The 115,343-nt window shown below is 70.4% G+C and carries 58 protein-coding genes (2 of these 58 only partly in view); 41 read left to right on the forward strand and 17 right to left on the reverse strand.

All coding sequences use genetic code 11. The features are described 5' to 3' along the window. Positions 1–185, forward strand: partial view of a DUF6986 family protein gene (locus BJ998_RS31260; protein WP_184866916.1) — the 3' portion only. It extends 1,021 nt beyond the left edge of the window; the window shows 185 of its 1,206 coding nt (coding positions 1,022–1,206); its start codon lies off the left edge, out of view; the stop codon is at positions 183–185. On the opposite strand, the gene BJ998_RS31265 is transcribed toward BJ998_RS31260, so the two are convergent. Together BJ998_RS31265 and BJ998_RS31270 are read right to left on the reverse strand one after the other, a co-directional pair. After that, positions 182–982, reverse strand: coding sequence for an HNH endonuclease signature motif containing protein (locus BJ998_RS31265; protein ID WP_184866917.1), 801 nt, complete (start codon positions 980–982; stop codon positions 182–184). The two genes, BJ998_RS31260 and BJ998_RS31265, sit on opposite strands and share 4 nt — an antisense overlap. A 720-nt stretch (positions 983–1,702) precedes the next feature. Next, positions 1,703–2,392, reverse strand: coding sequence for a LuxR C-terminal-related transcriptional regulator (locus BJ998_RS31270; protein WP_184866918.1), 690 nt, complete (start codon positions 2,390–2,392; stop codon positions 1,703–1,705). Positions 2,393–2,731: 339 nt separating this feature from the next. Between BJ998_RS31270 and BJ998_RS31275 the strand changes: the two genes are divergently transcribed. From BJ998_RS31275 to BJ998_RS31320, 10 genes are all read left to right on the forward strand, one after another. After that, positions 2,732–5,467 (forward strand): helix-turn-helix transcriptional regulator, encoded by a 2,736-nt coding sequence (locus BJ998_RS31275; RefSeq protein WP_184866919.1) that lies wholly within the window; start codon positions 2,732–2,734, stop codon positions 5,465–5,467. A gap of 61 nt (positions 5,468–5,528) precedes the next feature. Continuing rightward, a complete protein-coding gene (locus BJ998_RS31280; RefSeq protein WP_184866920.1) occupies positions 5,529–6,143 on the forward strand; it encodes a TetR/AcrR family transcriptional regulator in 615 nt (204 codons plus the stop codon). 493 nt (positions 6,144–6,636) lie between these two features. After that, positions 6,637–7,425, forward strand: a complete 789-nt coding sequence (locus tag BJ998_RS31285; RefSeq protein WP_184866921.1) for an ABC transporter ATP-binding protein — start codon at positions 6,637–6,639, stop codon at positions 7,423–7,425. Further along, entirely contained in the window at positions 7,425–10,010 is a 2,586-nt protein-coding gene (locus tag BJ998_RS31290) for an ABC transporter permease (protein ID WP_184866922.1), read from the forward strand. Before BJ998_RS31285 ends, BJ998_RS31290 begins: the two co-directional genes overlap by 1 nt. Positions 10,011–10,127: 117 nt before the next feature. Then, positions 10,128–11,297: a DUF993 family protein gene (locus tag BJ998_RS31295; protein WP_184866923.1), complete on the forward strand. Its 1,170-nt coding sequence runs from the start codon at positions 10,128–10,130 to the stop codon at positions 11,295–11,297. Further along, a complete protein-coding gene (locus BJ998_RS31300) occupies positions 11,294–12,691 on the forward strand; it encodes an NAD(P)/FAD-dependent oxidoreductase (RefSeq protein ID WP_184866924.1) in 1,398 nt (465 codons plus the stop codon). The genes BJ998_RS31295 and BJ998_RS31300 overlap by 4 nt, the downstream gene beginning before the upstream one ends. Positions 12,692–12,801: 110 nt before the next feature. After that, on the forward strand, positions 12,802–27,375 hold the full coding sequence (locus BJ998_RS48730) for an SDR family NAD(P)-dependent oxidoreductase (RefSeq protein WP_376776014.1): 14,574 nt from the start codon (positions 12,802–12,804) through the stop codon (positions 27,373–27,375). A gap of 18 nt (positions 27,376–27,393) precedes the next feature. After that, positions 27,394–32,100, forward strand: coding sequence for a type I polyketide synthase (locus BJ998_RS31310; RefSeq protein ID WP_446685008.1), 4,707 nt, complete (start codon positions 27,394–27,396; stop codon positions 32,098–32,100). A gap of 38 nt (positions 32,101–32,138) precedes the next feature. Then, on the forward strand, positions 32,139–47,177 hold the full coding sequence (locus BJ998_RS31315) for a type I polyketide synthase (protein ID WP_184866927.1): 15,039 nt from the start codon (positions 32,139–32,141) through the stop codon (positions 47,175–47,177). Then, positions 47,174–52,951 carry an SDR family NAD(P)-dependent oxidoreductase gene (locus tag BJ998_RS31320; RefSeq protein ID WP_376775942.1) on the forward strand — a complete coding sequence of 1,926 codons (5,778 nt, stop codon included), beginning with the start codon at positions 47,174–47,176 and terminating at the stop codon, positions 52,949–52,951. Before BJ998_RS31315 ends, BJ998_RS31320 begins: the two co-directional genes overlap by 4 nt. Positions 52,952–53,361: 410 nt before the next feature. Here BJ998_RS31320 and BJ998_RS31325 read toward each other — a convergent pair whose 3' ends face one another. Continuing rightward, positions 53,362–53,778 carry an SRPBCC family protein gene (locus tag BJ998_RS31325; protein WP_184866929.1) on the reverse strand — a complete coding sequence of 139 codons (417 nt, stop codon included), beginning with the start codon at positions 53,776–53,778 and terminating at the stop codon, positions 53,362–53,364. Between the two features lie 227 nt (positions 53,779–54,005). On the opposite strand from BJ998_RS31325, the gene BJ998_RS31330 reads away from it, so the two are divergent. Further along, positions 54,006–54,902 carry a proline iminopeptidase-family hydrolase gene (locus BJ998_RS31330; RefSeq protein WP_184866930.1) on the forward strand — a complete coding sequence of 299 codons (897 nt, stop codon included), beginning with the start codon at positions 54,006–54,008 and terminating at the stop codon, positions 54,900–54,902. A gap of 13 nt (positions 54,903–54,915) precedes the next feature. Continuing rightward, a complete protein-coding gene (locus BJ998_RS31335; protein WP_184866931.1) occupies positions 54,916–55,860 on the forward strand; it encodes an ACP S-malonyltransferase in 945 nt (314 codons plus the stop codon). A gap of 84 nt (positions 55,861–55,944) precedes the next feature. On the opposite strand, the gene BJ998_RS31340 is transcribed toward BJ998_RS31335, so the two are convergent. Continuing rightward, positions 55,945–56,193, reverse strand: a complete 249-nt coding sequence (locus BJ998_RS31340; RefSeq protein ID WP_184866932.1) for a phosphopantetheine-binding protein — start codon at positions 56,191–56,193, stop codon at positions 55,945–55,947. Between the two features lie 191 nt (positions 56,194–56,384). On the opposite strand from BJ998_RS31340, the gene BJ998_RS31345 reads away from it, so the two are divergent. From BJ998_RS31345 to BJ998_RS31385, 9 genes are all read left to right on the forward strand, one after another. Further along, on the forward strand, positions 56,385–57,929 hold the full coding sequence (locus BJ998_RS31345) for an AMP-binding protein (protein ID WP_184866933.1): 1,545 nt from the start codon (positions 56,385–56,387) through the stop codon (positions 57,927–57,929). Between the two features lie 157 nt (positions 57,930–58,086). Beyond that, entirely contained in the window at positions 58,087–59,589 is a 1,503-nt protein-coding gene (locus tag BJ998_RS31350; protein WP_312890415.1) for an AMP-binding protein, read from the forward strand. Continuing rightward, on the forward strand, positions 59,586–60,821 hold the full coding sequence (locus BJ998_RS31355; protein ID WP_184866934.1) for a type III PLP-dependent enzyme domain-containing protein: 1,236 nt from the start codon (positions 59,586–59,588) through the stop codon (positions 60,819–60,821). The genes BJ998_RS31350 and BJ998_RS31355 overlap by 4 nt, the downstream gene beginning before the upstream one ends. Further along, positions 60,818–61,306 (forward strand): cobalamin B12-binding domain-containing protein, encoded by a 489-nt coding sequence (locus tag BJ998_RS31360; RefSeq protein WP_184866935.1) that lies wholly within the window; start codon positions 60,818–60,820, stop codon positions 61,304–61,306. The genes BJ998_RS31355 and BJ998_RS31360 overlap by 4 nt, the downstream gene beginning before the upstream one ends. Continuing rightward, complete coding sequence (locus tag BJ998_RS31365) at positions 61,303–62,637, forward strand: methylaspartate mutase (RefSeq protein WP_184866936.1); 1,335 nt, start codon at positions 61,303–61,305, stop codon at positions 62,635–62,637. Before BJ998_RS31360 ends, BJ998_RS31365 begins: the two co-directional genes overlap by 4 nt. Before the next feature lie 24 nt (positions 62,638–62,661). Beyond that, entirely contained in the window at positions 62,662–78,480 is a 15,819-nt protein-coding gene (locus BJ998_RS47795; protein ID WP_446685009.1) for an SDR family NAD(P)-dependent oxidoreductase, read from the forward strand. Then, complete coding sequence (locus tag BJ998_RS31375; protein ID WP_446685016.1) at positions 78,477–83,792, forward strand: SDR family NAD(P)-dependent oxidoreductase; 5,316 nt, start codon at positions 78,477–78,479, stop codon at positions 83,790–83,792. The genes BJ998_RS47795 and BJ998_RS31375 overlap by 4 nt, the downstream gene beginning before the upstream one ends. Before the next feature lie 84 nt (positions 83,793–83,876). Further along, positions 83,877–84,629 carry a thioesterase II family protein gene (locus BJ998_RS31380; RefSeq protein WP_184866939.1) on the forward strand — a complete coding sequence of 251 codons (753 nt, stop codon included), beginning with the start codon at positions 83,877–83,879 and terminating at the stop codon, positions 84,627–84,629. A gap of 260 nt (positions 84,630–84,889) precedes the next feature. Continuing rightward, positions 84,890–85,153: a PqqD family peptide modification chaperone gene (locus BJ998_RS31385; protein ID WP_221338186.1), complete on the forward strand. Its 264-nt coding sequence runs from the start codon at positions 84,890–84,892 to the stop codon at positions 85,151–85,153. A gap of 54 nt (positions 85,154–85,207) precedes the next feature. Here BJ998_RS31385 and BJ998_RS31390 read toward each other — a convergent pair whose 3' ends face one another. Beyond that, positions 85,208–86,056, reverse strand: coding sequence for a mycofactocin-coupled SDR family oxidoreductase (locus tag BJ998_RS31390; protein WP_184866941.1), 849 nt, complete (start codon positions 86,054–86,056; stop codon positions 85,208–85,210). 258 nt (positions 86,057–86,314) lie between these two features. Here BJ998_RS31390 and BJ998_RS31395 point away from each other — a divergent pair, with 258 nt between their 5' ends. Continuing rightward, positions 86,315–86,746 (forward strand): VOC family protein, encoded by a 432-nt coding sequence (locus tag BJ998_RS31395; RefSeq protein WP_184866942.1) that lies wholly within the window; start codon positions 86,315–86,317, stop codon positions 86,744–86,746. Positions 86,747–86,872: 126 nt separating this feature from the next. Here BJ998_RS31395 and BJ998_RS31400 read toward each other — a convergent pair whose 3' ends face one another. The 3 genes from BJ998_RS31400 to mftR all read right to left on the reverse strand — a co-directional run bounded on the left by BJ998_RS31400 (position 86,873) and on the right by mftR (position 89,034). Further along, positions 86,873–87,070, reverse strand: coding sequence for a ferredoxin (locus BJ998_RS31400; RefSeq protein ID WP_184866943.1), 198 nt, complete (start codon positions 87,068–87,070; stop codon positions 86,873–86,875). A gap of 7 nt (positions 87,071–87,077) precedes the next feature. Then, on the reverse strand, positions 87,078–88,313 hold the full coding sequence (locus tag BJ998_RS31405) for a cytochrome P450 (RefSeq protein ID WP_184866944.1): 1,236 nt from the start codon (positions 88,311–88,313) through the stop codon (positions 87,078–87,080). An 85-nt stretch (positions 88,314–88,398) separates the two neighbouring features. Further along, the gene (gene mftR, locus BJ998_RS31410; RefSeq protein ID WP_184866945.1) at positions 88,399–89,034 is read right to left on the reverse strand and encodes a mycofactocin system transcriptional regulator MftR; all 636 of its coding nucleotides are present in this window, start codon (positions 89,032–89,034) and stop codon (positions 88,399–88,401) included. A gap of 77 nt (positions 89,035–89,111) precedes the next feature. On the opposite strand from mftR, the gene mftA reads away from it, so the two are divergent. From mftA to mftE, 12 genes are read left to right on the forward strand one after another with little or no spacing between them, the layout of a single operon-like run. Beyond that, positions 89,112–89,207: a mycofactocin precursor MftA gene (gene mftA, locus BJ998_RS31415; protein ID WP_063753630.1), complete on the forward strand. Its 96-nt coding sequence runs from the start codon at positions 89,112–89,114 to the stop codon at positions 89,205–89,207. Between the two features lie 5 nt (positions 89,208–89,212). Further along, positions 89,213–89,482, forward strand: coding sequence for a mycofactocin biosynthesis chaperone MftB (gene mftB / locus BJ998_RS31420; protein ID WP_184866946.1), 270 nt, complete (start codon positions 89,213–89,215; stop codon positions 89,480–89,482). Next, positions 89,482–90,642 carry a mycofactocin radical SAM maturase gene (gene mftC, locus BJ998_RS31425; protein WP_184866947.1) on the forward strand — a complete coding sequence of 387 codons (1,161 nt, stop codon included), beginning with the start codon at positions 89,482–89,484 and terminating at the stop codon, positions 90,640–90,642. The genes mftB and mftC overlap by 1 nt, the downstream gene beginning before the upstream one ends. Further along, entirely contained in the window at positions 90,639–92,507 is a 1,869-nt protein-coding gene (locus tag BJ998_RS31430) for a mycofactocin system FadH/OYE family oxidoreductase 1 (RefSeq protein ID WP_184866948.1), read from the forward strand. The genes mftC and BJ998_RS31430 overlap by 4 nt, the downstream gene beginning before the upstream one ends. Next, positions 92,507–94,447, forward strand: a complete 1,941-nt coding sequence (locus tag BJ998_RS31435; RefSeq protein WP_184866949.1) for a mycofactocin system FadH/OYE family oxidoreductase 2 — start codon at positions 92,507–92,509, stop codon at positions 94,445–94,447. Before BJ998_RS31430 ends, BJ998_RS31435 begins: the two co-directional genes overlap by 1 nt. After that, entirely contained in the window at positions 94,444–95,361 is a 918-nt protein-coding gene (locus BJ998_RS31440) for a mycofactocin-associated electron transfer flavoprotein alpha subunit (RefSeq protein WP_184866950.1), read from the forward strand. The genes BJ998_RS31435 and BJ998_RS31440 overlap by 4 nt, the downstream gene beginning before the upstream one ends. Beyond that, positions 95,354–96,709 carry an FAD-dependent oxidoreductase gene (locus BJ998_RS31445; protein ID WP_184866951.1) on the forward strand — a complete coding sequence of 452 codons (1,356 nt, stop codon included), beginning with the start codon at positions 95,354–95,356 and terminating at the stop codon, positions 96,707–96,709. Before BJ998_RS31440 ends, BJ998_RS31445 begins: the two co-directional genes overlap by 8 nt. Continuing rightward, positions 96,706–96,996: a ferredoxin family protein gene (locus BJ998_RS31450; protein ID WP_184866952.1), complete on the forward strand. Its 291-nt coding sequence runs from the start codon at positions 96,706–96,708 to the stop codon at positions 96,994–96,996. The genes BJ998_RS31445 and BJ998_RS31450 overlap by 4 nt, the downstream gene beginning before the upstream one ends. A 3-nt stretch (positions 96,997–96,999) precedes the next feature. Continuing rightward, positions 97,000–97,818: a mycofactocin-associated electron transfer flavoprotein beta subunit gene (locus BJ998_RS31455; RefSeq protein ID WP_184866953.1), complete on the forward strand. Its 819-nt coding sequence runs from the start codon at positions 97,000–97,002 to the stop codon at positions 97,816–97,818. Further along, positions 97,815–98,600 carry a mycofactocin-coupled SDR family oxidoreductase gene (locus BJ998_RS31460; protein WP_184866954.1) on the forward strand — a complete coding sequence of 262 codons (786 nt, stop codon included), beginning with the start codon at positions 97,815–97,817 and terminating at the stop codon, positions 98,598–98,600. Before BJ998_RS31455 ends, BJ998_RS31460 begins: the two co-directional genes overlap by 4 nt. Continuing rightward, entirely contained in the window at positions 98,597–99,958 is a 1,362-nt protein-coding gene (gene mftF, locus BJ998_RS31465) for a mycofactocin biosynthesis glycosyltransferase MftF (protein ID WP_184866955.1), read from the forward strand. The genes BJ998_RS31460 and mftF overlap by 4 nt, the downstream gene beginning before the upstream one ends. Beyond that, the gene (gene mftE / locus BJ998_RS31470) at positions 99,955–100,638 is read left to right on the forward strand and encodes a mycofactocin biosynthesis peptidyl-dipeptidase MftE (RefSeq protein WP_312890417.1); all 684 of its coding nucleotides are present in this window, start codon (positions 99,955–99,957) and stop codon (positions 100,636–100,638) included. The genes mftF and mftE overlap by 4 nt, the downstream gene beginning before the upstream one ends. A gap of 5 nt (positions 100,639–100,643) precedes the next feature. Here the strand turns inward: mftE and BJ998_RS31475 are convergent, their stop codons facing one another. Beyond that, entirely contained in the window at positions 100,644–102,236 is a 1,593-nt protein-coding gene (locus BJ998_RS31475; protein WP_184866956.1) for an MFS transporter, read from the reverse strand. 80 nt (positions 102,237–102,316) lie between these two features. On the opposite strand from BJ998_RS31475, the gene BJ998_RS31480 reads away from it, so the two are divergent. Further along, positions 102,317–103,144, forward strand: coding sequence for an SDR family NAD(P)-dependent oxidoreductase (locus BJ998_RS31480; RefSeq protein ID WP_184866957.1), 828 nt, complete (start codon positions 102,317–102,319; stop codon positions 103,142–103,144). Positions 103,145–103,266: 122 nt separating this feature from the next. On the opposite strand, the gene BJ998_RS31485 is transcribed toward BJ998_RS31480, so the two are convergent. Next, positions 103,267–103,608 carry a winged helix-turn-helix transcriptional regulator gene (locus tag BJ998_RS31485; protein WP_184866958.1) on the reverse strand — a complete coding sequence of 114 codons (342 nt, stop codon included), beginning with the start codon at positions 103,606–103,608 and terminating at the stop codon, positions 103,267–103,269. 37 nt (positions 103,609–103,645) lie between these two features. On the opposite strand from BJ998_RS31485, the gene BJ998_RS31490 reads away from it, so the two are divergent. Next, the gene (locus tag BJ998_RS31490) at positions 103,646–103,807 is read left to right on the forward strand and encodes a hypothetical protein (RefSeq protein WP_184866959.1); all 162 of its coding nucleotides are present in this window, start codon (positions 103,646–103,648) and stop codon (positions 103,805–103,807) included. Here the strand turns inward: BJ998_RS31490 and BJ998_RS31495 are convergent. Beyond that, a complete protein-coding gene (locus tag BJ998_RS31495) occupies positions 103,797–104,384 on the reverse strand; it encodes a TetR/AcrR family transcriptional regulator (RefSeq protein WP_184866960.1) in 588 nt (195 codons plus the stop codon). The genes BJ998_RS31490 and BJ998_RS31495 overlap by 11 nt on opposite strands. Continuing rightward, complete coding sequence (locus BJ998_RS31500; RefSeq protein ID WP_184866961.1) at positions 104,375–105,676, reverse strand: M14 family zinc carboxypeptidase; 1,302 nt, start codon at positions 105,674–105,676, stop codon at positions 104,375–104,377. The genes BJ998_RS31495 and BJ998_RS31500 overlap by 10 nt, the downstream gene beginning before the upstream one ends. Positions 105,677–105,873: 197 nt before the next feature. Between BJ998_RS31500 and BJ998_RS31505 the strand changes: the two genes are divergently transcribed. Next, positions 105,874–106,698: an AraC family transcriptional regulator gene (locus BJ998_RS31505; protein ID WP_184866962.1), complete on the forward strand. Its 825-nt coding sequence runs from the start codon at positions 105,874–105,876 to the stop codon at positions 106,696–106,698. A gap of 47 nt (positions 106,699–106,745) precedes the next feature. Further along, entirely contained in the window at positions 106,746–107,750 is a 1,005-nt protein-coding gene (locus BJ998_RS31510) for an aldo/keto reductase (protein ID WP_184866963.1), read from the forward strand. A gap of 1 nt (position 107,751) precedes the next feature. On the opposite strand, the gene BJ998_RS31515 is transcribed toward BJ998_RS31510, so the two are convergent. From BJ998_RS31515 to BJ998_RS31535, 5 genes are all read right to left on the reverse strand, one after another. Then, entirely contained in the window at positions 107,752–108,561 is an 810-nt protein-coding gene (locus tag BJ998_RS31515) for an SAM-dependent methyltransferase (protein WP_184866964.1), read from the reverse strand. A gap of 62 nt (positions 108,562–108,623) precedes the next feature. Next, entirely contained in the window at positions 108,624–110,237 is a 1,614-nt protein-coding gene (locus BJ998_RS31520; protein WP_184866965.1) for an AMP-binding protein, read from the reverse strand. Positions 110,238–110,313: 76 nt separating this feature from the next. After that, positions 110,314–111,165 (reverse strand): PaaX family transcriptional regulator, encoded by an 852-nt coding sequence (locus tag BJ998_RS31525; RefSeq protein ID WP_184869065.1) that lies wholly within the window; start codon positions 111,163–111,165, stop codon positions 110,314–110,316. Between the two features lie 30 nt (positions 111,166–111,195). Next, complete coding sequence (locus BJ998_RS31530) at positions 111,196–112,023, reverse strand: fumarylacetoacetate hydrolase family protein (protein ID WP_184866966.1); 828 nt, start codon at positions 112,021–112,023, stop codon at positions 111,196–111,198. A gap of 11 nt (positions 112,024–112,034) precedes the next feature. Further along, a complete protein-coding gene (locus BJ998_RS31535; protein ID WP_184866967.1) occupies positions 112,035–113,144 on the reverse strand; it encodes a cupin domain-containing protein in 1,110 nt (369 codons plus the stop codon). Between the two features lie 78 nt (positions 113,145–113,222). On the opposite strand from BJ998_RS31535, the gene BJ998_RS31540 reads away from it, so the two are divergent. Further along, positions 113,223–113,615, forward strand: coding sequence for an acyl-CoA thioesterase (locus tag BJ998_RS31540; protein WP_312890582.1), 393 nt, complete (start codon positions 113,223–113,225; stop codon positions 113,613–113,615). Continuing rightward, positions 113,612–115,343 carry the 5' portion of an oxidoreductase gene (locus BJ998_RS31545; RefSeq protein WP_312890418.1) on the forward strand. 398 nt of this gene lie beyond the right edge of the window, so 1,732 of the gene's 2,130 nt are visible here — the first part of the coding sequence; it begins with the start codon at positions 113,612–113,614; its stop codon lies beyond the right edge, outside the window. Before BJ998_RS31540 ends, BJ998_RS31545 begins: the two co-directional genes overlap by 4 nt.

Raw genomic sequence — 115,343 nt, forward strand, 5'->3', positions numbered from 1 at the left:
GCCTCCGCGCCTACTTGTCCAAGTCTTCCGGCACTTTCCTCGACGAGCCCGCCACCGCCCAGGCCATGAGCGCCGCCCTCGTCCGTGGAATGGACTGCGGCGCCTTGGACGTCGCCGAGGTGGAGGCCGCCGTCGGTGTCGAGCGTTCCGTCCTGGACGGCTTCGCCCGCCGCCGCGTCGGCTAGTTCAGGTAGTGCGGCGGCACGAATTCCGGCCGCTTGTCCACCATCACCACGTTCCACCTGCTGTGGTGGATCACGCGGTGGTGGTGTCCGCACAGCAACACACAGTTGTCCAGGCTGGTCGGCCCACCGTCCGCCCAGTGCACGATGTGGTGGGCGTGGCATTGTCTCGGCAGCCGTTGGCAGCCGGGGAAGGCGCATCCTTGATCCCGGTGGATCAGCGCTCTGCGGAGCCGGTGGGGGATTGTCCGGGTGAGCCGCCCGAAGTCCAGCGGGTCGGATTTTGATCCGAGGACGATCGGGAGGACCTTGCAGTCGCAGGCGATCCTGCGCGCCGAGGCCGCGTCGGTGTACCCGTTGGCCGCCAGCTTGGCGGTGCCGATCTGCTTCTTCAGCACCTCCAGTGACACCGTCACCGCCACGTGCGGCCGCTCGCCGGCTTCCGTAGGGGCCTTCTTGTTGCCCGCCGCCAATTCGATGACCTCGACCAGCGCATCCCCTTGCCGCTGTGCGATGTCACGCTCGTCGTTGGCGGAGGTCGGCTTGGCCAACGGGCTGATCAGCGCCGCGAGGGTGGCCCCGGCCTCGGCGTCGATCCGTCCCCGAAAGGCGAAGGTGCCGTCGGTGCGGCTGGTGAAGTGAAACTCCCTGCGCGGCTCGGCGAGGTCGCGGTCATCGGGCGCTTTCCCGTCCTGGTCGAGCAGTTGGAGGATGCGGCGTCCGATTGCGGCCATGCCGGCGGAATCGACCTTGGGCGCTTCGGCGAGCATATGCTGCTCAACCTTGTTCCGATCCGCCACCGGCGCAGCCCAATGGTCTTGTCAATCGCGGCAAGATGCTCCGGACTGAGCCCCTCGACATGAGCCGCCTCGCGGACCTTGTCCCGCCGCAGCAGTTGCGCCCGCTCGATCAGCCGAAGCGCCTCGCGCCGCGAGATCCCCATCCCCGCACACATGTCCGCACACAGAACGGCGACGGCGTCCTTGTCCCTACCCGCGCGGGACAACAACTCCCCAACGACTTCGAGGCTCTCCAGATATATCCGCCGCCGCTCCGCCTCCCCATCCCTGAGCGCGCCATGCAGCGATTCCTCATCGAGCTGCCACAAAGCAGTCCCATCGAAGATCGCTGTCATAGCCTCATTCTACCGCCCCAACCAGCCATTTTCCCCTTGCTTGCCAAACATTACCCTTGTGGGTGATATTCTCGGAAAGTGCTTTCCCCACTGTAACTCCCGTCAACCATCCCTCCCGTCCTAAGCCCTCTTTAAACGCAACCACCAACCAACAGGCGGCAATCCGCATCCGCAACCACCCACCTGACTGAAGAACGGAGAATCTTCAACACAGGCCCCCGCTAACGAACCGAAAGGGCGGGTGGGCGGGAACCCTCCGACCAATCCCACCGCCAGCCGGCAGAACGCAGAAGCGCCAGCACGCAGCAGCGCGACGACGAAGTGAGGCAGGCCCGGCCACAGCCGGCTGCGCCCACCCTCACCATGTGGACGCAGCCGCCGAGAACTACACCATCCCCATCCCCAACCCCGCCTCCCTGGCCAACACGATCGCCTCCGCCCGCGACGCTGTCCGCAGCTTGGCGAAGATCGCCGACAGATGGTTGCTGACGGTCTTCGGCGACAGCCGCAGCTGTCGGGCGATCAGCTGGTTGGACAGCCCGGCGGCGACGAGGTTCAGCACCTCTCGTTCCCGCCCGGTCAGCCCGGGAAACGGTGTCGCGGCCACACCGAGCGGCCGCCCGACCAATCCCAGCAGCCGGTCGGCCGCCGCCGGCCCGAAGATCATCTCCCCGGCGGCCACGCCCTGGATCGCGCGCACGATCTCGTCGCGGTTGGCGTCCTTGTGCAGATAGCCCCGCACGCCGGAGCGCAGCGCCGCCCGCAGGGAATCGTCGTCGTCGGTCGACGCCAGCGCCAGCACGGCGACGTCCCGCGCGGAACGCCGCAGCTCGGCGAGCACGGTCTCGCCGTCGACGAGGTCGAGCACGAGCACGTCGGGCCGGTGCAGCAGCACCTCCCGAACGGCGTCGCGCGCGGTCGCGGCCTCGGCGACGACGTCGAAGTCGCCGCACAGCACCCGTAGTCCGAGTCTCACCACCGGTTCGCCACTGGCCACGACGACCGTCACCGCCTCGATGACGGCCGGCCGCGCCGGCAGCGTGAGGACGGCCCCCGCGGCCGCCACGTTGCTCATCGCCATAGTCCTGACCCCCAAGGTCCTCGGCCGACGTTGACGTTAGGGCAGGGCGTTCATATCCCGTTCAAATCCCCGGTCGTGACCGACTCGTGACACTGAATCGGCAATTCCGAAATGGGGGTGAAGACTGGCCTTCTCCTAGGGGATCCCCTGTTAGGTTGACACGGTCGGAGCCGTGCTGACGTTGTTGGGCAGGCTGTCGCGGCGAGGACGGGCAGGCGGTGCAATTACCCCGGTTTTCCCTAGTTGACGTCGGTCCACCGCCATTCTACGGTCGGCTCGACGCGTTCGATGAGGGTGTTTTTGCGAGCGGTGCGAACGTGGGGTGAGTGCACTATGGAGCTTGTCGATCGGTCCGGCGAATTGGAACTGCTCAAGGACGCGTTCGCCGGCTGCGGCGAGGGCCGGGGCCAGCTGGTCCTGGTCAGCGGCCGGTTCGCCAGCGGCAAGACCGAACTGCTGCACGCGTTCGGCGACTTCGTGGTCGACTCCGGTGCACTGCTGCTCAGCGCGACCGGCGCTCGTGCCGAGGGCGCGCTCCAGCGCGGCGTGCTGGGCCAGCTCTTCCACAGCGACACCCTGCCGCCCGCGGTGATCGCGCGCGCGGCCAGCCTGATCCTGCCGGCGGCGGACCCGGGGCGGTTCGGCGGCCCGGCGATGCGCCCGTCCGACGCCCGCGTGGCCCAGGAGCTGTGCACGATCGTCTCCACGCTGGCCAAGGACCGCCCCGTCGTCATGGTCGTCGACGACGTCCAGTACGCCGACGACGCCTCGCTGCAGGCCCTCCTCTACCTGATCCGGCGGATGCGGACCATCCCGGTGCTGATGGTGCTGAGCGAATGCGCCCAGCCCTGGTCGTCCCGCCCGTGGTTCCACGCCGAGCTGGCCGGCTGCCCGCACCGGGAGCTCACGCTCAAGCCGCTGTCCGCGGCCGGCGTCGCCGATCTTGTCGAGCTGAAACTGGGCGCAGGCAAGGAAAAGCTCGCGGAGGGCATTCACGCGGTGAGCGGCGGCGTGCCGCTGCTGGTGAAGGCGCTGATCGACGACCAGGCGCACGGTGAGGGGGAGCCCTACGTCGGCGCCGCGTTCGGCCGGGCGGTGCTGGCCTGCCTGCACCGCAGCGAGCCGAGTTTCCTGGAGGTGGCGCGGGGCATGGCGATTCTCGGTGAGCAGGCGACGCCCGCGCTGGTGGGCCGGCTGATCGAGATGGACGGCGGCTCCGTGGAGCAGCACCTGGACAGCATGGCGCGCTCGGGCCAGTTCAGCCCCGCCGAGCTGAAAAGGCCGGCCGTGCACGCGGCGCTGCTGGACAGCCTGAGCCCGGCCGAGCGGATCACGATGCACCGGGACGCGGCGGAACTCCTGTACTGGAACGGCGCCTCGCCGATCACGGTTGCCCGGCACGTGCTCGGTTCGGACGACGCCGGCGCGCCGTGGGCGATCCGGATCCTGCGCGAGGCGGCGGACCAGTCGCTGGTCGACGACGACGTGGACACCGCGATCCGTTGTCTCAGCCTGGCTTTGCGGGCCAGCGAGGACGAGAGGGAACGCATTCTCATCACCGCGGCGCTGGCGCGGGCGGAGTGGCGGGTCAACCCGCTGGCGGCTTCGCGCCGGCTCGCGCCGCTGCACGACGCCATGGCCGACGGCACGCTCACCGGCCGTGATCTCGTCACGTTCATCAGGTACCTGCTGTGGCAGGGGAAACTCGACGACGCGACCGCACAGCTGGGCACCGTGATGGAGTCGCTGACGGAGGCGGACGCGCAGATCGCCGCCGAGCTGGGCCTGGCCTACCAGTTCGTCTACGGCACGGCCCCCGGCTCGATGCCGCAGGAGACGACCAACAATCCCTGGACCCGGGCCCGGGTCACGCTGACGTCGATGATGCAGCACAGCGGCGGCGAGGAGCTGGTCAACAACGCGCTGCACGTGCTGGCCAGTTGCGCGCTCGGCGACTCCACGCTGGAGATGCTGGCGACGGCGCTGTCGGTGCTGATCGGCGCGGACCGGGTGGAGGAAGCGGCTTCCTCGTGTGACCGGCTGCTCGCGGACGCCGAGCGGCGCAATGCCCCGATGTGGCAGGCGGTTCTGTCCAGCATGCGGGCGCACATCGCGCTGCGCCAAGGGGATCCGCTGCACGCGGACGAACTGGCCGCGGCGGCGATGGAGCTGATGAGCCCGCAGAACTGGGGTGTCCTCATCGGATACCCGCTGTCCACGCTGATGCTGGCCAACACCGCGATGGGCCGGCACGACAAGGCTGCCGCGCTGGCGCAGCAGATCGTGCCGGAGGCCATGTTCTCCACGATCTTCGGCCCGCGCTACCTGAACGCCCGTGGCCACCACTACCTGGCCACCGGCCGGCTGCTGGCCGCGTTCAGCGACTTCGAGGAGTGCGGCGAGCTGGTGGGCGCGCTCGGCCTGGACGTGCCGGTGATCTCCATGTGGCGCGGCGACCTGGCCGAGGTGCAGGTGCTGCTGGGCCGGCCGTGGACGGCCAAGGAGCTGGTCACCGCCCAGCTGGAGTGGGCGGGTGGGGTCACCGGCCGGGTCAAGGGCGTGTCGCTACGGGTGTTGGCGGCGACCAGCGATCCGAAGGAACGGCCGCGGCTGCTCTACGCCGCGCTGGACCACCTGCAGGCGTGCGGCGACCGGCTGGAGCTGGCCCGCTGCCTGGTCGACCTGGCCCAGGCGCACCACGAGCTGGGCGAACTGGAGCTGGCGCGGTCCGCCGCGCTGCGGGCGAGTCAGGAGGCGAGGTCGTGTCACGCCGCACCGCTGCTGGACCGGCTGTCCCGGTGGAGCGTCGACGTCGCGGAGACACCGACCGCCGCACCGGAGGAGGCCGACGACGCCGTCGGCTCGGTGCTGAGCGCGGCGGAGCTGCGGGTGGCCGCCCTGGCGACCCTCGGGCACACCAACCGCGAGATCGGTCGCCGCCTGTACATCACGCCCAGCACCGTGGAACAGCACCTGACCAAGGTGTACCGCAAGCTCAACGTGGGTGGCCGCAAGGACCTCCCGGCGGGTCTGTCCCTGCACGTCGCGTCGTCGGCGCCGACCGGATGACGCGGCAAGTACCAGACTTCTGTCTAGGACATTTGTATAGGACATGAGGTAGAATGGATGCATGGGACATCGAGAAGACCTGCTGGCCGGCGCCAAGCGCTGCCTCGTCGAGAAGGGTTACGCGAGAACGACCGCGCGTGACATCGTGGCGGCCTCCGGCGCCAATCTGGCGTCCATCGGCTACCACTACGGGTCCAAAGAGGCCCTGCTGAACCAGGCGCTGATCCAGTCGGTTCGGGAGTGGGGTGAACAGCTTGCGAAGACTCTGATCGAGGCCGAGGTGGACCACCTGGGCCCGCGCGAACGCTACGAGGCGATCTGGGCGCGCATCGTCGAGATGTTCGGTGCCAACAAGCAGTTGTGGACCGCGCAGTTCGAGGTGCTGGCGCAGATCGAGCACGCCGAGGACGTTCGCCAGGTGCTGACCGCCGGCAACGCCGAGGGTTGGCCGGGTCTGGGCATGCTCTTCAACAACATCGACCCCGAGGTGGACGGGCGGCAGGCGTCGCTGGTCGGCGCGTTCAACCAGGCGCTGCTGACCGGGATCATGGCCCAGTGGCTGATCGATCCCACCACCGCGTTGAACGGTGACGACATCACCGAGGCGCTGGGCATCATCGCGCGCAGCTTCTCGGGCAACTCCGAGACCGTTCCGGTCGGCAGTGCCAGCAACTGATCCTTGGTTGACCCGGGCGCCGCGGCCCCGCCAGCGGGGCCGCGCCCGACCCGGACTGGCCCTGTTCGTCCGTGGAGTCGAGCAGGGCATGCGTGTCCACGAGCCGCCGCAGCGCGCTGACGCCGGCCGCTCGATCTGAGATTCCTCCCTTCTTTTCCGACGCCCCAGGGCGTTGATGACGCACGCCCGTGGTCCACCGCGCCTGTCCACCCGCGGTGGAGCGACCCGGCCTGCCCTTTCACCCTGCTCCCCATCCCTGTCCTCCCCCGCGCTCGGCAGCGGGGGAGGGCCCTCTACTCGTGCCTCCGGTGGGTCACTCACCGTGCTGTGACGATCACCTAGGGGCCTCGACGTGGTGCCGTCGGGGACAAAACCGCAGGTAGAAGTACATTTAAACGTACGTCCTATACAAACGCATCATACGTATGTATAGTTCAGCGCAACGGGTTCCAACTCAGCAGTCCGAAGTGCCGATCCCACACAGGAGTCTGAAGTGACAACCACGCAGCTCAACACCGCGACCACCGTCCAGCTGGACCAGGTGCGCAAGGTCTACGGCAAGGGAGACAACGAGGTCGTCGCCCTCGGCGGCGTCACCATCGGCTTTCGCCAGGGCACTTTCACCGCCGTGATGGGGCCGTCGGGCTCCGGCAAGTCCACGCTGCTGCACTGCGCGGCCGGCCTGGACACGCCGACCTCCGGCTCGGTGACGCTGGCCGGCCAGAAGATCGAGGGCCTCAGCGAGGCCAAGCTGACGATCCTGCGCCGGGACCGCATCGGCTTCATCTTCCAGTCGTTCAACCTGCTGCCCGCGCTGACCGTGTACCAGAACGTGACGCTGCCGCTGCAGTTGGCCGGCCGCAAGCCGAACAAGGCCGAGGTCAACCGGATCATCGAGCAGGTCGGCCTGGCCGAGCGCAAGCACCACCGGCCGGCCCAGCTCTCCGGCGGCCAGCAGCAGCGCGTCGCCATCGCCCGCGCCCTGGTCACCCGCCCGGCGGTGATCTTCGCCGACGAGCCGACCGGCGCCCTGGACACCCGCACCGCCCGTGACGTGCTGAACCTGTTGGGCCGCAGCGTGCGCGCGACCGGCCAGACGATCGTGATGGTCACTCACGACCCGGTGGCCGCCTCGCACGCCGACAGCGTGGTCTTCCTCGCCGACGGCCAGCTCGCCGGCGAGCTGCACCAGCCGACCCCCGAGTCGGTCGCCGAGCGCATGACCCAGCTCGGCAACTTCGTCGCCGCCCGCCGCAACACCGTCGCCACCGGGAGCAAGTGATGTTCAAGCTTGCCATGCGCAGCCTGCGCCACCGCTGGGGCGGCTTCGTCGCCACCTTCATCGCCATGTTCTTCTGCGCCGGCCTGCTGATGGCGGCCGGCGGCCTGGTCCAGACCTCGGCCGACCACGCGGTGCCGGCCCAGCGGCTGGCCGCGGCCCCGATCGTCGTCGCCGGCAACTCCACCTTCAACCTGCCCGGCGGCTCGACCCCGTACACCCTGGCCGAGCAGGTCCGGGTCAACCAGAGCGTCATCGACACCGTGAGCAAGACCCCGGGCGTGGAGAAGGCCGTCCCGGACGTGTCGTTCCCGGCCGTGGTGCTCTCCGACGGCAAGCCGGTCACCGCGAGCGGCCAGCTGTTCCGCGGCCACAGCTCCCGGGTCGAGACCGACACCACCTCCCTCGGGCACGGCTGGTCCTCGGCCGAGCTCGCCCCGTACAAGCTGACGGCCGGCAACCAGCCGACCGCGGCCGGCCAGGTCGTCATCGACTCGGAGTCCGCCCGGGTGGCGGGAGTCCAGGTCGGACAGTCCGTCGACGTGCTGGTGCACGGCGCCACGCAGAGCTTCACCGTGAGCGGCATCGCCGAGGCCGGCACCGTGACGCAGGCGGCGATCTTCTTCAGTGACGCCGACGTCGCCAAGTACAACACCGAGCCCGGCACCGTCAACGCCATCGGCGTCATCCCGGCCGCCGGCCAGGACGTCGCCGCGCTGAGCGACAAGCTGACCGCGGCCGTCGGCGCCGAGGCCGTCGTGCTCACCGGCGACCACCGGGGCTACGCCGAGTTCCCGGACACCCTCAAGGTCACCGACGTCACCATCACCTCGGTCGTGTTCGGCATCATGGCGATCATGGCCGGCCTGTTCGGCGCCTCCTCCACCCTCGCGCTGGCCTACCAGCAGCGCGGTCGGGAGATGGCGCTGCTGCGGGCGATCGGCACCACGCCGCGGCAACTGCGCCGCATGATCCGCGGTGAGACGATCGTGGTGTCGCTGCTGGCCTCCGTGGTGGCCATCGCGCCGGCCTACCTGGCCAGCCAGTGGCTGTACAACGAGATCGTGGCCAGCGGCATCGCCCCCGAGGGCATCGTGTTCCACCTGGGCCCGGTGCCGATCGTGATCGCCACCCTGATCGCGCTGCTGACCGGCATCGCCTCGGCCCGCATCGCCGGCCGCCGCGCCGCCGTCACCAAGCCCACCGCCGCCCTGCAGGAGGCCGAGAACCAGCCGGTGCGCCTCGGCTGGGGCCGGGTCATCCTGGCCTGGGTGTTCATCCTCGTCGCCGCCCTGATGGCTTTCGTGACGCTGACCTCGGTCACCGGCCCGCTCACCGCCAGCCCGGCCGCGATGATCTCCATCTGCCTGGCCATCGGACTCGGCCTGCTCGGCCCGGCCATCGCCAAGCTGATGACCGCCGTCGTCGCCCCGCTGCTGCGGCCGTTCGCCGGCCTGGCCGGCTACCTGGGCTCGCTCAACGCCCGCTCCCGCGCCACCCGGATGGCGGCGGTGATCACCCCGGTGATGCTGCTGACCGCCATCGCCACCGCCAACCTGTACCTGGTCACCACCGAGCAGGACGTCAGCACCGCCGCCTACACCGACGACCTGCACGCCGACCTGGTGCTGCAGTCCGGCGCGACCGGCTTCACGCCGGACGTGCTGGCCAAGGTCCGCCGGCTGCCCGGCGTGGACGCCGCCTCGGAGTTCGTCGCCAGCACCGGTTTCGTGGAGAAGCCCACGGACCCGTTGGGCGGCAAGGACCTCGACGGCTGGCCGATCCAGGGCGTGACCGCGGACGCGGCGTCGAAGATCGGTGTCTCCTCGACGGTCTCCGGCGACCTGAACAACCTGACCGGCAACACCGTCGCCCTGACCGACACCTACGCCAAGCGCATCGGCCGCACCATCGGTGACACCATCACCCTGCGGCTGGGCGACCGGGCCCTGGTGGACGTCAAGCTGGTCGCGACCTTCCCGACCCGGCCCAGCTTCGACAAGATCCTGCTGCCCGCCAACCTGCTGGCCGCGCACACGCTGCCCGGCCTGCCGATCCAGATCCTCGTCCGCGCCACCCCCGGAACGAACGTCGACCAGCTGCGCACGGCACTGTCCTCGCTGTCGCAGACGTTGCCCGGCAGCAGCATCACGGACCGCAACGCCCTGGCCACCGCCTACGCCGGTCACCTCAAGTCGCAGGCGCTGGTGAGCTACCTGATCGTCGCGATGATCGCCGGCTACACCACCATCTCCATCGTGAACAACCTGGCGCTGTCGATCACCCGCCGCCGCAAGGAGTTCGGCCTGCAGCGGCTGACCGGCTCCACCCGCCGGCAGATCATGGGCATGATGGCGTACGAGGGAGCGCTGGTCGCGGTGATCGGCGTGATCCTCGGGGTCATCGCGACCCCGTCCACGCTGATCCCGTTCAGCCTGGCCCGGACCGGCAACCCGATCCCGACCGGTCCACTGTGGATGTTCTTCGCGGTGATCGCCTACGCCGCGGTGGTGGCCCTGCTGGCCACGCTGGTGCCGACCTGGTTCCGGCTGCGCGGCCGGCCCCTGGAGGCCGCGGTTCCCGAGTGATTTCCCCAGTAGTACGAGCGTCCGGCCACTCCTGCTCCGCAGGGGTGGCCGGACGTCGTTGTGCGGTGAGGGAATAGGGGCCGGCGAAGTCATGACCGACGCATCGGAGCGACTGCTGTGATCGAACTCCCTGACGCGGAAGGCAACCTGATTGCCTTCGAGCCCAAGAAGACGCCCTCCCCCTTTGCTCCCGGCGGCCCCGCGTTGCGCAGCCGCACCATGTTCTCGGCGGCCCACGTCGTGGCCGACCCGACCGCGCCGAACGCGCAGTACGGCCCGGCCACCCTGGACTGGGACGCCACGATGGCGTTCCGCCGCCACCTCTGGTCGCACGGCCTGGCCGTCACCGAGGCGCAGGACACCTCGCAGCGCGGCATGGGCCTGGACTGGCCGCTGGCCGCCGAGCTGATCAGGCGGTCCGGCGCGGAGGCCAAGGCCGTCGGCGGCCGGCTGTCCGCGGCCATCTGGACCGACCAGCTCGACCCGACCGCCACCCACTCCGTCGCCGACGTGCTGGCCGCGTACGAGCAGCAGATGGAGGTCGCGGAGGCGGCCGGCGCCGAGATCGTGATCCTGGCCAGCCGGCAGCTCGCCGCCGCGGCCGCCGGCCCCGACGACTACGCCGAGGTGTACCGCCAGCTGATCAAGCAGGCCAGCAAGCCCGTTGTGCTGCACTGGGTCCGCGAGCTGATGGACCCGGGCCTGGCCGGCTACTGGGGCAGCGCCGACCCCGACCAGGCGCTGGAGAACTTCCTCGCGGTGGTGGCCGAGAACTCCGACAAGATCGACGGCGTGAAGGTGCTGCCGCAGGCGCTGGACCGCGAGATCGACATGCGCCGCCGGCTGCCCGAGGGCGTCAAGTGCTACACCGGCGACGACATGAGCTACCCCACGCTGATCGCCGGCGACGGCCAGCACCACAGCCACGCGCTGCTGGGCATTCTCGACCCGCTGGCGCCGCTGGCCGCTGCGGCCGTGCGCAAGCTGGACGAGGGCGACACCGCGGGCTTCACCGAGCTGCTCGGCCCGACCGTGCAGATGTCCTTCCATCTCTTCGAGGGCACCGGCATGGACATCCGCTTCTACAAGACGGGCTTCACCTTCCTGGCCTGGCTGTCGGGCCACCAGGACCACTTCAAGATGATCTGGAGCGAGCAGAACGACCGCTCGCCGGCCCATCTGGCCAAGGCCTACCAGCTGGCCGACGCCTTCGACCTGTTCCCGGACCCGGACCTGGCCGAGCAGCGCATGCGGCAGTACCTGGCCGACGCGGGGGTCACGGCATGAGCGACACACACGCCGTGGTTCTCGGCGGCGGCATGGCGGGCATGCTCGCCGCCGCCGCGCTGGTCGGGCACGCCGACGCGATCACGATCGTCGAGGGCGACACGTTCCCGGAGACCCCGTTGCCCCGCAAGGGTCTCCCGCAGGGCTACCACTCGCACATGTTCATGGGCGGTGGCGTGCAGGCGATGGACACGCTGCTGCCCGGCACCAGCCAGCTGCTGGTCGCGGCCGGCGCGAACCGCCGCGAGCTGCCCGGCGGCTCGCTCACGCTGGCCTCGGTCGGCTGGCACCGGCGCGCCGCCAGCACCGCGTACTCCCTGGTGTGCAGCCGCGAGCTGATGGATCACGTGGTGCGCCAGCAGACCCTGCGCAACGCGCAGATCAGCGTGCTGCAGCAAACCCAGGTGAAGGGCCTGGTCGGGGACGCCGACCGGATCACCGGCGTGAGGATCCAGCGCGGCGACGCGCCGGTGGAGACGATCGACGCCGACTTCGTCGTGGACGCGACGGGTCGCCGCTCGCAGACGCCGAAGTTCCTTGCGGCGCTCGGCCTTCCGGCCGTCGAGGAGGAGACCGTCGACTCCGGGCTGTCCTACTCCACGCTGCTGTTCCAGGCGCCGCCGGGCGGCTCCGAGATCCCGGTGATCCTGATCCAGCCGCAGGCCGGCACCGGCAAGCCGGGGCAGGGCGCGACGCTGTTCCCGATCGAGAACAACCTGTGGATCTGCACGATGACCGGTACCCGGGGCGGTGAGCCGCCGGCCGACGAGGAGGGTTTCCTGCGGTTCGCCGAGTCGCAGCGGCACCCGATCATCGCCGAGATGATCTCCGGCCTGACGCCGCTGGGCGAGGTCAAGCCGTACCGCGGCACGGCCAACCGTCGCCGCTTCTACGACAAGTTGCCGGTGCCGGAAGGCTTTGTCGTCATCGGTGACGCCGCCACCGCGCTGAACCCGGTGTACGCACACGGCATGTCCGTCGCCGCGCTCGGCGCGGTGGCGCTGCGCCGGGCGCTGGAAGCCAACGGCGGCCTGAAGCCGGGCACGTCCCGCAACGCGCAGACCGCCATCGCCCGGGCAGGCGACTTCGCGTGGTCGACGGCGAGCGAGCAGGACCGCGGGTTCCCCGGCACCAAGGCGAACCGCGAGATCAAGATCAGTAAGGGCCAGCAGAAGTTCGCCGACCGCATGACCCGCACCTCGATCAGCGAGTCCGTGGTGGGCAACGCGATCTACGAGGTCTACACGCTGGCCGCGCCGCCGTCGCGCGCGGCCACCCTGCCGGTGCTGCTGGCCACGCTGCGCGGCCCGCGCAAGCCCCAGCTCACCGCCGAGCAGGCGATCGCGCAGTTCCCGGAGCTGGCGGCGCTGCGCCGCACCAGGATTAGCAGTTGACCTAGTGAGGCCGCACCCGATGCGCGAGATAATGGCATCGGGTGCGGTTTTCCCTTGTGTGTGAACGAAACCGCTGATGTTCTCCGATCGAGCAGATGAGGTGGCGTGAGGTGTCCAACGAGGAGAAGCTTCTCGACTACCTCAAGCGAGCGACGTCCGATCTGCGGGAGACCCGCAAGCGGCTGGCCGACGCCGAGCGGCGCGAGCAGGAGCCGATCGCGATCATCAGCATGGGCTGCCGCTACCCGGGCGGCGTGGCCTCCCCGGAGGACCTGTGGCGGCTGGTGCTCGACGGCGTGGACACCGTCGGACCCATGCCCACGGACCGGTTCTGGGACCTGGACGCCAGCTACGACCCCACCCCCGGTGTCCCCGGCAAGATCTACTCCAAGGATGGCTCCTTCCTCGACGACGCGGCCGGCTTCGACGCGGAGCTGTTCCGGATCAGCCCTCGCGAGGCCGCCGAGATGGACCCGCAGCAGCGGCTGCTGCTGGAGACCTCGTGGGAAGCGCTGGAGCGGGCCGGCATCGATCCCTTGTCGCTGAAGGGAAGCCGCACCGGCGTCTTCGCCGGAGTCATGTACCACGACTACGGAGCCGGCACGAGCGACGGCAGCATGGTCTCCGGCCGCGTCTCGTACACCCTGGGTCTGGAGGGCCCGGCGGTCACTGTGGACACTGCCTGCTCGTCCTCGCTCGTCGCGCTGCACCAGGCGATTCGGGCGCTGCGAGCTGGTGAGTGCACGCTGGCTCTGGCCGGCGGTGTGACCGTGATGGCCACGTTGGAGACGTTCGTCGAGTTCTCGCGCCAGCGCGGACTTTCGCCGACCGGACGGTGCCGCGCCTTCGCCGACGCGGCCGACGGCGTCGGTTGGGGCGAGGGCGCCGGTGTGCTGCTGCTGGCGCGGCTGTCCGAGGCCCAGCGGCTGGGACACCAGGTGCTGGCGGTGATTCGCGGCAGCGCTGTCAACCAGGACGGCGCGTCGAACGGCATCACCGCGCCGAACGGCCCGTCGCAGCGGCGGGTGATCCGGCAGGCGCTGGCCTCGGCCGGCCTCGCACCGTCCGATGTGGACGCCGTCGAGGCGCACGGCACCGGTACCACGCTGGGCGATCCCATTGAGGCGCAAGCCTTGTTGGCGACCTACGGCCAGGATCGGGATGAGCCGCTGTGGCTCGGATCCGTGAAGTCGAATATGGGGCACACGCAGGCGGCCGCCGGCGTCGCCGGGATCATCAAGATGGTGATGGCGATCCGGCACGGCGCGCTGCCGAAGACTCTGCACGTGGACTCGCCGAGTTCGCACGTCGACTGGACTGCGGGCGCGGTTGAGCTGTTGACGGAGTCCCGGCCGTGGCCCGCGGTGGAGCGCCCGCGTCGTGCGGGCGTCTCCTCCTTCGGCATCAGCGGCACCAACGCGCACGTGATCATCGAGCAGGCTCCGCCCGTGGAGGCCGTCGAGCGCTCGGTCACGCAGCGCCCGGTGCCGTGGATCATCTCCGGTAAGACCGCGCCGGCACTGGCGGAGCAGGCTTCGCGGCTGTCCTCTGTGGAGGGCGTTGAGCCGTTGGACGTCGCGTACACGCTGGCGACCGGCCGTGCCGCGATGGAGCAGCGGGCAGTGGTCGTCGGCGAGACGCTGGACGAGCTGGTGTCCGGACTTGCCGGAGTGGCCGGGGTGACGGCCGACGCGGGGAAGACCGCGTTCCTGTTCACCGGTCAGGGTGCGCAGCAGGTGGGGATGGGCCGCGAGCTCTACGAGAAGTTCCCGGTGTTCGCCGAGGCGTGGGATGCCGCCATCGATCCGGCGGTGGCCGCCATCGCCTGGTCGGCTGACCAGGAAGCCTTGAACCAGACCGGAAATGCCCAGCCTGCGTTGTTCGCGTTCGAGGTGGCGCTGTTCCGGCTGTTGGAGTCGTGGGGTGTCAGGCCGGACTTCGTGGCCGGCCACTCGGTCGGCGAGATCGCGGCGGCGCATGTCGCCGGTGTGTTGTCGCTGGAGGATGCGCGGAAGTTGGTGTCCGCCAGGGGGCGGTTGATGCAGGCGCTGCCGGCGGGTGGCGCGATGGTGGCCCTGCAGGCCGCCGAGGACGAGGTGCGGCTGCGGGCGGGTGTGGGCATCGCGGCGGTGAACGGCCCGGAGTCGGTGGTGATCTCCGGTGATGAAGCGGCCGTGTTGGAGATCAAGGCGGAGTTCGAGGCGTTGGGGCGCAAGACGTCACGGTTGAAGGTGTCGCATGCGTTCCATTCGCCGTTGATGGAGCCGATGCTGGCGGAGTTCCGGAGCGTCGTCGGTGGCCTGACTTTCGGTGAGCCCTCGCTGGGAGTTGTCACGACGTCGGCCGGTGGTGGGCAGTGGAACGAGCCGGAGTACTGGGTCGGGCATGTGCGCGAGGCGGTTCGGTTCGCGGATGCGGTGGTCGGGCTCACGGCGGCGGGTGTCACGCGGTTCGTGGAGGTCGGGCCCGACGGGGTGCTGACGGGGGTGGCCGCGAACTGCGTCGAGGACGCGGTTGTTGTTGCCACGCAACGGCGTGGGCGTGGTCAGGAGCGGGAACTCGTCGTGGGCGTCGCGCAGGCGTGGGCTCATGGCGTGCCGGTGGACTGGGAGGCGTTCTTCGCCGGTCGTGACGCCCGGCGGGCCGACCTGCCGACGTATGCCTTCCAGCACCAGCGGTTCTGGGTGAACTCGGTCTGGACGCAGGGGGCGGACCTGGGCTCGGCCGGTCTGGCGCCGGTCGAGCATCCGCTGCTGGGCGCGGTGGTCGCCGCGCCCGAGGGCGACGGTGTGGTGCTGACCGGCCGGCTGTCCACGCAGACCCAGCCGTGGCTGGCTGATCACGACGTGCTGGGCACGGTGTTGTTGCCCGGCACGGCCTTCGTGGAGCTGGCCGTTCAGGCCGGTGATCACGTCGGTTGTGACGTGGTGGAGGAGCTGACCCTGGAGGCGCCGCTGGTGCTGCCCGAGCGGGGCGGCGTGGTGATCCAGGTGGTGGTGGGCGGTGCCGACGCGGACGGCGCTCGCCCGGTGAGCGTGTACTCGCGGATGGAGGATGCTGTCAACGGTGAGTCCGGGCTGCCGTGGACCCGGCATGCTGTCGGCACTCTGACCGTGGGTGCCCCGGTCCCGGTTGTGGAACTGGCCGAATGGCCGCCGGCCGGCGCGTCCCGCGTCGACATCGACGGTGCGTACGACCAGCTCCTCGACCGTGGTTACGCCTACGGCCCGGTGTTCCAGGGCCTGAAGGCGGTGTGGCGGCGCGGCGACGAGATGTTCGCTGAGGTGGCGCTGCCGGAGGGCGCCGGGGCGGAGCGGTTCGGGTTGCACCCGGCGCTGCTCGACTCGGCGATGCACGGCGAGCTGTTGGGTGACGGCGAGACGCACCTGCCGTTCGCGTGGAGCGGCGTCTCGCTGCACGCCTCCGGGGCGTCGGCGCTGCGGGTGCGGATGGCCCCGGTGGGCAACGACCGGCATTCCCTCGCCGTCGCCGACCTGACCGGCCAGCCGGTGCTGACGGTGGCGTCCCTGGCCTCCCGGCCGGTTACGCCCGCGCAGCTGTCGTCCGCGGCGCCGCTGTTCCAGCTGGCCTGGCAACCCGCGAGCTCGACCTCCCCAGAATCCGGCCCTGCGGAGGGCGATCTCGTCGTCGAGCACGTCGCGTCGGCTGAGGGCGACGTGCTCGACGGCGTCCGCTCGGTCGCTTCCGCTGTGCTGGAGCGGATCCGTTCGGCACTGTCGGGGGACTCCCAGGTCGCCTTTGTCACGCGCGGCGCGGTTTCCGTCAGCGGCGAGGACATCGACCTGGCGGTGGCCCCGGTGTGGGGTCTGGTGCGGGCCGCGCAGGCGGAGAACCCCGGCCGTTTTGTCCTGGTGGACACCGATTCCGATGATGTGTCGGCGGCCCTGGCGCTCGGCGAGCCCGAGGTGGCGGTGCGCGGCGGCGCGGTGTTCGTTCCCCGGCTGGCCCGCGTGGCCGGCACCGCGTCGATTGACTCTGGGGCAGCCGACGGCACGGTCCTGGTCACCGGCGGCACGGGCGGCCTCGGTGCGCTGTTCGCCCGGCATCTGGTGGCGGAGCGGGGTTTCCGCAGCTTGGTGCTGACCAGTCGGCGTGGCATCGAGGCAGCCGGAGCAGCCGCGTTGAAGGCGGAGCTGGAGGCCCTCGGCGCGACGGTGACCGTCGCTGCCTGCGACGTGTCCGATCGGGACGCTTTGGCCTTCCTGCTGGAGGGCATTTCCGATCTGAAGGGCGTGGTGCACGCGGCCGGAATCGCGGAGAACGGCCTCGTCGAGGCCGTCACCGCGGACGAGCTGGACGCCGTGCTGCGGCCCAAGGCCGACGCCGCCTGGTACCTGCACGAACTCACCCGTGGCCTGGACCTGTTCGTGTTGATCTCCTCGGCCGGCGGGCTGCTGCTCGCCGCCGGACAGGCCAGCTACGCCGCCGCGAACGTGTTCCTGGACGCCCTGGCGCAGCACCGGCGTTCGCTCGGGCTGCCGGCCACCTCGTTGGCGTACGGGCTGTGGGGAGTCGGGGCCGGTCTGGGCGCGGAGCTCGGCGAGGTCGACCTGGAGCGGATGCGCAAGTCCGGCCTGCCGGCGCTGTCCGCCGCCGAGGGGCTGTCGCTGTTCGACGCGGCCCTCGACTCCGGCGAGGCGAACCTGGTGCCGGTGAAGCTGGACCTCGGCACGCTGCGCACCCGCGAGGTGCCGCACGTGCTGCGCGGCCTGGTTCGCGTGCCGCAGCGACAGACGGCCAAGAGCGGTGTTGCTTCCGGAAACTCGTTGGCGGACCGGCTTTCCGGGCTCGGCGACGAGGAACGCGACGCGCAGTTGCTGGATCTCGTGCGCAAGCATGTTGCCGCGGTGCTCGGACACGCGTCCACCGACGCGATCGAGCCGGACCGCGCGTTCCAGGAGCTGGGCTTCGATTCCCTCGCCTCGGTCGAGCTTCGGAACCTGCTCGGCGGCGACACCGGACTCCGGCTGCCGGCGACGCTCGTGTTCGACTACCCGACGTCCCGCGCGGTCGCCGAGTACCTGCGCGAGAAGGTCGGCGGCGCCGGCAAGGCGGTCGCCGCGGTGCGGGCGCTGCCGTCGCTCGACGACGACCCGATCGTCATCGTCGGCATGGCCTGCCACTACCCGGGCGGCGTGAACTCGCCGGAGGACCTGTGGCGGCTGGTCGCCGACGGCATCGACACTGTCGGTCCTTTCCCCACCAACCGCGGCTGGGACCTGGCCAACCTGTTCGACCCGGAGCCGGGCAAGCCCAACAAGTCGTACACCCGGGACGGCGGTTTCCTTTACGACGCCGCCGAGTTCGACGCCGACTTCTTCGGCATCAGCCCGCGTGAGGCCGTGCTGATGGACCCGCAGCAGCGGTTGCTGCTGGAGACGGCGTGGGAGGCGTTCGAGCGGGCCGGCATCGATCCCCGGTCGCTCAAGGGTTCTTCGACCGGTGTCTTCGCCGGCATGATGTACCACGACTACGCCCTGAACAGCGCTTCCGGCTCCATCGCCTCGGGTCGTGTCTCGTACAGCTTCGGCTTCGAAGGGCCATCGGTCACCGTGGACACGGCGTGCTCGTCGTCGCTGGTGGCGCTGCACTTGGCGATTCAGGCGCTGCGGTCGGGGGAGTGCTCGCTGGCACTGGCCGGTGGCGTGGCCGTGATGGCGACGCCGGAGGCAATCGTCGACTTCTCCGAGCAGCGCGGACTTTCCGTCGACGGCCGCTGTAAGTCCTTTGCCGGGGCGGCGGACGGCACCGGCTGGTCCGAGGGCGTCGGTCTGATTCTGGTCGAGCGCAAGTCCGACGCCGAGCGGCTCGGGCACCCCATCGTCGCCGTTATCCGGGGTTCCGCCGTCAACCAGGATGGCGCCTCCAACGGCCTGACTGCCCCCAACGGTCCGGCGCAGCAGCGGGTGATCCGGCAGGCGCTGGCCAACGCCGGTCTCGACACGTCCGATGTGGACACGGTGGAGGCGCACGGCACCGGCACCAAGCTCGGCGACCCCATCGAGGCGCAGGCGCTGCTCGCGACCTACGGCCAGGACCGGTCGGAGCCGCTGTGGCTGGGGTCGATCAAGTCGAATCTTGGCCACACTCAGGCTGCCGCCGGTGTCGCCGGCATCATCAAGATGGTCATGGCGATGCGGCACGGCGTGCTGCCCAAGACCTTGCACGTGGACGAGCCGACGCCGCAGGTCGACTGGTCCGCCGGCAACGTTCAGCTGCTGACCGAATCCCGGCCGTGGCCGGCGGTGGACCGCCCGCGCCGGGCCGCCATCTCGTCGTTCGGGTTGAGCGGCACCAATGCGCACGTGATCATCGAGCAGGTGGTTCAGCCCGAGCCGGAACCGGTCGAGTCTTCGCGGATCATGCCGCTGTTGGTGTCGGGCAAGACCCCGGACGCCCTCGCCGCCCAAATCACTCAGCTGTCCACTGTGGATGCTCCACTGGTCGACATGGCGTACACGCTGGCAACGGATCGGGTCGCTTTCGAGCACCGGGCCTTCGCGCTGGATCGGGACAACTTTGTCTCCTCGGCGGTGAAGCCCGGAAAGACGGCGTTCTTGTTCACCGGCCAGGGTTCGCAGCGTGTCGGCATGGGTCGTGAGCTGTACCAGAAGTTCCCGGTGTTCGCGGCGGCGTGGGATGCGGCTGTCGACTCTGACGCCGCTTGGGGCTCCGATCAGGATGCCCTGAACCAGACCGGCAACGCCCAGCCGGCGCTCTTCGCCTTCGAAGTTGCACTGTACCGGCTAGTTCAGTCCTGGGGGATGGAACCGGACTTCGTGGCCGGCCACTCGGTCGGCGAGATCGCGGCGGCGCACATCGCCGGAGTTCTTTCGCTGGAGGATGCCCGGAAGTTGGTCAGTGCCCGGGGGCGGCTCATGCAGGCCCTCCCGGCCGGTGGCGCGATGGTGGCGATCCAGGCCACCGAGGACGAGATCACCCTGCGCGAGGGCGTTGGCATCGCCGCGGTGAACGGCCCGCGGTCCGTGGTGATCTCCGGTGTCGAAGAGGCCGTTGTGGCCATCCAGGCCGAGTTCGAGGCCCGCGGCCGGAAGACTTCGCGGCTGAAGGTGTCGCACGCCTTCCACTCGCCGCTGATGGAGCCGATGCTGGACGAATTCCGAGCAGTGGTCTCCACCTTGACCTTCGCTCAGCCTTCGATCCCGGTCGTGACCACCTCGGCCGGCGGTGGTGAGTGGTCCCAGCCGGAGTACTGGGTCAACCACGTGCGCGAGGCCGTGCGCTTCGCCGATGCGATCACCTCGCTTCATGGGCAGGGCGTCACCAAGTTCGTGGAGGTGGGTCCGGACGGTGTGCTGGCGGGCATGGGGGCGAACTGCGTCGAGGACGCGGTGTTCGTGGCCACGCAGCGCCGGGACCGTGACCAGGAGCGCGAACTGGTCGCTGGCATCGCACAGGCTTGGGCGCACGGCGTGACCGTGGACTGGGCGAAGTTCTTCGCCGGCACCGGTGCTCGCCGCACCGACCTCCCGACGTACGCCTTCCAGCGCCAGACGTTCTGGCTGACCTCGGCCAGAGGCGGCGATGTGACGTCGGTGGGCCAGGTGGCGGTGGAGCACCCGTTGCTCGGCGCGGCGGTGGCGTCGGCGGAGACGGACGGTGTGGTGCTGACCGGCCGGCTGTCGGTGGAAACGCAGCCGTGGCTGGCGGATCACGACGTGCTCGGCTCGCTGTTGTTGCCGGGAACGGCCTTCGTGGAGCTCGCCTTGCAGGCCGGCGATCACGTGGGTTGTGACGTGGTGCAGGAACTCACCCTCGAAGCCCCGCTGATCCTGCCGGAGCGCGACGGCGTGGCGGTGCAGGTGGTCGTCGACGAGGCCCGCAACGTCAGCATCTACTCCCGGGTCGACGACCTGCCCTGGACCCGGCACGCGACCGGCGTGCTCGGCACGGACGCCGGAACCGCCGACGACCTGGCGGAATGGCCGCCGCCCGGCGACGCCGTCGACCTCGATGGGGCGTACGAGAACCTGGCCGGCCAGGGCTACGTGTACGGGCCGATGTTCCAGGGACTGAAGGCGGTGTGGTGCGACGGCGACAACACGTACGCCGAGGTCGCGCTGCCGGAGGGCACCGACGCCGAGCGCTACGGCATCCACCCGGCGCTGCTCGACTCCGCCCTGCACGCCCAGCTCGTCGCCATCGAGGAGTCCGGCGACACGCAACTTCCGTTCGCCTGGAACGGCGTCACCCTGCACCGCGCCGGCGCTTCCGAGCTGCGCGTGCGGATCCGCCGCACCGGCGACGACTCGGCGTCCGTGCTGGTCACGGATCTGGCCGGCGACCCGATCCTGTCCGTCGAATCCCTGGTCTCGCGGGCGGTGTCGTCCGAGCAGCTCAGCGTCGACCGCAAGCACGACTCGCTGTTCCACGTCGTGTGGACCCCGGTTCCCGCCGCCGGCAACGAGGAGGCGGTCCGCGAGGACGTGCCCGCAAGCAAGGACGCCCTCGTACACGTGCTGAGCTGTGTGCAGTCCTGGCTCGCCGACGAGGCCAACGCCGACAACCGGCTCGTCTTCGTCACGCGCAACGCCGTCGACACCGACGACGTGGACCTCGACGTGGCGCCGGTGTGGGGCCTGGTCCGGTCGGCGATCTCCGAGAACCCCGGCCGATTCGGGCTGGTCGACGCCGACTCCGACGACGGCGTGGACGCGGCGATCGCCCTCGGCGAGCCGGAGGTCTCGGTGCGGGGCGGCGAACTCCGGGTGCCGCGCCTGGCCCGCGTCACGGAACTCAACGGCAGCACCGACTTCGGCGACACCGTGCTCGTCACCGGCGGTCTCACCGGCCTCGGCGCACTGTTCGCCAAGCACTTGGCCGCCACGGGGGTGGCCAACCTCGTGCTGACCAGCCGCCGCGGACCCGATACGCCGGGCGCGGCCGAGCTCACAGCCGAACTGGAGGCCCTCGGCGCATCGGTGACGATCACCGCCTGCGATGTCGCCGACCGGGACGCCGTCGCCGAGCTGCTCAAGGGAATCCCGCAGCTGACCGGCGTGGTGCACGCGGCGGGTGTGCTCGACGACGGCGTGATCTCCGCGCTGGACGCCGAGCGGTTCGACCGGGTCTTCGCCCCGAAGGCGGAGGCCGCCCGTCACCTGCACGAACTCACCGGCGATCTCAAGGCGTTCGTGCTGTTCTCCTCGATCGCCGGCACGCTCGGCGGCACCGCGCAGGCCAACTACGCCGCCGCCAACGTCTTCCTCGACGCCCTCGCCCAGCACCGCCGGGCCAACGGACAGCCGGCGGTGTCGCTGGCGTGGGGCCCGTGGGCGCAGGTCGGCGGCATGGCCGACCGCCTCACCGATGCCGATCTCCAACGCCTGGAGCGGGCCGGCATGCCGGCCCTGCTGCCGGACGAGGGCGTCGCGCTGTTCGACCTGGCGCTGAAGGCCGACGTCGCGGCGCTGGCGCCGATCCGCCTCGATCTCAGCACCCTCCGTGCGCAGGCCGCCTCGCAACCGCCGATGCTGCACGGCCTGGTGCGCGTGCCGTCGCGGCCGACGAAGCGTTCCGGCGGCTCGTCGCTGGAGCGACGGCTCGCCGGGCTCGACGCGGGGGAGCGGGAGCGGCTGCTGGTTTCCTTGGTACGCAAGCATGTCGCCGCCGTCCTCGGGCACGCCTCGGTGGACGCCGTCGACCCCGACCGGGCGTTCAACGAGCTCGGCTTCGACTCGCTGTCGGCGGTCGAGCTGCGCAACCAGCTCGGCGCGGAGACCGGCCTGCGCCTGCCGGCCACGCTGGTCTTCGACTACCCGACGACCCGCGCGGTCGCCGGGTACCTGGTCACCAGCTTCGCCGGCGCCACCAAGGCCGTGAAGACCCGGGCGAAGTCCACTTCGGACGAACCGATCGCCATCGTCGGCATGGCCTGCCACTACCCGGGCGGCGTGAACTCGCCGGATGACCTGTGGCAGCTGGTGTTCAACGGCGTCGACGCCGTCACCGACTTCCCGACCGACCGCGGCTGGGACACCGAGCGGATCTACGACCCGAGCGGCGAACGCCCTGGCAGCACCTACACCAAGCGCGGCGCGTTCCTGCACGACGCAGGGCTGTTCGACCCGGGCTTCTTCGGCATCAGCCCGAACGAGGCGCTGGAGATGGACCCGCAGCAGCGGCTGCTGCTGGAGACGGCGTGGGAGGCGTTCGAGAGCGCCGGCATCGACCCGGGACCGTTGCGCGGCAGCGACACCGGCGTGTTCGCCGGCATGATGTACCACGACTACAAGGTCAACAACAACACGGGTTCCATCGCCTCCGGCCGGGTTTCCTACACGTTCGGGTTTGAAGGACCGGCGGTCACCGTGGACACCGCGTGCTCGTCGTCGTTGGTGGCGCTGCACTGGGCGATCCAGGCGCTGCGCAGCGGCGAATGCTCGCTGGCATTGGCCGGTGGCGTGGCCGTGATGGCGACGCCGGAGACGTTCGTCGAGTTCAGCAAGCAGCGCGGGCTTTCCCCGGACGGCCGCTGCAAGTCCTTCGCCGGCGCGACCGACGGCACCGGTTGGGGCGAGGGCGTCGGCCTGGTCCTGGTCGAGCGGCTGTCCGACGCCCGCCGCAACGGGCACAACGTCCTCGCCATCGTGAAGGGTTCCGCGATCAACCAGGACGGTGCCTCGAACGGCCTGACCGCGCCGAACGGTCCCGCGCAGCAGCGGGTGATCCAGCAGGCCCTGGCCAACGCCGGCCTGGCCGCCACCGATGTCGATGCCGTCGAGGCCCACGGCACCGGCACCACCCTGGGCGACCCCATCGAGGCGCAGGCCCTGCTGGCCACCTACGGTCAGGACCGGTCGGAACCGCTGTGGCTGGGTTCGATCAAGTCCAACATGGGCCACACCCAGTCCGCCGCCGGTGTCGCCGGGATCATCAAGATGATCATGGCCATGCGGCACGGAGTGCTGCCCAAGACCCTGCACGTGGATGTGCCGACCCCGCACGTGGACTGGACCGCCGGCAACATCGAACTGCTCACCGAGCCCCGGCCGTGGCCCGCTGTCGACCGTCCGCGCCGGGCCGGCATCTCGTCCTTCGGCATCAGCGGCACCAACGCCCACGTGATCATCGAGCAGGTCGTGCCCGAGGTCGCCGACCGGGAGATCCCGCCCCGCCCCGTGCCGGTGATCGTCTCCGCGAAGACCGCCGACGGCCTCAAGGCCCAGGCCGCCAGACTGTCCGCTGTGGATGGTGAGCCACTGGACGTGGCCTACTCCCTGGCCACGTTGCGAGCCCCGATGGAGCACCGGTCGGCCTTCGTGGCCGAGGACCGGGAAGGTCTGGCGCGAGGCTTGGCCAACGTCACCGACGTGATTGCGGGGCAGGGTCTGACGGCGTTCCTGTTCACGGGGCAGGGAGCGCAGCGGATCGGGATGGGCCGGGAGCTGTACGAGAAGTTCCCGGTGTTCGCGGAGGCGTGGGACGCGGCGATTGATCGTGAGCTGTCAGCCCTGATCTGGGGCTCTGACCAGGACCTTCTCAACCAGACCGGCAATGCCCAGCCCGCGTTGTTCGCGTTCGAAGTTGCACTGTACCGTCTAGTTCAGTCCTGGGGTGTGCGGCCGGACTTCGTGGCCGGTCATTCGGTCGGTGAGATCGCGGCTGCGCATGTGGCCGGGGTCCTCTCCCTCGAAGACGCCCGCACGTTGGTGTCCGCTCGCGGCCGTCTGATGCAGGCGCTGCCGGTCGGCGGTGCGATGGTGGCTCTGCAGGCCAGCGAGGATGAGGTCCAGCTCCGCGAGGGGGTGGGCATCGCGGCGGTCAATGGTCCGCAGTCGGTGGTGATCTCCGGCGACGAGGCCGCCGTGCTTGCTATCAAGGCGGAGTTCGAGGCGCGTGGTCGCAAAGCCACGCGGCTCAAGGTCTCGCATGCGTTCCACTCCCCGCTGATGGAGCCGATGCTGGACGAGTTCCGCAGCGTCGTCGCCGGGCTGACCTTCAACGGGCCGAAGATCCCGGCCGTGGTCACCTCGGCCGGGGGCGGGGAATGGTCCGAGCCGGAGTACTGGGTCGACCACGTCCGGGAAGCGGTGCGCTTCGCGGACGCGATCAGGAACCTCTCCGAACAAGGCGTGACCAAGTTCCTCGAGATTGGTCCCGACGGCGTGCTGGCCGGGATGGGCGCGAACTGCGTCGAGGATGCGGTGTTCCTGGCCACCCAGCGCCGGGACCGCGACCAGGAGCGCGAGCTCGTCAACGCGGTGGCGCAGGCCTGGGCGAACGGCGTGCACGTCGACTGGACCAAGTTCTTCGCCGGGCGCGACGCCCGCCGTGTCGAGCTGCCGACCTACCCGTTCCAGCACCAGCGCTACTGGGTCAACTCGGTGATCTCGGATGGCGCGGACGTCAACTCCGCCGGCCTGGACTCGGTGGATCACCCGCTGCTCGGCGCGGCCGTCCCGGCCGCGGAGGGCGACGGCGTGGTGCTCACCGGCCGGCTCTCGCTGGAGACCCAGCCGTGGCTGGCCGACCACGACGTGCTCGGCAGCATCCTGTTCCCCGGCGCGGGATTCGTCGAGCTGGCCATCCAGGCCGCCGAGCGCAGCGGCGCCAACCTGATCGAGGAGCTGACGCTCGAGGCCCCGCTGGTGCTGCCCGAGACCGGTGACGTGACGATCCAGGTCGTCGCCAGCGGCAACAAGGTCAGCATCTACTCGCGTGGCGAGGACGCGTGGGTCCGGCACGCGACCGGCGTCCTCGCCACCGGAGCCCCGGTCGCCGAGACCTTCGACTGGCCGGCCGGGGCGACGCCGATCGACGTCAGCTACGACGAACTGCTCACCCTCGGCTTCGGCTACGGCCCGGCATTCCAGGGCCTGCAGGCGTTCAAGCACGGCGACGAGATCTTCGCCGAGGTGACGGTCTCCGAGGCCGACGACCGGTTCGCGCTGCACCCGGCCCTGCTGGAGACGGCCCTCCAACCGACGCTCACCGACACCGTGATCCCCGCCGTGTACCGCGGAATCGCCGTTCACCACACGGGAACCAGCGCCATCCGCGCCCGGATCGCCGATGGCGCAATCACCCTGGCCGATCAGAACGGCCCGGTGGCGACCATCACGAGCATCGAGACGCGGACGATCACCGCCGACCAGCTCGCCAACACCGGCAACGACCTCTACCGCGTCGACTGGGTCGCCGCTCCGAACGCGCGCCCCACCGACGAGACGTGGTCGGCCGAACTGCCCCTTGCCGACTGGCCCGAATGGCTACCCACCCTGAACGCCCCGGACGTCGTGCACGTCGCCTGCCCGCCCGACGGTGAGCCGGCCGTCGCCGAGGCCGCCGCGAGGCAACTCCTCGGCCTGATCAGGGAATTCGTCGGCAAACTGGTGCTCACCGGCCCCAACGGCGCGCTGTGGGGCCTGATCCGGTCGGCGCAGGAGGAGAACCCGGGCCGGTTCGTGCTCGTCGACACCGACGGCAGCGCCGACCTGAAGAAGGCCGTCGACACCGGCGAACCCGAGCTGCGAATCCGCGACGGCAAGATCCTCGTCCCGAGGCTCGTCGCCGCGCAGCCGAGCGTCGATCGCCCGTACGGCGACACCGTGCTGATCACCGGCGGCCAGCAGGGCATCGGCAAGGCGATCGCCGACCACCTGACCGCCAAGGGCGTCAAGGTCCTGCACAAGCCCGGCAAGCAGAAGGTCGACACGGTCATCCACGCCGAGTCCGCCACGGACAACGCGCTCCTGTCCGACATGACCGACGAGCAGCTGGAGCGGGTGCTCGCCAAGACCATCGACGCCGCCTGGAAACACCGGGACGCCAAGCTGATCCTCGTCTCCTCGGCGACGAGCCTGCTGCTCGGCACCGGCCAGGCCAACTTCGCCGCCGCCACCGGCTACCTCAACTCGCTGGCCGAGAAGCTCAACGGCGTCGCCATTGCCTTCGGCGCGCTGGACAACGGCGACGAGGCCTACGCGGAACGCATGCGCCGGACGGGGACCCCGGTGTTCACCGCCGACGAGATCGGCCCGCTGTTCGACCGGGCGCTCACCGTCGACGACCCGCTGGTCGTGCCGCTGAAGCTGGACAAGGCGGCGCTGCGGGCCCGGCCCGAGGGCCTTCCCATGCTGCTGCGCGGCCTGGTCCGCGTGCCGGCCCGGCAGACGCGACAAAGCCACACTTCGTTGCGCGAGCGGCTGGCCGAGCTGCCCGAGGCCGACCGCGAGCAGCTGCTGCTCGACCTGGTCGGCAAGCACGTGGCCGCAGTGCTGGGCCATGACGCGTCCACGACGATCGAGCCGGACCGGGCGTTCAAGGAGCTGGGCTTCGACTCGCTCACCGCCGTCGAGCTGCGCAAGCAACTCGGCCTTGCCACCGGCCTGCAGCTGCCGGCCACGCTGATCTTCGACTACCCGACCTCGCAGGACGTCGCCGACCACCTGCGGGAGCTGCTGCAGCCGGGCGAGTTCGACCCGGCCCAGCAGCTGATCGCCGAGATCGGCCGGCTGGAGGCGACTCTGCAGGCCACCGAGGTGAACGGCTCGCGGCCCAAGGTCACCGCCCGGCTGGAGGCGCTGCTGCGCAAGTGGCGCGACAACGAGGAAATCGCCAATGCGCCGGAGGGGAGTCTGGACGAGGCAACGGACGACGAGCTGTTCGCCGCGCTGGACAACGAACTCGGCATTTCCTGACCACGGAGATTGGCTGACTTGATGAGCACCGACGACAAGCTCCGCGACTACCTCAAGCGGGCAACCACGGAACTGCAGCAGGTGCGGCGCCAGCTCCGCGAGGTCGAGGCCAGGCAGCACGAGCCGATCGCGATCGTGGCCATGAGCTGCCGTTACCCCGGTGGCGTCACGACGCCGGAGGGCCTGTGGGACCTCGTCGCCCGCGGCGGTGACGGCATCAGCACGCTGCCCACCAACCGCGGCTGGGATGTGGAGGCCCTCTACGACCCGGAGCCGGGCACGCCCGGCAAGACGTACTCGCGCGAGGGTGGCTTCCTGCACGAGGCCGGCGAGTTCGACGCCGACTTCTTCCGGATCAGCCCGCGCGAGGCCAAGGAGACCGACCCGCAGCAGCGGCTGCTGCTGGAGCTGGTGTGGGAGGCGCTGGAGCGCGCCGGCATCGACCCGACCACGCTGAAGGGCAGCCGCACCGGCGTGTTCGCCGGCGTCGCCTACCACGACTACTGGCCGGGCGGCGGTGTCGGCAGCCTCGCCAGCGTCGTCTCGGGGCGAGTCGCGTACACGCTGGGGTTGGAGGGGCCCGCGGTCACCGTGGACACGGCGTGCTCGTCGTCACTGGTGGCGCTGCACTGGGCGATGCAAGCCCTGCGTAACGGGGAATGCACGCTGGCGCTGGCCGGCGGCGTCACAGTCATGTCCACTCCGGACTCTTTCGTCGGTTTCAGCGAGCAGCGCGGACTGGCCAGGGACGGCCGCTGCAAGTCGTTCGCCAAGGCCGCAGACGGCACCGGTTGGGGCGAGGGCATCGGTATTCTGCTGGTGGAGCGGCTTTCCGACGCGCAGCGCAACGGACACCCGATTCTCGCCGTGGTGCGGGGAAGCGCGGTCAACCAGGACGGCGCCTCGAACGGTTTGTCCGCCCCGAACGGGCCGTCGCAGCGGCGGGTGATCGAGCAGGCGCTGGCCTCCGCGCAGCTGTCGGCCGACCAGGTCGACGTCGTCGAGGCGCACGGCACCGGCACGACGCTGGGTGACCCGATCGAGGCGCAGGCTCTGCTGGCCACGTACGGCAAGGATCGCGAGCGGCCGCTCTGGCTGGGGTCGATCAAGTCCAACATCGGTCACGCCCAGGCGGCCGCCGGTGTCTCCGGCATCATCAAGATGGTCATGGCGATGCGGCACGGCGTCCTGCCGAAGCTGCTGCACCTGGACGAGCCGACGCCGCAGGTGGACTGGACCGCCGGCAACATCCAACTGCTGGCCGAGGCGCAGCCGTGGCCGCAGACCGGCGAACCCCGCCGGGCCGGCATCTCGTCCTTCGGCCTGAGCGGCACGAACGCGCACGTGATCATCGAGGAGGCGCCGGCGGTCGAGGTGCCGGAGCGGGTCGTCGAACGCCGGGTGGTGCCGTGGGTGATCTCCGGCCGCACCGCGAAGGCGCTGGCGGACCAGGCCTCCCGCCTGTCCGATGTGGACGTCGCTGAGCCGTTGGATGTGGCGTTTTCGCTGGCCACCGGGCGTACCGCGTTCGACCAGCGGGCGGCGGTGATCGGTGTCGAGCACGAGGACTTCATCCGCGGCCTGCGGGCCATCGCCGACGGCGTGCCGGGCACGGGAGTGGTGACCGGCTCTGCCCTCGCCGGCAAGACTGCCTTTCTGTTCACCGGCCAGGGGGCGCAGCGGATCGGGATGGGTCGTGAGCTGCACCGGGTGTTCCCGGTGTTCGCAGAGGCGTGGGATGCGGCGATTGATCCCGAGTTGGCTGGCGTCGTTTGGGGCGCGGATCAGGAGGCTCTGAACCAGACCGGTAACGCCCAGCCGGCGTTGTTCGCGTTCGAGGTTGCACTGTACCGTTTAGTTCAGTCGTGGGGTGTGCGGCCGGACTTCGTGGCCGGTCACTCGGTCGGTGAGATTGCGGCTGCGCATGTCGCCGGGGTCTTGTCGCTGGAGGATGCCCGCACGCTGGTCAGCGCTCGTGGTCGGTTGATGCAGGCGTTGCCGGCTGGTGGGGCGATGGTGGCGTTGCAGGCCAGCGAGGATGAGATCCAGCTCCGCGCGGGTGTAAGTATCGCGGCGGTCAATGGTCCGCAGTCGGTCGTGATCTCCGGTGACGAAGAGACTGTTCTCGCTATCAAGGCGGAGTTCGAGGCGCTGGGTCGCAAGACCTCGCGGCTCAAGGTGTCGCACGCCTTCCACTCGCCGTTGATGGAGCCGATGCTGGCGGAGTTCCGGAGTGTTGTGGCCGGCCTGACCTTCAACGAGCCGTCGCTCGGGGTGGTCACCACTTCCGCCGGTGGTGGGCAGTGGTCCGAGCCGGAGTACTGGGTCAACCACGTCCGCGAGGCCGTGCGGTTCGCGGACGCGGTGACTGGGCTCAACGCACAGGGCGTGACCAAGTTCGTGGAGATCGGGCCCGACGGCGTGCTCACGGGCATGGGCGCGAACTGCGTGGAGGACGCGGCGTTCGTGGCCATCCAGCGGCGCGACAAGTCGGAGGAGCGCGAGCTGGTCTCCGGCCTGGCGCAAGCGTTTGCCAACGGCGTGGCCGTCGACTGGCCCAAGTTCTACGAGGGCCGCGAGGCGCGGCGGGTGGACCTGCCGACCTACGCCTTCCAGCACCAGTTCTACTGGCGGGACAAGGAGACCCCGGCCGCCACCGCCGACCCGATCGACTCCGCCTTCTGGGATGCCGTCGAGCGCGAGGATCTCGCCGATCTGGCCGAACGGCTGGAGATCGAGGAGGGCACACTCGGCGCGGTCCTGCCGGCGATGTCCGCGTGGCGCAAGCAGTACCGCGACCAGGCCATGGTGGATTCCTGGCGGTACAGGGTGAGCTGGCTGCCGGTCGAGGACGTGCAGGCCGAATCCCTGCTCGGCACCTGGCTCGTCGTGGTGCCCAGGGGTTTCAGGGATCACGAGCTGGCCAAGGCCGTCGCCGCCGCGACCGAGGTCGAGATCATCGAGTTCGCCGACGGCGACCGCGCCGGTCTCGTCGCGCAGCTCGGCAGCCACGCCCCGGCCGGCGTCCTGTCCCTACTGGCGCTGGATGACACCCCGCACCCGCTCTACCCCTCGATGTCCGCCGGCGGCACCGCGACCGTCGCCCTCGCCCAGGCCCTGGCCGACGCCGGCGTCACCGGGAAGCTCTGGTGCGTCACCAACGGCGGCGTCGCCGTCGAGAACAGCGCCGAGCTGACCAGCGCGTATCAGGGCTCGCTGTGGGGCTTGGGCGGCGTTCTGGCGCTCGACCACCCCGACACCTGGGGCGGCATGATCGACCTGCCCGATGCCGGCGAGGCGACCGTTCGCCGGCTGCTCGGTGCGCTGTCCGGGATCGACGACGAGGACCAGATCGCCATCCGCGCCAACGGCCGCTTCGCGCGCCGCATGGTTCGCGCCGGCCTCAACGGAAACGCGCCGAAGCGGTCGTGGAAGCCGCGTGGCACCACGCTGATCACCGGTGGCACCGGCGGACTCGGCGCGCACGTCGCCCGCTGGCTCGCCGGCAACGGCGCGGAACACCTTGTCCTGACGAGCCGTCGTGGCAACGCCGCCACGGGCGTCAGCGAACTTGAAGCAGAGTTGAAAGAGCTCGGTGCCGAGGTCACGGTCGCGGCTTGCGATGTCGCCGACCGGGACGCGGTTCGCGAATTACTTGACGGGATCCCGAACCTGACCACCGTCGTGCACGCGGCCGGTGTGTCGCAACGCATCGCCCCGGTCGAGGACATCACACTGGCGGAGTTCGCCGAGGTCGGCCGGGCCAAGGTGCTCGGCGCGGTGCACCTCGACGAACTGCTGGGCGACCGCGAGCTCGACGCGTTCGTGCTGTTCTCGTCCGGTTCCGCGGTCTGGGGCAGCAGCGGCCAGTCCGGCTACGGCACCGCCAACGCCCACCTCGACGCGATTGCCCACCAGCGCCTGGCGAAGGGCCGCACGGTCACCTCGATCGCCTGGAGCTCCTGGGAAAGCGGCATGGTCGACGAGGAGATGAGCGCCCTGATGCGGCGCATCGGCGCCCCCGCGATGCCGCCGAAGCTGGCGATCAACGCGATGCAGCAGGCCCTCGACAACGCCGACACGCACATCGTCGTCGCGGACTTCGACTGGGCGAAGTTCGTTCCCACCTTCACCATCGCCCGTCCTCGGCCGCTGCTCAACGCGCTGCCGGAGGTCCGCGAGGTCCTCGACGGCGGCGACGAGTCCGAGGGCGAGTCGGCGTTCGCCGCGAAGCTGGCCGGCCTGTCCGACGCCGAGCGTGGCCGGGCCGTGCTGGATCTGGTGCGCAGCCACGTCGCCGCGGTGCTCGGCTACGACGATCCGTCCACACTGGACCCGAGTCGCCCGTTCGAGGGCCTCGGTTTCGACTCCGTCAGCGCGGTCGACCTGCGCAATCGCCTCGGTACGGCAACGGGCCTGAAGCTGCCGTCCACTTTGGTCTTCGAGTACACGTCCACGTCCGCGCTGGCCGAGCACCTGAAGTCGCTGCTCGGCCAGAGCACCGGCGGCGTGCTGCCGGTGCTGGCCGACCTGGACCGGTTGGAGGAGACCGTGCTGGCGCTGCCGGCCGAGGAGATCGAGCGCAACCGGATCACCTCGCGGCTGCAGACGCTGCTCGGCCGGCTGGGCGACATCCTCGGCGACGGCAAGGAGAACGTCGCGCTGGACGACGCCAGCGCCGACGACGTTTTCGACTTCATCGACAAGGAACTCGGTCTTGCCTGATCGGGCGGTGACCCACTTGAAGGACGCGTGAGGCTGGGATGGCGAACGACGAGAAACTCCTCGGCTACCTCAAGAAGGTGACCGCGGAGCTGCACCAGACCCGCAGGCGACTGCACGAGGTGGAGACCGAGGAGCAGGACCCGATCGCGATCGTGGCGATGAGCTGCCGCTACCCCGGCGGCGTCACGTCGCCGGAGGACCTGTGGCGGCTGGTCGCCGACGGCGTGGACGCGATCACGCCGTTCCCCACCGACCGCGGCTGGAACCTGGACGAGTTGGGCGGCGGTGAGGACCGCGCCGGCTCCAGCTACGTCAGCAACGGCGGGTTCGTCCACGACGCCGGCGACTTCGACCCGGGCTTCTTCGGCATCTCGCCGCGCGAGGCGCTGGCCATGGACCCGCAGCAGCGACTGATGCTGCAGGTCTCGTGGGAGGCCTTCGAGCGCGCCGGCATCAACCCGCAGGCTGTTCGCGGCGAGCCGGTCGGCGTGTTCGCCGGTTCCGGCGTGCAGGACTACGAGTACGTGCTGGCGACCCAGCCCGAGATCGCCGAGGCGTACCTGACCACCGCCAACGCGGCCGCGGTGATCTCCGGCCGCATCTCGTACACGCTGGGCCTGGAGGGGCCGTCGGTCACCATCGACACCGCGTGTTCATCGTCGCTGGTGGCGCTTCACCTTGCCGCACAGGCACTTCGCAAGCGCGAGTGCACACTGGCCCTGGCCGGTGGCGTGATGGTGATGGCCACGCCCGGCCCGTTCATCGCGTTCAGCCGGCAGAAGGGGCTCGCCTTCGACGGCCGCTGCCGAGCCTTCTCCGACGACGCCGCCGGCACGGGCTGGTCCGAAGGCGCCGGCATGTTGTTGCTGGAGCGGCTTTCCGACGCGCAACGCAACGGCCATCCCGTGCTGGCGGTCGTTCGGGGTTCCGCGATCAACCAGGACGGCGCGTCGAACGGGCTGACCGCGCCCAACGGTCTGGCCCAGCAGCGGGTGATTCGGCAGGCGCTGGCCAACGCGCAGGTCTCGGCGTCGCAGATCGACCTGGTCGAGGGACACGGCACCGGGACGACTCTCGGCGACCCGATCGAGGCGCAGGCTTTGCTGGCCACGTATGGGCAGGGCCGGCCGGACGACCGTCCACTGTGGCTCGGCTCCATCAAGTCCAACATCGGTCACGCCCAGGCGGCGGCCGGCGTCTCCGGCATCATCAAGATGGTCATGGCGATGCGGCACGGCGTGCTGCCGAAGACGCTGCACGCCGAGAACCCGTCCACACACGTGGATTGGACGGCGGGCAACGTCAAGCTGCTCACGGAGTCCCGGCCATGGCCGGAGAGCGACCACCCGAAGCTGGCCGGCGTGTCGTCTTTCGGGGTCAGCGGCACGAATGCGCACGTGATCATCGAGGAGGCGCCAGCGATCGAGGAGACTGACGCCGCCGAGGTCGCGCCGTGGCCGGAGGGTGTGCCGCTGCCGCTGCTGGTGTCCGGGCGCAGCGCGGAGGCCCTGGCGGCGCAGGCGGAGCGCGTGTCCAATGTGGAGGGAGACCTCCTGGACATCGCCTACTCGCTGGCCACTACCCGGGCCGCGCTGGAACACCGGGCGGCAGTTGTCGCCAGCAGCAGGGAAGAGGCTCTGGAGGGGCTGTCGGAGCTGACGCTTCGCGGCGTCGCCGCCGACGTGCCGACGGCGTTCCTCTTCACCGGCCAGGGTTCGCAGCGGATCGGCATGGGGCGCGAGCTGCACAAGGCCTTTCCGGTGTTCGCGGCGGCGTGGGATGCGGCGATCGAGCCGGACGTTGCCGCCATCGTCTGGGGCGACGACCAGGACACCCTCAACCAGACCGGCAATGCCCAGCCCGCGCTGTTCGCCTTCGAGGTCGCGCTGTACCGGCTCTTCGAGTCCTGGGGCGTCAAGCCCGACTTCGTGGCCGGCCATTCCGTCGGTGAGATCGCGGCCGCCCACGTCGCGGGTGTGCTGTCGCTGGAGGATGCCCGCAAGCTCGTCTCCGCCCGTGGCAAGCTCATGCAAGCACTGCCGGCCGGCGGTGCCATGGTCGCCCTGCAAGCTTCCGAGAATGAGATCACGCTGGTCGACGGGGTGGGTATCGCCGCCGTCAACGGTCCGCAGTCGGTCGTGATCTCCGGTGACGAAGAGGCTGTTCTCGCTATCAAGGCGGAGTTCGAGGCGCGCGGCCGGAAGACCTCGCGGCTCAAGGTGTCGCACGCCTTCCACTCGCCGCTGATGGAGCCGATGCTGGCGGAGTTCCGCGGCGTCGTCGCCGGGCTCACCTTCGCCGAACCTTCGCTGCCTGTGGTCACCACCTCGGCCGGCGGCGGGCGGTGGACCGAGCCGGAGTACTGGGTCAAGCACGTCCGCGAGGCCGTGCGCTTCGCCGACGCGGTGACCAGCCTTGCGGCGCAGGGCGTGGGGCGCTTCCTGGAGATCGGGCCCGAGGGCGTGCTGACCGGCATGGCGCAGGCCTCGGTCGAGAACGCCACCCTGATCCCCGCGCTGCGCAAGGGCCGCGACGAGACGTCCGCGATCATCGCCGCGATCGGCGCCCTCTACGTGTCCGGCCTGTCCGCCGACTGGGAGGCGTTCTTCGGCGGTCACGGCGCTCGGCGCATCGACCTGCCCACCTATGCCTTCCAGAACGAGCGGTTCTGGCTGCGCGGCGACGGTGCCACCGGCGGCGACCCGGCATCGATGGGCCTCGGCGCGGCCGACCATCCGCTGCTCGGCGCCACGGTCGCCCTCGCCGATTCCGACGGCGTCGTGCTGACCGGCCGGCTGTCGGCGGGAGCCCAGCCCTGGCTGGCCGATCACGTGATCGGCACCGCCATCCTGTTCCCCGGCACCGGGTTCGTCGAGCTCACGCTGCGCGCCGGCGACCAGGTCGGCTGCGACGCGGTCGAGGAGTTGACCATCGAGGCGCCGCTGATCCTGCCCGAACGGGGCGGCGTGGCGGTGCAGGTCGTCGTCGGCGCGCCGGAAGACGGCCGGCGGACGGTCAGCATCTACTCCCGTGGCGACGATGACCTGGCCTGGACCCGGCACGCCGCCGGCGTTCTCGGCACGGCCTCGGCGGCGTTCGATCTGACGGAGTGGCCGCCGCGTGGCGCGGAGGCGATCGACGTCAGCGGCACGTACGAGGGGCTGGCCGAGGCCGGCCTCGCCTACGGGCCCACGTTCCGCGGTCTCCGGTCCGCGTGGCGGGTCGGTGACGAGGTGTACGCCGAAGTTCAGTTGCCGGAGGGCGCCGACGCCGAGCGGTTCAGTCTGCACCCCGCGTTGCTGGACGCGGCCCTGCACGTGGTTCCGCTGACCGGCGTGGTCGGCGACCAGGCGGCGCTGCCGTTCTCCTGGTCGGACGTGACGCTACTGGCCGCCGGTGCGTCCTCGCTGCGGGTCAAGGTCAAGCCCGTGGGCGAAGGCACGATCTCGTTGCAGGCTGCTGACGCCGGCGGCGCGGCGGTCGTGTCCGTCGGATCCCTGATGCTGCGGCCGGTCGCGGTCGACCAGCTCAGCGCGTCGAAGTCCGCGGAGTCCCTGTTCGGTGTCACGTGGTCGCCGATCCCGACCACGCCCGCCGACATCAGCGACGTCGAGGTGTTCGAGCCGGAAACCTCATCCCCGTACGCGGCGGCGGTCGAGACGCTGGCGAAGCTGCAGACCAGCGAGTCCCCGGTCCTGGCCGTCGTGACCCGCGGCGACCTGGCCGGCGCCGCGGTGCGCGGCCTCGTGCGGTCGGCGCAGTCGGAGAACCCGGACCGGTACGTGCTGATCGACCTGGAACCGGGCGTCGACGTCGGTTCCGTGTTGCCGGACGTGATCGGCTCCGGCGAGCCGCAGGTGATCGTGCGCGACGGCGTGGTGCAGGGCGCCCGGTTGACCCGGGTCACGCCCGAGCCGGCGACGCCGTTCGGTGCGGGCACGGTGCTGCTGACCGGAGGCACCGGCGGCCTGGGCGTGCTGTTCGCACGGCACCTCCTCAACGAGCACGGCGTGCGTAAGCTGCTGATCACCAGCCGCCGCGGCATGGACGCCCCCGGTGCTCCGGAACTCAAGGCGGAGCTGGGCGACGCGGTGACGATCGCCGCCTGCGACGTCGCCGACCGCGACGCGCTGGCCGCGTTGCTGGCGGACGTCCCCGACCTGACGGCGGTTGTGCACGTTGCCGGTGTGCTGGACGACGGTGTGATCTCCACGCTGACGCCGGAGCGGCTGGCGACGGTGTTCCGTCCCAAGGTGGACGCGGCGTGGAACCTGCACGAGCTGACCAAGGGCATGGACCTCAGTGCATTTGTACTGTTCAGTTCAGCTGCCGGTACCATCGGCGCCCCCGGCCAGGGCAACTACGCCGCCGCGAATGCGTACTTGGACGCGTTGGCGGAGCACCGGCGCGCCGAGGGCCGGCCCGGTCTGTCGCTGGCCTGGGGCCTGTGGGCCGACTCCAGCGACATGACCGACACCCTCGATGACGCCAACCGGTCGCGTATCTCGGCCGGCGGCCTCGTTGCCCTGGGCAACGACGAGGGCCTGGAGCTGTTCGACGCGGCATTGGGCGTGGACCGCGGCGCTGTTGTCCCCGTGCACCTGGACCTTGGCGCGTTGAAGGCCCGTGGCGACGAACTGCCGGCGTTGTTCCGGACGTTGGTGCCTCAGACGCGGCGGCGTTCGGTCGGAGCGAAGGCGGAATCCGGCTCGCTGCGGCGGCTGCTGGCCGCGCTGCCGCCCGAGGAGTGGGAGAGCACACTCCTCAACCTCGTGCTGACGAAGGTCGCGGCCGTGCTGGGCTTCAGCTCCGCCAAAGCGGTCGAGCCCGAGCGGGCGTTCCGCGACCTGGGCTTCGACTCGCTCGCGGCCGTCGAGCTGCGCAACACGTTGAACGCCGAGACCGGGCTGCGACTGCCGGCGACGCTGGTGTTCGACTACCCGACGCCGATCGTGCTGGCTCGCCATCTGCTGGACGAGGTCTCGGGCAGCGGCGAGGACGCCAAGATCGTCACGCCGGTCTCGACCGCCGGCTCGGACGATCCGATCGTCATCGTGTCGATGGCCTGCCGATACCCCGGCGGGGTGTCGACACCCGAGGAGCTGTGGCGGCTGGTCGCCGACGGCGTGGACGCGATCACGCCGTTCCCGGAGGATCGAGGCTGGGACACCGCCGCGCTGTTCGACCCGACCAGCGAGCGGCCCGGCACCAGCTACACCGACCAGGGCGGCTTCCTGCACACCGCCGCCGAGTTCGACCCGGCGTTCTTCGGCATCAGCCCCAACGAGGCGCTGATGATGGACCCGCAGCAGCGGCTGCTGCTGGAGGCGACCTGGGAGACGTTCGAGCGGGCCGGCATCGACCCGGCCACGCTGAAGGGCAGCGACACCGGCGTTTTCGCCGGCATGATGTACCACGACTACGCGGCCAACAGCAGCACCGGCGCCATCGCGTCCGGCCGGGTGTCCTATGTGTTCGGTCTGGAGGGGCCGGCGGTCACGATCGACACGGCGTGCTCGTCTTCGCTGGTGGCGCTGCACCTGGCGATTCAGGCGCTGCGGTCGGGGGAGTGCTCGTTGGCACTGGCCGGAGGTGTCGCCGTGATGGCGACGCCCGAGCTGTTCGTGGAGTTCTCGCGGCAGCGCGGTCTGGCCCACGACGGCCGGGCGAAGTCCTTTGCCGGCGCGACCGACGGCACCAGCTGGGGTGAGGGCGTCGGCATGCTGCTCGTGGAACGGCTGTCCGATGCCCGCCGCAACGGGCACCCGGTGCTGGCGGTGGTTCGTGGCTCGGCGGTGAACCAGGATGGTGCCTCCAACGGCCTGACCGCGCCGAACGGGCCGTCGCAGCGCCGGGTCATCCGACAGGCGCTGGCTTCGGCGGGATTGTCGGTGTCCGATGTGGACGCCGTCGAGGCGCATGGCACCGGCACGACCTTGGGTGACCCGATCGAGGCGCAGGCGCTGCTGGCGACCTACGGTCAGGATCGGGACGAGCCGCTGTGGCTGGGATCGATCAAGTCGAACATGGGCCACACGCAGGCGGCGGCTGGTGTCGCCGGCATCATCAAGATGGTCATGGCGATGCAACACGGCATCCTGCCGCAGACACTGCACGTCGATGAGCCGACTCCGCACGTGGACTGGTCCGCCGGAAACGTTCGACTGCTGACGGAGTCGCGGCCGTGGCCGCCGGTCGATCGGCCACGCCGGGCCGGTATCTCGTCGTTCGGCATCAGCGGCACCAACTCGCACGTCATCATCGAGCAGGCCCCGGCGGTTGCCCCGGTCGAGCGTGCGGAGTCGGCGCGGATCGTGCCGGTGATCGTGTCCGGCAAGACGCCCGAGGCCCTGGCCGCGCAGGCCGCTCAGTTGTCCGAAGTAGACGCATCGCCGCTGGACCTGGCGTACACGTTGCTCACGGACCGGGTCGCGTTCGAGCACCGGGCCGTCGCGCTGAGCGACTCGCTTGCGACCGGCCTGGAGGCCATCGCCGCTGGTCGGAACCGGGCCGTGGCCCGGGTGACGGGTGCGACGGCGTTCCTGTTCACCGGCCAGGGTTCGCAGCGGATCGGCATGGGGCGGGAGCTGTACGAGAAGTTCCCGGTGTTCGCGCAGGCATGGGACGAGGCCATCGCCCTGCTGGAAGCGGAGCGCGCCGCTGCCCCCGCCTCCCCCTGGTCCATCTCCTCCGCCGCTTCTGCCTTGCAGTCCGTGATCTGGGGCGACGACCAGGAGGCCCTCAACCGAACCGGCAATACCCAGCCCGCGTTGTTCGCGCTGGAAGTTGCACTGTACCGGCTAGTTCAGTCCTGGGGTCTGAAGCCGGACTTCGTGGCCGGCCACTCCGTGGGGGAGATCGCTGCCGCGCATGTCGCCGGGGTCCTTTCGCTGGAAGATGCGTGCAAGCTGGTCTCCGCTCGTGGCCGGTTGATGCAGGCGCTGCCGGCCGGCGGCGCGATGGTGGCGCTGCAGGCCGCCGAGGACGAGGTCACGCTGGTCGAGGGCGTCGGCATCGCGGCGGTCAACGGTCCGCAGTCGGTGGTGATCTCCGGCGAGGAGTCGGCCGTCCTGGCCATTCAGGCCGAGTTCGAGGCTCGCGGCCGGAAGACTTCGCGGCTGAAGGTGTCGCACGCCTTCCACTCGCCATTGATGGAGCCGATGCTGGACGAGTTCCGCGGCATCGTCGCCGGCCTGACCTTCAACGAGCCCGCGCTGGAGGTTGTCACCACCTCAGCCGGTGGTGGGGAGTGGAACCAGCCGGAGTACTGGGTCAACCACGTACGCGAGGCCGTGAGGTTCGCGGACGCGGTCAGGAACCTTGCCGAGCAAGGAGTGACCCGGTTCATCGAGGTCGGGCCGGACGGTGTGCTGGCGGGCATGGGGGCGAACTGCGTCGAGGACGCAGTGTTCGTTGCCACGCAACGCCGGGACCGTGACCAGGAGCGCGAGCTGGTTGCCGGCGTGGCGCAGGCGTTCGCCAACGGCGTCAGCGTGCACTGGAGGAAGTTCTTCGAGGGCACCGGTGCGCGGCGGGTCGAGCTGCCGACCTATCCGTTCCAGCACCAGAAGTTCTGGATCAGCACCACCAACTACATGAAGGAGGCGTGGGCCGGTGCCGCGTCGGGGCTCGGCGACGTGCTGTCGGCCGGCCTCGAGCCGGCGGAACACCCGCTGCTCGGCGCGGTCCTCGGTTCGCCGGAATCCGACGGCCTCGTGCTCACCGGCCGGCTGGAGATCGGATCCCAGTCGTGGCTGGGTGATCACGCCGTCGGCGACACGGTTCTCTTCCCCGGCACGGGAATTGTCGAACTCGTGCTGCGCGCCGCCGACCAGGTCGGTTGCGACGTCATCGAGGACCTCACCCTGGAGACCCCGCTCGTCCTTCCCGCCCGGGGCGGCGTCGCGCTCCAGCTCGTGGTCAGCGACGGCCAAGTCACCGTGTACTCGCGCGGCGACGATGATGGATCGTGGACGAAACACGCCACCGCGGTGATCGGCAAGGCCGTGGCGCCGGCCTTCGACCTGACGGCGTGGCCGCCGGCTGGTGCGGAACCCGTTGACCTGGAAGGGCTTTACGACAACCTGGCCGGCGCGGGCCTGGTGTACGGCCCGACCTTCCAGGGCCTGCACAACGCCTGGCGAGTCGGCGACGAGGTGTTCGCCGAGGTCGCGCTGCCCAACGGCACCGCCGTCGACGGTTACGGCGTGCACCCGGCGCTGCTCGACTCGGCCTTGCACGCCATCGGCCTCACCGGGATCACCGGCGAGCAGGCTGTGCTGCCCTTCGCCTGGGCGGGCGTCGCGCTGCACGCCACCGGGGCGTCCGCGCTCCGCGTGCACGTCAAGCCGACCGGTGACGGCGTCGTCACGCTGCGGGCTGCTGACCCGGCCGGTGGCCCGGTCGTGTCGGTGAATTCCCTGATGCTGCGGCCCGTTGCGGTCGAGCAGGTCGGCGCACGCCGCACCGGCGACTCGCTGTTCGGCGTCACCTGGACGCCGATCACCGCCAATCCCGTCGCTGCGGAGGGCTTCCGCATCTTCGAGCCGACCGGCGACGTCCGCGAGGCCACCTACTCGACGCTGGCGGAGCTGCAGACCGGCGAGCGGCTGGTGATCGTCACCCGCGGCGGACTGGAAGCTGCCGCCGTCGCCGGACTCGTCCGTTCGGCGCAGTCGGAGAACCCGGAACCGTTCGTGCTGGTCGACCTCGAGCCCGGCGTCGACGTGAACACCGTGCTGCCGCAGGTGATCGGCGCTGGTGAGCCGCAGGTCCGGGTCCGTGACGGTGAGTTGTTCGCCCCGCGTCTGGCCCGCGTCCCGCTGCCGGAGGCGCGGAATCCCTTCGACGGCAAGGTGCTCATCACTGGCGGCACCGGCGGCTTGGGCGCGAAGCTGGCGCGGCACCTCGTGGTTGACCACGGTGTGACGGACCTGGTGTTGACCAGCCGCCGCGGCCTGGAAGCGCCCGGTGCCGCGGAGTTGCAGTCGGAGCTCGTCGAACTCGGTGCCACGGTCACGATGGCCGCCTGCGATGCCGCAGACAAGGACTCGCTGGCCGAGGTGATCACCGACGACCTGCGGGCCGTTATCCACGTGGCCGGCGTGCTCGACGACGGTGTGATCTCCGCGCTGACGCCCGAGCGGCTGGACAAGGTGTTCCGTCCCAAGGTGGACGCGGCGTGGAACCTGCACGAGCTGACCAGGGATCTGGACCTCAGTGCATTTGTACTGTTCAGTTCAGCGGCCGGCGTGATCGGCGCGCCGGGACAGGGCAACTATGCCGCCGCGAATGCGTACTTGGATGCGTTGGCGGAGCACCGCCGCGCCGAGGGGCTGCCGGGCCTGTCGCTGGCGTGGGGTCTCTGGGACGACGGCATGGGCGACCATGTCGACACCGCGCGGATGCACCGGACCGGCGTACTCGGGCTGTCGGCGGATGAGGGCCTCGCGCTGTTCGACGCGGTCTGCGGCAGCGACGCCGCCGCGCTGGTGCCGATCCGCCTGGACATTCGGGCGCTGAACGCGGCCGGCGCCGACCGGCTGCCGCCCGTGTTCCACGGACTCGTCCGCGCCAGCCGCCGCGTCGCCGGTGGCGCGGCCGCGGCCGGTGCGCTGCAGAAGCGGATCGCCGGCGTGCCGGCGGAGGAGCGGCTGACCGCCGTGCTGGACGTGATCCGGCGCGAGGCGGCCGCGGTGCTCGGCCACGCCGGGCCGGAGGCGATCGAGCCGGAGAAGGCGTTCAACGAGCTCGGCTTCGACTCACTGTCCTCCGTGGAGTTCCGTAACGCGTTGAGCGAGGAAGCCGGCATCCGCCTGCCGGCGACGATGGTGTTCGACTACCCGACGCCGGTAGCCCTGGCCCAGTACCTTCTGGGTGAGGTGCTCGGCGGCGACGGCCGGGGCGCGGCGATCGTCGCCACCACGTCGGCGTCCGACGAGCCCATCGCGATCATCGGCATGGCCTGCCGCTACCCCGGCGGTGTGCTGTCGCCGGAGGACCTGTGGCGGCTGGTCGCCGACGGCGTGGACGCGATCTCGGAGTTCCCGACCGACCGTGGCTGGGACACCGAGCGGATCTACGACCCGAGCGGCGAACGCCCCAACACCACCTACACCCGCGAGGGCGGCTTCCTGCACCACGCCGCCGAGTTCGACCCTGCGTTCTTCGGCATCAGCCCGAACGAAGCGCTGATCATGGACCCGCAGCAGCGGCTGCTGCTGGAGACCGCGTGGGAGGCCTTCGAGCGGGCCGGCATCGACCCGGCGACGCTGAAGGGCAGCGACACCGGCGTGTTCGCCGGCATGATGTACCACGACTACGTGACCAACAACAACACGGGATCCATTGCCTCCGGCCGGGTTTCGTACGTGTTCGGGCTGGAGGGCCCGGCGGTCACCGTCGACACGGCGTGCTCGTCGTCGCTGGTCGCGCTGCACTGGGCCATCCAGGCGCTGCGCACCGGCGAGTGCTCGCTGGCGCTGGCCGGCGGCGTGACCGTGATGGCCACGCCGGAGACGTTCGTGGAGTTCAGCCGGCAGCGCGGGCTTTCGCCGGACGGCCGCTGCAAGTCCTTCGCCGGCCGGACCGACGGCACCGGTTGGGGCGAGGGCGTCGGCCTGCTGCTGGTGGAGCGGCTCTCGGACGCGCAGCGCAACGGGCACGAAGTCCTTGCCATTGTTCGGGGTTCCGCGATCAACCAGGACGGCGCCTCCAACGGCCTGACCGCGCCGAACGGTCCCGCGCAGCAGCGGGTCATCCGCCAGGCCCTGGCCAACGCGGGCCTTGCGGTGTCCGATGTGGACGCCGTCGAGGCCCATGGCACCGGCACGACTCTGGGCGACCCGATCGAGGCGCAGGCCCTGTTGGCGACCTATGGCCAGGACCGGGACGAGCCGTTGTGGCTCGGGTCGATCAAGTCGAACATGGGCCACACCCAGGCGGCGGCCGGTGTCGCCGGGATCATCAAGATGGTTATGGCGATGCGTAATGGCGTGCTGCCCAAGACCTTGCACGTCGACGAGCCGACCCCGCACGTCGACTGGACCGCCGGCAACGTCGAGCTGTTGACGGAGCCGCGGCCGTGGCCTGCTGTCGATCGACCCAGGCGTGCGGGTATCTCGTCGTTCGGTATCAGCGGAACCAATGCGCACGTGATCATCGAGCAGGTGCCGGTCGCTTCGGAGCCCGCTCGGGAGATCACGCCGCGGGTCGTGCCGTGGATCGTCTCCGGCAAGACCCGGGAGGCGCTGCGTGCGCAGGCGAGCAACCTGCTGACCAGGGTCGACGACCTGGAGCCGTTGGACGTGGCGTACTCGCTGACCGGCACCCGGGCCGCCTTCGAGCACCGGGGCGTGGTCGTCGGCGTCGACCGGGACGACCTGATCCGGGGCCTGATCGCCCTGTCGTCGGGGACTTCGGGCGCCGGTGTCGCCACCGGATCGGCGGTGAACGGCAAGACCGCGTTCCTGTTCACCGGTCAGGGTTCGCAGCAGATCGGCATGGGGCGGGAGCTGTACGAGAAGTTCCCGGTGTTCGCGCAGGCATGGGACGAGGTCATGGGCCTGCTGGACCCGGCTGCCTCTTCTGCCCCGCCTGCTGCCCCTGCTGTCTCCTCTGCGTCTTCTGCCGCGCCTGCTTCCTCCGCTGCTCCTTCCGATCCTTCCGCTTCTTCCCCTGCAGCCTCCTTGCGCGACGTCATTTGGGGCGGTGATCAGGACGCTCTCAACCAGACCGGGTTTGCGCAGCCCGCGCTGTTCGCGTTCGAAGTTGCACTGTACCGTCTAGTTCAGTCATGGGGTGTGCGGCCGGACTTCCTCGCCGGGCACTCGGTGGGTGAGATCGCCGCCGCGCACGTTGCCGGTGTGCTGTCGCTGGCTGATGCGTGCAAGCTCGTGTCGGCGCGGGGTCGGTTGATGCAAGCGTTGCCGGCCGGTGGGGCGATGGTGGCGCTGCAGGCCGCCGAGAACGAGATCACTCTTCGCGAGGGTGTGGGCATCGCGGCGGTCAACGGTCCGCAGTCGGTGGTGATCTCCGGCGACGAGGCCGCCGTGCTCGCCATCAAGGCGGAGTTCGAGGCGCTTGGCCGCAAGACCACGCGGTTGAAGGTGTCGCACGCGTTCCACTCCCCGTTGATGGAGCCGATGCTGGACGAGTTCCGCGAGGTCGTCGGCGGCCTGACCTTCAACGCACCGAAGATCCCGGTGGCGATCACGTCCGCCGGTGGCGGGGAGTGGTCCGAGCCCGAGTACTGGGTCAACCACGTGCGTGAGGCGGTTCGGTTCGCGGACGCGGTGACCTCGCTGCACGCGCAGGGTGCGACCAAGTTCGTGGAGATCGGCCCGGATGGTGTGCTGAGCGGGATGGCTGCGGCCTGTGTCGATGGCGGCGTGTTCGTGGCGACCCAGCGCCGGGAGCGGCCGCAGGAGCAGGAGCTCGTCGCCGGTCTCGCCCAGGCGTACGCCAACGGCGTCGCCGTCGACTGGACGAAGTTCTTCACCGGGGCCCGCAAGGTCGACCTGCCGACGTATGCCTTCCAGCACCAGCGGTTCTGGCTGCGGGCCGACCAGCTCAGCGGCGGCGGGGACGCGGCGTCGATGGGCCTGACGACCGCCGACCACCCGCTGCTCGGTGCGGCGGTTCCGCTCGCCGGTTCCGACGGAGTGGTGTTCACCGGCAGGTTGTCGGCGGGCACCCAGCCGTGGCTGGCGGATCACGTGGTCGGCGGCTCGATCTTCTTCCCTGGCACCGGGTTCGTAGAGCTCGCGGTCCGTGCCGGCGACCACGTCGGCTGCGACGTCGTCGAGGACCTGACCCTGGAGGCGCCGCTCGTGCTGCCGGATCGCGGCAGCGTGGCGATCCAGGTCGTCGTCGACGAGAACAAGAGCATCGCTGTCTACTCCCGTCCCGATGAGGAAGAGATGTGGACCCGGCACGCCACCGGCCAACTCGGCACCGGCGCTCCGGCAGTTACCACCGTCGAATGGCCACCCGCCGACGCAGAGCCGATCGACCTCGACGGCCTGTACGACAACCTCGCCGACGCCGGCCTCGCCTACGGCCCCGTGTTCCAGGGCTTGCAGACCGCGTTCAAGCGCGGCGACGAGGTGTTTGCCGAGGTCACGCTGCCCGACGACGTCGACATCGACGGCTTCGGCCTGCATCCGGCCCTGCTCGACGCCGCGCTGCACGCGATCAGCCTCACCGGCGTCACCGGCGACCAGGCCGCGCTGCCGTTCTCGTGGGGCGGCGTCGCCTTGCATGCCACCGGCGCGAAGTCCTTGCGCCTCAAGGTGAAGCCTGTCGGCGAAGGCACCGTCGAGCTGCACGCCGTCGACCCCGCCGGCGGTGCCGTCGTCACCGTGACCACGCTCGCGCTGCGGGCCGTAGCCATGGATCAGCTGACCACCAGCCGTGCCAACGACTCCCTGTTCGGTTTGACGTGGACGCCGATCACCGCCAGCCCGGCGGACATCGACGGCTGGGAGGTGTTCGAGCCGACCGGCGACGTGCGGGAAGCCACCTACGCGACGTTGGCTGAGCTGCAGAAGGAGACGCAGCTGGTGGTGGTCACCCGCGGCGGGCTTTCCGCCGCTGCTGTCACCGGCCTGGTGCGGTCGGCGTGGTCGGAAAGTCCGGGCCGCGTGGTTCTGGTGGACCTTGAGCCGGGTGCGCCACTGGACAAGCTGGCCGAAATCATCGGTTCCGGTGAGCCGCAGGTTCGTGTGCGCGGCGGAGAAATCCAAGCGGCCAGGGTCACCCGCGTTCCGATGCCGGAGCCGACGAATCCGTTCGACGGCAAGGTGTTGCTGACCGGCGGCACCGGCGGTCTCGGCGCGAAGCTGGCCCGACACCTGGTGGCCGACCACGGTGTGACGGACCTGGTTCTGACCAGCCGTCGTGGCGTCGAAGCGCCTGGTGCCAAGGAACTGCAGGCGGAACTGGAAGAACTCGGCGCGAAGGTCACGATCGCCGCGTGCGATGCGGCCGACAAGAAGTCGCTGAAGAAGGTGATCAGCAAGGACCTCAGGGCGGTCATCCACGTGGCCGGCGTCCTGGACGACGGTGTGATCTCCGCGCTGACGCCCGAGCGTCTCGACAAGGTGTTCCGCCCCAAGGTGGACGCGGCGTGGAACCTGCACGAGCTGACGAAGGGTCTGGACCTCAGCGCATTTGTACTGTTCAGTTCAGCTGCCGGCACACTCGGCACGCCGGGCCAGGGCAATTACGCCGCCGCGAATGCGTACTTGGATGCGTTGGCCGAACTTCGTCGTGACGAGGGACTGCCGGCGGTGTCGTTGGCGTGGGGTCTCTGGGACGACGGCATGGGCGGCGATCACGCCGACACCGCCCGCATGCAGAAGTCCGGCGTCCTGGGGCTCACCACCGAGGAGGGCCTGGCGCTGTTCGACGCCACCTGCGGCAGTGAAATGCCGGTGCTGATGCCGATCCGCATCGACGTCCGGGCACTGAACGCGGCCGGCGCGGACCGGGTGCCGCCGGTGTTCCACGGCCTGATCCGGCCCACCCGCCGCGCCGCCGGCGGCGCGGCCGCCGGGTCGTTGCGGGACAAGCTGATCGGGCTGCCGATCGAGGATCGTGCCAGCACTGTGCTGGATATGGTGCGTCGGGAAGCCGCCGCCGTGCTCGGCCACGCCGGGGGAAACGCGATCGACCCCGGTCGTGCCTTCAGCGAACTCGGCTTCGACTCGCTGTCCGCGGTCGAGTTCCGCAACCAGGTCAACGCCGTGACCGGGCTGAAGCTGCCCGCCACGCTGATTTTCGACTACCCGAGCTCGCAGGCGCTCGCCGACCACCTTCTGGAGGAGTTGGCGCCGACCGTCACCGAGGGCGGCGGGGAGGAGGAGATCCGGAGGGTGCTGCAGTCCATCCCGCTGGCCCGGCTGCGGGATTCCGGCCTGATGGACAGCCTGCTCGAACTGGCCGGCGTACGCACCGAAACGGCGGCCACGACGACCGAGGACCAGCACGAGTCGATCGACGACATGGACACCGACAGCCTGATCAGCATGGCCCTGGGCGACCTGGACCTGGACGACGCCATGCGGGAAGCGTGAGTGCGATGGCCGAATCCGACAAGAAGTTGGTCGACGCGCTGCGGGCGTCGTTGAAGGAGACCGAGCGGCTGCGGGCGCAGAACCGGAAGCTGACGGCGACGATTCGGGAGCCGATCGCGATCGTGGGCATGGCCTGCCGGTACCCGGGCGGCGTGTCGTCGCCGGAGGACCTGTGGCGGCTGGTGGCGGACGGCGTGGACGCGGTGACATCGTTCCCGAAGGACCGGGGCTGGGACACGGACCGGTTGTACGACCCGACGGGTGAGCGGCCGGGCACGACGTACACGGACCAGGGCGGCTTCCTGCACAACGCGGCGGACTTCGATCCGGGCTTCTTCGGCATCTCGCCGAGGGAGGCGCTTGTGATGGACCCGCAGCAGCGCCTGCTGCTGGAGGCCACGTGGGAGGCGCTGGAGCGGGCGGGCATCGACCCGACCACGCTGAAGGGCAGCTCGACCGGCGTGTTCGCGGGCATGATGTACCACGACTACGCGGCCAACAACTCCACGGGCGCCATCGCCTCGGGTCGTGTTTCCTACACGTTCGGCCTCGAAGGACCGGCGGTCACGATCGACACGGCCTGCTCGTCGTCGCTGGTTGCACTGCACTGGGCAGTACAGGCGCTGCGAGCGGGGGACTGTTCGCTGGCGCTGGTCGGCGGGGTCGCGGTGATGGCGACGCCGGAGACGTTTGTCGAGTTCAGCAAGCAGCGCGGGCTGTCCAAGGACGGCCGGTGCAAGTCCTTCGCCGGGGCCACGGACGGCACCGGCTGGGGCGAGGGCGTCGGCATGCTGGTCGTGGAGCGACTTTCCGATGCACGCCGCAACGGCCACCAGGTGCTGGCGATCGTGCGCGGCAGCGCGATCAACCAGGACGGCGCGTCGAACGGCCTGACTGCGCCGAACGGGCCGTCGCAGCGCCGGGTGATCAAGGCGGCGCTGGCGGCCGCGCAGGTCTCCGCCGACCAGGTCGACATGGTCGAGGCGCACGGCACCGGCACGACCCTGGGCGATCCCATTGAGGCGCAGGCACTTCTGGCCACCTACGGGCAGGACCGGGACGAGCCGTTGTGGCTGGGGTCGATCAAGTCGAACATGGGCCACACGCAGGCGGCGGCCGGTGTCGCCGGCATCATCAAGGTCGTCATGGCGATCCGCAACCGGACCATGCCGAAGACACTGCACGTGGACGTGCCGACGCCGCAGGTGGACTGGACCGCCGGCAACATCGAGCTGCTGACGGAGTCGCGGCAGTGGCCGTCGGCGGATCGGCCGCGCCGGGCCGGCATCTCGTCGTTCGGTATCAGCGGCACGAACGCGCACGTGATCATCGAGGAAGCGCCGCCGGAGGAGGTTGCCGAGCGCACGGTCGCCGAGCGGCCGGTGCCGTGGATCCTGTCCGGCAAGACGCCGGAGGCGCTGGCGGACCAGGCGCTGAAGCTGTCCGAAGTGGACAATGAGCCGCTGGACGTGGCGTATTCGCTGGCGACGAGCCGGGCGGTGTTCGAGCACCGGGGCGTGATCGTCGGCACCGATGTCGACGAGCTGCGTCGGGGGGCCGTCGCCTTGGCGCAAGGCACCTCCGCGCCGGGTGTCGTGCGTGGGTCGGCCCGCGGGGCCGGCTCGACGGCGTTCCTGTTCACGGGCCAGGGCGCGCAGCGGATCGGCATGGGTCGGGAGCTGTACGAGAGCTTCCCGGTGTTCGCGGAGGCTTGGGATGAGGTTGTTGCGCATCTCGACCCGGCCCTTGGCACTGCCCGCCCCCTCCAGGACATCGTCTGGGGCGATGATCAAGAGGCCCTCAACCGGACCGGCAATGCTCAGCCCGCGTTGTTCGCGTTCGAAGTCGCACTGTACCGTCTAGTTCAGTCGTGGGGTGTTCGTCCGGGTTTCGTGGCTGGTCACTCCGTCGGTGAGATTGCCGCCGCCCACGTTGCCGGTGTGCTGTCGCTGGAAGACGCATGCAAGCTGGTGTCGGCGCGGGGCCGGTTGATGCAGGCCTTGCCCGTCGGTGGTGCGATGGTGGCGATCCAGGCCACCGAGGACGAGATCGAGCTCCGTGAAGGCGTTGGCCTCGCGGCGGTGAACGGTCCGCAGTCGATGGTGATCTCCGGCGACGAGGCCGCCGTGCTCGCTATCAAGGCGGACTTCGAGGCCCGCGGCCGGAAGACCACCCGGCTCAAGGTGTCGCACGCGTTCCACTCGCCGCTGATGGAACCGATGCTGGACGAGTTCCGCGCCGTTGTCGCCGGACTGACCTTCGCCGAGCCGAAGATCCCGGCGGTAGCCACCTCGGCCGGCGGGGGTGAGTGGTCCGAGCCGGAGTACTGGGTCAAGCACGTGCGCGAGGCGGTTCGATTCGCGGATGCGGTGACCGGGCTGGCGGCGAAGGGCGTGACCAGGTTCGTCGAGATCGGGCCGGACGGCGTGCTGACCGGGTTGGGTGCGGGCTGGGTGGACGGTGCGGTGTTCGTGGCAACCCAACGCCGCGACAAGCCGCAGGAGCGCGAGCTGGTCTCCGCCCTGGCGCAAGCGTTTGCCAACGGCGTGGACGTCGACTGGAACGCGTTCTTCGAGGGACGCGAGGCGCGGCGGGTGGACCTGCCGACATACGCCTTCCAGCACCAGACGTTCTGGCTGAGCGCGCAGGACTATCTCGCCAACTCGTGGCTCGGTGGCGGTGCGGGCGACGTGGTGTCGGCCGGGCTGGAGGGCGCCGGGCACCCGTTGCTTGGCGCCGTGCTGACCGCACCGGACGGCGACGGGGTCGTGCTCACCGGCCGGCTTTCGCCGAACACCCTGCCGTGGCTGGCGGATCACGTGGTCGGCGGCTCCATCTTCTTCCCGGGCACGGGACTCGTGGAACTGGCGCTGCGCGCCGGCGAGTTCGTCGGCTGCGATGCCGTCGAGGAGTTGACGCTGGAGGCGCCGCTGGTGCTGCCGGAGCGCGGCGGCGTCGCGGTGCAGGTGCGGGTCGGTGATGACCGGCAGATCAGCGTCTTCTCGCGTGCCGACCAGGACGAGACGTGGACGCGGCACGCGACCGGCCGCCTCGGCAGCGGCGGACGGGCGGAGATCGTGGAGTGGCCGCCCGCCAACGCCGAGGCGGTCGACCTGACCGGCCACTACGACGTCCTCGCCGACGCGGGACTGGCTTACGGCCCGGTGTTCCAAGGACTTCAGGCCGCCTTCAAGCGCGGTGACGAGGTGTTCGCCGAGATCGCGCTCCCGGAGGGCGTGGAGATCGACGGCTACGGCGTGCACCCGGCGCTCCTGGACGCCGCGCTGCACGCGATCAGTCTCACCGGCGTCACCGGCGGTCAGGCCGCGCTGCCCTTCTCCTGGGCCGGCGTTTCCCTGCACGCCACCGGGGCAAGCGCGCTGCGTGTGCACGTCCGGCCGACCGGCGAGGGCGTTGTCGCGCTGCACGCCGTCGACCCGACCGGCGGCAGCGTCGTGTCGGTCGAGTCGCTGATGCTGCGCCCGGTCGCGCTGGATGCGGGGAGCACCAGGCGTGTCAACGACTCCCTGTTCGGTCTCATGTGGACGCCGATCACCGCTACACCGGCGGACACCGCCGGCTGGACGGTCTTCGAGCCGACCGGCGACGTCCGGGAGGCGACCTATGCGACGTTGGCGAAGCTGCAGAAGGAGACGCAGCTGGTGGTGGTCACCCGCGGTGGGCTCGCTGCCGCCGCTGTGACGGGCCTGGTGCGGTCGGCGTGGTCGGAGAGTCCGGGCCGGATCGTGCTCGTCGACCTCGAACCCGAGGCCCCGCTGGACAAGTTGCCGGAGATCATCGGTTCCGGCGAACCGCAGGTACGGGTGCGCGGGGGAGACCTCTACGCCGCCCGCCTGGCTCGGGTACCGGCACCGGAACCAGCTGGTCCGTTCACCGGCAAGGTCCTCATCACCGGCGGCACGGGTGGACTCGGGGCGAAGCTGGCCCGGCACCTGGTGGCCAACCACGGCGTGACGGACCTGGTGCTGACGAGCCGCCGCGGTCTGGAAGCGCCCGGGGCCAAGGAGCTTCTGGAAGAACTCGGCCCCAAGGTCACGGTCGTGGCCTGCGATGCCGCCGACCGGGAGTCGCTGGCCAAGGTGATCACGCCGGATCTGAAGGCGGTGATCCACGCGGCGGGTGTCCTGGACGACGGTGTGATCTCGGCGTTGACGCCGGAGCGGTTGGACAAGGTGTTCCGGCCGAAGGTGGACGCGGCGTGGAACCTGCACGAGCTGACCAGGGGGCTGGATCTCAGTGCGTTTGTACTGTTCAGTTCAGCTGCCGGCATGCTCGGTACGCCGGGGCAGGGCAATTACGCGGCCGCGAATGCGTACTTGGATGCGTTGGCGGAACTCCGTCGTGGCGAGGGGCTGCCGGCGGTGTCGTTGGCGTGGGGTCTCTGGGACGACGGCATGGGCGACCACGCGGACACGTCGAGGATGCAGAAGAGCGGCGTCCTGGGGCTCACCACCGAGGAGGGCCTGGCGCTGTTCGACGCGGCCTGTGCGAGCGAGAGCCCGGTGCTGGCCCCGATCCGTATCGACGTGAAGGCGCTGAACGCGGTCGGTCCCGACCGTCTGGCACCCGTCTTCCACGGGCTGATCCGCACCACACGCAAGGCGGCCGGCAAGCCGGCGGACCCGGCGGCGCTGCGCAAGCAGCTCGCGGGGCTGGACGAGGCCGGGCAGGAGACCGCGCTGCGGGATCTGGTGCTCGCCAACGCGGCCACCGTGCTGGGCCATCCCAGCCCGGACAGCGTCGACCCGGACCGTGACTTCCTGGCCTCCGGCTTCGACTCACTGACCGCGATGGAGCTGCGCAACGCCCTCAGTGCGGCGACCGGCCTGACCCTGCCGGCGATGGTCGTGTTCGACAACAAGTCACCGGCCGAGCTGGCGCGCTGGCTGCGTACTGAACTGTCCAGTACACAGAGCGAGGAGAGCAACGCCGACGAGAGCCTGAGCGACTTCTTCCGCGACTCCGTGCTCTCCGGCAACCTCCAGAAGGGCCTGACGCTGCTGCGGGCCGTCGCCGACATCCGGCCGAAGTTCACCGGCGTCGCGGACGTCGACCACCTGCCCAAGCCGGTCACGTTCGCGGAGGGAACCACCACGCCGCGGCTGATCTGCATCAGCACTCCGATGGCGCTCGGCGGCACGCACCAGCACGCCCGGGTCGCCGCCAACATCGGCGGTGGCCGGCACGTCAGCGCGTTGCCGGTGCCGGGCTTCGCCCGCGGCGAAAGCCTGCCCGCCACGGCGGAAGCGGCCGTCAGCGTGCTCGGCGAGGCCGTGACGCAGGCGGCTCAGGGTGATCCGTTCATCCTGCTCGGCTACTCCTCCGGCGGCGTGCTGGCCCACGCGACGGCGAAACACCTTGAGCGGCAAGGCATCCAGCCCGGCGGCGTCGTGCTCGTCGACACCTATCACGTCAGCGAGGGCGAGGAACGCGACGTCTTCGAGCAGCTGGCCGTTGTCCTGCTGGAGAAGGAGTCCGTGTTCGGCAAGTTCGACAGCGCGCGGCTGAGTGGCATGAACGCGTACATCGACCTGCTGCCGAGCTTCGACCTCGGCCGGATCGAGGCGCCCGTGCTGTTCCTACGGGCCGACAAGTCGTTCATGGATCCCGACGACCCGACCGACAACTGGCGCGCCGTCGCCTGGGATCCGGGGCACACCGTGGTCACCGTGCCCGGCGCCACCCACTTCACCATCGTCGAGGAGCATGCCGCGGCGACGGCCCAGGCTGTCAACGACTGGCTCTCCCGATAGGGCGGCTGTCCCCGGTCTGGGATCGGCAGACCGGGGGCGGCACGACAACAGCCCCGGCGTGACCATCACGCCGGGGCTGTTGGCAGCCCCAGGGGGTGGAGGGGGCTGCGGGACACCGGTCGCCGCGAAGGAGGGGGACGTCCGGTGGCCGGTGGCGGTGGCGGACACGGGCCGGGGGGATGGAAACCCGTGGCGGCCGCCGAACCGGCTGTGTTGCTGGGGACATCGAAGATTGGCCGGCCGGCGGCGTCGGTGGCTGCCGGATCGGCTGTGGTGGCGGGGAATTGAAGGTCTGCCGCGCGGTGGCGTCGGTGGCTGCCGGAACCGTGGCTGCCGGAACCGTTGCCGTGCCGGGAAAGCTGGTTGGCAGTAGGACCGGGGCCGCCGGCCCTACTGCCGTGTCTTCAGCCTCAGCCGGCGGCCTTGGCCAGGGCGTCGAGGCCCTCGTCGATGCCGCCACTGAGGAACTGGCCGATGGCCGCGCCCATCTCATCGCTGCCGGGCCCGTCGAGCTCGGTGCGGTGGGTGATCGTGGAGCCGCCGTTCGGGCCGGCCACGACCTTGCAGTGGGACCGCAGCGTGACGTGTTCGTCGATCTTGGTCTCCTGCGTGAAGCCCACCCCGTCGACGACGTTGACCAGGGTGAACGCGGCCGGACCCTGCTGGGCGCTGGTGATCACGCCGGTCGAGCCGCTGGCGAACGGGCCGCTGATCTCCATCTTCTCCATCCCGGCGTTCCACTCGGGCCAGGTCGCCACGTCGGTGTAGCGCGCCCAGACGGCCGAGGGGGCGGCGTCGGCGTCGATGCTGCGCTCGTAGTGCCACACGGGAGTCCTCCAGGGGAGAGTTTCATACGTACTTACGTATTAGACAAATGTACAACATGGGTGAGTGGGGCCGCAAGGGGGGAGCCACGAGCGGGTCCCGGCCCCGCGCGGAGCAGCCTAGGGACTTCGATCGAAGGGTTTCCCCACCTTCTCCGGCGCTACCGTCGACCCGCGGTGCGCCGCCGCGGGCGTTGGCGGCAAAGGACTATCGACGAGGTGGTGGAACGATGTCGCTTGCCCCCAGCGCCAAGGGGACCGTGAAGTTCGGCGATTACAAGACGTGGTACCGGGTGACGGGCGACCCCGGCTGCGGCAAGCCGGTGCTGGTCGTGGTCCACGGCGGCCCCGGCAGCACCCACGACTACCTGCTGCGCATGAGCGAACTGGCCGACCGCGGCTGGCCGGTCGTGCACTACGACCAGCTCGGCAACGGCGGGTCCACCCACCTGCCGGGGAAGGGCCCGGACTTCTGGACCCCGGAGCTGTTCGAGGCCGAGCTGACGAACCTGGTGCGGCAGCTGGGCATCGACGGCAACTATGTGCCGTTCGGACAGTCCTGGGGTGGCCTCCTCGTCGCCATGCACGCCGCGAAGCGGCCAACCGGCTTGAAGGGCCTGGTGATCGCCAACGCCCCGGCCTCGTACCCGTTGTGGCTGCAGGAGATGAAGGTCCTGCGCGACCAGCTGCCGCCCGGCGTGGACGAGGCACTGCGCCGCCACGAGGCCGAGGGCACGACCGACAGCATCGACTACTACAACACCATGCAGGCCTTCTACGAGCGGCACGTGTGCCGGCTCAAGCCGCAGCCGCGGGACCTGCAGGCCTCGTTCTACGAGATCTACAACGACCCCACCGTCTACTTCACCATGAACGGCCCCAGCGAGTTCCACGTCATCGGCACGCTCAAGGACTGGGGCGTGATTGACGTGCTGCCGCGGATCACCGTGCCTACGCTGATCATCTCGGGCCGGCACGACGAGGCCACGCCGGCCACGGTCCAGCCCTTCCAGGACCTCATCCCCGACGCCCGCTGGGAGATCTTCGAGGAGTCCAGCCACGTCCCGCACCTCGAGGAGCCGGAACTGTTCGACGACGTCATGCACACCTACCTCAGCAGCCTGTAGCGGAGACAAGCCAATGCTCACCGAGTTCACCGCGTCCGAGGCGGTCGTCTTCCCCGGCATGGGGCCGTCCCGCTTCGCCGACGTCGGCAAGTTCATGGTCATCAATCCGTACGCCCGGCGGCTGGTCGCCGAGGCCGACGAACGCCTGGGCTACTCGCTCGTGGACGCCTTCCGCGACACCGAGGGCGACTACAGCCGTCAGGCGCAGGTCAGTTTCCTGGTCAACTGCGTCGCCCTGGCCCAGTGGGCGGAAGCGGAGCTGGGCGCCAGGCCCGAGGTCTGCGTCGGCCCGAGCTTCGGCGGCAAGGCGCTGGCCGCGCACTCCGGCGCACTGTCCTTTTCGGACGCCGTGTGGATGACCGCGGAGTTCGCCCGCTGCCTGGACGAGTTCTTCGCCACGGAGTTCGCCGACGTGGTCACGCACTCGTTCGTGCGGACCCCGCTGGACATCCTCCACCAACTGTTCGCCGAGATGGACGAGCTCGGCTACTGGCACGACGTGTCCTGTCACATCGACCACGACTTCCACATGGTGTCGCTGAGCCGGGACAACCTGGAGTGGTTCCAGCAGAAGCTGCGCCGGGGTGGCGGCATGTCGCTGTACACCATGCATCCGCCGATGCACGTCAGCACGTTCGGCCCGCTGCGCAGGAAGATCCAGGCCGAGGTGTTCGACCGGTTGGAGTTCCGCGACCCGACGCTGCCGGTGGTGAACGACCAGGACGGCTCGATCGTCACCACCGGGGAGCAGGTCCGGGACATGCTGCTGGACGGCATCGTCAACACGGTCCGCTGGCCGGACGCGGTCGCGACGCTGAAGCGGCTGGGTGTGGCCAAGGTGCACATCGCCGGCCAGGACAGCCTGTTCGGCCGGGTCGCCGTGACGAACAAGAACTTCCAGGTCGTCGCCGTCGACCCGAAGCTCGCGGTCAGCCCCCGCAAGCGCACCGCCGCCTGACGAGAAGGGGGGACCGGCGAAGCCGGTCCCCCGAAACGCCGAAGCGGCCATGTCCACAGTGGACATGGCCGCTTCTGGCGGAGCTCAGGCGGCCTGCTTGAGCAGGTTGTCCAGGGCGGCCCAGAGCACGCCGGCGTTGGCGAAGGTCTCCAGGCTCAGGGCGTCGTCGACGAAGCGGACGCCGAACTCGTGCTCAAGCGCCCCGAGCAGCTCGACGGTGCCGAGCGAGTCGAGCCCCAGGTCGCGCAGGCTCGACTCCTGCGTCAGCGGCTCGTCATGAGGCAGAAAAGGCAGGTACGGGCGCAGGACTTCCTCGAACCGCGCGTCCCACATGGGTGACTCCAATCTTTTTTCCGGGCCGAATTGGTCCGGCTGTGGCCGATCTCGACGCTAAACCGCAATGCCCCCCGGTCGCTACCCCTGTCCAGCCTGACGCAAACAGGGGGCGGGATTTCCCTCGAATCTCTGGCCGATCCTTGAAATCCCCAGTACGCCCGTGTCATCCATGTCATAGAGGAGGAAGAATGAACTCATCGAGCACGACCGCGTTGCACGCGCGTTTCCTTCGTGGCCTCGCCGCTTCGCCGGACGGGGCCGCGATCCGGTTCGGCGACCAGGCGGTCAGCTACCGCCAGGCGCATGAACGGGCCCTGCTGTGGGCAGGATCACTGCACGCCGCCGGACCGCGTCCACCAGCCGTGGTCGGGGTCCTCTTCGGCAAGACGATCGAGTCCTACCAGGGCCTGCTCGCGGCTCTCTATTCCGGCGCGACGGTCGTGCCGCTCAACGTCAGCTTCCCGACGCCCCGGCTCCGCGCCATGATCGACCTGGCCGGCGTCACCGCGCTGCTCGCCGACGAGTACGGGATGGCCGTGCTGGAGGACGTGCTGGCCGGCGACACGATGCCGGTGCTGGCGATGGCCGACCCGGGCGTCGGCACGATCGAGGTCGACCCGGCGAACGCGCTGGCCCAGCCGCACCCGGTGGCCGCAACCGACACCGCGTACATGCTGTTCACCAGCGGTTCCACCGGCCGGCCGAAGGGCGTGCCGATCACCCACGGCAACACCCACCATTACTTCTCCTACCTCGACGAGCGCTTCGACTTCACCCCGGACGACGTCTTCTCGCAGACCTTCGACCTGAACTTCGACTGCGCGATGTTCGACCTGTTCTGCGCCTGGGGCGCCGGCGCCACCGTCTGCGCGATTCCGCCGCACGCCTACCGCGACATGCCGGCCTACTTCGCCGACCACAAGATCACCGTCTGGTTCTCCACGCCGTCGGCGATCGGCCTGGTCCGCCGCATGGGCGGCCTCACTCCCGGGGCCATGCCCACGCTGCGCTGGAGTTTCTTCGCCGGCGAGGCCCTGAAGTGCGCGGATGCCGCGGACTGGCAGGCGGCCGCGGTCGGCTCGACGCTGGAGAACCTGTACGGCCCGACCGAGCTGACCGTCACCATCACCGCGCACCGCTGGTCACCGGAATCCGAACGGCTGGCCGTCAACGGTGTCGTGCCGATCGGTGACCTCAATCCCGGCCACGAGCACCTGGTGATCACTCCGGACGGCGAGCCGACCGAGGACGAGGGTGAGCTGTGCATCACCGGCCCGCAGATGACGCCGGGCTACCTCGATCCCGAGGACGACAAGGGCCGCTTCCTCGAACACGGCGGCCGGACGTGGTACCGGACCGGCGACCGGGTCCGCTGGGTGTCGCCGACCGAGCTGGCGTATCTGGGCCGGCTGGATTCGCAGGTGCAGATCCACGGCCTGCGGATCGAGCTCGCGGAGATCGACAACGCGGTCCGGGCCAGCGGCGTGGAGGACGCGGTCACCGTGACCCGGGAGACCGCGGGCGGGCTGGAGCTCGTCGTCTTCTACACGGGCGAGCGCGTGCCGCCGTCCGAGCTCAACAAGCGGCTGTGCGACCGGCTGCCGCAGAGCATGGTGCCCAAGCACTACCAGCACGTCGACGAGTTCCCGCTGAACTCCAACCGCAAGGTGGACCGGCGCCGCCTGGCCGGCGTCGCGGCCGACCTGCTGACGGCGAGGGCGGGTGCACAATAGGGGTGCCAGGGGGGATGACGAACGTATGTACAAATCTTACTCTTGAGTGGTGAGGATTTAGTTCGCTGCCCGCGGGGTAAATCACTCGTCGTTCTTTTCGAGCGTACGGAGAGCGACCTTGGATACCACAGCCACACCACTCGACAATGTCGGCACGGTGACCGACGCACCGGGTGAACTCATTCACTCGCTGCTGGACGGCGCCCTTATCGAAAACGCGGACGGCGTCGCCGTCCGCGACGCGGACGGCCACTGGACATACCGCCAGCTGGCCGAGCACAGCCACCGGTTCGCGCACTGGCTGCGCGCGCACGGCGTCGGCCACGGCGACCGCATCGTCGTCCAGCTCCCCAGCACGCGGGAACTGGTCGCGATGTTCTTCGGCGCGGTCCGCGCCGGCGTGGTCCTCGTGCCGCTGAACCCGGCGATGAAGCCGTTCCTGATGTCCTCGGTGCTGGACAACTCGGAGCCACGGCTGATCATCGCCAAGGGCGCCGCGGTCGAGGCCGTCCGGGAGGTCACGGCGACCGTCCCGGTGCACGACTTCGGCGCGGTCTGGCCCGACGTCCAGGAGCAGGACGCCGTGCCGTTCGTCCACGACGTGCAGCCCACCGACCTGGCAGTGCTCATCTACACCTCCGGCAGCACCTCGGCGCCGAAGGCGGTGATGTGCCCGCACTCGCAGGTCGTGTTCGCGACCCGCGCTCTCGTGCAGGCCCTCGGCTACCGCCGCGACGACGTCGTGTTCTGCCGGTTCCCGCTGTCCTGGGACTACGGCCTCTACAAGGTCCTGATGACCGCGGCCGTCCGGTGCGAGATCGTGCTGGCCGGCGAGGAATCCGATCTGGCCCTGCTGCGGCGCATGAGGGAGACCGGCGCGACCGTCGTGCCGATCGTGCCGTCGCTGGCCTCCATGATCGTGTCCCTCGCCCAGCGGGACAAGGAGACCCCGCCGCCGGTGCGGATGTTCACCAACACCGGCGCGGCGCTGCCGCAGCCCACCATCGACGGCCTGCGGGAGAGCTTCCCGGGCGTGAAGGTGGTGCGCCAGTTCGGGCAGACCGAGTGCAAGCGCATCACGGTCATGCCGCCGGACGAGGACACCGAGCGTCCCGGCTCCTCCGGAATCCCGTTGCCCGGCACCAGGGTCGCGATCGTCGACGAGAACGGCGACGAGCTGCCGGCCGGGCAGGTCGGCGAGATCGTCGCGGACGGGCCGCACGTGATGCCCGGCTACTGGCGCAACCCCGAGGTGACCGCCAAGGCGTTCCGCGTCGACCCGCGCACCGGCCGCACCCGGCTGCACACGGGCGACTACGGCTCCGTCGACGCCGACGGCTACCTGTACTTCGAGGGCCGGCGCGACGACATGTTCAAGCGCAAGGGAATCCGCATGAGCACGCTGGAGATCGAGGCGGCGGCCATGGACATCCCGGGCGTGCGGGCCGCCGCCGCGCTGGCGCCGAGCGACGACCACGACCTGGCCCTGTTCGTCGAGGCCGATCTCCAGCCGGCGATCGTGCTGCGCGAGCTGAGCAAGCGCCTTGAGGCGCAGAAGATCCCGTCCATCTGCCGGGTGCTCGAGGAGTTCCCGCTGACCCTGCACGGCAAGAACTCGCGGGCGGCGCTCCTGAGCCTGCTGGAAGGGAGCGCGTCATGAGCCGCTACGAGAAGCTGGCCGCCGAGTACGGCACCCCGCTCTACGTCTACGACCTCGACGAGGTGGCGGCCGCCCGCGAGCAGCTGTTCGACCAGCTGCCCGAGCCGTTCGAGCTGTTCTACGCCCTGAAGGCCAATCCCCATCCCGATCTCCTGAAGGCACTTCGCTCCGGTGACGGGCGCCGGTGCCGCGCCGAGATCAGCTCCACCGGCGAGCTGGCCAACGCCCTGGCCGCCGGCTTCGCCGGCAGCGACTGCATGTACACCGGTCCCGGCAAGACCTTCGGCGAGCTGCGCGAGGCGATGAGCCTGGGCGTGCGGATGTTCTCCACGGACTCCGTCACCGACGTGCAGCACGTCGGTCAGGTGGCCACGGAACTGGGCATCACCGCCGAGTGCCTGCTGCGCGTCAACCTGGCCACGGCCAGCGCCGGCAGTGGCATCCGGATGACCGGCACCCCCTCGCAGTTCGGCTTCGACGCCGAGCGGCTCCCCGAGGAACTGGGAGAACTGCGCCGCGTGGACGGGGTGACCATCGCGGGCATGCACCTGTTCCCGTTGTCCAACACGGCCGACGAGGACGCGCTGATCAGCGAGTTCCAGAACACCATCGCCGGCGCGGCCGCGCTGTCCGAACTGCTCGACCTGCCGCTGCGCTACCTGGACATCGGCGGCGGGTTCTCCGTTCCCTACGGCGTTCCCGGCGGCCGGGCCTCCTACCCGAAGCTGCGCCAGGAGCTGGAGATCGCGCTGGACGTGCACTTCCCGAACTGGCGGGCGGGTTCTCCGCAGCTGGCCTGCGAGTCCGGCCGCTACCTGATCGGCGCCAGCGGCACCCTGCTGGCCGGCGTCAGCAACGTGAAGGTCAGCCGGGGCAAGAAGTTCGTCATCCTCGACGCCGGCATCAACACCTTCGGCGGCATGTCCGGCCTCGGCCGGCTGATGCCGGTGCAGGTCGGCACCGACGACGAGGAACCGACCGAGACGGTCAGCCTGGTCGGCCCGCTGTGCACGCCCGGCGACACCTTCGGCCGCGCGGTCAAGGTGCCCGGCCTGGCCCCCGGTGACGTGATCCGCATTCCCAACGTCGGTGCCTACGGCCCGACCGCGAGCCTGCTGATGTTCCTCGGCCGCCCCTCGCCCACCGAGGTCGTGGTGCGCGGCGACGAGATCGTGTCCGTTTCCCGGCTGGACCACAGCCGTTCGTACGACTACCAGGCGGTGGCCCGATGACCATGCAGATCTTCGCCGACAACACCCTCACCGGCAGCCGCGGCACCGTCGTTGTCAGCGGCGTCGCCTCCGACGCGCACACCTGGAACCTGGTGTTCCTGCAGCTGATGATCGAGGAGCTCGGCTACGACGTGGTCAACCTCGGCCCGTGCGTGTCGCCGGAGCTGCTGGTGGCCGAGTGCGAGCAGCACAAGCCGGCGCTGGTCGTGATCAGCAGCGTCAACGGCCACGGCTACCAGGACGGCCTGCGGCTGATCGACGAGATCCGCGGCAGCTCGGAGCTCGTGGCCACGCCGGTGGTGATCGGCGGCAAGCTCGGCGTCGCCGGCGAGCTGGACGAGGGCGCGGCGGCCCGGCTGATGTCGGCCGGTTTCGACGCCGTCTTCGAGGACGGCGCCAAGACCGTCGTCAGCTTCTACGACTTCATGGCTGCTCTGCCCTCGGCGGCGACACCGCTACCGGGCCGGACCAGGGTGGCGGTGTGAACGCCTGCTTCCCCACCCGGACCACGGGTGCCGCGGACGAGACCCCCGTCGACTTCGGGGAGTTCGTGCGCAGCCGGGGCGGCCGCGGCTCGATCGTGGCCCAGCCGAGGATGGGGTTCAGCGACCCGAACCGGATGCGAGAGGGGCTCATCGCCACCAAGAAGGCCGACGCCCAGACCGTCGGCACGCTCACCCTGGACAGCTACACCCGCGTCGGCGACCACGAGGCCGCGGACACCGCACTGCGGGAGGGCATCGCCCTCAACGGTTACCCGATCGTCAATCACCCGGTGGAGACCACCAAGTGGGTGCTGGACGGGGTCCGCGACGACGACTTCCCGGTGCAGGTGCGGCACGGATCGGCCACGCCGCTGGGCATCTTCGCCGCGCTGGTCGCGCTGAACCTCAACGCGACCGAGGGCGGACCGGTGTCGTACTGCCTGCCGTACGGGCGGACACCGTTGCAGGACTCGGTGCGCAACTGGTCGCAGTGCTGCGAGATGTTCACGCGGTTGCAGGAAGTCGGCGTCGAGCCGCACCTGGAGACGTTCGGCGGCTGCATGATGGGGCAGCTGTGCCCGCCCAGCATGCTGGTGGCGATCAGCGTGCTGGAGGCACTGTTCTTCTGCCACCACGGGCTGCGCAGTGTGTCCGTCAGCTACGCCCAGCAGACCAACCTCGACCAGGATGTCGAGGCGGTGCAAGCGCTTCGCGCGCTGTGCGCCGAGTTGTTGCCCACTGTCAACTGGCATGTGGTGATCTACACGTACATGGGCATGTACCCGGTGACCGACCACGGGTGCGACCGGCTGCTGGCGTCCGCTGCGGAACTCGCGGTGGCCACCGGGTCGGAACGGGTGATCGTCAAGACCGTCGCGGAGTCGCGGCGCATCCCGACGATCGCGGAGAACGTGGCGGCGCTGGAGCACGCGCACACCACGGCGCGGGCCTACCGTCCGGAGATCGGCGGTTCCACGGCGGAACTGGCGGATTCCCAGACGTACCAGGAGGCCCGCGCCCTTGTGCACGCCGTGTTGAACCTGCACAGCGACCTCGGGCAGGCGCTGCTGCTGGCGTTCAAGCAGGGATATCTGGATGTTCCCTACTGCCTGCACCCGGACAATGCGGGAAGGAGCCGCAGCTACATCGATGGGGATGGCTGGCTGCGGTGGGGTGAGGTCGGGTCGCTGCCGTTGGGGCACTTGGTGCCGCGCGGACGGTCCCGGCGCATCACTTCTAGCGGTTTGCTGGAGGACTTGTCATACGTTCGACGCAAATATGACGAGGAGCCGTCGACGCGTGCGGACAGGTCCGTCGAGGTCGGTGTCTGAGCAGGCGTCGTCGAGGGCAGCGGTGTGGAGAGTGGGCAGATGAGCGAGTCCGGAAACTTCGTTCCTGACGCGGGTGAGGCGCTCGCGCGTCGGCTGGGTGAGGTGCCGCCCGCCGAGCAGACCCGGATCCTGCTGGGTCTGGTGAGCGAGCACACCCTGGCCGTGCTGCAACGGATCCGTCCGGGGCGAGAAGTCCGGATCGGGCCCGACGAGGCCTTCCGCGAACTGGGCCTGGACTCGCTCGGCCTGGTCGAACTGCACACCCGGCTCGGCGACGAGACGGGGCTCGCCCTGCCGCCGACCATCGGCTTCGACTACCCGACACCGAACCTGCTGGCCGCGTACCTGCGTGCCGAGCTGCTCGGGCTGGCGGCGGAGGCGCCCGAACCGGTCGCCTCCGCCGCGGCCGACGACGAACCGATCGCCATCGTCGGCATCGGCTGCCGCCTGCCCGGCGGCGTGGACTCCCCGGACGCCCTGTGGCAGCTGGTGTCCGAGGGCCGGCACGTGCGCGACGAGTTCCCGACCGACCGCGGCTGGGACCTGGACCGACTGTACGACCCCGATCCCGACAACCCCGGCACGACCTATGTCCGGCACGGCGGCTTCCTGCCCGACGCCGCCGAGTTCGACGCCGACTTCTTCGGCATCAGCCCGCGCGAGGCGTCGGCGATGGACCCGCAGCAGCGGCTGGTGCTGGAAACCGCCTGGCAGGCCCTGGAACGCGCCGGCATCGACCCGCAGTCGTTGCGGGGCAGCCGGTCCGGCGTGTTCGTCGGCGCCGAGCCGCAGGAGTACGGCGTGCGCCTGCACGAGGCGCCGGACGGCTTCGACGGATACCTGTTGACCGGCAACGCTCCCAGCGTCGTCTCCGGGCGCGTCGCCTACACCCTGGGGCTGGAGGGCCCCACCCTGACCGTGGACACCGCGTGCTCGGGCTCCCTGGTCGCGCTGCACCTCGCCGTGCAGTCGCTGCGTCTCGGCGAGTGCACGCTGGCACTGGCCGGCGGCGTCGCGGTCATGGGCAGCCCGGGCACCTTCACGGCTTTCGCCCGTCAGCGCGGCCTTGCGCCGGACGGTGTGGTCAAGGCGTTCGCGGCAGCGGCCGACGGCACCGGCTTTGCCGAGGGCGTCGGCATTCTCGTGCTGGAGCGGCTGTCCGAGGCCCGGCGCAACGGGCACAACGTGTTGGCGGTGATCCGGGGTTCCGCGATCAACCAGGACGGTGCCTCCAACGGCATCACGGCCCCGAACGGGCTGGCCCAGCAGCGGGTCATCCGTCAGGCTCTGGCCAACGCCGGCCTCACGGCCGAGCAGGTGGACGCCGTCGAGGCGCACGGCACCGGCACCACACTCGGCGACCCGATCGAGGCCAACGCCTTGCAGGCGGTGTACGGCAAGCGCCGCGACCGACCGATGTGGCTGGGGTCGCTGAAGTCCAACATCGGTCACACGCAGGCGGCGGCCGGCGTGGCCGGTGTGATCAAGATGGTCACGGCGATGCGGCACGGCGTGTTGCCCAAGACGCTCCACGTGGATGCGCCGACGCCGCACGTCGACTGGGCCGGCGGCGCTGTCACGCTGCTGACCGAGGAAGTCCCCTGGGACAGCGAGGTCCGCCGGGCGGGCGTGTCGTCGTTCGGTGTCAGCGGCACCAACGCCCACCTGATCCTGGAGCAGGCTCCAATCGGGGAGACCGAAGCAGGAGTGATCGAGTCCGCACAGCCGACCCCGGACTCGGTGTCTCCCTTCGTGGTTTCTGCCCGTAGCGCGGAGGCTTTGAAGGCGCAGGCCGCTCGGCTGACGTCCACTGTGGACCTGCCGTTGGTGGATCTGGCCAACTCGCTGGCCACGACCCGGGCCGCGCTGGAGCACCGCGCGGTCGTCATCGCCGGCGACCGTGACGAACTGCTGCGCGGCCTGAACGCCATCGCCGACGGCTCGACCGCGTCGAACGTGACCGGCGGGCGGCTGGCCTTCCTGTTCACCGGCCAGGGAAGCCAGCGTGTCGGCATGGGACGCGAACTCGCTGGCAAGTTCCCGGTCTTTGCCGAGGCGTTGGACGAGGCCATCGCCCACCTCGACGTGCAGCTGGACCGCCCCCTGAACGACGTGCTGTTCGGCGCAGTGCCTGATCAGACTGGCGAGGAGCTGCTGGGGGAGACCGCCTACACGCAGGCCGCGCTGTTCGCGGTCGAGGTGGCACTGTTCCGGCTGCTGGAGTCGTGGGGCGTCACCCCCGATCTTGTCGCCGGTCACTCCGTCGGCGAACTCGCCGCCGCGCACATCGCCGGCGTGCTGTCGCTGGAGGACGCCGCCACGCTGGTCGCCGCCCGCGGCCGGTTGATGCAGGACCTGCCGCGTGTGGGCGCGATGGTGTCGGTGCGCGCGAGCGAGGTCGATGTCCGCGCCGCGCTTGAGGGTTACGACGGCGTGAGCATCGCCGCCGTCAACGGCCCCAACTCTGTTGTGCTGTCCGGCGTCGAGGAGCAGGTGCTCGCGGTCGCCGGAACTTTCGCGAAGTCCAAGCGGCTGCGCACCTCGCACGCTTTCCACTCGGCGCTGATGGAGCCGATGCTGGAGGAGTTCCGGCTCATCGCCAGCGTGCTCGACTACAACCCGCCGCAGATTCCCGTCGTCTCCAACGTGACCGGCCGGGTGGCCAGCGCCGAGGACCTGTGCTCGCCGGACTACTGGGTCCGGCACGTCCGCGAGGCCGTCCGTTTCGCCGACGGCATCACGACCCTGGTCGACGAGGGCGTGACGACGTTCATCGAGCTCGGCCCCGACCCGGTGTTGTCGGCCATGGGCAAGGAAAGTGTCGATGGCGACGTCGTGTTCGCCGCCGCGCTGCGCCGCGACCGGGACGAGGTCCGCGAGCTGCTGACCGCCCTGGGCACGGCGTGGTCCCGTGGCGCGAAGGTCGACTGGAGTGCCTTCTTCGCCGGCGCCGGCACGGTTGAGCTGCCCACCTACGCCTTCCAGCGCCGCCGCTACTGGATGTCCTCGGCAATCGGCTCCGGCGATGCGACCGGCTTCGGCCAAGTGGCCGCCGATCACCCGTTGCTGGGCGCGGTTGTCGGCCTGGCCGGCGGCGACGGCGTGGTGCTGACCGGTCGGGTGTCGCTGCGGTCGCACCCGTGGCTGGCGGATCACGTGATGTCCGGGGTGGTTCTGTTCCCCGGCACGGCCTTCGTCGAGCTGGCCGTCCGCGCCGGTGACCAGGTCGGCCTCGACCTCGTCGAGGAACTGACCCTGGAGAGCCCGCTGGCGCTGCCCGAGAGCGGCGGCGTCGCGCTGCAGATCGTGGTCGGCGCGGAGGACGACGGCCGCCGGACCGTGGAGTTCTACTCCCGCGCCGACACCGACGAGTCCTGGACCCGGCACGCGACCGGTGTCCTGGGTCGCCGGAGCGCTTCGGGCCCGGTGAGCCTCGACGCCTGGCCGCCACGAGGCGCTGAAAAGATCGACATCTCGACTCTGTACGCCGACATGGCCGGTCAGGGCTACGGCTACGGCCCGGTGTTCCGGGGCCTGCGGGCGGTGTGGCGCAACGGGTCCGAGGTCTTCGCCGAGGTCGCGCTGCCGGAGCAGGAGAAGGCCGGCGCGTTCGCGCTGCACCCGGCCCTGCTGGACGCCGTGCTGCACGCCACCGACTTCGCCTCCGACGATCCGGTCGGCGACGACATCCGGCTGCCGTTCGCCTGGAGCGGCGTCTCCGTGCACTCCACCGGCGCATCCGCGCTGCGCGTGCGCATCACTTCCACCGGCCGGGAGGCCGTTTCCCTCGACATCGCGGACTCGACCGGCGCCCCCGTTGCCACGGTCGAGTCCTTTGTCGTGCGGGCCGTCACCGCGGACCAGCTGCGCGCCGCCGGCCGCGGCGGCGAGGCCCTGTTCCAGGTGCGTTGGGAGGCCATCGCCCCGGTCAACCCGGTCCCGTCGACCAAGGGCTGGGCGGTTGTCGGGGCCGACTACATCGGCCTGGCCGACGCGCTCGGCAGCGGCATCACCGTGCACGCCGACCTGCAGGCGCACCGCGAGACCCTGGACTACGGAGCGCTGCCGTCGGAGGTTGTGCTGGCGCCGTTCGCCTGCTGCAGCGGCGATGTGCCGAACGCGGTGCGCCGCACCACGTATCGGGCGCTGGAGCTGGTGCAGGAGTGGCTGACCGACGAGCGGTTCACCACATCCCGTCTGGTTGTCGTGACGCAGGGTGCGGTGGTCGGCTCCGATGACCCGTCGACGCTGTGCTGTGCCCCGCTGTGGGGCCTGCTGCGTTCGGCCCAGGCGGAGAACCCGGGCCGGATCGTGCTCGTCGACGTGGACGAGGACTCGGCCGAGCTGCTGCCGGCCGCGTTGGCCTCTGGCGAGCCGGAGCTGGCTCTGCGCGGCGGCGAGATCCTGGTGCCGCGCCTGGCCAAGACATCGGTGTCGAGTGCGGAAGGCCCGTGGACCGCAGACGGCACAGTGCTGATCACCGGTGGCACCGGCGGGCTGGGCGGCATCGTGGCCAAGCACCTGGTGGCCGACAAGGGAGTTCGGCACCTGCTGCTGACCAGCCGTCGCGGCACGGACGCGCCGGGCGCTGCGGAGTTGTCGGCCGAGCTGACCGCGTTGGGCGCTTCCGTGACCATCGCCGCGGTCGACGTGGCCGACCGGGACGCACTCGCGGCGGTGATCGACGGCATTCCCGCCGAGCACCCGCTGACCGGCGTGGTGCACGCGGCCGGCGTGATCGACGACGGCCTGATCGGAACCCTGACGTCCCAACGCATCGACACCACGCTGCGGCCGAAGGCCGAGGCCGCCTGGCACCTGCACGAGCTCACCAAGGCCCTGGACCTCAAGGCGTTCGTGCTGTTCTCCTCCTCAGCCGGCCTCGTCGACGGTGCCGGCCAGGGTAACTACGCCGCCGCCAACGTCTTCCTCGACGCCCTGGCCCGGCACCGCCAGGCCCTGGGCCTGCCGGCGACCGCGCTGGCCTGGGGCCTGTGGGCGGTCGGTGCGGGCATGGGGGAGCAGCTCGACGAGCTGGCCATCCAACGGATCCGCCGCCTCGGTCTGGACCCGTTGAACGCCGAGGAAAGCCTGGCGCTGTTCGACGCGGCCGTTGCCGGCGACCTCGCCAATGCCGTGCCGGTGCGGGTCGACGCCCGCGCGCTGCAGTCCCGTTCGGACGGTGTGCCGGCCCTGTTCCGCGGCCTGGTTCGACCACAGCGGCCTACCGCTGCCGGCCCGGTGTCCGTCGAGCAGACGCTGGCGCACCGGCTGGCCGAACTGTCCGATGTGGAGCGCGACCGGGTGCTGCTGGACCTGGTGCGCAAGCAGGTCGCCGACGTGCTCGGGCACGACGGAGCGGAGGCCATCGACCCGAAGCGGGCGTTCACCGAGCTGGGCTTCGACTCGCTGGCCGCGGTGGAGCTCCGCAACCGGCTGAACTCCGCGTTCGGCCTGCGGCTGCCGGCCACCCTGACCTTCGACTACCCGACCTCCGCCGCGTTGGCCAAGCTGATCGGGGACAAGATCCTCAGCGTCGCCGACAAGGTGGTGGTGAAGGCGCCGGTGGTGGCCGCCACCGACGAGCCGATCGCCATCGTCGGCATCGCCTGCCGCTACCCCGGTGGGGTTTCCTCGCCCGAGGACCTGTGGCAGGTCGTCGCCGAGGGGCGGGATGTCGTCACGACCTTCCCGACCGACCGTGGCTGGGACGTGGACGGCCTCTACGACCCGGAGCCCGGCAAGCCCGGCAAGAGCTACTCCCGCGAGGGCGGTTTCCTGCACGAGGCCGCCGAGTTCGACCCGGCGTTCTTCGGCATCAGCCCGCGCGAGGCGTCCGCGATGGACCCGCAGCAGCGGCTGCTGCTGGAAACCGCTTGGGAGACCTTCGAACGCGCCGGCATCGACCCGATTTCCCTGCGGGGCAGCGACACCGGCGTCTTCGCCGGCGTGATGTACCACGACTGGGGCACGCGCCTGGGCGAGGTGTCCGAGGACGTGGCCGGCTACCTCGGCAATGGCAGCCTCGCCAGCGTCGTCTCCGGTCGTATCGCTTACGCGCTGGGCCTTGAGGGCCCGGCGGTCACTGTGGATACGGCCTGCTCGTCGTCGCTGGTCGCGCTGCACTGGGCGATCCAGGCCCTGCGTGCCGGCGAGTGCTCGCTGGCGCTGGCCGGCGGTGTCACGGTTATGTCCACTCCGGACACTTTTGTGGACTTCAGCCGGCAGCGCGGCATGGCCGCCGACGGCCGTTGCAAGTCCTTCGCCACGGCCGCCGACGGCACCGGCTGGTCCGAGGGCGTCGGCCTGCTGCTCGTCGAGCGGTTCTCCGACGCTGTTCGCAACGGTCACGACGTCCTTGCCGTCGTGCGGGGCTCCGCCATCAACCAGGACGGCGCCTCCAACGGCCTGACCGCGCCGAACGGCCCGTCGCAGCAGCGGGTCATCCACCAGGCGCTGGCCTCCGGCGGCCTCACAACGTCCGATGTGGACGTTGTCGAGGGCCACGGCACCGGTACCACGCTGGGCGACCCGATCGAGGCGCAGGCGCTGCTCGCGACCTACGGCCAGGACCGGTCGGAGCCGCTGTGGCTGGGGTCGATCAAGTCGAACATGGGCCACACCCAGGCCGCCGCCGGTGTCGCCGGCATCATCAAGATGGTCATGGCGATGCGGCATGGCGTGCTGCCCAAGACCCTGCACGTGGACGAGCCCTCCAGCAAGGTCGACTGGGCCGAGGGTGCCGTCCGGCTGCTGACCGATGCGCAGCCGTGGCCGGCGGTGGATCGCCCGCGCCGGGCCGGTGTCTCGTCGTTCGGCATCAGCGGCACCAATGCGCACGTGATCATCGAGCAGGCGCCGGTCGTTGCCGAGCCAGAACGGACCATCGAGCCGCGAATCGTGCCGTGGCTGGTGTCCGGCAAGACTGCCGAGGCCGCCGCTGCACAGGCCGCCCGCTTGTCCGATGTGGACGGTGAACCGCTCGACATCGCGTTCTCGCTGGCCACCACCCGTGCCGCACTGGAGCACCGGATCGCCACCGTGTCGGCGGACCGTTCGTCGGCCCTGGCCGACCTCGCCGCCGGCAAGATCACGGACGTCGCCAACGACGGGTTCACCGCCTTCCTGTTCACCGGCCAGGGCGCGCAGCAACTCGGCATGGGCCGCGAACTGCACGAGCGCTTCCCGGCGTTCGCGGCGGCCTGGGACGCGGCGATCGATCCCGCGATCGCCGAGATCGCCTGGGGCGACGACCAGGAGGCGCTGAACCAGACCGGCGTCACCCAGCCCGCGCTGTTCGCCTTCGAGGTCGCCCTCTACCGGCTGCTCGAGTCCTGGGGCGTCACGCCGAACTTCGTCGCCGGCCACTCCATCGGCGAGATCGCGGCGGCGCACGTCGCCGGCGTTCTCTCGCTGGAGGATGCCCGCAAGCTGGTCTCCGCCCGTGGCCGGCTGATGCAGGCCCTGCCCACCGGTGGCGCGATGGTCGCGCTGCAGGCGACCGAGGACGAGATCACGCTGGTCGACGGCGTCGGCATCGCGGCGGTGAACGGCCCGCAGTCGGTGGTGATCTCGGGCGTCGAAGCGGCCGTACTCAAGATCAAGGCGGAGTTCGAGGCGAAGGGCCGCAAGACCTCCCGCCTGAACGTCTCGCACGCGTTCCACTCGCCGCTGATGGAGCCGATGCTGGACGAGTTCCGCGCCGTTGTCGCCGGCCTGACCTTCAACGCGCCGAGGATCCCCAACGCCGGCAGTGACTGGACCTCGCCGGAGTACTGGGTCAACCACGTTCGCGACGCCGTCCGCTTCTACGACGGCGTCAAGGCGTTGGCCGCGCAGGGTGTCACTCGCTTCATCGAGATCGGCCCGGACGCCGTGCTGACGGGCATGGCCGCGACCTGCGTCGACGACGCCGCGACCATCGCGACCCAGCGCCGCGGCCGTACGCAGGAGAACGAGCTGGTCACCGCCCTGGCCAGGGCCTGGGCCAACGGTCTGGCCGTCGACTGGCCGAAGTTCTTCGCCGGCACCAACGCCCGCCGGACCGACCTGCCCACCTACGCCTTCCAGCACCAGCGCTACTGGCTGAACGCGACCGCCACCTCCGGCGACGTGTCGTCGGTCGGCCAGGTCGCCGCCGGGCACCCGATGCTCGGCGCGGTCATCGCCCTGGCCGACGGCGACGGCGTCGTCATCACCGGCCGGCTCGCCGCCGAGTCCCTGGGCTGGCTGGCCGATCACCAGGTGCTGGGCTCGATCCTCTTGCCGGGCACGGGTTTCGTCGAGCTGGCGGCACAGGCCGGTCAGCACGTCGGCTGCGAGTCGGTGGAGGAGTTGACGCTCCAGGCCCCGCTGATCCTGCCGCCGCGCGGCGGCTATGCCATCCAGGTCACCATCGGCGGTCCGGACGCCACCGGCGCCCGCCCGGTCAGCATCCACTCCCGCCCCGAGGGCAGCGACACAGCCTGGACCCGGCACGCCATGGGAACCGTTGCCCCGGCGAAGGCCCCGGCGTTCGACCTCACCGAGTGGCCGCCGGCCGGCGCGACCCCGATCGACGTCACCGACGCGTACGGCCGCCTCACCGACCGTGGCTACGGCTACGGCCCGACCTTCCAGGGCCTGACCGCCGCTTGGAAGCGCGGTGACGAGGTGTTCGCCGAGGTCAGCCTGCCCGAGGGCAGCGAGGGCGAGCGTTACGGCCTGCACCCGGCGCTGCTGGACTCGGCCATGCACGCCGACCTCCTCGACGACACCGGCGAGGGCGCGACCCTGCTGCCGTTCTCCTGGAACGGCGTCACCCTGCACGCGGTCGGCGCGACCGCGCTGCGGGTGCGCATCCAGCGGCTGCGCGGCGACGAGGTCTCCGCGATGTGGATGGCCGACCAGACCGGCCAGCCGGTGCTGACGGTGGAATCCCTGGTCTCCCGGGCGGTTTCCGCCGAACAGCTCAGCGCCGCCAAGGGGTCGGACGGTTTGCACCGCATCGAGTGGAAGCCGACCACCGCCCAGCCTTCGGACATCGACGTCGTGCACTACGTCAGCCCGACCGCCGACGGCGAGGTCCCGAAGGCGGTCCGCAAGGTCACCGGCCTCGTGCTGAACGATGTGCAGTCGCTGCTGGCCGACGGCACGCAGGGCGTCACCGCGATCATCACCAGCGGCGCGGTTTCCGTTGGGGGAGAGGACATTGCCGACCTGAGCCAGGCGGCGGTGTGGGGTCTGGTCCGCGCGGCGCAGGCGGAGCAGCCCGGTCGGCTCGTCCTCGTCGACACCGACAACACCGAGGCTTCGGCTCAGGCGTTGTCCGTCGCGGCGAGCCTCGGTGAGCCCGAGGTGGCCATCCGCGACGGCGAGATCCTGGTGCCGCGTCTGTCCGCCGCGCAGCCCACCGGAACGTCCACATGGGACACCGAGGGTACGGTCCTGATCACCGGCGGCACCAGCGGCCTGGGCGCGATCATCGCCCGGCACCTGGCCACTCAGGGCGTGACGAAGCTTGCCCTGGTGAGCCGGCGCGGCGCGAAGGCCCCTGAAGCCGCCGCTCTGACCGAGGAGCTGACCGCCCTCGGTGCTGAGGTCACCGTGTTCGCCTGTGACGTCACCAAGCGGGTCGACCTGGCCAAGGTGATCCGCAAGATCCCCGACCTGACCGGCGTCGTGCACGCGGCGGCGGTCGTGGACAACGGCCTGATCGACGCGCTCACCGCCGAGCAGGTGGACAAGGTGTTGCGCCCCAAGGTGGACGCCGCCTGGCACCTGCACGAGCTGACCAAGGACCTGCCGCTGACCCAGTTCGTGCTGTTCTCCTCCGCCGGCGGCATTGTGCTGGCGGCCGGACAGGCCAACTACGCGGCGGCCAATGTGTTCCTGGACGCGCTGGCGCAGCACCGGCGGGCAAATGGCTTGCCGGCCAACGCTTTGGCGTTCGGCATGTGGGCGGTCAACACCGGACTCGGTGGCGAGCTCGTCGACGCCGACCTGGACCGGATGCGTCGCCTCGGCATGCCGGCGCTGCCCGCCGAGGAGGCCTTGGAGCTGTTCGACCAGGCTCTCGCGGCGGACGAGGCGGTGATCGTGCCATTGAAGATCGACCGCGAGGCGCTGCGCACCCGCACCGAGGAGATTCCGGCTCTGCTGAGGGGATTCGTGCGGGTCCAGGCCCGTCGAGCCGCTCAGGGCCAGGCCACCGTGCAGACGCAGTTCGCCGGCCTCAGCGGCGCCGACCTCGACCGCGCGCTGCTGGAGTTGGTGCGTGGCAAGGTCGCCGCGGTCCTCGGTCACGACGGCATCGACGCCGTGCCGGCGGACAAGGCGTTCAAGGAGCTGGGCTTCGACTCGCTGGCGGCGGTCGAGCTGCGCAACATGCTCAACACGGCCACCGGCCTGAAGCTGCCGGCCACGCTGGTGTTCGACTACCCGAACTCGCGGCGGGTGGCGGAGTTCGTCGCCACGCTCGTCGGCGGCGCCGCCGAGCCGGCCAAGAAGGCGGCCCCGACCCAGGTCCGTGCGGACGACCCGATCGCGGTCGTCGGCATCAGCTGCCGGTTCCCGGGCGGCGTCACGTCGCCGGAGGACCTGTGGAAGCTGGTCTTCGAGGGCCGGGACGCCGTCACGCCGTTCCCGACCGACCGCGGCTGGGCCATCGACTCCCTGTTCGACCCGGAGCCCGGCAAGCCCGGCCACACCTATGCCCGCGACGGCGCGTTCCTGCTCGACGCCGCCGACTTCGACGCCGAGTTCTTCGGCATCATGCCGCGCGAGGCGCTGGCCATGGACCCGCAGCAGCGGCTGCTGCTGCAGGCGTCGTGGGAGGCGTTCGAGCGGGCCGGCATCGACCCGACGTCCATGCGCGGCAGCCAGACCGGCGTCTACGCCGGCGTGATGTACCACGACTACGGCACCTGGCTGCGGGAGATCCCGGACGACCTGGCCGGCTACATCGGCAACGGCAACGCCGGCTCGATCGCCTCCGGCCGCGTCGCCTACACGTTGGGTCTGGAGGGGCCGGCCGTCACGGTCGACACCGCCTGCTCGTCGTCGCTGGTTGCCGTGCACACCGCCTGCCAGGCGCTGCGCAGCGGTGAGATCAGCATGGCGCTGGCCGGCGGCGTCACGGTGATGTCCACGCCGGAGATCTTCGTGGAGTTCAGCCAGCAGCGCGGCCTCGCGCCCGACGGCCGCTGCAAGGCGTTCGCCGGCGCGGCCGACGGCACCGGCTGGTCCGAGGGCATCGGCATGCTGCTGCTGGAACGGCTGTCCGACGCCAAGCGCAACGGGCACGAGGTGCTGGCGGTGATCCGGGGTTCCGCGATCAACCAGGACGGCGCCTCCAACGGCCTGACCGCGCCCAACGGCCCGTCGCAGCAGCGGGTCATCCAGCGGGCGCTGGCGGTGTCCGGCCTGACCGGGGCGGACGTGGACCTGATCGAGGGGCACGGCACCGGCACCCGGCTCGGCGACCCGATCGAGGCGCAGGCGCTGCTCGCCACCTACGGCCAGGAGCGCACCGAGGACGACCCGGTGTGGCTGGGCTCGATCAAGTCCAACCTCGGCCACGCCCAGGCGGCGGCCGGCGTGAGCGGCCTGATCAAGGTGATCATGGCCGTGCGCAACGGGGTGATGCCGAAGACGCTGCACGTGGACGAGCCGTCGCCGCAGGTCGACTGGACCGCCGGCGCGGTGAAGCTGCTGACCGAGGCCCGCGAGTGGAAGACTTCCGGCCCCCGCCGCGGCGCGGTGTCGTCGTTCGGCCTCTCCGGCACCAACGCACACGTGATCGTCGAGCAGGCTCCGGAGTCGACTGTCGTCGCCGCTACCGGGCACACCACGCCGGTGATTCCCCTTGTGCTGTCGGCGAAGACGGCCGCCAGCCTGCCGGACCAGGCCGAGAAGCTGCGTGGCTTCCTGGCCACCGGCGTCGACTTGTTCGACACCGGCTTCTCGCTGGCCACGACCCGGGCCCAGTTGGAGCACCGCGCCTTGGTGCTGGCCAACGACCGCGAGTCGGCGCTGAGCGCTCTCACGGCCCTGGCCAACGGCGAGGAGTCGCCGAACGTCGTGCGTGGCGCCAAGACCGACGGTCAGACGGCGTTCCTGTTCACCGGCCAGGGCTCACAGCGGATCGGCATGGGACGGGAGCTGTACGAGGCCTATCCGGCGTTCGCCCAGGCCTGGGACGAGGTCGTGGCGCGGCTGGACCCCGAGCTGTCCACCATCGTCTGGGGTTCCGACCCGGAGGCCCTCAACCAGACCGGCTATGCCCAGCCCGCGCTGTTCGCCCTCGAAGTTGCACTGTACCGTTTAGTTCAGTCCTGGGGTGTCCGTCCCGACTTCCTCGCCGGCCACTCCATCGGCGAGCTGGCCGCCGCGCACGTCTCCGGCGTCCTGTCGCTGGAAGACGCCTGCAAGCTCGTGTCGGCGCGAGGGCGGTTGATGCAGGCCCTGCCGGCCGGCGGCGCGATGGTGGCCATCCAGGCCACCGAGGAGGAGATCACCCTCCGCGACGGCGTCGGCATCGCGGCGGTCAACGGTCCCACCTCGGTGGTGATCTCCGGTGACGAAGAGGCCGTGCTGGCGATCAGGGCGGAGTTCGAGGCCCTGGGCCGGAAGACGACCCGGCTCAAGGTCTCGCACGCCTTCCACTCGCCGCTGATGGAGCCGATGCTCGACGAGTTCCGCAAGGTGGCCGAGAGCCTGACCTACGGCACGCCGACGATTCCGGTCGTCACGACCTCGGCCGGCGGCGGGCAGTGGAGCGAGCCGGAGTACTGGGTCGACCACGTGCGCGAGGCGGTCCGCTTCTGCGACGCCGTCCGCTCACTGGAGGCCCAGGGCGTGACCAAGTACCTGGAGATCGGCCCCGACGGCGTGCTGACCGGCATGGCCCAGGGCTGCCTGACCCGGGACGACGACGTGTTCGGCGCAGGCAAGGCGGTGTTGCTCGCATCGCTGCGCAAGGACCGGCCGGAGGCGCACACGCTGCTCGCGGCGGTCGGCCTCGACCTCGACGGCAAGGCGTTCTTCGCCGGCGGCCGGCGGGTGGACCTGCCGACCTACGCGTTCCAGAAGCGCCGGTACTGGCTCGACATGCAGGCGGCGAGCGTCGAGGACGCCGCCGGCCTGGGCCAGGTGGCCGCGCAGCACCCGCTGCTGGCCGCGGTCGTGCAGTCCCCGGAGACCGGCGGCGTCACGCTCACCACGCGCCTGTCCATCGACACCCACCCGTGGCTGGCCGACCACGACGTGCTCGGCACGGTCATCCTGCCCGGCACCGCGTACGTCGAGTTGGCCGTCCGCGCCGGCGAGGAGGTCGGTTGCGACACCGTCGAGGAACTGACCATCGAGGCCCTGATGCCGCTGCCCCCGCGCGGCGAAGGCCTTGCCGTGCAGACGGTTGTCGGCCCCGAGGACAAGCACGGCGCCCGCACGCTGGCCATCTACTCGCGGCCGGAGAACGCCGAGACCGGCTGGACCCGGCACGCGTCCGGCGTGCTGACCGCGGAGAACAAGCCGGCCCCGACGCCGGAGGCGTTCAACGTCGGCCTGCGCGAGTGGCCGCCGGCCGGCGCCGAGGCGGTCGACATCAGCGGCGTCTACGACTACCTGGCCGGCCAGGGCTACATCTACGGCCCGATGTTCCGCGGCCTGCGCGGGATCTGGCTGCGGGGCGAGGAAACCTTCGTCGAGGTCGCGCTGCCCGAGGAGGCCAAGGCCGACGCCGCCGAGTTCTTCCTGCACCCGGGCATCCTGGACTCCGCGCTGAGCGCCACCGACTTCATGGCCGGCCGCAAGCCGCAGGACGTCGGCGGCACCCAGCTGCCGTTCGCGTGGACCGGCGTCACGATTCACTCCGTCGGCGCGAACCGGCTGCGCGGCCGGGTCGTCTACACCGGCGGCTCCGACGCGGTGCGGCTGGAACTGGCCGACCCGATGGGCACTCCGGTGGCCACCATCCGGTCGCTGGTGGTCCGCCCGGTGACCGCCGACAAGGTCAACGCCGCCGCGTCGGCAGGATCCGGCCTGCTGGATTCTGTATACAGGATTGCCTGGAATCAGATGCCGTTGGGCAGCCTGCACACCGCTGCCCGCGGCGATTGGGCCACCGTGTCCGGCGCCGCCGACGTCCAGGCGCTGACCACCGTGCCGGAGGTCGCGCTGCTTCCCGTTGTCACCACCGGAGACGGCGTCACCGAGCAGGTGCGGGAGGTCGTGGACGGCGTGCTGGCAACGCTTCGGGCGTGGCTGGCCGACGCCCGGTTCTCGGACTCCAAGCTGCTGGTGATCACCCGCAACGCGGTCACCACCGCCGACGGCGAGGACGTCGACGTGGCACAGGCGCCGATCTGGGGCCTGCTGCGGTCCGCGCAGGAGGAGAACCCGGGCCGGTTCGTGCTCGTCGACTCCGACGGCTCGGAGGACCTGCTGCCGGCGGTCATCGCCTCCGGCGAGCCGGCGGTTGCCTTGCGGGGCAGCGGGGTCAAGGTGCCGCGGTTCGCCCGCGTGTCGCCGAGCCCGGCCGGCACCCCGCGGCTCGACCCGGACGGCACGGTCCTGATCACCGGCGGCACCAGCGGCCTCGGCGCGGTCTTCGCCCGGCACCTGGTGTCCTCACAGGGAATCAAGCACCTGCTGCTGACCAGCCGCCGCGGCATCGAGGCCCCTGGCGCGGCCGACCTGCAGGCGGAACTGACCGCGCTCGGCGCTGACGTGAAGATCGCCGCCTGCGACGTGTCGGACCGCGATGCGCTGGCCAAGCTCCTGAGCACCGTCGAGCACCCGCTGACCGGCGTTCTGCACGCGGCCGGCGTGATGGACAACGCGATGATCACCGGCCTCACACCGGAGCAGATCGACAACGTGTTGCGGCCCAAGGTGGACGCGGCGTGGCACCTGCACGAGCTGACCAGGGACCTGCCGCTGGCCCAGTTCGTGCTGTTCTCCTCCTGCGCCGGTCTGATCATCGGCGCCGGCCAGGGCAACTACGCCGCGGCCAACCGGTTCGTGGACGGCCTCGCCGCCCACCGCCGGGCCGCCGGCCTGCCCGCCACCTCGCTGGGCTTCGGCCCCTGGGCCACCGACACGGGCATGAGCGGCGGCGCGGCGGACAGCGACGTGGGCCGGATGGCCCGGCTGGGCATCCAGGTCATGTCCACCGAGAACGGTCTGCGGCTGTTCGACGAGGCGATGACCGTCGACGAGCCGATCCTGGCTCCGATCGTGCTGGCGGCGGCGGAGTCCGGCAGCGAGATTCCCTTGCTGCTCAAGGACGTGCTGAAGGCGCCGGCCCGCAAGCCGGCCCGCGCCGTCGCGGCCGACGCGCCGGCCGAGCCGGAGGAGGGGCCGTCGTTGGAGCGGCGGCTGGCCGGGCTGAGCGAGAGCGAGCGCGACCGGGTGCTGCTCGACCTGGTCCGCACGCACGTGGCGGTGGTCCGCCACGACGACCCGTACGCCATCGACGTCACCAAGGGCTTCACCGAGCTGGGCCTGGACTCGCTGGCCGCGATCGAGCTGCGCAACCGGTTGCAGGCGGCGACCGACCTGCGGCTGCCGGCGACCCTGATGTTCGACTACCCGAACCCGGTGTCGCTGGCCAGGTTCCTGCTCGAGGAGCTGCTGCCGGCCATCGGCGAGGCCCCCGCCGAGCAGGAGCGGTCCGACGACGAGATCCAGCGCGCGGTGGCGGCCATCCCGGTGGCGAAGCTGCGAGAGGCCGGAATCCTGGCCCAGCTGCTTGAACTGGCCGGTTCGGTACAGGTCGAGGCCACCGACGACCAGAGCGAAGCGATCAAGAACATGGACATCGACGACCTCGTGGCGGCCGCCCTCGCGGCCGACAACTGACCGGGAGAACGGACATGGACGCACAAGTCGAGAAGGTCGTCAACGCCCTGCGCAAGTCCATGCTGGACAACGAGAAGCTGCGCCAGCAGAACGCCAGGCTGGTGGCCGACGCCAGCGAGCCGATCGCCGTCGTCGGCATGGCGTGCCGCTTCCCCGGCGGCGTGAAGTCGCCCGAGCAGCTGTGGGACCTGGTCGCCGAGGGCCGGGACGCGGTGTCGCCGTTCCCCACCGACCGTGGCTGGGACCTCGACGGCCTGTACGACCCGGAGCCGGGCACGCCCGGCAAGTCCTGCACGCGTGAGGGCGGGTTCCTCTACGACGCGGCCGATTTCGACGCGGACTTCTTCGGCGTCAGCCCACGCGAGGCGATCGCCATCGACCCGCAGCAGCGGCTGCTGCTGGAGGTCGCGTGGGAGGCGATCGAGCGGGCCGGCATCGACCCGGCATCGCTGAAGGGCAGCCGCACCGGCGTGTTCACCGGCCTCATGTACCACGACTACGGCGTCGGCTCCTCCGACGGCTGCCTCGTGTGCGGCCGCGTGGCGTACACGCTGGGTCTGGAGGGGCCGGCCGTCACCGTCGACACCGCCTGCTCGTCGTCGCTGGTCGCCATCCACTCGGCCATGCAGGCGTTGCGCGGCAAGGAATGCAACCTGGCCCTGGCCGGCGGCGTGACCGTGATGTCCAACGCCGAGATGTTCGTGTACTTCTCCGGCCAGCGCGGTGCGGCCGCCGACGGCCGGTGCAAGTCGTTCTCCGCGTCGGCCGACGGGGTGGGCTGCTCCGAGGGCGCCGGCCTGATCCTGCTGGAGCGGCTGTCCGACGCGCGTCGCAACGGCCACCCGGTGCTGGCCGTGATCCGGTCCAGCGCGGTCAACCAGGACGGGGCGTCCAGCGGCCTGACCGCGCCGAACGGCCCGTCGCAGCAGCGGCTGATCCGGCAGGCGCTGGCCGCCGCCGACCTCAGGACGTCCGATGTGGACGTTGTCGAGGCGCACGGCACCGGCACCCGGCTCGGCGACCCGATCGAGGCGCAGGCCGTGCTGGCCACCTACGGCCAGGACCGGGACGAGCCGCTGTACCTGGGCTCCGTCAAGTCCAACCTGGGCCACACCCAGGCGGCGGCCGGTGTGGCCGGCGTGATCAAGATGGTGAAGGCCATCGAGCACGGCGTGCTGCCCAAGTCCCTGTACGCCGAGGAGCCGACGCCGCAGGTCGACTGGAGCGCCGGCAATGTCGCCCTGCTTGCGGAGGCCCGCCCGTGGCCGGCGGTGGACCGCCCGCGCCGGGCCGGCGTCTCGTCGTTCGGCCTCGGCGGCACCAACGCGCACGTGATCATCGAGCAGGCGCCGGCCGAGGAGCCGGTGGAGCGGACTCCCGTGTCCCGCGTCCTGCCGTGGATCGTGTCCGGCAAGACCCCGGAGGCGCTGGCGGCCAACGCTGCCCAGCTGTCTTCTGTAGACGGCTCGTTCGCCGACGTTGCGTACTCGCTGGCGACCGTTCGGACGCCGTTCGAGCACCGCGGTGTCGTGGTGGCCAGCGACCGGGAGACCGCCCTCGCCGGCCTGTCGTCGATCGCCGACGGCACCAACCACGCCGTCGCCCGCGCTCAGGGCTTGGCCGCGTTCCTGTTCACCGGCCAGGGCGCGCAGCGCATCGGCATGGGGCGGGAGCTGTACCAGACCTTCCCGGTGTTCGCGCAGGCGTGGGACGAGGTCGTCGCCCAACTGGATCCGGCGTTGCCGTCCATCGTCTGGGGCGACGACCAGGACGCCCTCAACCAGACCGGCAACGCCCAGCCCGCGCTGCTCGCACTGGAAGTTGCACTATACCGTTTAGTTCAGTCTTGGGGTGTGCGGCCGGACTTCCTGGCCGGCCACTCGGTCGGCGAGATCGCCGCTGCGCACGTCAGCGGCGTCCTGTCGCTCGCCGACGCGTGCAAGCTGGTGTCGGCGCGCGGACGTCTGATGCAGGCCCTGCCGGCTGGCGGTGCGATGGTGGCCATCCAGGCCACCGAGCAGGAGATCGAGCTGGTCGACGGCGTCGGCATCGCGGCGGTGAACGGCCCGCAGTCGGTGGTCGTCTCCGGCGACGAAGCGGCCGTGCTGAGGATCAAGGCCGACTTCGAGGCCCGGGGCCGCAAGACGACGCAGCTCAAGGTGTCGCACGCGTTCCACTCGCCACTGATGGAGCCGATGCTGGACGAATTCCGCACGGTGGTCGGCGGGTTGACCTTCAACGCCCCGACGATCCCGATCGTCTCCACGCTGACCGGCCAGATCGCCGAGCCCGACGAGCTGGCCGACCCGGAGTACTGGGTGCGGCACGTCCGCGAGGCCGTCCGGTTCCTGGACGCGGTCAGGACCCTGGAGTCCAAGAGCGTCGTCCGGTTCGTCGAGATCGGCCCGGACGGCGTGCTGGCCGGCCTGGGCGCCGGCTGCGTCACCGGCGAGAACCCGGTGTTCATTGCCTTGCAGCGTAAGGACAAGCCGCAGGAGCACGAGCTGGTCGCCGGCCTGGCCAAGGCGTTCGCCAACGGCGTCCCGGTGAACTGGACGGAGTTCTTCGCCGGCCTCGACGTCAGGCCGGTCGACCTGCCCACCTACGCGTTCCAGCGCCAGCGGTTCTGGTCCGACCTGCAGGCCGGCACCCGCAGCGGGCAGGGCTTCGGCCACACCGACCACCCGCTGGTCGACGCCATCGTCGAGCTGCCGGACACCGGCGGCGTCGTGCTCACCGGCCGCCTGGCCGTGGACGCGCAGCCGTGGCTGGCCGACCACGACATCCTGGGCACCATTCTGTTCCCCGGCACGGGTTTCGTGGAGCTGGTCGGGCACGCCGGCCGGCACGTCGGCTCCGACGTGATCGAGGAGCTGACCCTCGCCGCGCCGCTGATCCTGCCCGAGCGCGGCGGCGTGAACGTGCGGGTCACGGTCGGTGCCGCCGATGAGAACGGCCGCCGGCCGGTGGGCGCCTACTCCCGTGCCGAGGGCAGCGACGACTGGACTCGCCACGCCACCGGCATCCTCACCTCTGCTGTCGAGGCCCCGGACTTCGACCTGACCGCGTGGCCGCCGTCCGACGCGACCCCGCTCGACCTCGACCGGGCGTACGAGTTGCTGCACGCCCGCGGCTACGGCTACGGCCCGGTGTTCCAGGGACTGAAGGCCGGGTGGCGGCGGGGCGACGACGTCTTCGCCGAGGTCGCGCTGCCCGAGGGCGTTGAGGCGGACCGGTTCGGCCTGCACCCGGCTCTGCTCGACGCGGCCATGCACGCCGACCTCGTCGACGACAGCGGCGAGGGTGCCACGCTGCTTCCGTTCTCCTGGAACGGGGTCACGCTGCACGCCACCGGCGCGTCCGCGCTGCGCGTGTGGATCCGGCAGGTCCGCGGCGACGAGGTGTCGTCGATGCGGGTCGCCGACCAGGCCGGCCAGCCCGTATTGACCGTGTCGGAGTTGGTTTCGCGGCCGGTCTCCGCCGAGCAGCTCAGCGCCGCCTCGGATTCGCTGTACGGCATCGAGTGGGTTCCGGTGCCGGCCACGGGTGAGCTGGGTTCCGTCGCCGTCATCGGGCCGGACCTGGGGCTGGGCAAGGCTTTCCCGACGCTGTCCGACATCGACGTCGTGCCGGACCTGGTCGTGACCGTTGTGCCGCAGGGCCCTTCCTCGCCGGACGGTGTTCGCGCCGCCGCGAAGCACGTGCTGGGCATCGCCCGCGAGTGGCTGGCCGATGAGAGGTTCGCCGACTCCACACTGGCCGTCGTCACCGTGCGGGCGACCGGCGACGACGTCGATCTCGGGCAGGCGCCGGTGTGGGGTTTGATCCGCGCCGGCCAGGCCGAGAACCCCGGCCGGTTCGCCCTCGTCGACCTCGACGGGACCGTCGCCTCCGACAATGCGCTGCCGCACGCGCTGGCCACCGGCGAGCCGGAGATCGCTGTCCGCAACGGTTCGTTGGTGGTGCCGCGGCTCACCTCCGTCACCGCCGTGTCGTCGACGCCGTGGAATGCCGACGACACCGTCCTGATCACCGGCGGCACCGGTGGCCTCGGCGCTTTGGTCGCCAAGCACCTGGTCACCAAGCACGGCGTCCGCAACCTCGTCCTGACCAGCCGCCGCGGCCTGGACGCACCGGGCGCGGCGGGGTTGCAGGCCGAGCTGGTCGACAGCGGGGCCACCAGCGTCACGATCGCTGCCTGCGACGTCAGCGACCGCTCGCAGGTGGCCGCACTGCTCGGTGGAATTCCACAGCTCACCGCCGTGGTGCACGCCGCTGCCGCCGCCGAGAACGCCATGATCGGCGCCGTCACTGACGAGAGCTTCGAGGCGACGGTACGCCCCAAGGCCGACGCCGCCTGGCATCTGCACGAGTTGACCGTCGACCTCAAGGCGTTTGTGCTGTTCTCCTCGGCCGGCGGGCTGGTGCTCGCCGCCGGGCAGGCCAGCTACGCCGCCGGCAACGTGTTCCTCGACGCCTTGGCCCAGCACCGCCGGTCCCTCGGCCTGCCCGCCACCTCGCTGGCGTTCGGGCTTTGGGACTCCGGCGTTGGCCTCGCCTCAGACCTTTCGGAGGCCGACCTTTCCCGGATGGCCCGCCAGGGCCTGCCCGCGCTGCCCGTCGACCAGGGCCTCGCTCTGTTCGATGCCGGCGTTTCCGCCGACCGTGCCGTCGTCGTGCCCATGCGCATCGACGCCGCCGCCCTCCGTACCCGTACCGATGAGATCCCCGCGCTGCTTCGGGGTCTCGTCCGCAACCCCGTCCGTACCGTCGCCAAGTCCGCCAGTTCCCTGAAGGACCGGATCGCCGGTCTGTCCGAAGTGGACCAGACCCGCGTTGTCCTGGATCTGGTCCGTGCGCGGGTGGCGTCCGTCCTCGGTCACGCTTCCGTCGACACCATCGCCCCCGACCGCGACTTCCGCGAACTCGGCTTCGATTCCCTGTCCGCCGTCGACTTCCGCAACCTCCTCAACACCGAGACCGGCCTCCGCCTCCCCGCGACGCTGATCTTCGACTACCCCACCCCGTCCGCCATCGCCTCCTATCTCGTCACCGAACTCGGCGGGGGCGAGGCCACCACCGACCTGTCCGCCCTCGACTCCGAATTGGCCAAGCTGGAAGCCGCCATCACGGCGGCCCTGTCCACCAACCCCGACGACACCGACCGCACCCGCATCGCCGCCCGCCTCCGCGCTCTCACGTCGAAGTGGGTCGACGACCAGCAACAGGGCAGCGCCACCGAGGATCTGACGTCGGTCAGCGCCGGGGAGCTGTTCGACATCCTGGACAACGAGCTGGATTCGATTTCCTGAGGGGAAGTCGATGGTCCGAGGTGATGGTCGCCGCCACCCGGCCGGCGGCCGACAAGCCCGTAACACCGAGAGGACGTACCCGTCATGTCAGGCGATGCCTGGATCCGCCGCTTCCACCCGGTGTCGGACGCCCCGACGCGGCTGGTCTGCTTCCCGCACGCGGGCGGCTCGGCGACCTTCTACTTCCCGGTCTCCCGCGTGCTCTCGCCGGAGATCGACGTGATCGCGATCCAGTACCCGGGCCGGCAGGACCGCCGGTCCGAGTCCTGTGTGGACTCGATCGGCGAGCTGGCGGACATCATCGCCGCTCACCTGGAACCGTTGGCGGACAAGCCGATCTCCCTGTTCGGGCACAGCATGGGCGCGATGGTGGCGTTCGAGGTGGCCCGCAGGATGGAGAAGGGCGGCACCCAGCCGCTGGCGTTGTTCGCCTCGGGGCGGCGCGCGCCGTCGTGTCACCGGGACGAGCGGGTGCACCTGGCCAGCGACGACGGCCTGATCGACGAGCTGAAGTCGTTGAGCGGCACCGACTCCGCGGTTCTGGGGGACGAGGAGATCCTGCGCATGATCCTGCCGTCGGTCCGCAGCGACTACAAGGCGGTGGAAACCTACCGGTACCAGGAGGGCCCGCTGCTCAACTGCCCGATCACCGTGCTCACCGGCGACAACGACCCGATGGTCACCGCGCGGGAGGCCCAGGCGTGGGCCAACCACACCAACGGCCGCTTCGACCTGAAGGTCTACCCGGGCGGCCACTTCTTCATCAACGACCACGCGACCGCGGCGATGCGGCTGATCCGGGCGGCCGCGGGCTCCCGGGCGGTGCTGGCCGCCTGACGCACGACGACGCCGCCGGCCCGGGACCGTCATCCCGGGCCGGCGGCACCGGAGAAAGCACCGTCGGCCTGGGACCGTCATCCCGGGTCGGCGGCGTCGGAGGAAATGAGAACGGCCGGTCCGGCTACCCGGACCGGCCGACAATCCTGTGTCCGCAAACCAACCAATCGGCCACCTGCTTGGAGAAAGCCGGGACTCGCCACGCACCCCGGCAGGACAGCGAGGTCACCGGAGAGAACCTGAGTGGGGTGCACGTGCCTGTGAAACCGACTGCCGGCGTGACTGCCGCGCTGCTCAACGACGGGCAGCTGGAACTGGTCTCGTCCGCGACGGGCATCAGATTCCGCTGCGACACCGTGGGCACGGCGATGTGGATCGCCCTGCGACAGCACGGGGGCGATGTGGAAACGGCCGCCAGAACCCTGGCGGGGGCGTGGGAATCCGATCCCACCAACATCAAGGCCGACCTGGACGTCTGGGTCGACGAGCTCTGCGACGCCGGGATCGTCGGCGCCACACCGTAGCAGCAACACGGGACGGACCGGGCACCGACCACGAGTGCCCGGTCCGAGTCGTGCTCAGAAACCGAGCTTCACCAGGGCTCCGCCGTCCACCTTCAGCTGCAGGCCGGTGACGTAGCGGGACTCGTCCGACACCAGGTACGTGACGGCGTGCGAGACGTCCGACGGCTCCACGTACGGGATCGGCATCGCCTGGAACGCCACGAAGCCCAGCTCCGCGTCCTCCCGGGTGGGGTTCTCCAGGTCCGGCCGGAACGTCTTGTACATCGGGGCGCTGTGCAGCATGTCGGTGTTGCAGTTGCTGGGGTGCACGGCGTTGACCCGGGTGCCGGTCCGGGCCAGCTGCAGCGCCAGCGTGTTCACGTACTCGGCCAGCGTCTGCTTGGAGAAGCTGTAGCCGGCGCCGCCGGGGCCCTCGGGGCCGTTGCCGCCGCGACCCGGGATCAGGCCGGCGGCCGAGCCGATGACCACGATGGACGAACCGTCGGCCAGGTGCGGCAGCGCGGCGTGCACGGTGTTGATCGCGCCGACCAGGTTGATGTCCAGGGTGTCGGTGAAGGCCCGCACCGGCCGGCCCTGGCCGATCGGGCTGATGCCGGCATTGGCGATCACCGAGTCCAGCTTGCCCAGCTCGGCCACGCCCTCGGCGATGGCCGTCTTCAGCGCCGCGTAGTCGCGCACGTCGGCCTTGCGGGTGACGATGCGGCGGCCGGTCTTCTCCACCAGCCGCGCGGTCTCCTCCAGGTCCTCGGGGGTGGCCATCGCGTACTCGGCGATCTCGACGTCCTCGCACAGGTCGATCGCGATGATGTCGGCGCCCTCCTCGGCCAGCCGCACGGCGTGGCTGCGGCCCTGCCCGCGAGCCGCGCCGGTGATCGCCACGACCTTGTCCGTTACCCGGCCCATCAGGCCCTCCCACTGGTTTTGTTTGTCGACAGCCGGAATTGATTGTCGGTCGTGACCCGTACGGACCCCAACCCCCCTTAGTGAAGCGACCAGTCTCATTAGGGGGATGACACCAGGGGTTGTTCCGTGCCCACGTAGCGTAGTATTCGGGCTCATCTATTTACGGGTCAACTAGGGGTGTGAAAGGGTTCCCACGGCGGTTACCGTGATCGGCAGGTCCTATCTGAAGTCCGCCGTCCCATTTCGTGAGGAGCGCACATGGGCACCCGGCCACCGATTCTCGTTGACACGCTGCACACGCGGCTGCTGGTCACCAAGTACGTCGAATGCTTCCGCTTCTACAACGCTGTGCTGCCCGAGCTGACCGGCGCCAAGCTGGCCAAGGGCGACGAGCAGTGGCCCTACGCCCGCTTCGACGTCGAGTTCCAGAAGCCGTACCTGGCCCTGATGAACCGCCAGGTCATGACCCCCGAGGCCGGCACGGTCGAGCTGTCCCGCGCGGCCGGCGACGCCAGTCTGCTGTGCTTCCGGGTGGCCGATGTCGACGCCGCTCAGGAGGTCTGCCTGGCCGCGGGCGCGACCGTCGTGCAGCCGGCCGCGGACGTCCCGGAATGGGGCGAGGACACGCGCATCGCACTGCTCCGCGACCCCGACGGCAACCTCATCGAGCTGCAGTCCTCCCCGGACTAGCCGGGCGTTCCGGCCCCTCACGACGAATCCCCCTGACCGCGACTGGTCAGGGGGATTCTCTGTTGTGAGCCACGCGGAAGCCGCCCCGGCGGAATTGATCCGGGGCGGCTTCTGGTGTTTTCCCTACTAATCGTCCTCGACCGTCAGTGCGAACACGGGGCAGCTCGCGGCGACGTCCTCGACGGCCTTTCTGCGCTCGCTGCCCGGCCTTTCCACCAGGACGAGAACGCGACCGTCGTCCTCGTCCTGGTCGAAGATGTCCGGCAGCGTGAACGCGCACGCGCCGGAGCCGACGCAGCGCTCCCGGTCGTAGCGGATCCGCATGGCGGTCTCACCAGGTCACGGGCAGCGAGTACAGCCCGTAGATCAGCTGGTCGTGCTTGAACTCCAGCTCCTCGACCGGCGCGGCCAGCCGCAGCGTCGGAATCCGGGAGAACAGGGTGGTGAACACGACGTCCAGCTCGACCCGCACCAGGTTGGCGCCGGGGCACTGGTGGTTGCCGTGCCCGAAGGCCAGGTGTCCCTTGGCCTCGCGGTGGATGTCCAGCGCATCGGGGTTGTCGAAGAACCGGTCGTCCCGGTTGGCCGAGCCGTTCAGCGCGATGATGCCCTCGCCGGCCCGGATCAGCACCCCGTCGATCTCGATGTCCTTGGTGGCCACGCGGGCGGTCGCCGAGTCGGAGATGCTGAGGTAGCGGAACAGCTCCTCGATGGCCTTCGGCATCAGCGACGGGTCGGCCTTGACCTGCGCCAGCTGCTCCGGGTTCTGCAGCAGCGCGACGGTGCCCAGGCCGATGATGTTGGCGGTGGTGTCGAAGCCGCCGAACAGCAGCATCCGGGCCAGCGCGACGAGGTCGTTGTGCTCCAGCTCGCCGGTCTCGTTGTTCTTGGCGATGACCCGGCTGAGCACGTCGTCGCCGGGATTCTCGGTCTTGGCGGCGACCAGGCCCTGCAGGTGCATCTCCATCTCGTACTGGGCCGCGCCCATCTCCTCCGGGGTGATGTCCCGGTTGACCATCTGCTCGGCGTAGCGGCGGAAGAAGCCGACGTTCTCCCCGGACACGCCGATCAGCTCGCAGAACACCAGCGACGGCACCGGCACGGCCAGCTCCTGGATCAGGTCGACCGGGCCGCCCTTCGCCAGCATCGCGGTGATGTGCTGGTCGGTGACCTCCTGGATGCGCGGCCGCAACGCCTGCATGCGCTTGGCCGTCAGCTCGGGGATCAACGCGCGGCGGCGCACGGTGTGGTCCGGCGGGTCCATCGCGACCAGCGGCAGCTCCAGCGTTTCCAGCACCTCCGGCGGCAGCGGCACCTGCAGCGGGTAGCCGGGCAGCTTCCAGTTGGAGCTCATGTCGGGGCTGCCCAGCACCTGCCGGACCTGGTCGTGCCGGGTGACGATCCAGACCTGCTTGCCCGACACCCGCAGCGTCACCTTGCTGACCGACTGCTCCTCGCGCAGCCGCGCGTACTCCGGGGGCGGGCTGAGCGGACACTTGCTGCGGCTCAACGGAAACGCCGGCGGCGCCTCGACAGCGCTCGGCGCGGTGGTGACTTCGGCGGTCATGGGTGCTTACCTCTCGATAGGGGCGCCTCACGGACGACAGTCCTCGCCGGAACGGTCGGCCATCGGCATCGGGGATCGCAGCCCCCTAGGCACCCCTAACCCGGGCCAGGGGCGGCAAAGTGAAGCCTGACGCCAGTTCTCGCAGCGCGAAGTCCAGCAGTTGCGGCAGATCCGCGTGTTCGTTGGCCAGCCACTGCTCGTGGGCGGCGATGGCGACGCCGAGCGTGGCGTACGCGATCGACTGCGGGACAAGGGAATCGGCGGGGTGGCCGAGGCGCGGGGCCACGAAGTCGGCGATCACCTGTCGCCACTGGACGTACCGGAGCGTGGAGTGCGCCTGCAGCGCCGGCACCCGCAGGATGAGAGCCATTCGCTTGCGGTGCCAGGGAATCTCGTCGGCGTCGAGCCGGTTGCACGCCACCACGGCCTGGCGGACGGCGTCCATCACCGGCAGTCCTGGCGCGCAGTCCCGTAGCCAGCAGCGCAGCCGCTCCAGCTCGCGGTCGAAGCCGCCCCACGCGATGTCGTTCTTCGACGGGAAGTAGCGGAAGAACGTGCGCCGGCTCATGCCCGCGGCGCGGGCCAGCTGGTCGACCGTGGTGGCCTCGTAGCCCTGCTCGGTGAACAACTCCAGCGCGACATGCTCCAGGTCGAGGTGGGTGCTGACGCGCTGCCGCCCGCCGCGGCCGCAAGACTGGGTGTTTCCCCCGACCTTCGCCATGCTGTCTTCCAATCGGCACCGGGTGTCATTAGCTTCGTCGTTGTCCCCGAGGAAGCCGTGCCCGACAGGAGTGTGTCATGGCGAACGACACGGAAACGCCCACTACTTCGGACGATGTGGACGAGCTCCTCGTCGAGGAGGTCTCCATCGACGGCATGTGCGGCGTGTACTGAGCCCGATGTTCGACCCGAAGCGACCGTATCGCCGTGCACCCCAGGTGGCGTTGCGGCCCGAGCCGTTCGGCGCGCTGGTCTACGACTTCACCACCCGCCGGCTGTCCTTCCTGAAGACCAAGCAGCTCGCTGAGGTGGTTGCCTCGCTGGAAAACCACGCCGACGTCGACTCCACTTTGGACGATGTTGGAGTGGTGGCGGGGCAGCGCGCCGCCTACCTGCACGCCCTCGCCGGACTCGCTGACGCGGGCACCATCCAGCCGCGGGAGCTTTGATGAAGCTGGTCGACCACTTCGAAACCGGCCTCGACGCGCCGATCTGCCTGACGTGGGAGCTCACCTACGCCTGCAATCTCGCCTGCGTGCACTGCCTTTCCTCGTCCGGCCGCCGCGACCCCCGCGAGCTGGACACCGCCCAGTGTCGTGCGGTGATCGACGAACTGCAGCGCATGCAGGTGTTCTACGTCAACATCGGCGGCGGCGAACCCACGGTGCGGTCGGACTTCTGGGAGCTGGTGGAGTACGCGACCGGTCACCAGGTCGGCGTGAAGTTCTCCACCAACGGGGTTCGGCTGACCGAGCAGCGGGCGAGGTGGCTGGCCGGCAGCGACTACGTGGACGTGCAGATCTCGCTGGACGGGGCGACCGCGGCGGTCAACGACGCCGTGCGCGGGCCCGGTTCGTTCGACACGGCCATGCGCGCCATGCGCAATCTGGCCGACGCGGGCTTCCGCGACTTCAAGATCAGCGTGGTGATGACCCGGCGGAACGTCGACCAGCTCGACGACTTCGCGGCGATCGCCGACTCCTTCGACGCGCAGCTGCGGATCACCCGGCTGCGCCCGTCCGGACGCGGCGCCGACGTGTGGGACGAGCTGCACCCGACGGCCGCGCAGCAGCGGCAGCTGTACAACTGGTTGGTGGCACACGGGGAAGGGGTCCTCACCGGCGACTCCTTCTTCCACCTCAACGCGCTCGGCTCGACCCCGCTGCCGGGGCTGAACCTGTGCGGCGCGGGCCGGGTGGTGTGCCTGATCGACCCCATCGGGGACGTCTACGCGTGCCCCTTCGCGATCCACGAGCAGTTCCTCGCCGGCAACGTACGCGCTCCGGGCGGCTTCACCGAGGTCTGGCGGAACTCCCCTCTGTTCGCCGACCTACGCCGCCCGACGTCGGCGGGGACCTGCTCGTCCTGCTCGGCCTACGACAGCTGCCGCGGCGGCTGCATGGCCGCGAAGTTCTTCACCGGCCTGCCGATGGACGGCCCGGACCCCGAGTGCGTGCAGGGCTACGGGGAACTGGCGCTCGCCTCCGCCGGCACCGTGCCGAAGCCGTCCGGCGATCATTCCCGTCGCAAGCCGGTGCCGGTGTCGATCGGCTTCGGAAAGCCGGCCGACCGAGCCTGCGACACGAGTCCACTGGCGGGTATGCGGTGATCCTGACGACTCCGGTCGTGCTGGCCGGCCGAACCGCGCCCAGTCGCGTGATGTTCGGGCCGCACGAGACGAATCTGGGCCGTGGGCGGGCGATCTCGCTGCGGCACGTGGCGTACTACGAGCGCCGAGCGGCCGGCGGGGCCGGTGTCGTCGTCACCGAGACCGCCAGCGTGGACGACAGCGACTGGCCGTACGAACGGGCCCCGCTGGCGGCCGAGTGCCAGCCCGGCTGGGCCGCGACCGTGACGGCGTGCCGTCCACATGGGACGCTCGTGGTGGCGTCGTTGGGCCACGCCGGTTCCCAGGGCTCGTCGGCGTATTCGCGCACGGCGTTGTGGGCGCCGTCCCGGGTGCCGGACGTGGCCAGCCGGGAACTGCCGATGGAGATGGAGGAGCCGGAGATCGACCGGCTGCTCTCCGGTTTCTCCTTCGCCACGGCCATCGCGATGGAGTCCGATGTGGACGGCGTGGAGATCGACGCCGGCCAGCACAGCCTGCTGCGCCAGTTCCTCTCCGGGCTGACGAACCAGCGCGCCGACGCGTACGGCGCCGACCGCGCCTTGCTGCTCCGCGAGGTGCTCTGTGCCGTAAGGGATGTGCTCGGCCCGGATCGGATCCTCGGGCTGCGGCTGTCGTGTGACGAACTCGCCCCGTGGGCCGGCATCACGCCGGAGCACGCGGGCGGCGTCGCCGCGGAACTGGCGAAGGCCGTCGATTACATCACGGTCGTCCGTGGCTCGGCGATGTCCGCTTCGGCCACCCGGCCGGACTTCCACACGCCGGCCGGCTTCAACATCGACCTGTGCCGAGACATCCGGACCGCCGTCGGCGGCGTCGCGGACGTGATCCTGCAGGGGTCGGTCGTCACGCCGGGGCAGGCGGAATGGGCGCTGGAGAACGGTGTCGCCGACCTGGTGGAGATGACTCGGGCCCAGATCGCCGAGCCGAACCTGGTGTCGTTGTGCGCCAACGGGGAGCCCGAGCGGATCCGGCCGTGCCTGTTGTGCAACCAGCGGTGCCGCGTCCGTGACGGCCGGAACGCCGTCGTGAGCTGCGTCGTCGAACCGGGCAGCGGCTACGAGACGGAGGACGAGCCGCCGACGCCGACCACCGCCCCGCGTGAGGTGCTCGTCGTCGGCGGCGGTCCGGCCGGCCTGGAGGCGGCGCGGACGCTCGCCGATCGCGGGCATCAGGTCGAGCTGGTGGAACGGGACTCGCAGCTGGGCGGCTCGTTGCGGTTGTCGCCGTTGGAGAGCTTCGTCGGCTGGCTGGAGTCGGAGGTGCGCCGGCTGGGCGTCAAGATCCGCACCGGCGAGGTCGCGACCAGCGCCGATTTCGGTGGACGAACGGTCGTGCTGGCCACGGGGTCGGTGCCGGGGCCGCGTTCGTACGACATCGACGGCGGCCGGGTGCTGGATGTCGCCGACGTGCTGCGTGCCGGCATCGACGATCTGCCTGAGGGGCCGGTCGTGGTGTTCGACCCGGTCGGCGACTCGGTCGGGGCCCGGATCGCCGAGCTGCTGGCGAGTTCCGGCCGTGAGACCACCGTCGTGACGCGAGACGCCGTTGTCGGCACTCAACTGGCCGTCACCGGCGATCTGGCCGACGCCAACGCCCGGCTGCACCGCGCCGGCGTGCGGTTGATCAAGCGGTCGACGCTGCTGGCCGTCCGTGACGCGAGCGTGGTGGTCGAACACGTGATCACCGGTGAGAAGCAGGAGATCCCCTGCGGGCTCGTGATCCACTGCGGCCATCGGCTGCCCGACGAGACGCCGGGCGAGGTGCGGGCCGGCGACTGCGTGGCGCCCCGGACCCTCTACGAGGCCGTGTTGGAGGGCCGGCGGGCCGCCAAGGGGGTCGGCTGATGGCGTTCCGGTTCCTGTTCTCGCCGTTCCGGGTCGGTCCGGTGACACTGGCCAACCGGGTGGTGTTCTCCGCGCACCTGACCAACTACGCCGAGGACGGGCTGCCCAGCGCGCAGCACGCCGCCTACTACGCCGCGCGGGCGGCCGGCGGGGTCGGGCTGATCATCACCGAGGAGCATTCGACGCATCCGTCCGACTGGCCGTACGAGAAGCTGATCCACGGCTTCAACCCGGCCGTGGTCGAGGGGTATCGGCGGATCACCGCCGCCGTGCACGCACACCGCGTCCCGATCTTCGCGCAGCTCAACCACAACGGCGGCCAGGCGTCCAGCCTGTACTCGCGGCTGCCGGTGCTGGCGCCGTCGCCGGTGCCGGATCCGCTGTTCCGCGAGGTGCCGAAGGCCGTCGACGACAGGGACATCGCCGAGATCATCGCCGGCTACGCCCTGGTGGCAAGGCACTGTGCCGAGGGTGGCTTCGACGGCGTCGAGCTCCAGTGCTCGCATTCCTCGATCGTGCGCGGCTTTCTGTCGCCCGCCACCAACAAGCGCACCGATCGCTACGGTGGTTCGCTGGCGAACCGATCCCGCATCCTGTTGGACATCGTCTCCGCCGTCCGGGACGCCGTCGGCCCCGACCGGGCGCTCGGCGTCCGGCTGTGCGGGGACGAGCTGATCGAGGGCGGCATCACCCTCGACGAGGCCGTCGAGGTCGCGCGGCTGGTCGAGGCCACCGGCCAGGTCGACTACATCAACACCTCCATCGGCGTCGCCACCTCGACGCTGTTCATGATCGAGGCGTCGATGGCCGTTCCCCCTGGCTACGCCCTGTTCATCGCCAACGCCATGCGGCAGGCGGTGAAGCTGCCGGTGGTCGGCGTCGGCCGGATCAAGGACCCGGTGCAGGCCGAGCGGGCGCTCGCCGAGGGCCACTGCGATCTCGTCGGCGTGGTGCGGGGACAGATCGCCGACCCCGAGTTCATGGCCAAGGCCAGGTCCGGGCACGTCAGCGACATCCGCACCTGCCTGTCGTGCAACCAGGAGTGCGTCGGCCGGATGGGTCTCAACCACACCTTGGGCTGCATCGAGAACCCCCGCGCGGGCAACGAATCCGTTCCCCTGCCCACCCCACGGCTGCGTGGCCGGCGGGTTCTCGTCGTCGGCGGCGGTCCCGGCGGCCTGCAGGCCGCTTCGACTGCCGCCCAACGCGGACACCACGTGACCCTGTTCGAACGCTCCCCGGTCACCGGCGGCCAGGCCGCCCTCGCCGCAACGGTCCCCAGCCGCGCCGAATTCCTCGACCTGCCGAGGAACCTCCTCGCCGAGTGCAAGCGCCACGGCGTCGACGTCCGCACCGGCGTCGAAGCCACCGCCGAGGCGCTGAAGGCCGAGCAGCCGGATGCGGTCGTGCTGGCGACGGGTGCTCGACCCAAGCTGCCTTACTGGGCCGGCGGCCTGTCGACCGTCGTCGACGTCCGCGATGTCCTGGAGGGCCGGGCCGCCCCGAGTGGTGATGTTCTGATCGTCGACGAACTCGGCTTCCACCAGGCCACTTCCGTCGCCGAGCTGCTCGCCGACCGCGGGTGCCGGGTCCGGATCAGCACCCCCGGCATGGTCGTCGGCCAGGACCTCGGCGTCACCCTGGACATGGAGATGTTCCTGCTCCGGGCGCACCACAAGGGCATCACTCTCACGACTGACGAGGTCGTCATGGGCGCTGTTGAAGGCGTCGAGGTTCAGCTCCTCAAGCACACCACCGGCGAGATGGTGACCGAGCGCTTCGACTGGGTGGTGTGCGCCGTGCACCAGGAGCCGGAGGACGGCCTGTGGAAGGAGCTCAAGGGCGCGCCCTTCGAGGTGCACCGGGTGGGGGACTGCCTCACGCCGCGCCGGGCCCATGCCGCGGTGATCGAAGGCCACCGCGTGGGGGTGTCGCTGTGATCGACACCGACTTCCTTGCCGTCCTTGTCGTTCGCGACGGCGAGCTGCCCCTGGGCGCGGACGAGGTCGCCGCCGAGGCCGGCGGGTCCGTGCTGGTGGTGGGCACGAACGCCAAGCCGGCGGCCGAGCAGCTGATCGCCGCCCGCACGGCCTGGGTGGCCGAGAGCCCGACGGTCGCCCCCGGCGCGCTGTCGGCCGCGCTGGCGCCTCTTCTGCGATCTGTGCGAGCGGTCGTGCTCATTGCCGCGGCAGATGGGCGCGATCTGGCGCCGAGGTTGGCGTATGCGCTGCGGAGGCCACTGTTGAGCGGGGCGAATGCGGTGACGACCAAGGGCGCGGACGTGCTGCGGCGGGGGAGCCAGGGGCTGCAGGAGCTCACCCCGGACGGGCCGTTCGTGGTGACGCTGCAACCCGGCGTGCGGGGCGCGGCAACCGAGCCGGAGCCGCCGCGGATCCTGGAGATCGAGTTGACCTGCGGCGATGTCGCCGATGCGCGGTCACTGGGGGTGGAGACGCCGAAGGCGCAGGACGCCGATCTCGCCGAGGCCCGCCGGGTGCTGGGGGCCGGGGCGGGGCTGGTGAGCGGCCACGAGCAGATGGAGTTGCTGACCAAGGTGGGGGAGCGGCTCGGGGCGGCGACAGGCGCCACCCGTGTGGTGACGGATGCCGGGTTCGCGGGGCACGAGCGGCAGATCGGAACGACCGGGGTGGTGATCGACCCCGAGCTGTACGTCGCGTTCGGGATCTCAGGGGCGGCGCAGCACGTCGGCGGGCTGGGCGCGCCGAGGCACGTGATCAGCGTGAACACGGATCCCTGCTGCCCGATGACGGCCATGGCGGACCTGGGCATCGTCGCGGACGCGCCGGCGGTGCTGGCGGAACTGGCGCGGCGGCTGGAGGAAAGCCATGGCTGAGCACGCGGGCCCGGGAACGAGGTCGGCCGTCATCACCGCGCCCCCGCAGCGCGAGGTCGACGTGGTCGTGGTCGGCGCGGGGCCGGCGGGCTCGGCGGCGGCGCTGGAAGTGGCCCGTGCGGGTCATTCAGTGGTGCTGCTGGAACGGGGACCTTATCCCGGCGCGAAGAACGTGTACGGCGGCGTGGTCTACGGGCGGGTGCTGGACGAGCTGGTGCCGCGCTGGTGGGAGCAGATGCCGGTGCAGCGGTGGGTGACCCGCCGCAGCACGATGATCATGACGCCGACGCAGGCGCTGACGGTGGACTTCCGCACCCAGGCCTGGGGCGGCCCGCCCTACAACGGGGCCACGGCCCACCGGTCCGACCTCGACGGCTGGCTCGCGGGCCTGGCCGAGAAAGAGGGCGCGGTGGTGGTTCCCTCCACCGTGGCGACCGGGCTGCTGCGCAGCGCCGAAGGCGCGGTGGTCGGTGTCCGGACCGACCGGCCGGACGGTGATCTCACGGCGAAGGTCGTGATCGCCTGCGACGGCGTGAACTCCTTCCTGGCCAAGGAAGCCGGCATGTTCGCCGGCAAGCCGGCCGGGCACGTCACGCTCGGCGTCAAGGAAACCCTGCGCCTGCCCCGGGAAGTCGTCGACGAGCGGTTCGGTGTCACCGGCCGGGACGGCGTGGACATCGAGATCCTCGGTTGCACCGGGGGAATCCCCGGCGGCGGCTTCCTCTACACCAACCTGGACTCGGTCAGCGTCGGCGTGGTCGTCGACCCGCACGGCCTGGCCGCGAGGAAGATCCGCCCCGAGGAACTGGTCGCCGAGCTGAAGCGGCACCCGGCGGTCGAGCCGCTGGTCCGCGGCGGCGAGCTGCTGGAGTACTCGGCCCACCTGATCCCCGAGGGCGGCTACGACACCATGCCGGACCTCGTCGGCGACGGGTTTCTCGTCGCCGGGGACGCGGCCGCGATGTGCCTGGCGGCCGGGATCTGGCTGGAGGGCGTCAACTTCGCCATCGGGGCCGGCATGTACGCGGGCCGGGCGGCCGTCGACGCGATCAGAGCCAAGGACACCTCGAAGGCGGGCCTGGCGTCGTACCGGCGGATGCTGGACGAGTCGTTCGTGCTGGGCGACCACCGCAAGCTGCGCCGCGTGCCCGGACTCGTGCTGGGGCAACGCGTGCAGCAGGACTACCCGGCGCTGCTGTGCGACCTCGCGCAGGGGCTGTTCCACGTGGACAATCCGCGCCCGAAACCCGGCCTGTTCAAGCTGATGCGGCGGGTCATGAAGTGGCACGGCATCAAGGCCAGGGACCTCCTGTCCGACGCGCTGACCGGAGTGAGGTCGTTCGGATGAGCTACGGACAGCCGGCCTTCGACGACCGCATGTCCACAGTGGACTTCGATGTCGCCGAACGGGCGCACATCACCGTCGACTCGGAGGTCTGCCGGTCGTGTCGGACCACCGACTGCGTGTACGCGTGCCCGGCGAAGCTGTTCGTGCCGACCTCGGACGGCGGCATCCTGTTCAACTACGAGCAGTGCTTCGAATGCGGCACCTGCTACCAGGTCTGCTCCGGCAACGGCGCCCTGAGCTGGACCTATCCCGACGGCGGCCACGGCGTCGCCTTCCGGAAGGGGTGAGTGATGCTGGTCGTCGCCGCGCTGAACTGGCCCGGCCCGCGCACCGTGGTCGACCAGCTCACCGGGATCGTGCGCACCGAGGAGGGCCGGCCGGGCGCGAGCGCCGCCGGCCTGGCCGCGCTGGAACACGTGCTCCGCATCGCCGAGGCGCTCGGCGGCCGGACCGTCGCCGTGACGATCGGTCCGCCGCAGGCTGACGAGATGCTGCGCGAGGCATTGGCCGCCGGCGCGGAAAGCGCGCTCCGTGTCGAGGTCGACCCGACAGATGACGAGGCCGCCGCCCGGGCGCTGCTGGCCGCCGTCGCCGAACACCACGGCCCTCCCGATGTCGTGGTGTTCGGCGACGACTCCGATGCGATCCCCGGCTACCTCGCCGCGCTCACCGACGCAGCGCAGGCGTTGGGGCTACTGGAACTCAAGGTCGAGGACGCCGTCCTCAGTGGACTCCGAAGGCTGGACAAGGGCCGCCGTGAGCGGCTGGTGATTCCGTTGCCGGCGGTGTGCTCGGTGGAACCGGTGATCCGGCCCCGCCGCGCCGGCCTACCGGCGATGCTGGCCGCCCGTAACACGAAGATCCCTGTCGTGCGGCCAGTCGTTCCCGGATGGACAGTGAAGGCCGGGCCCATCCGGGCATACCGGCCGCGCGCCAGAATTCTTCCGATACCCGTGGCCGATCAGGCCAGAGACCGCATAGTTGCACTGACGAAAGCGTTGGCCGCCACCGGCTCCGCCACTGTGGTCACGCCGCCCGACGCGGCGGCCGCGGCCGACCTGCTGCTCGAGTACCTGTCCAAGCACGGCTATCTGGGGGACACGACATGACGCCACGAGTCGCGGTGGTGACGGGCGCGGCCCGTGGCATCGGCGCGGCCGTCGTGCGCCAGCTGGCCGGCGACGGCTGGCGGGTCGTCGCCGTGGACATCTGCGAGGACATCCCCGGGCTCGGCTACTCGTTGGCGTCCAAGGAAGAACTGGTCACGCTGGCCCGTCGGTTCCCCGATGTGGTCCGCGAGGTCGTCGCCGACGTCAGGGATACGAGTGCGCTGATCGAGGCGGCGGAGATCGCTCATCGGGAGTTCGGCGGCTTGGACGCGGCCGTCGCCGCAGCGGCGGTGATCGCCGGCGGGCATCCGCTGTGGGAGTCCAGCGACGAGGAATGGCAGCTGCAGCTGGACATCGGCGTCCGCGGCGTGGCGAACCTGGCCCGCGCGGCGATCCCGGTGATGCTCCGTTCCGCGCAGCCCCGTTCGGGCCGGTTCGTCGCGCTCGCCTCCGCCGCCGCGCATCGCGGCCTCTGGCACGCCGCCGGCTACAACGCCACCAAGCACGCCGTTGTCGGCTTGATCCGCGGTCTGGCGCACGATCTTCGCGGGACCGGCATCACCGCGACCGCCGTGTCGCCGGGCAGCACGCGCACGAACCTGCTCGACGCCAGCGCCGCCCTGTACGACCTGGCCGACGTCGAGGAGTTCAGCCGCTACCACCTCACCGAGCAGTTGCTGCGGCCCGAGGAGGTCGCCAACGTCGTGTGTTGGTTGTGCAGCAAGGGCGCTTCCTCGGTCACCGGCACCGTTGTGCACGCCGACGGGGGGTTCACTGCATGATTCCGCTGTATGTGAAGCTCGATCCCGGCGCGCGCCGCATCGGCAACCTGATTCTCGGCGGCTCGCCGTACGTCGTGCTCAGGCTGTCCGCCAAGGCTTCGTCCCGTGTGGACTCCTGGCTCGCCGGCGAGCCGGTGACCGCTGACGATCTCAAGTTGGCTGATCTGCTGGTGCGTAAGGGAATTCTACACCCACGGCGGGAAATCACCAGCCTCACCGCGCAGGATGTGACCGTCGTCGTACCGGTGCGCGACCACGCCGATGACCTGGCCCGGCTGCTGCCGGCGTTGTCCGAGGTGGCGAAGGTTCTGGTGGTCGACGACGGATCGACGAAACCGATTCCCGAGGCCATCGTGCGGCACTCCAGCGCCAAGGGCCCCGCCGCCGCGCGCAACGCCGGCTGGCGCCTGGCCGGCACCGAGCTCGTCGCGTTCCTGGACGCGGACGTGGTGCCCGAACCAGGTTGGCTGGCAACGATTCTCCCGCACTTCGAGGACCCGGGTGTCGTCGCCGTCGCTCCGCGTGTGCGCAGCGTTCCCGGCCCGTCGATGCTCGAACGCTACGAGGAACTCCGCTCGCCGCTTGATCTCGGTGACGCCGAGGCGCCGGTGCGACCGGGCAGCCGCGTCGGCTACGTCCCGTCGGCGGCGCTGGTCGTGAGGTTCTCGGCCCTGGTGGACCACAACGGCTTCGACGAGGAGATGCGGTTCGGCGAGGACGTTGACCTGGTGTGGCGCTTCCACGAGGCCGGCGCCCAGGTCCGCTACGAGCCCAGGGCGACAGTGCGGCACCGTCCCCGGGAGACCTGGAACGCCTGGCTGCGGCAGCGTTTCGGCTACGGCACCTCCGCCGCCCCGCTGGCCATCCGCCACGGACGAAAGGTCGCCCCGGTCAAGGTTTCGCTGTGGAGCGCCCTCGCCTGGGCGCTCGTCGCCGCCGGCCGGCCGCTGCTGGGTGGGGCCGTCGCCGGCACAACCGCGTCGTTGCTGCCACGCAAACTGAAGGACGTCGGTGTGCCGGCGACGGAGTCCGTGCAGCTCGCCGTTCGCGGCCATGTCGGCGCGGGGCGGCTGCTGGGCGACGCCGTGGTCCGGTCGTGGTGGCCGGTGGCCATCCCGGTGCTGGCGTCGACCCGGTGGGGCCGTTGGGTTCTGCTGGCGGCCTTCGCCCGCCACGTGGAGGAGTGGTACAGCCGGGGCGCGAACGTCGGCCTGCCGGGCTGGCTCGCCGCCCGGGTGGCCGACGATCTCGCGTACGGCGCCGGCGTCTGGTGGGGCGCCGTCCGGCACGGCACCGTGAAACCGCTGCTGCCGGACCTGTCCGACTGGCCCGGCCGGGACGGAGTCGGCCGCACGTGAACCGCCTGATCGACATGGCCTGGCCCGAGGTCGAGGCCGTCGCCGCCACCAGCGTGCTCGCCGTCCCGGTCGGCTCGACCGAGCAGCACGGCCCGCACCTGCCATTCACCGTGGACACCGAGATCGCCGCCGCGCTGTGCGACCGGCTGGCGCAGGCCCGTGACCGGGTGGTCGTGGCCCCCGCCTTCTCGTACGGCTCCAGTGGTGAACATGCCGCCTTCCCCGGATCGCTGTCGATCGGTCTCGACGGGGTCGAAACCCTTGTGCTGGAACTGGTTCGCTCGGCCGACGCGTTCGCCGGCGTCCTGCTGGTCAACGGGCACGGCGGCAACGCCGCGGCGGTGTCCCGTGCGGTGCGCCGGCTCGGCCACGAGGGTCGGTGCGTCACTTGCTGGTCGCCGACCGGGTCCGCTGTGGACAGTCACGCCGGTCGCACCGAGACCTCGGTGATGTTGGCGCTGCGCCCCGAATCCGTGCGCCTTGATCTCCTGGAGCCGGGGGATTGCCGGCCGCTCAGGGAGATCATGCCGCTGCTGGTCCGCTCTGGAGTTGTGTCCGTGAGTGCCAACGGTGTTCTCGGCGATCCGAGTGGCGCGTCCGGCGGAGAAGGCCGGCTCGTCCTGGAGCGGTGGACGGCCGGCCTGCTCTCGGCGTACGACACTTGGACACCAGTCTCGTGACCGCGTCAGACCGCGGCCGGCTCGCGCACCTCCTTCGCCTGGTTGTCGTCCTTGACGGCGGACTGCGGCGGCGTCGGCTTGATCCGCCGCAGCAGAGCGATGGTGAAGATCGCCGTGCCCAGCGCGACGGCCGCGCCGGACAGGGACGCGATGTGCACCGCACCGGTGAAGGCCTCCTGGGCCGCGGCCACCAGCGCGTTGCCCTGCGCGGCCGGCAGCTGGTGCGCCACCTCGGAGGCGCCGGCGACGGTCTGCCGGGCGGCATCGAGTGCGGCGGCCGGGACGTTGTGCGGGGCGGTGGCGTCGAAGTTCGCGCTGTAGACCGCCGCGCCGATGGAGCCCAGCACCGCGATGCCCAGCGCACCGCCCAGTTCCTGGCCGGTCTGCACCAGGGCGCCGGCGGAACCGGCGTGCTCCGCGGGAGCCGCGCCGACGACCATGTCAGTGATGCAGGTCAGCGCGACTGCGACCCCCAGGCCGACGCCGATCGTGCCGGCGACCACCACGAACATGTTGCGGTCGGTGCCCACCTGGGTCATCACCAGGAAGCCCACGGTGCCGACCAGGAAGCCCGCAGCGATGATGTACGCGGGGCGGACGGTGCGGGCGACGACCGTCACGAACGGCACGGCGATGGTCACCACGACCGGCGACACCAGCGTCCAGAGCGCCGCCTCCAGCGGGCTCATGTGCAGCACCTCCATCAGGTACTGCGTGGTGAAGATGCCAGAGCCGATCATGCAGAAGAAGCAGGCCAGACTGACGGTCAGGGACGCGCCGAAGTCGCGGTTGCGGAACAGCTCCGGGTTGATCATCGGGTGGCTCAGGGTCTTCTGCCGCCGCACGAACACGTAGCCGAGCACCAGGCCGACCGCGATGGCGACGGCCGGCAGCACGCCGAAGCCGTTGACCGTGATCTCCTTCAGGCCCCAGATCACCGACAGCACGCCGCCCAGCGACAGCACGCAGGACGCGATGTCGAACCGGCCGGCCTCGCCCCTGGCCAGGCGGAACTCCGGGATCAGCACCGGGCACAGGACCAGCAGCAGCACGATGGCCGGCACGTTGATCAGGAAGACCGAACCCCACCAGAAGTTGTTCAGCAGCAGGCCGCTGACGACCGGCCCGAGGCCGGCGCCCGCGGACAGCGCCGTGGACCACACGGCGATCGCGGACCGGCGCTGCTTCTCGTCCTGGAACATGTTGCGCACCAGGGCGAGCGTGGACGGCATCAGGGTGGCGCCGCCGATGCCCTGCACGGCGCGGGCGACGATCAGCATCGTCGGGTCGGTGGCGAACGCGGCCGTCACGGAGGCCAGGCCGAAGATCGCGGAACCGATCATCAGCAGCCGGCGGCGGCCGATGCGGTCGCCGACGTTGCCCATCGTGATCAGCAGTCCGGCCAGCACGAAGCCGTACATGTCGATCATCCACAGCTGCTGCGTGCCGGAGGGCTGCAGCGCCGACGCGATGGACGGGATCGCGAAGTAGAGCACGGTCATGTCCATCGAGACCAGGAGCAAGGGCAGGGCCAGGACGGCGAGGCCGATCCATTCGCGGCGTCCGGCCAGGCGCGGGGTTTGCGTGGCGTGTGTCATGGCCGAAACTATACATACGTCTCTGACGTTCGTATAGTACGAATGTATAAAAAGGGTTCCGACCTGCGAGGAGAAAGATCATGAGTGCTGCTGGCAAGATCGTCGTCCTGACCGGGGCGAGCGCCGGCATCGGCGCCGCCGCCGCCCGGCAGCTGCACCGGGACGGCGTCAAGGTCATCCCGGTCGGCCGGAACGCGGCCAAGACCGCGGCCATCGCCGAGGAACTCGGCGAGCCGGCCCTGACCTGCAACTACGCGGACCTCGACGACGTGCGCCGGCTGGCCGACGCGCTGCTCGAGCGCTGCCCGCGGATCGACGTGCTGGCCAACAACGCCGGCGGCATGTGGGTCAAGCGCGAGCTGACCAAGGACGGCAACGAGCTCAACTTCCAGGTCAACTGCCTGGCCCCGTTCCTGCTCACCCGGCTGCTGACGGACCGGCTGCGGGAGAGCTCAGGGCGGGTGATCAACACGTCCACGATGATGGTGCACAAGCACGGCCACATCGACCTGGACGACCTGGACAGCGAGCACCGCTACAAGGCCCACGACGTCTACACCACCACCAAGGTCGGCGCGGCGCTGCTGCTGCGCGAGTACGCCCGCCGCAACCCCGACATCGAGACCGCCGACTACCACCCGGGCATCGTGGCCAGCGAGTTCTCCCGGGACATGAAGTTCCAGCGGATGCTGCTCAGGACGCCGCTGGGCAAGCCGCTGCAGAAGCTGCTGGACACCCCGGAGGTCGCCGGGCAGCGGCTGGTGTACCTGTGCGAGACCGAGGAGAAGCTGACCGGCGGCTACTACTTCAAGAACGAGCGCGCCGAGGAGAACCCGGTCGTGCTGGACGTGGACAACGCCCGCAAGCTGTGGGACCTCGCGTCCCGCCGAGTCGGCTTGGAGGTCTGAGCGACGTCTACATCGGACAGTTCTCCGCCCGCGCACCGTGGTCTTCCCGGCCACGGTGCGCTTTCGTACGCCACGAAGGCGGCCTTGGTGGCGGTGGGCGCGGGCAAGGCCGCCTTGCCTTGCTACCGATCCGGTGCTTCGAAGGCGTCCCTCGCGGCCATGACCTCCTCGATGTGCGTCTCCGACCACGTCTTCAGGGCCATCAGGACCGGCACCAGGGTCCGGCCGAGCGGCGTCAGCTCGTAGTCGACGCGAACCGGGACGCTCGGCGTGACCGTGCGGGTCAGCAGGCCGTCCCGCTCCAGCTTGCGCAGCGTCTGCGTGAGCATCTTCTGGCTCGCGCCACGGATCGTCTTCAACAGCTCGCCGTGCCGGCGCGGGCCGTCGGCGAGCGCCGAGACGACCAGCGCCGCCCACTTCTCCACGATCGTGGCCAGCACCTGCCGGGTCGGGCAGGTAGCCATGAACGCCTTGTAGACCACCCCCGTCGCCGCCGCCACCGTGCCGCTGGCCGGGCAGACCGCCGAGCAGGCCCTCGACCTGCTCGGCGTCCGGGACGGACAGACGCTGCTGATGACCGACGCCGTCCCGGCCGAACACGCCGTCGAAGCCCACCGCCGCGCCGACGCCGGCGTCCCCGGCAAGCTCGTCCTCACGTTCTGAGCAGGCAGGTCAGGGCCAGCGCCGAGCGGCGGAAGTACTCCTGGTCCACCGTGCCCGGTTCGAGGACGGCGCGGCGGACCAGGCCGCCGAGCAGCGCGGCCAGGGCGGGGGCGAGCTGCTCGGCCTGCTCGTCGGTGACCTCGCCGCCCTGGTACGACCGGCCGACGAACAGCGCGGCGAGGCGGTCGGAGGTGGTCAGCGACAGGACGGTCGGGTCGCGCAGCATCAGGCCGGCGAGCTCCAGTTCGAAGGCGAAACGGCGGCGGGCGTCGGAGGCGGTGGCGACGTGGTGGAAGGCGTCGGCGCAGCCGGTGAGCACCTCGTCCAGCGACAGGCGGGGATCGGACAGCTCGGCGAGCCGGCCGTCCAGCTCGTCGGCGTACCGCGCGACGACGGCCAGCAGGAGGTTCCGCTTGCTGCCGAAGATGGAGTAGACGGCGCCGGTGGTCAGCTCCGCCCGCTCCGCGATGTCGTCCAGGCGGGCCTGCTGGTAGCCGCGCTCGGCCATCTCCACCAGCGCGGCGTCGATCAGCGCGTCCCGGTTGCGCTGCCGCGACTGCGACCGGGTCAACCGCATGGCGCCAGCCTTCGGACCACCGCCAGCGCCGCCTCGGACTGCACGGACACCAGTTGCCGCACCGGAAACGCGTCCTGCGACAGGTCGGTCTCCGCGGCGGCGCACCAGGTGTCGAACAGGCCGTCGAGGTGTCGCTTCACCTTCCGGGACGTCGGGGGCTGGTTGCCGGCGGCGTGCTCGACGGCCAACTGCCGGCGCATCATGCCGCTGGCCCGCAGCCGCAGCATGTGCACCAGTGTCGACGTCGCGAACGCCTCCGCCACCGTGGCCGGCCGGGCCGGTGTGCGCTCGGCCATCGCGTCGTTGGCGGCCGCCGCCGACGACGCGGTGGCCAGCGTGTCGGTGATCGACCGCCGCATCGGGGTCGGCACCACCAGCCGCGGCCGCATCTGCTCGTACAAGTCGGACAACACAGCACTATCGTCTCGCAGTTCGGCCGCCGCGTGTCGAAGAGTGTCCGCGTAGGACCGGCCCGAGTCGGACAGGTCGTCCGCGCGGGCGTCGTGCCACATCGGCACCTCGGTGATCAGCGTCGTCGTGCCGTAGCGCTCCGCGTAGTGGGCGCTGGATCCGCCGTGCCGCACCGAATCCCGCGTTCCCCGCGCCGCTTCCTGGATCACCGTCTCCGCCGGCGGCATCAGGTACACCGCCGGCGCGGCGGTTTCCCAGCCCAGCGTGTCCACCGGACCGAGCGACAGCGGTACGCGCTGCTCCGCCGCGACGGTGCCCAGATCCTCCGCCATGCCCGGTAAGCCCCCGTTCAGGATGAAGAACACGCCGCCGAAGTCCGCGTTGTGCAAGGAGTACTGGAAGGTGGGCCGCAGCTCGTCGATCACCCGGGCCAGCGCCTGCGTCTCGGGCAGCGTGCGGTCGAAGAACGCCCGCTCGTCCAGCACCGGGAAGGTCCACTCCGGCTGGTCGTCGAAGGCCGGGCGGTAGAAGTTCTCGTGGTAGTTGCGGATCGTCAGCGGGCCGTCGAACCAGCCCTCGTTCAGCCGCGTCCCGTCCGGGTCGATGCACGGCACGAAGTGCCAGCTGAAGTCCATGCCCTCCCGCAGCTCCGGCGTCGCCGCCACCCGCTTGGCCAGGTCCAGCACCGTGTGCAGGCCGATCGGCTCGTTCGGGTGCGGGCAGCCCACCACCAGCGCGTTGCGGCGGCCGTGGCCAACCGACAGCATCCGCAGCGGCTCGCCCAGCCGGGACGTGCCGATCCGGCGCGTCCGGCACACCTCCGGCCGGTCGGCGGTCAGCTTCTCGACATCGGAGACCACCTGGTCGACGGTCGGGATCACGAGCCACCTCCGGTTTGGTAATCCGACTACTTTCGTAACGAGATTACCGAGATCGAGGTCGGACGCACTCCCTCAAGTCGGGGACACAGTTGACAGCGGCCCGCCACCTCCCGACGCGACAGCTCGATCCTGCCGAGTTCTTGCCCGATCCGCCCACAGCCGTCGGATGACGGGTGGTGTCGTGCTGCAATCGGAGCATGCTGCAGGACGAGTTCCGCGAGCTGCTGGCACGGCATGCGCGGCCGGATTCGAGCACGGCGATCGAGGGGGTGCGGATCTGCCGGACGGATCGGGCGACGGCGCCGGAGGCGGCGATGTCGGGCACGGTGCTGGCGATCGTGGCGCAGGGCGGCAAGCGGCTCGCGATGGGGGACCGGCTGCACGACTACGGCGCGGGCCAGTACCTGGTGGCGTCGGTGGATCTGCCGGTGATGGGGCACGCGACCGGCCCGGCGTTGGCGTTCGGGATGACGCTGGAGCCGGCGGAGATCGCGAGGATGCTCGCGCACAAGCCTCGAAACACCACAGCGCGGCCGGGAATCGCCGTCAGTGACGCGACGGACGAACTGCTGGACGCGGTGGTGCGGCTGCTGCGCCTGCTCGGCCGGCCACGGGACCGGGCGGCGCTGGCCCCCTTGTACAAGCGGGAGATCCTCTGGCGGCTGCTGACCGGGGAGCAGGGCGACGCGGTCCGTCAGATCGGCGCCGGAAACCGCGTCACGCGGGCGGTGCGCTGGATCAGGGAGAACTACCCGCGGCCGTTCCGGGTGGCGGAGCTGGCCGAGCTCGCGGACATGAGCGTGCCGGCGTTCCACCGGAACTTCCGGCTGGTGACGGCGATGACCCCGATCCAGTTCCAGAAGAACATCCGGCTGCAGTCGGCCAGGCTGCTGCTGGCGAACCGTCCGGTCGACGTCACGAGCGTCGGCTACCGCGTCGGGTACGACAGCCCGTCCCAGTTCAGCCGGGAGTACCGGCGCCTGTTCGGCGCGCCGCCCAGCCAGGATCGGGCAAGCCGGTGAGAGGATCTCGCTAGTACGGCGTCCGCGGCCCTGTTTCCCTGGAACACATGGAATATCGAAAGCTGGGCCGGACCGGGATCGACGTCAGCGTGTACTGCCTGGGCACGATGATGTTCGGGGCGATGGGCAATCCCGACCACGACGAGTCGATCCGGATCATCCACCGCGCCCTGGACGCGGGCGTCAACTTCGTCGACACCGCCGACGGTTACTCCTTCGGCGAGTCGGAGGAGATCGTCGGCAAGGCGCTCAGGGGCCGTCGTGACGACGTCGTGCTGGCGACGAAGGTGTTCTACCCGATGGACGACAAGCCCAACCACGGCGGCACCTCGCGGCGCTGGATCGTCACGGAGGTCGAGAACTCCTTGCGCCGCCTGCAGACCGACCACATCGACCTGTACCAGATCCACCGGCCGAGGCCGGACACCGACATCGAGGAGACGTTGTCCGCGCTGACCGACCTGGTCCGCAGCGGCAAGGTGCGCGCGATCGGCTCGTCGACCTTCCCGGCCTCGCAGATCGTGGAGGCGCAGTGGGCGGCCGAGCGTCGCGGCTACGAGCGGTTCCGCACCGAGCAGCCGCCGTACTCGATCATCAACCGGAGCATCGAGCGCGAGGTGCTGCCCGTCTGCCAGCGTTACGGCATGGGCACGCTGGTGTGGAGCCCGCTGGGCCAGGGTCTGCTCACCGGCCGCTACCGCAGGGACCGGCTCGACACGACCCACCGTGGCGGCCTGATGCCGCAGCACTTCGGCGACGACCGCAAGCTGGAGGTCGTCGAGCGGCTCGTGCCGCTGGCCGAGAAGGCCGGCCTGCCCATGACGCAGCTGGCGATGGCGTTCGCGATCAACCACCCGGGCGTCACCTCGGCGATCATCGGGCCGCGCACCATGGCGCAGCTCGACGACGTGCTGGCCGGCGCGGACGTCCGGCTGGACGACGAGGTCCTGGACCGGATCGACGAGATCGCGCCGCCCGGCGGCGACGCCAGCCCCAACGCGGTGGCCTACACGCCGCCGGAGATCGCCGACGCCAGGCTCCGCCGCCGCTGAATCACTCGAACGGCTTACGGCCGACGCCGGCGTACACGCCCTCCGGGCCGGGCTCGCGGATGCCGGCGTCCGGGCGCCACTCGGGGGCGCTGACCAGGCCGGGTTCGACCAGGTCGAGGCCGGTGAACATCGGCGCGACTTCGTCGTAGGTGCGGAAGTACATGGGGTCCCGGCTGTGCTTCATCGCCTCGACGACGCCGGCCATGGCCTCGGGCTGGTGGTCGGCCGTGAGGTGGGACAACGCGACGTAGCTGCCGCCGGGCAGCGCGTCGCGGTACGCGGCGATGATGCCGGCGGGGTCCCGGTCGTCGGGCACGAAGTGGAACACGGCGACCATGAGCAGCCCGATGGGGCGGCTGAAGTCCAGGAACTCGCGGGTGATCGGGGCGCCCAGGACGACATCGGGATTGGTCAGGTCGCTGGCCAGGACGGTGGCGGCGGGGTTGCCGGCCAGCAGGAGCTCGCTGTGCGCGACGGCGACCTCGTCGTAGTCGACGTACAGCACCCGCGCCGACGGGTCGGCCTCGTGGGCGATCTCGTGCACGTTGCCGGAGGTGGGAATGCCGGAGCCGAGGTCGAGGAACTGGGTGATGCCCTGCTCGATCAGGAACCGCACGGCCCGCCGCAGGAACGACCGGTTGGAGATGGCCACCTGCCGCCCGTCGGGCAGCACCTGCAGCACCTTCTCGCCGACGGCACGGTCGGCGGCGAAGTTGTGCGCCCCGCCCAGCAGGTAGTCGTACACCCGGGCGGCGCTGGGCAGATCGACATCGACGTCCTTGGGCACCCACGCGGCCTGGTTGACGGTCACCGTTCACCCCTCGATCCGATCGGCCCTGCCTGGCAGCGTACCGCCGGTCCACCCGGGGCCGATCAAAGTCGACCGGATGGAGGCATTGACCGCAGACGGTAGCGCTGCACCTTGCCGGTGGCGGTGCGGGGGAGGCTGTCGAGGAACACGACCTCGCGTGGGTATTTGTAGGGCGCCAGAGTGCGCTTGACGAAGTCCTGCAACTCGCCGGCCGTCACCTTGCTGTCTGCACGTGGCACGACGAACGCCTTCACGACGGCGCCGCGCTCGGCGTCGGGGGCGCCGATCACGGCGGCCTCCAGCACGTCGGGGTGGTCGAGCAGCGCGGCCTCCACCTCGGGGCCGGCGATGTTGTAGCCGGCCGAGATGATGATGTCGTCGTTGCGGGCCTCGAACCAGTAGTAGCCGTCCTCGTCCCGGTGGTAGCTGTCGCCGGTCAGCGTCCATCCGTTGTGGATGGTCGACCGCTGGCGGTCGTCGCTGAGGTACCGGCATCCGGTGGGGCCCTTGACGGCCAGCCGGCCGGACACGCCGTCGGGCACGGGATCGCCGTTCTCGTCGAGGATCACGGCCTGGAAGCCGGGCACCACCCGCCCGGTGGAGCCGGGACGGATCTCCTCGTCGGCGGCGGCGATGTAGATGTGCAGCATCTCGGTGCCGCCGATGCCGTTGATGATGCGGATTCCGGTCTGCGCCAGGAAATCCCGCCAGGTTCCGGGCGGCAGGTGCTCGCCGGCGGAGATGCAGCGCCGCAGGCCCTTGAGCGCCGATGCCTTGCCGCCGGCCAACATCGCGCGGTACGCGGTCGGCGCGGTGAACAGCACGGTGACGCGGTGCTTGGCCACGGCGTCGGCGAGTTCCACCGGCGTGGCGCGCTCCAGCAGCAGGGTGGAAGCGCCGGCCCGCAAGGGGAAAAGCACGAGGCCGCCGAGTCCGAAGGTGAAGCCGATGGGCGGCGAGCCGGCGAAGACGTCGTCCTGGGTCGGCCGCACGATGTGCCGGGAGAAGGTGTCGGCGCAGATCAGCAGGTCCCGGTGGAAGTGCATGGTGGCCTTGGGCCTGCCGGTGGTGCCCGAGGTCGGCGCGAGGATGGCCACGTCGTCGGCGGCGGTGGCCACGCTGGTGAAAGTGTCGCTTGTGGACGATGCGAGGGCGGTGAGGTCGTCGGGACCGGGACCGCCGTAGCCGATGGTGCGTAACGTCGGCGCGCCGAGTCGCAACTCCTCCAGGAACCGGTGGTCACAGATGGCCAGATCCGGCTTCGTCAGCTCGACCAGGCCGGCGATCTCCTTGGCCCGCAGCAACGGCATCGTCGTGACGGCGACGCCGCCGGCCTTGAGCACGGCGAACCACGCGGCCACCAGCCACGGGTTGTTGGGGCCCCGCAACAGAACGCGGTTGCCGGGTTTGAGTCCGAAGTGGTCGGTGAGCACGTGCGCGGCGCGGTTGGCGGCGCTGAGCAGGTCGCCGTACGTCCAGGTGCCGGTCTCGGTGCGCAGGCACGGCCGGTTCGGCCCGAGCCGCCGCACGGTGTCGTCGAGCAGGGAGTCGGCGCAGTTGAGCCAGTCGGGGTAGTGCAGCTCCGGCAGGTCGAAGACCAGGTCCGGCCAGGCGTCGGCGGGCGGCAGGTGATCACGGCAGAAGGTGTCCACGTGCGCTGATCTGACAACCGGCATCGGCAGCACCTCTTCGGTGAGGAGTTGCCACCAGTATGCATTGCCCCTGACGACAGTCAAGAGAACGCGATAAAGCTCAGGAGATCGCCCCCGCGACATGTGCCCGGGCGCCGTCCTCCAACCGTTCCCGCATGGCGAAGAACAGGTCCGCGGCACGGGTTCCGACCCAGCCGGCGGGCAGAAGTTCCGCCGGCAGGCCGGGATCCAGGTACGGCAGCCGACGCCACGACGTCAGCACCCGCACGTAGTCCACGAACGCCTCGCGGCCCTCGCCGGCGCGCTTGCGCTTCCAGCGCTGCCACACCGGCTCGTGCTCGTCCAGGAACGCCGCGTACTGGCGCTCCAGCTCGTCGAAATCCCACCACTGCCGCATCTTCCTGGCCACGTCGCCGAAGGCCAGGTGGTCGGCGCGGAACAGGTCGGCGTAACCGTCCAGATCCTGCTGGCGCAGCATGGCCGCCGTCGCCTCGTGCAGGTGCGCGGGCGCGATCCACACGCCCGGCGCGGCCGTGCCGAAGCCCAGCCGGGTCAGCCGGGACCGCAGCACGTGCCGCTTGTTGCGTTCGGACTCCGGCACCGAGAACACGGCCAGCAGCCAGCCCTCGTCCAGCGTCGAGCGGTCCCGGCGGAAGATCCGCTCGTCGCCCTCGCGCAGCACGGCGAGGCCCTCGTCGGACAGCGCGTAGCCGGCGGCGCCGCCGCGCCGCTCGGCCACGAGGATGCCCCGCCGCTTCAGCCGCGAGATGGACGAACGCACCGCCGGCTCGTCGATGTCCAGGTCGGCGAGCAGCGTGATCAGCGACGCGACCGACAGCCACCCGCCGTCCGCACGCGCGTACAGGCCGTACACGGTGACGATGAACTGCCGCGGCTGCGCGGCCCGCGCGCCCGCCTCACCCTCGGTGAATGCCTCCCCGGCTGCTGTGATCGCCATGTCGGCAAGATAGCAGTGGGGAATTCACCGTGCGTCCACAACGGGATTCCGCAGGGTCCCGATGTTCTGGATGCTCGCCTCCACGACGTCGCCCGGGCGCAGGAACTGCTGCGGCGTGAAGCTCGCGCCGACGCCCGCGGGGGAGCCGGTGGAGATCACGTCACCCGGTTCCAGTGTCATCCCGGAGCTGATGTCCGCGATCAGCTCCGGGACGCGGAACAACATGTAGCGGGTGTTGGACTTCTGCTTCACCTCGCCGTTCACCCGCAGCGACAGGTCGAGGTCGTGTGGGTCGGGGATCTCGTCGGCGGTGCGGATCGCCGGCCCGAACGGGGCGTAGGAGTCCTGTCCCTTGGAGAAGAACCACTGCCCGGAGCGGCGCTGGTCGCGGGCGCTGATGTCGTTCATGATGCTGTACCCGAAGACGTACGACAGCGCGTCCTCGGCCCGCACCCGCCGCGCGGTGCGGCCGATGACCACGGCCAGCTCACACTCCCAGTCCAGCTGCTGCGTCAGGTTCCCGTCGTGCTGGATCGGCTCGTCCGGCCCGACCACGGCGGTCGCCGGCTTGCCGAACAGGACCGGCCGCTGCGGCAGTTCCTTGTCGGTGTCCAGGGTTCGGGCCGACTCGGCGACGTGCTCGGTGTAGTTCAGGCCGATACCGACGATCTTGCCCGGTCGCAGCGGAGCGTGCAGCGTCACCTCGGACAGCGGGTGCGTCACGCCGGTCTCGGTGAGTCCACTGTGGAGGGCATCCGGCATGGACTCGGCGGTGGTCTCGACGATCTCGTTGTCCCGCTGGGAACCGACCCGCCGCGGGCCGCCGTTGATCGAGTACGTGACTAGCAGCATTTGGAGTGCCCCTATTCGACGGTCTGGTGGCCGTTGTTGTCCGGGTAGGCCTCCTCGCGCCAGAACGCGAGCGAACGTATCACCGGGAAGTCGTTGTAGGAGAACAGGACGGCGTCGTCGGTGACGCTGCCATTGGCGTGCTCGTGCCACGCCCACGACGGCACGCAGAACACGTCGCCCTCGTTCCAGTCGAACCGCTTGCCGGCGATCACGGAATGCCCGCTGCCCTTGGCCACCGTGTACATCACGGACCCGGTGTGCCGGTGCGCCTTGGTGGCCTCGCCGGGCCGCAGCATCTGCAGGTGCGCGCTCATCGTCGGCATCACCGAGCCGCCGGTGAGCGGGTTGCTGTACTCCAGGATGATGCCGTCGTAGGGGGATCCGTCGCTGGCGGCGGCCACGTCGAGCAGCGCCTGATAGGTCCGCTCCCACGGGTAGGCGAACAGTGGCGAGTACCGCTTGTCCCACGCCTCGTAGCCGTACGGGCGCAACTGCCCGTGGCCGTAGGTGAGCAGCGAGGAGTTCACCACCTCGCCCTGCTTCTGGTACAGGTCCGGGTGCACCTCGTAGAAGCCGGCGTCGTGCGCGTTGACCAGCGGAATGTCCAGCCCGTCCTGCCAGATCACCGGCTCGTCCGAGCCCTCGTTGCCGTGCTCGTGCCACGTCCAGTTGGGGGTGATCGCGAAGTCGCGCGGGCCGACCTTGAGCTTCTGCCCGTCCACGACGGTCCACGCGCCCTGGCCCTCCAGCACGAACCGCAGCGCGGCGGCCTGGTGCCGGTGCGCGGTCATGGACTCGCCGGGGCCCATCACCTGCAGGCCGCTGTAGAGCAGGCCGACGGAGGCGGAGATGTCCTTGCGGCCGGGATTGACCAGCATCACCACGCGGCGGCCGGCGTCGTCGCCGCTGACCAGGCCCAGCGCCTCCAGCACGAGCGGCCGCAGCTCCCGGTACGACCACAGCGTCGGCACCGACTTCGGCTGCGGGTACCAGGGTTCGATGTCGTTCGCGACCGTCCACAGTGCACCGGCCTGGAACTTGCCGAGCTTCGCGTAGTACGCCTTGAGATCGTCCGTGTCGACCACCCGCGCGCGGCCGAGCACGTCATCGCTGAGGGTCATGCCGTTATCTCCTTATCTTGACGGTCGTCATCGTCGCGCTATACCGTGGAGGTGTCAAGGAGGTGTCCCTTGCCCGAGGTGACGATCGAGCGCGCCGTCGAGTGGTACGACACCGACGCCGCCGGCCACCAGCACCACTCGGTGATCCTGCGCTGGGCCGAGGCGGCCGAGGCGGAACTGCTCCGCCGACACGGTGTGGCCTGGCTGTTCGGTCGCACGCCCCGTGTCCGGCACGAGGTCGACTACCGGTCCCGGCTGTGGTTCGGCGAGGTGGCCAAGACCCGGTTCTGGGTGGAGAGCGTCGGCCGTACCTCGCTGACCTTCGCGTTCGAGGTGCACGGCCGGAACGGCATGGCCGCCAGCGGATCCGTGGTCGTCGTGCACGCCGAACCGGACCAGGGCAAGGCCACACCGTGGCCCGCCGAGGTCGTCGAGGCCCTCGGTTCGTCCAACGCGGGAGGCGAGTCGTGAGCAGGTACGGGGTGATCGGCGGCGGCCCGGCCGGGCTGTACTTCGCCGCCCTGGCCAAGAGCCTCGACCCGACGCGTGAGATCACCGTGTGGGAGCGCAACGCGCCCGACGACACCTTCGGCTTCGGCGTGGTGTTCTCCGACGAGACGCTGGACGGCATCGCCGCCGCCGACCCGGAGATCTTCGCCGCGATGGAGTCGGAGTTCGCCCGCTGGAGCGACATCGACATCCGCTACCGGGGCCGGGTCGAGACGTCCGGTGGACACGGATTTGCTGCCATATCAAGAATGCGGCTGCTGCAGATCCTGCAACGGCGCTGCCTCGACCTCGGTGTGGACGTCCGGTTCCAGTCGGTCGCGCCGACCGCCGCCGAGCTGTCCGCCCAGTACGACCTCGTGGTCGCCGCTGACGGCGTGAATTCGCTTACGCGGACGGCTTTCGCCGACGTTTTCCAGCCTTCGCTGGACATGCGCAACTGCCGGTACATGTGGCTCGGCACCGACCGTGTGTTCGAGGCGTTCACGTTCATCATCGCCGAGACGCAGTACGGGCCGATGCAGGTGCACGCCTACCCGTTCAGCGACGACCGCAGCACCTTCATCGTCGAGATGACCGAGCGCACCTGGCAGGCGTCGGACCTCACCGACGAGTGCGGGCCGATGCGCCTCGCCGAGCTGCTCGCCGACCACCTCGGCGGCCACAAGCTGATCACCAACAACTCCAAGTGGCTGCGCTTCACCACCGTGCGCAACCAGACGTGGCGGCACGGCAACATCGTGCTGCTCGGCGACGCCGCGCACACCGCCCACTTCTCCATCGGCTCCGGCACCAAGCTGGCCATGGAGGACGCTCTGGCATTGGCCGCGAACCTCCAGCGGCACAGCGACATTCCTACGGCGCTGGAGCGGTACGAGGCCGACCGGCGGCCAGTGGTGGAATCCACGCAGCGGGCCGCGCAGGCGAGCCTGGAGTGGTTCGAGACGATCGAACACGCCGTCGGCAAGGCCCCCGAGCAGTTTGCGTTCAACCTGCTCACCCGCAGTCGTCGAGTAACCTACGACAACCTCCGGCAGCGGGATCCGGAGTACGTCGCCAGGCTGGACAGCTGGTTCGGTGACGGCAACCCGCCGCTGTTCCAGCCGTACGAGCTGGGGAACGTCCGGCTGCGCAACAGGATCGTCAGCGCACCGATCACTGTGGACTGTGCTGTTGACGGTGCTCCCGGTGACGCCGAGTTCGCGCACCTGGCCGGCAAGGCGCTCGGCGGCTCCGGGCTGGTGCTCACCGGGCGGACCGCCGTCAGCGCCGAGGGACGCAAGACTCCCGGCTGCACCGGGCTCTACACCGACGAGCACGTCCGGGCTTGGCGGCGGATCACCGATTTCGTCCACGAGCACACGGGTTCCCTGATCGGCGTGCAACTCAGCCACGCCTCCCGGGACCTCTCGCTGCCGGTGGGGGACATCGCGGCCCAGTTCGCCCAGGCCGCTCGACGGGCCGTCGCCGCCGGCTTTGACGTCGTCGAACTCCAAGCGGGGCATGGGAATCTGCTGTCCGTGCACCTCTCGCCGCTGACGAATCCCGGGTTCGACCGGTCGTTCCCGCTGCGGGTGCTGGACGCCGTGCTCGGTGATCTGCCGGTGATCGTCCGGATCTCGGCCGTCGACTGGGCGCCCGGCGGCACCACCATCGAGGACGCCGTCGAGACCGCGGCGGCCTTCATGTCTC

This window comes from Kutzneria kofuensis (assembly GCF_014203355.1).
Classification (GTDB): domain Bacteria; phylum Actinomycetota; class Actinomycetes; order Mycobacteriales; family Pseudonocardiaceae; genus Kutzneria; species Kutzneria kofuensis.

Excerpts from the sequence above, each read along its gene's own strand:
- BJ998_RS31270 (WP_184866918.1), bottom strand. The coding sequence starts at position 2,392 with ATGAGCAACGTGGCGGCCGCGGGGGCCGTCCTCACGCTGCCGGCGCGG.
- BJ998_RS31275 (WP_184866919.1), top strand. The coding sequence starts at position 2,732 with ATGGAGCTTGTCGATCGGTCCGGCGAATTGGAACTGCTCAAGGACGCG.
- BJ998_RS31280 (WP_184866920.1), top strand. The coding sequence starts at position 5,529 with ATGGGACATCGAGAAGACCTGCTGGCCGGCGCCAAGCGCTGCCTCGTC.
- BJ998_RS31290 (WP_184866922.1), top strand. The coding sequence starts at position 7,425 with ATGTTCAAGCTTGCCATGCGCAGCCTGCGCCACCGCTGGGGCGGCTTC.
- BJ998_RS31300 (WP_184866924.1), top strand. The coding sequence starts at position 11,294 with ATGAGCGACACACACGCCGTGGTTCTCGGCGGCGGCATGGCGGGCATG.
- BJ998_RS31315 (WP_184866927.1), top strand. The coding sequence starts at position 32,139 with ATGGCGAACGACGAGAAACTCCTCGGCTACCTCAAGAAGGTGACCGCG.
- BJ998_RS31330 (WP_184866930.1), top strand. The coding sequence starts at position 54,006 with ATGTCGCTTGCCCCCAGCGCCAAGGGGACCGTGAAGTTCGGCGATTAC.
- BJ998_RS31335 (WP_184866931.1), top strand. The coding sequence starts at position 54,916 with ATGCTCACCGAGTTCACCGCGTCCGAGGCGGTCGTCTTCCCCGGCATG.
- BJ998_RS31340 (WP_184866932.1), bottom strand. The coding sequence starts at position 56,193 with ATGTGGGACGCGCGGTTCGAGGAAGTCCTGCGCCCGTACCTGCCTTTT.
- BJ998_RS31345 (WP_184866933.1), top strand. The coding sequence starts at position 56,385 with ATGAACTCATCGAGCACGACCGCGTTGCACGCGCGTTTCCTTCGTGGC.
- BJ998_RS31355 (WP_184866934.1), top strand. The coding sequence starts at position 59,586 with ATGAGCCGCTACGAGAAGCTGGCCGCCGAGTACGGCACCCCGCTCTAC.
- BJ998_RS31360 (WP_184866935.1), top strand. The coding sequence starts at position 60,818 with ATGACCATGCAGATCTTCGCCGACAACACCCTCACCGGCAGCCGCGGC.
- BJ998_RS31380 (WP_184866939.1), top strand. The coding sequence starts at position 83,877 with ATGTCAGGCGATGCCTGGATCCGCCGCTTCCACCCGGTGTCGGACGCC.
- BJ998_RS31390 (WP_184866941.1), bottom strand. The coding sequence starts at position 86,056 with ATGGGCCGGGTAACGGACAAGGTCGTGGCGATCACCGGCGCGGCTCGC.
- BJ998_RS31395 (WP_184866942.1), top strand. The coding sequence starts at position 86,315 with ATGGGCACCCGGCCACCGATTCTCGTTGACACGCTGCACACGCGGCTG.
- BJ998_RS31400 (WP_184866943.1), bottom strand. The coding sequence starts at position 87,070 with ATGCGGATCCGCTACGACCGGGAGCGCTGCGTCGGCTCCGGCGCGTGC.
- BJ998_RS31405 (WP_184866944.1), bottom strand. The coding sequence starts at position 88,313 with ATGACCGCCGAAGTCACCACCGCGCCGAGCGCTGTCGAGGCGCCGCCG.
- mftR (WP_184866945.1), bottom strand. The coding sequence starts at position 89,034 with ATGGCGAAGGTCGGGGGAAACACCCAGTCTTGCGGCCGCGGCGGGCGG.
- mftA (WP_063753630.1), top strand. The coding sequence starts at position 89,112 with ATGGCGAACGACACGGAAACGCCCACTACTTCGGACGATGTGGACGAG.
- mftB (WP_184866946.1), top strand. The coding sequence starts at position 89,213 with ATGTTCGACCCGAAGCGACCGTATCGCCGTGCACCCCAGGTGGCGTTG.
- mftC (WP_184866947.1), top strand. The coding sequence starts at position 89,482 with ATGAAGCTGGTCGACCACTTCGAAACCGGCCTCGACGCGCCGATCTGC.
- BJ998_RS31435 (WP_184866949.1), top strand. The coding sequence starts at position 92,507 with ATGGCGTTCCGGTTCCTGTTCTCGCCGTTCCGGGTCGGTCCGGTGACA.
- BJ998_RS31445 (WP_184866951.1), top strand. The coding sequence starts at position 95,354 with ATGGCTGAGCACGCGGGCCCGGGAACGAGGTCGGCCGTCATCACCGCG.
- BJ998_RS31450 (WP_184866952.1), top strand. The coding sequence starts at position 96,706 with ATGAGCTACGGACAGCCGGCCTTCGACGACCGCATGTCCACAGTGGAC.
- BJ998_RS31455 (WP_184866953.1), top strand. The coding sequence starts at position 97,000 with ATGCTGGTCGTCGCCGCGCTGAACTGGCCCGGCCCGCGCACCGTGGTC.
- BJ998_RS31460 (WP_184866954.1), top strand. The coding sequence starts at position 97,815 with ATGACGCCACGAGTCGCGGTGGTGACGGGCGCGGCCCGTGGCATCGGC.
- mftF (WP_184866955.1), top strand. The coding sequence starts at position 98,597 with ATGATTCCGCTGTATGTGAAGCTCGATCCCGGCGCGCGCCGCATCGGC.
- BJ998_RS31475 (WP_184866956.1), bottom strand. The coding sequence starts at position 102,236 with ATGACACACGCCACGCAAACCCCGCGCCTGGCCGGACGCCGCGAATGG.
- BJ998_RS31480 (WP_184866957.1), top strand. The coding sequence starts at position 102,317 with ATGAGTGCTGCTGGCAAGATCGTCGTCCTGACCGGGGCGAGCGCCGGC.
- BJ998_RS31485 (WP_184866958.1), bottom strand. The coding sequence starts at position 103,608 with ATGGCTACCTGCCCGACCCGGCAGGTGCTGGCCACGATCGTGGAGAAG.
- BJ998_RS31495 (WP_184866960.1), bottom strand. The coding sequence starts at position 104,384 with ATGCGGTTGACCCGGTCGCAGTCGCGGCAGCGCAACCGGGACGCGCTG.
- BJ998_RS31505 (WP_184866962.1), top strand. The coding sequence starts at position 105,874 with ATGCTGCAGGACGAGTTCCGCGAGCTGCTGGCACGGCATGCGCGGCCG.
- BJ998_RS31510 (WP_184866963.1), top strand. The coding sequence starts at position 106,746 with ATGGAATATCGAAAGCTGGGCCGGACCGGGATCGACGTCAGCGTGTAC.
- BJ998_RS31520 (WP_184866965.1), bottom strand. The coding sequence starts at position 110,237 with ATGCCGGTTGTCAGATCAGCGCACGTGGACACCTTCTGCCGTGATCAC.
- BJ998_RS31530 (WP_184866966.1), bottom strand. The coding sequence starts at position 112,023 with ATGCTGCTAGTCACGTACTCGATCAACGGCGGCCCGCGGCGGGTCGGT.
- BJ998_RS31535 (WP_184866967.1), bottom strand. The coding sequence starts at position 113,144 with ATGACCCTCAGCGATGACGTGCTCGGCCGCGCGCGGGTGGTCGACACG.